Consider the following 115343-nt stretch of genomic DNA (forward strand, 5'->3'; position numbering starts at 1 on the left):
GCTAATATTAGTACAAACTGACAATCGGAAATATTTTTCTTGCGCCAATTGTCAATACTACTTATTATATTGTTGCTTTCTTTATCTACCATTTTTTGGAAACCACTTTTATATTGTATATGGGGTATAGAAAAGTTGTTGTTGTTTAAACTATTTTCTGATTATATTTATTTCTCCCGTCATTCCTATCTTTATTATGGTAGATGGTTGATGCGGTTTATGTTCTTGGCGTCGAGAAAAACATACATAATCGACAGAGGATAATAATTCTTCTGAAATATCGCAGAAATTTTGTGCTGCAGGTTCTCCGCTAATATTAACAGATGTACTAACTATTGCTTTCTGGAAACGATAACATAATTCTTTTGAAAAAGGTTCGTTTGTTATTCTTATTCCTATAGAACCATCTTCTGCTATAAGATTTGGTGCAAGATTTACGGCACCATCTAATATTAATGTTGTTGGTTTCACCACTGCATCTATAAGTTGCCATGCAACTTCAGGAACATTACGCACATATTTCTGTAATCGTGCGTCTGAATCTACAAGACAAACTAAGGCTTTAGAATCATCACGGTGTTTTATTTTATATATTTTTGCTACGGCTTCAGAATTTGTTGCATCGCAACCTATTCCCCATACTGTATCGGTTGGATATAGTATTATTCCACCTTTTCGCATCACTTCTACAGCTTTTTGAATATCTTCTTGTTGTGTCATTTTTATATCGTTAATTGCCGAATACAAAATTAGAGAAAAAAAATGAAAATACAAATCTATGAAGGAAAAAACTTGTTGTTTTATTATAAACTATATAGTAAAACAATAGTTGGACAGTTGGCAAAAGTCTATAGATACTAGTATTTTTTTTCTTAGTATTCTCTCGTTAGTTTCTGCTAAAATTTATTACTGATAGGAAGGAGCAATTTTTTTAATTAAAATACAAATGATTTGTAATTACAAAATAAAAAAATCTTATTATAAATTTTTATTTTCTTATTCTAAATTTTCAGGTGCATATTTTTATTTTAGCTTTTCCTTATTTTTGGTTCAACACTTCTTTGTTATAGGGAGCTACTTTTGTAGGCTCTTTCTTGTTAATGTGTGCCAGATAAAATAGGGAACAAGTAAACAATTTATGCTAAAATAATAGACACTTATAAAAATAACTATTATAGATTTCTTAAAAAAAGTATTTACTTTCGTCAATTTCTATATAACTTTGCACAAAAAATAGATAAAGAATTTAAAATAATGAAGAAAAGTTTAGGGATTATAATCCTCTTATTTGTATTTACATTAAATTTGTCAGCACAACAACAGATTGAAAACATTAAATTTATGGTAGACAACGCAGAGACAATGCGTGTGTTAGAGAAAATATTTGGTGTTCCCTATCTGTTGAGTAACGAGAAAGCTATTTATAAAAATGTTGCGTTTGATGGCGAAAAATATAATGAGGCGGAATGTTTTTTTAATAAAGATGGAAAATTTAATCAGTTGCGTCTAACAACCTATTGCAAAAGTAAAGACAATGCAATAACACGAATGAATAATTTATCAAGAAAATATGAAGGACTTTATAATATAACCAATTCAGAAAATTTAGACGATGGAAAATTTGTAGTAGGATATAATAGTAAAAACAGAACAATGATAATGATTTCTACGTATAAAAACAATTGTGATGTAAGTTTTTCGCTCTTCTAATAAGCGATATAATAAATACACATTTTTTTTACAATTTAAAATATAAGGTCCAATTATCTAAATACAAAGCATCGTAGTATTATTAACACATTATTCTATGTAAACTTAATATGAAAAGAATATTTTTGACCCTAATGATAACTTTCAATCTCATTGCAGTAAACGCACAAGAAATGCGTCAGCTTTGGATTGAAATGCCAGATTCTATTGTGCCATATCTCAATAAAAGTTTAAGAACAGAATTAGCAGACTATGTTACAATGAAAATGAAACCAGAGGTTGTGAATAGTTTGCAAGATACAACACGTATAGAGAAATTTACCAACAATTATATTCGTGTACAGTTAAACAATGCATCTAAATTAGAAATAAAGAGTTTAGATAATTCAACTATAGCACTAGTACAAACATGGAATGGACCAATTGCAGAAAGTAAATTAATGCTATTTTCAAAAGAATGGAAGTTGAAACCTTTTGAAATAGACCTTACTCCTGTATTTGAAAAGCCCGATTCTATGTTACAACAACGCTATGAAGACTTATTGAGTATGGCAAATATTACACTTTGTGAGTTTAAATTGTCAGAGTCAGACAATATTTTAACCATAAAATTCACAGTTCCGTTACTTTCGTCTAACGATAAAACAGATATGAGCAACATTTTAAAACAAAGAAAACTTAATTGGAATGGGCATTTCTTTAAATAATATTAATTTATAACAGATTGCAATGGCAAAACTTTATGGTATGATAAATTCTGCTTAACTTTGCGATGTGTTTTTCATGGTATTAGATTATTAAGGTTAATAAAAAGATTGATTGTCGTGAGACAATCAATTTTTTTTGCCCATATTTGTATCTTTAATATAAATACTTAACTTTACTTTGGTAGTTTCTGATAAAAGCTGTACTTTTGTTGCCAAACAAAGTTCTAAAAGATGAGTTTAAAGATACGTTTAGCACTAATGAACTTCTTAGAGTTCGCAGTGTGGGGAGCATATTTAACGTCAATGGGACGTTATCTTGGAAATATAGGTATTGGTGAAAATATCGGATTGTTCTATTCTATGCAAGGTATTGTTTCTATTTTTATGCCAGCATTAATGGGAATTGTGGCAGATAGATGGATACCTGCACAACGCTTATTAGGATATTGCCACCTATTAGCAGGCCTATTTATGTTTGGTACAGCATTTTATGGAATAAGTGCAGGGATAAATGTAAACTTTAGTATAATTTTTACACTTTATTCTATGTCGGTTGCTTTTTATATGCCAACTATTGCCTTAGCTAATTCTGTTGCTTATTCAGCATTATCACAAGCAGGAATGGATACTGTAAAAGACTTTCCGCCCATTCGAGTTTTTGGGACAATAGGATTTATATTTACAATGTTGCTGGTAGACATTATAGGTTTTCAAAGCAATCAAAACCAATTCCTTACTTCTGGTATTGTGAGTATTATACTTTTCCTTTATACATTTACATTACCAAGTTGTGAAATATCTGTAGGAAATGAGAAAAAGAGTTTGGTTGATGCTTTTGGATTAAAAGCTTTCTCGTTGTTTAAACAAAAAGAAATGGCAATCTTCTTTATTTTCTCAATGTTATTAGGCGTAAGTTTGCAAATAACAAATAGTTTTGCAAATCCTTTTTTGTTTAGTTTTGCTGCACAACCCGAATTTACAAACGCATTTGGTGTGCAACATGCAAATATACTTATAAGTCTTTCACAATTAAGCGAAACTTGCTGCATTCTACTTATTCCATTCTTTATGCGTCGCTATGGAATTAAGAATGTAATGTTGATAGCAATGTTAGGTTGGGTTTTACGTTTTGGACTTTTCGGTTTAGGAAATCCAGGAATGCCAGGTGTTTTATTATTTGTTTTATCGATGATAGTCTATGGAATAGCCTTTGATTTCTTTAATATATCAGGTTCTCTTTTTGTAGACAAAAATACAAATCCCTCAATACGTTCTTCAGCACAAGGCTTGTTTATGTTAATGACTAATGGTATTGGCGCAACAATAGGAACACTTGCGGCTCAAGCTATAATTAATAACTATACCGAATTGAAACAATTTGGCGATAATATACTAACAGTAGGCGACTGGAAAACGTGTTGGTTTATATTTGCTGGTTATGCTCTAGTTGTTGCAATAAGTTTTGCCGTCATATTCCACCCGAAAGAAAAGTAATGAACAAGATACAAATCTTTTTTAAAGGAATAACAGAAATAGTTGGTGGCTCTAATATGGGGCTTTTAGTACTTACTAACCAATTAGAAGATAAACAAATAGCCATTGTTTGCGATAAAATAATGGTGCATGAACTGAATATTAGAATAGGAGATAACCCAATTCGGCATAGTCTTCTGCCTGAAGTGCTTTGTTGGTTAAATTCAAATATAGATTCTGAACATTACGAAATATTGTTTAATTCTATATCTGATGGTCAATATAAAGTAGTAATAATAAATAAAATTACGTACGAAATGGTTCCTATTCGTGCCTCAGATGCAATACTTTTATCGAAAATTGCCAACATAGATATTTATATGGAGGAAAAGCTTTTTAAAAGACAAAGTGTTCCTTATGAGTCGGGGAAAAGTAAGGTTGCACTTCCTTTAAATGCATTAACATTAGAAATGTTAGAAAAGGCTTTACGAAAAGCAATAAAAGACGAAAATTATGAGTTAGCTTCTAGTATTCGCGATGAATTGAACAGGCGCAAGAATAGTGAAGAAAGAAAAAAGTAAGACTATCCAACAATGAAAGAAGCACGATACTTTTATGTCCCTAACGCAACCGAACATAATGAATTGCCAACTGACGAAGCAATTCATGCAATTCGTGTGTTACGATTAAAAATAGGCGATGATATTTTTTTGATAGATGGTAAAGGAACTTTCTACGAAGCAGTGGTAACTTTAGCAAATTCAAAACACTGTCTTTACAAAATAACCCAAACGTTGGTTCAAAACAAAACTTGGAAAGGACATATACATTTAGCAATTGCTCCAACAAAAGACATAAGCCGTATAGAATGGCTTGTAGAAAAAGCAACAGAGATAGGTTTCGATGAAATATCTTTCTTAAATTGTCAGTTCTCCGAACGCAAAAATCTACGCATAGATAGGATAGAACGTATTGTTATATCGGCAATGAAACAAAGTAGAAAAGCGTGGAAACCCATTGTAAACAATATGCTTTCATTTGAAGATTTTATGCAGAAAGAAGTAACTGGACAAAAATTTATTTGCCATTGTTATAACGAAATAGAAAAAACAGACTTCTTTTCCAATATAAATAATTCAGGTCTATTCGAAGACATAACAGTATTAATAGGTCCTGAAGGCGATTTTTCCATCAACGAAGTACACCAAGCTTTGCAACAACAATATAAAAGTACAACATTAGGAAATAGTCGTTTGCGAACAGAAACAGCAGGATTAGCGGCTGTATTAATGGCAAATTTGGCAAATCGAATCTAACTTTCTTGTTAAGAACTAAGTTTTTAACAGCATTACTAACTGAGTTTTGGCAAATTTTAATTATATTTGCACCATAATTTTATAACGTTATTAAATATTAACATCAAGTTATTATGCAAAAAAGATTGCTTTCTCTTGTTGTAACACTGCTTGTTATATCCGTTTCGGCTATGGCACAGATAACAACATCAGGTATTAGTGGTAGAGTAACATCAAATGGCGAAGAAGTTATTGGTGCTACAGTAACTGCAACACACCAACCTTCGGGTACTATTTATCGAGCTTTGACCAATATAGATGGTCGTTTTACAATTCAAGGTATGCGTGTTGGTGGACCTTATAAAGTGGAAATTTCCTACATTGGTAATCAAACAAAGGTATTCCAAGACGTAACTTTACGCTTAGGAGAGGTAGAAGATTTGTCGTGTAAACTACAAACAGATTCAAAAGAACTGCAAGAAGTTGTTGTTGTAGGAAAGGCTGGAATAAATGGAACGAAGACAGGAGCAGCTCAAAGTCTTTCAGCAAAGCAAATTGCCGAAATTCCAAGTATAACTCACGGTATTGCCGATGTAGCACGATTGAATCCACAACTAACAACATCAAGTAATGGAGCAATGTCGTTCGCTGGAACAAGTAACCGTTATAATTCATTTATGATAGACGGTGCTATGAATAACGATGTATTTGGCCTTACTGCCGATGGATCTAATGGTGGACAGGCTGGTACACAACCAGTCTCTATGGAAACTATTGAGCAAATTCAAATAAATGTAGCCCCATTCGATGTTCGTCAGAGTGGTTTTACAGGCGGTGCTATCAATGCTATTACCAAATCAGGAACAAATAAATTCCACGGAAGTGTTTATGGCTTTGGAAACAATCAGAATCTTATTGGTAATCATTATCCTTATTCCGATGGAACAGGTTATGCACCTAAATATCAAAAACAGCAAGAATATCAATGGGGAATCACATTTGGCGGACCTATTATAAAGGATAAATTATTCTTCTTTGTGAATTATGAAGATGCAAATAAAAAATACCCAAATATAAATGGCTACGGACAAACAGGTTCTCGAGTTCTTAAAGAAGAGGCTGATGATGTGCTTTCTAAAATTAAAGCAATGGCTGCAAAGCAAGGATACGAATATAATGGAGCTTTCGGTAATCCTGATATTTATACCAAGAGCAAAAAGTTTGGTGCAAAAATTGACTGGAATATTAACGACTTCAATAAATTTTCATTCCGTTGGAGCTTAGTAGATGCAAAACAATTAAGTAATGTCAGCAGTGCCTCTTCGCTAAACGACAATCACTATTATTATCCATTCGAGAGTAAAACAAACTCTTTTACAGCAGAATTACAAAGCCGTTTATCTGCAGTTGTTAGTAATGAGGCTCGTGCAAGTTATGTTAGAGTGCGCGATCAACGTGCTGTAACATCGGCAGCACCAATGATATCTCTTCAAGTAACAGGTGGTTCACTTAATATTGGAAACGAACGTTCGTCTATGGCAAATACTCTTGATCAAGATATTTATACCGTAGAAGATAACCTTACGTGGTATAATGGAAATCATACGTTTACTTTTGGTACACATAACGAGTTCTACAAGTTTGCTAATCTGTTCATTCAAGATGCAAATGGTACTTATAACTTTGCAGACTTAGCGCATTTTAATAAGTATTATACAGACTTTATGGCAGACAATCTTGATCCAAATTATGCTTATTTTAAGCAATATCGTTTTGGAATGGCTAATAAAGAAGTAACAGGAGACCCACGTTGGAAAGCTCCTTTCTCTGCTGGTCAGTTAGGTTTTTATGCTCAAGATAAATGGAATGCCACACCTTCGTTCCAACTTACATACGGCTTACGAATGGAAGTTCCTCTTTTCTTCGATACTCCTACAGCTAATACTGGTTTTAATGAATATGCTTCGAAACGAGGCTGGGGTGTCCGTACTGATCATAAATTATCTAGTACTCCTTTATGGAGTCCACGTGTAGGCTTCCGTTGGGATATTAATAACGATCGGCAATTTATTCTTCGTGGAGGCTTGGGTGTATTTACTGGACGTATCCCATACGTTTGGATAAGCAACAATTTTGCTAATACAGGTATTCAAATGTCTAAATATAATGTTTATAATCCTAAAGGACTTAACCTTATCTTCGATCCTAATAAACAATTAGACAATGCCGACAAGCTAAAAGCTTCAACAGGAAATCAAGAAATAAACGTATTTGCCGATAATTTTAAATTTACGCAAACGCTTAAATTTAATCTTGGTTTCGACTTTAAAGCTTTGGGAATAGATTGGACAGCTGAGGCTATCTACTCTAAAACATTGAACGATATTTATTATAAAAACCTTGCTATAGAAGAAACTGGACGAACATTTGGTCAAGAAACTGGATACACTTGGGATAATCGTCCTATGTTTGAGCAAACAACAAAGGGTACTCCTTATGCATACGTATACGGATTGTATAATACCAATAAAGGTTATACCGTAAACTTATCACTAAAAGCTGAGAAGCATTTCAACTTTGGTCTCGATCTTATGGCAAGTTACACCTGGACACGTTCTATGAGTGTAAATAGTGGTACCTCTTCAGTTGCAGGAAGCAACTGGATGTTTAATACTACTTATCGTAATCCGAATGATCCTGAACTTGGTTTCAGTGCTTATAATGTACCTCATCGTATTCAAGCAAGTGCATATTATCATGTTGGTTATGGTGCACGAAAGCAATGGCAAACTACAGTTGGAGTTATTTATCAGGGACGTAGTGGTTCTCCATACGTTATAGAAATGTATGGTGATATGAATAACGATGGTGCACGTGGAAATGATATTATGTTTATTCCTACCGATGCACAAATAGACCAAATGCACTTTGCACCAACAACTGTAAATAATAGTAAGAATACTTATCCTTTAATAACAAAGGTTTTAGGAACTAACTATAATGGAAATTTGACAGAAGATCAACAACGTGCTTTATTGAAGCAATGGATTGCTGACGACTCTTATATGAGTAAACACCGAGGTGAATATTTCAAGCGCTATGCCGATAATCTAGCTTTCGAACATCACTTCGATGTTCACTTTGCACAGAAATATAGCTTTAAAGTGGGTGGACAAATCAATTCTTTGGAATTAAGCTTCGATATTATTAATATAGGAAACTTGCTCAATAAAGATTGGGGACACACTTATGGTGATGGTTTCGGACGTTATTTCAGTCCATTTAACTATGAAGGCGATGGATTATTTAAGTTTGATGGCACACACGTAAATCGTGATTATGACAGTTATAACAGCCGTTGGCGTGGTCAGATAGGATTGCGTTACACATTCTAGAAATACAATAACTCTAGAAATACAATAACCTAATATGAATAAGAGAAGGAATATCTTTATATTTCTTCTCTTATTTTTGTTAAATAAAGTTATATAATTCTCATAATCAGTATTTTATTTGGTTTATATTATAAACTACATTACTTTTGCAATATAATTAATAAACTAAAGGAGGACTATTATGAAACGATTATTATTATCTATGATTACTTTTGCCATATGTGCAATTTGTAGTGGTAAAACTGTAACATTATCTATTAATGGAATTAGAGAAACAGAAGGAACGCTTTTAATAATGGTAGAGAATATTGGGGCGACCGACAATGCAGCTAACCCTGTAATGTTGATGGAAGTTGTGAAAGGGCATAAAATGGATATAAAATTTGAAATACCTGAATGGAGTAAATTTAAAGTGAGTGCCTTTATTGATGGAAATGGAAATAAGCAGATTGATAAAGACGAATACGGACGTCCAATAGAAGGTTTTATTCAGCAGGTTTATACAGAAAAAGATATAAAGAAAGGTGTACTCAATGCAAATGTTACCTATTTACAATAAAAGATAAGAATGTATTTTGAGTGAGTTGTTACTGAATGCACTAATCTTTAAAAGAAATACCAATGTTGTTTTTGAGTATTATGCTTTCAATGTTCGTATCGTCTTCAGATACTGTGAATGTGTCGAAGGAACATACTTTGCAAGAAGTTGTTGTTGTAGCAAGTAGGATAAGAAATAAAGGTAACAAGATAATTGTGCAAATGCGTGAGGACGAAAACAAAACAATGGACGAAGTTTTGGAGTCTATTCCTCACGTAACAGTAACGGAGAATGGGATTAGCATAGATGGAAGAGAGAAAGTAAAGGTTCTTCTCAATGGGCACGAGGTGCGAATGGAAGGCGCAGCATTGATAAGCTACTTGCAAAGCTTGCGTTCTTCAGATATTAATAAGGTGGAAGTACAAACTGTTGCAGATGCTTCTCAAGATGCTAATGTTCAAGGTGGTGTGATTAATATTGTTCTTCGGAAGCAGAAAGATAACGGAGTGAATGGCTTGATAGAAAACCGTTTGAACGTTGCCAACACATTTTTCCGCAACACTGCAGCCGTTTCGGTGTTTTCAAGATGGAACAACGTAAATCTGTATGCTTCGTTTTCCAACCCCATTACTGCCAAGAATAATGGCGAAGGTCATATAAATCGAGTTTTCAACCTGCCTTCATACGATTATAATTCTGAAAGTAGCAATCGTATTCCAGCTAAAGACTATTATTGGAGAGTGGGAGGATTTGCGGATTTAAGTACTCGTTGGAATATTGGAGTAGAGTATGCGTTCACGCTGAACCGTTTGAAAAGAACAACCAACGACCGCACATCTATGCAGACACCAGAGATAAATATGTACGATGTGTTAAGCTTTTACACGCAAAAGTTACAAAACCATTTGCATTCTCTGCAGGCAGATGTATCATATAAGGTAGATAATGAAGGCTCAAAAGTGAAGTTTTCTACTTCGTATAATGTTAGACGGTTGCGTGGTGATAATGTAAATCTGTTTGAAAACAAGTGCGATTCGAGCAATACGGCATCTATATATAAGGTATTGGCAATGGATTTATCGGTATTCAAACAGTTTACAAAGAACAGCAATCTATTGTTTGGACTGAAACACAATGCCATATCGGCAGACAACAATACGCTGTATGGCGGTGTTTCGTCAGACCAGAACGACAACGGCAATGCTGCTTTTGAGCAGAAAGAACGCATATTTGCAGGCTATGCACAGTTTGCAGCTGCTTTCAAGAAACTGAATTACGAAGTGGGACTGCGATATGAATATGTAGCCACCAAAGAGTTTCCAACGAACATAAAGCGTAATTACAGCGACTTGTTCCCTTACATTTCGATAGGCTATGACATAGACGAGTATGGCAAATGGAAAGTTATCGCATCGTATTCTCGAAAGATAGCCCGCCCATTGTTCAGTCAGCAGAACCCTACGAAGACGCAGACATCGTTGTTTACTTATACCATAGGCAATATTGCCTTACGCCCTGAATACGTAAACAGCATTCGTTCGACGCTCGTTTACAACAATGTGTATTCGCTGACGTTGGGTGTTGATATGCACAGCGACCTGATTAGAGAGTTTTCTTTTGAAACACCAGACAACCCTATGGGCAGTTATGTTACTTACATCAACCACCATAAGGAAAACCATTGGTACGCTTATCTTAGCTTGCCTTTCCAGCCTTGCTATTGGTTCAACATAAACTTCAATACGCTTCTGTGCTATCAAACCATTCAGATAACGAAGGGCGAAAGCATAAAAGGACATTTCCTATATATGAACAACACGAAGGCAACTTTCCGACTGCCGCATAATTTCAATGTGGAAGTATCGTTAAACGCCATTTCCCGACTGCATTCGGGTAACTCTATGATTAGGTCTTACCAGCGTGTAGACCTACTGTTGTCGAAGACTTTCAAGCCAAGAGTAAATTTGTCGTTGGCAGTGAAGAATGTATTCAACAAACAGTACGGATTCATTGAAACGCACAGCCGCTATTCCAACTTCTACGATACGATGCAAGGAAGCAACAGTAGGAACATTCAACTTACGCTTACTTACAACTTCGGCAAAGGAAAAGGCGGCAGAAAGCTGAAGCGCGACGACAATGGCGAGGCGGAACGATTGAACGATTTCAATAAAAACAACAATATAAAACTATGATTATGAAAGAAAAAGAACTAACAGCAGCAGAGAGTCTGAAACTCATTGAGAGAACAATAGAGCAGAGTAGGAGAGACGTTGCCAAGGCTTCGGCACAGCCGTTGCTTGTTTGGGGCGGATTGGTATTATCTACTTCACTCATCATTTGGTTGCTCATAACGAACACACCGAAGGGAGAAGGCGGTGGCAGTTGGCATTTGCTTTGGATATTGATGTCGCTGATAGGTGGCATATACCAGTACTATTTCAACCGTTCTTGGTCTGTTCCCGACACCATCGTCAGCCGTACCATTGGCTACATGTGGGGTGTATTCGGAATATCGGTGTTTGTTTTGTGGGCTATCAATATATGTGCGATAACCTTTGGCGGCATCTCCGTAAGGCAAATCATACCGATGACGCCAACCATCATTCTGTTTATGGGCTTGTCGGTTGCCGTTACAGGATTGATGATGAATCGCTTGTTCATCTCCATTATTGGTGCGGTGGCGTGTGCGATATGTGCTTACCTCTCACTTGTTAATCAGGGTGTGAACGAATTGCTGTGCATAGCCGTTACAGCCGTGTTCACACTGATAGTTCCAGGTTTATATTTAAAGTTCAGCAATGGCAGATAACGATTTCCTCCCCCTCGACCCTTTGCTGAACAACGAATTGCGTTTGGCAATTATGTCGATACTAATGAGTGCCGACAGTGCCGACTTCACCTACATAAAGAATACCACGAAGGCTACATCGGGCAACATAAGTGTGCAGATAGACAAGTTGGAAAAGGCGAAGTATATAAAGGTGAAGAAAGGCTACAAGGGCAAAGTTCCCCAAACCGTTTGCCGTATAACGCCACAAGGAATACAAGCATTGGCAAACCACGTGCAGGCATTAAAGTCGTATTTGAATTTAAACATATAATGATAGTATTGAAATGAAGCGTTTTTTCTTAATTCTTACATTCGTACAAACATTTATCGGCACAATGAATGCTGGTAACACAGACAATGGGAAACTGAGCAGACAGCAAGCTATTGATGACTTAGATAGTTTAGTTTATATGTTGTGTGAGGTGCACCCCAATGTTTTCTCTGTGTGTACACCTACCGCATTCCTTTCACAAGCGAATGCCATCAAGCAAGCATTCCCAGATAGTCTGACCACGCTCGACTTCTATCGGAGTGTTGCGCCCTTAGTGGCTGCCGTTGGCGATGGACATACAGCACTTTACTTTCCTTACAAAGATGCTTTCGAAAAGGATATGCCACGTTTTCCTTTAATGGTTTCAGTTGATGCCAATGATTCTACGATTACCACACGCGGAACCTTGTTCGGCGTTCCTGAAGGAGCAAAGATAGTTTCTATTAATGGGGTAAGCAGCAAGGAAATGATTGAAAAAATGCTACCTTATGCGTCAGGTGAACGGACTTTCTTTAGGCTAACAAATGTGAACAATGGGTTTCTTGCTTGGTTCTATATGTTGTATAATGCTGCTGAATATGACATACAATACATTGAGAATGGCAAAATTGTTAACCGAAAGATGTATAGCGTTTCGTTAGAAGAGAAGCAAAAGGAGATGAAACGTGGTATGAAAGAAGTACCACAGAATGATTTTGCGAGTTACCGCATTATCAATAAAAAAGCTGCTTTAATGACTGTTCCTCACTTTATGAATGCGCAAGAACTTGCAGATGTATGCCGTAAGATGGTGGCAGACTTGAATACACGCCATATTGAGAACCTGATAATTGATATTCGAGATAATGGCGGAGGAACTTCAATGGCAGGTGATACTTTACTTTCATACATTGCAAAAACGCCATTTATGCAGTACGAAAAGGTTTGGACGAAGGTAACACCAATTACGCAAAGGTTAGCACGCCGAAAATACGAACAAGGAGTAAACTTCTATATAATTGATAAGATGACCCAACCGCAAGCCGATGCTGCGCAACGCTTCAGTGGGAAAGTATGGGTACTTGTCAATCATCATTCTTTTTCAGCAGCAGCAAGTTTTGCTTGGACTGTTAAGGCTTTCAGCATAGGTACACTTGTAGGCGAAGAAGCAGGTGGAATGAATATATCCTATGGCGATGTGGTGGGTTATGTATTGCCCCATTCCAAATTACAACTCAGCATTTCTTTCAAACGTTTTTGGCTTTTCGGAGCCGATGAGAACAATATACACGGTGCGTTGCCCGATATAAATGTTGAAAGCAGCAAAGCTTTAGAAACTGTATTGAAGAAGATTTCATATTAGTGCTACACAGGTGTAGTGTGTAAGAAAACAGAAACGATTGTTAGGAAAACTATGCGAAAGTTATTAAACACTTTAGGCGTAATAGCACTGCTAACACTGTATTTCGTAGATTGTTTGGCAAGTAACAGAACTACGATTGTACCAAAGTGGATATTGGCGCAAATTGAAGCGACTAAAGTTGCAACTGTTAATGCAGACTTTTCGGAGATACTTGCAGATAAACGAGTGCATTATGTTGGTTTTATTGGTACTAATTATCAGAAACTTACGATTGAAATACAACAAGTGTATAAAGCAAATAACCTACAATATAATGTTAGTGGACATTCTGCTGTAAAAGGAAATAAATGCCGTTTCACGGGGAAAATAACTATAATAGAAAACAGAGTATTCACTGAGCCAACATATAGTATTGACGATTCGATGCGAGGTAAATTCAAACGGCGTGGTTGTACAATAGCAAGATATAAGTTCAACGAAAAACTTACTGAGAAAGGAAGCGGAATTTTCTCTGGTTATTTATTGTTCTTTTGGTTTGAAACCAATGATAGAACAATTAAATACGATGATATTGACGATTATTCCGATTCGTATTGCAACAATCTTTATTCGGGAACATGGCAAAGCCACAAAACAAAGAAGAGCAAACCTTGTGCATGGGGACAATACAGAATACCCAACAGTGGCGACCTTGATATAGGCGCAGGAGAGTTTTCTGTAAATCCGAAATATATACAGAATGGTTGGATAAACGGCAATGAGTAATTGCCTGCCAAAAAAACACTCTTGCATCTTCATTGTCTGCACACATTTTGTGTTGTGCCAACCTTATAAATTACCTCTGTGTATAGTGTTTGCTGCAATTCTCTCACGTGTTCTATACAATTTATATGCGTATGTTCTGTTAGTGCAATACTGGTAAAGTGTTATTACTTACACGTAAGTAAAACTTTATTTACGTGTAAGTAAAACTCTACTTACGTGTAAGTAAAACTTTATTTACGTGTAAGTAAAACTCTACAATGCGTAATGTAATAACGTTTATTGAGCATAAAAAGACAACAGAGATATGTAAGAAGCAGAAGAAAGCTATGAGAAAGCTATAGCATCATCGTAGTGCCACATTTCTGTGCAAGCCATTTAAGAGCAATTTCCTACGTAAACAGTTGAAAATAGTAGGGCTAACAATAGAAGCGCAATAATAGCAATGCAAAAATACATAATGAGAGGTGTGGAACTTAAAAAGATGGTTAAGCGAATAAATTTATAAAAAAACTTGTTCACGATTTTATGTTGTCGTATCTTTGCAGTAAACAAATTGCCTATTTCATAAGATAAAGGTATTATTCGATAATGGCAAATAACTTTTATTAAAGCGTGAACACATTGAACAAATATTCTTTTAGACTTCCTGCAGAATGGGAAAAGCAAAGTGGCATAATGCTAATATGGCCACATAAAGAAACAGATTGGCAACCCTATTTGGAAGAGATAACAGCAACTTATATTGAACTTGCTGATGTTATAACACGATATGAGAAGTTGCTCATAGTAGCACAATATGCAGAAGAAGTAAAAGAACTGCTTGCGAAACATTTGAGAGCAGAACAAATTCATCAAATTATATTTCGTCAATGCGATAATAACGACACGTGGGCAAGAGATGTTGCACCTATTACGTTGCTTCCTATAGCCGAGAATGCAGAAACAAAAATAGGTCCGCATTTGTTAGACTTTTGTTTTAATGGTTGGGGAGAGAAATTCCAGTCAGATAAAGATAACAGCATAAACAGGCAACTTTATTTTATGGAAACATTCAATGGCACATTAGAAAACCATAAAGACTTTGTTTTGGAAGGAGGCTCAATAGAGAGCGATGGTAAACATACGTTGTTCACCACAACCTCGTGTCTGAATGCACCACATAGAAATCAGCCCTTAACACAAGAGAATATAGAAAAGCGTTTACTCGAAGTTTTTCCAGATGTGCAGCGCATAGTATGGATAGAACATGGAGAGTTGCAAGGCGACGACACAGATGGGCACATTGATACCATATTTCGTTGTGCGCCAAACGACACATTGCTCTATATAGGTACCGATAACGTGAACGATTCGCACTATAACGATTTAAAGGCTCTCGAAGACCAAGTGCAATCGTTTAGAACCTTAGATGGGAAACCCTACAACTTGTATAAGCTACCTTTGCCCGATGCTATTTACGATGAAGGCGAAAGACTGCCCGCTACCTATGCAAACTTCTTAATACTTAATGGAGCAGTAATTGTTCCTACCTACAACCAGCCAGAAAACGACAAGCAGGCTTTAAATATAATACAGTTAGCTTTCCCTAATTACAATATAATTGGCGTAAATTCACAAACCATTATACGCCAACACGGGTCTATTCATTGTCTAACAATGCAGTTCCCTGAAGGAATCTTATAAGAAACATTTTAGTCCCCCTCAAAACGGAAATATTATGCGAGAATTGAAAATAGGAATGTTGCAGTTGCACAACACAGCTGACACAGAAAAGAATATAGAGAACCTTATAGAAGGCATTAAAGACTTAGCCAAACGCGGAGCAGAACTTGTTGTTTTACAAGAACTGCACAACTCGCTCTACTTCTGTCAAGTGGAAGACGTAGACAACTTTAATCTTGCCGAAACTATTCCAGGTCCATCAACAGAACTTTATGGTGCAGTAGCAAAAGAATGCGGAATAGTGCTTGTAACTTCATTATTCGAAAAACGTGCAGCAGGTCTATATCATAACACTGCAGTTGTATTTGAAAAAGATGGAACCATAGCAGGAAAATATAGAAAGATGCACATTCCAGACGACCCAGCTTATTACGAAAAGTTCTATTTCACGCCAGGCGATATAGGTTTTAAGCCAATCAATACGAGCGTTGGACGATTGGGAATACTTGTTTGTTGGGATCAGTGGTATCCCGAAGCAGCAAGACTAATGGCTTTACAAGGAGCAGAAATCTTAATTTATCCAACTGCAATAGGTTATGAAAGTAGCGATAGCGAAGAAGAACAACAACGCCAACGCGAAGCATGGACCACAGTAATGCGTGGACATGCTGTAGCAAACGGTTTACCAGTGGTAGCTGTAAATAGGGTAGGACATGAGCCAGATCCAAGCCACCAAACTAATGGAATACAGTTTTGGGGCAGTAGCTTCGTAGCTGGTCCACAAGGAGAGCTCCATTATCAAGCCTGTACAGACGACGAGGAAAGTATTATTGTGAATATAGGCCTTGAACGGAGTGAGAACGTACGACGCTGGTGGCCATTTCTGCGAGATAGACGCATAGACAATTATGGCGATATCACAAAACGTTTTATCGACTAAAAGAACAGAAAAGAATGGCAACGATAAGAAAAGCTACCTTAACCGATATGCCCATTGTGCTATCAATCATACAATATGGTAGAGAAAAAATGATAGCATCAGGTAATTCGCATCAGTGGGGGAAATTACACCCTTCTGACGAACAAATAAAAATGGATATAGAGAAAGAAAATAGCTATCTTGTTTTGTCAGACGAAGGCTCTCCTATAGCTACCTTTGCTTTTATAGAAGGAGTAGATTCAACTTATCTGGAAATAGAAGGAAAAGGCTGGTTAAACAACGAACATTATGGCACAATTCACCGCATTGCATCAGTTCCAAACGTTCATGGCATTCTATCTACTGTTATAGAATATTGCTTTCAGAAGGTAAAGAATATCCGAATAGATACGCACGAAGAGAACTTTATAATGCGCAAAGGCTTACAGAAGTTAGGCTTTACGTATTGTGGCATAATACATTTAGAGAATGGCGAACCACGATTGGCTTTCCAAAAGACTATTGACAACAGCACAAGAAATATGACAGAAAGAGAGAAACAAGAACAAGGATTGCCTTACAACGCATTAGATCCTGAGGTGTTAAAGGGGCTGAGCGAGTGCGAAGAAGAGTGCTTTTACTTAAACCATCTATCACCATCTAAGAGAGAAGAACGCACCGAACGGTTAAGAAAACTGTTGGGTAAGACTGGAAATAGATTTAAAATAATTCAGCCGTTCTTTTGCGACTATGGTTTCAATATAGAAATAGGAGAGAAGTTCTTTGCTAATACCAACCTTGTTATATTGGACGAAGCAAAGGTAACATTTGGCGACAATGTATTCATTGCTCCTAATTGCGCATTCTATACAGTTGGTCATGCTATAGACCCAGATGAAAGAAATGCTGAAATACAATATGCGTATCCAATTAAGGTAGGTAATAATGTTTGGATTGGTGGCAATGTAGTGGTTCTTCCTGGTGTTACCATAGGTAATAATGTTGTGATTGGTGCTGGCTCGGTAGTAACAAAGAATATTCCAGACAATGTTGTAGCTGTTGGAAATCCGTGTAGAGTAATAAAGAGAATAGACGTTAAATAAGAAAGCTACGTGCAGAATGAAGAAAGATAATCCATATAAAAAGAAAGATAAATATGTGCAAATAAAGGTACAAAACGATGCACCTTTATTGGAATGGCTATTAGAGAATGTAAAGCAAAGTAAGTCTAAAACAAAAGCCACTTTACAAAATCGTGGTATAAAAGTGAATAACAGAATTGTAACGCAGTTCGATTTTGCTTTGCACAAAGGCGATAAAGTGTTTGTAAGCACAACGAAGAAGAACGACCAATTTCAAAGTAAATACGTAAAGTTAGTTTACGAAGACAGATATTTAGTAGTAGTAGAAAAGGCGCACGGTATACTATCTATGGGAGTTGGGAAGTCATCGCTAAATGTAAAAACTATACTCGACAACTATTTCAAACGCTCTCGTCAGAAATGTACTGCACACGTAGTGCATCGTCTCGATCGTGAAACATCTGGATTGCTCATTTATGCTAAAGATATGGAAACAAGGCAAATTCTTGAACACGAATGGCACAATATGGTTTATGATAGGCGTTATATTGCTATACTTAGCGGTAAAATAAACAACGAAGGCGGAACTATTGCTAATTGGTTAAAAGATAACAAGATGTATGTTACATATAGTTCGCCCATAGACAATGGTGGAAAGTATGCGGTTACACATTTCCATGTTCTAAAAACTACTGATACGCATTCGTTGGTTGAATTTACTTTAGAGACTGGACGTAAAAACCAAATACGTGTTCATGCGGCCGACATCGGGTATCCAGTGTGCGGCGATTCTAAATACGGTAATGGCGACGACCCAATAAATCGCTTATGTTTGCACGCTTATATTCTTTGCTTTTATCACCCCATTACCCATCAACCTATGGAATTTAGTACACAAATTCCAATAGCCTTTAAACGTATTCTGGAAAAAAATTAAACACATGGAACATATTGGAAATACATTATATGCCATTCTTTGTTTTATAGTTCTCATCTTCATTATAAAGAAGATTACGAGCTGTGTATTACGAATAATATTGGGACTTTTGCTCTTTTGGGTTATATGTTGGTTGCTAAATGTTTTCGGCATATAACGTTTACCTTATATTATATATAGCCATATAGTTTGTTGTAGTGATATATTTACATAGCATTCATTTGCAATAAAGTACCTCAGATTATCAGGAAAAACCAAGTAAATGTTAGCTAGTCTTGTTTTAGATATCTGTTCCGTTCTTCTCAGATATCTATCCCGTTCTTCTCAGATATCTGTAACGTTTGTTTCAGATATCTGAAAGTTGCGAATTAGATATCACAATAAACTACAGCCTTTGTGATATCATATAATAATACCAAAAAGACACTTATTAAGATGAGGCTTATGCTATCTTTTATTCTCCAATATTTTAATTTAAATGCTATTATAAACATCTGACCAATAAAGCGTTCTTCTGGATATAGTTATATAAAAGTAGAATCTATTACAATTATCTTCTTTTGCAAAGTATCTCTACATCTTTTCTACTAAGCCTAATTTTTTTAATGATTATTTAACAATAGTCAGGAACAAATGTTACCTTACCTTAATATCTATACTAATACCTTTGCACCAGAAACTTAATTAAAAACATTATGATAAAAAATAAAATGTTCTGTTTTCAATGTCAGGAAACAGCAAAAGGAACAGGTTGTACCATTAAAGGAGTATGTGGTAAAGAGGCAGAAACCTCAAAGTGGCAAGATTTATTAATAAGCGTTGTGCGTGGTATAGGAACTATTCAACACGCATTAGATGGAAAGCCATCGAAAGAAGTTGCTGATTATATTGTAGATTCGTTATTTGCAACAATAACAAATGCAAACTTTGACGACCAGAGTATTCTAAACAAAGTAGATGCAGGATTATCTATTAAAAAGAAATTGATAGAGGAAGCATCTAATAAGAATATATCACTTCCTGACTATCAAGAAGTTCGTTGGGGTGGAGAAAAATCTGATTATTCAGAAGAAGGAATAAGAGAAGGAGTACTCCGCAACGAAAATCCCGATCTTCGTTCATTAAAAGAACTAACAATACTTGGTCTTAAAGGTATGTCTGCATATTATGATCATGCTTCTCGTTTGGACGAAACGAACGATGAGATTATAGCATTTATGTGCAAAGCTCTTTCTGAAATTAGCAATCCAAATGCAGATATGGACACACTTATCAGCCTTGTACTCGAAACAGGTAAGTATGGTGTAGATGCAATGGCATTACTTGACAAGGCAAATACAAGTGCGTATGGCAATCCTGAGATTACAAAAGTTAATATTGGTGTAGGTAAAAATCCTGGTATTCTTGTCTCAGGACACGACCTTAAAGATATTGAAGATCTGTTAATTCAGACCGAAGGAACAGGTATAGACGTTTATACTCATAGCGAAATGCTACCAGCTCACTACTATCCTCGTCTTAAGAAATACAAACATCTTGTAGGAAACTATGGTAATGCATGGTGGAAGCAAAAGGAAGAGTTTGCAAGCTTCAATGGTCCAATTATCTTTACAACAAACTGTATAGTTCCTCCTACTAAGAATGCAAATTATGCTGATAGAGTTTTCACAACTAACGCTACTGGTTTTCCAGGTTGGAAACATATTGCTACAGGTAAAGATGGAAAGAAAGACTTTTCAGAAGTTATAGCGTTAGCAAAAACTTGTGAAGCTCCACAAGAAATAGAGAAAGGCGAAATAGTAGGTGGATTCGCACATGCACAAGTATTTGCTCTTGCCGATAAAATAGTAGAGGCAGTTAAGAGTGGTGCCATTCGGAAATTTGTTGTTATGAGTGGTTGTGATGGTCGTATGAAGAGTCGCAATTATTATGAAGAATTTGCAAAGGCATTACCAAAAGATGTAGTAATCCTTACCAGTGGTTGTGCTAAATATAAATACAACAAGCTAAATCTTGGAGACATCAATGGAATTCCACGAGTATTAGATGCAGGACAATGTAACGATTCATATTCTTGGGCGGTAGTCGCACTCAAGCTGAAAGAAATATTTGGTGCAAATGACATTAACGACTTACCAATATTCTTCAACATTGCATGGTATGAACAGAAAGCTGTTATTGTTCTTCTAGCACTGCTCCATCTTGGGGTGAAGAATATACATATAGGTCCAACACTTCCTGCCTTTGTTTCAGAAAATGTTCTAAAGGTCTTAATAGATAACTTTGGACTTGCTGGTAATGGAACGGTAGAAGAAGATATTCAGAAATATATTCTTTAGAATAAATTAAGTCCCTCGATATTTTGTCGAAGGACTTTTCTTATTATCACTACAATAAAAATCCATATAATACGTTAATCTTATAAATTGAATAATAATGGAAGTATCAATGTACGAGACACTCGCCAATAGTCCCTTCTTCAATGGATTAACCGCTAAAGAGATACAAGCAATACTACAAACAGTAAATTACAAGATAGTGGAGTATCCTGCAAAAGAAATATACACACTTGCAGGAATGCCATGTAAGTATGCCGATTTTATTCTTAAGGGCGAGTTAATATCACGAATGACAGGCTTATCTGGGAAGCAAGTCCAAATAGATCGTTTAAAGGCGTGTATTTTAATAGCTCCAGCCTTTATCTTTGCAAAAAATAATGCAATGCCAGTTAGTGTTGAAACAGCACAACACACAACGATTATGCGTATGATGCCATCAGAGCTTAAGCATTTAATAGATTCAAATGAGCGTATACGTATGAATTTTATTCAGCTTCTTTCCTCAATCAACGTGTTTCTCACTCAGAAACTTCGTATGTTATCTCTTCTTACAGTTCGAGAGAAAGTAGCTTACTTTTTAATGAAAGTAGCAAAAGAGCAGCAAAGTCGTACAATTAAATTAAGTAACACTCGTCAAGAAATTGCCGATACATTTGGAATACAAAAGTTTTCATTGTTGCGATGCCTTTCTGAATTTGAGGATAATGGAGCTATTAAGATAGATGGCAAACAGATAACAATTCTCAACTCAGATAAAATGAAATGAGGGTGTGTCAAAACTCGTTTCAGCTAAAGACAACTATCATTTTGTAAAGAATAACCGTTACCAAAGAGTTAATAACTCAATGATAACGGTTACTTTAATATTTATGGGGGAGTGAAACTGTTAATATGAAAGGAAGCTTTTCTGAATTCTTAGTTTTGACACACCCCCACTCCCATTGCCTCTTTTATGGGTGCGACTGTTCACCGCCACCACCTTCGGCAGGCTTCTCCTCAGTTGCTTTCGGCTTCTTCCGTGCAGGATTGTCCACTTCCACCTGAATGTCGCTCAGCGACTTGCGCACCGACTCTTTCCACGATACCACGATGTGCGGACGTTTCAACGATGCTGCACAAACATCTTTCTCGCTGGCTTCCATCTTAGAAGTAATCACGGTGCGAAGCGAGAAGATGTCGCCCAGGTCCAACGCTCCGCCCAAGGTTACAACCTCTTTCACAATGTTGCGCAACGTGATGAGCACGTTCCTTACATCGCCTTCGCTCAACGATGTTTCGCGCACAATACGCTCCACTAACCATGTAGACGAAAACCTGTTAGGTGCTTTAGGCACAGCACTGTAAGCCTTCTGCCCCTTCCGCGGGCCCACTTTGAGAATGCTCTCTTTCACTTTGAAGTAAATCATAAGCCTAAGATTTAAAGATTAATAAATATGAGGCTCGCCACATTTGGCTGCACCTCGGTTAATGAATTCAAATTCAGCGTCTTAGCTGTTTATTGTAAGCCTCTTTTGTCTTTCAACTTAAAGTCGTTTTATCGTTTAACTTAAAGTCCTTTCATACTTTAACTTAAAGTCCTCCTGCCGTTTAAGTTAAAGTCCTTTCGTACTTTAACTTAAAGTATAAAGGCTGTGTTAGCCTAACGAATAGCCGCTGTAGAGGCCGACCCATCGTGTCCGTAATGGCTCAATTGTCATAACGTAATAGTCCCATATTCTTTCGGGAACGATAAATCGGTCCCTACGGGCTGCCACACGTTGCGAACACTCAACACCACCAGTCCTGATGGAATTGTTTCGTATCATTAAATTTGTCTTTCACTTGTGCCATGGCATCTGCGCACTCATACTATTTCTTTTTAAAGTATGGCAGCGACTCACGTCGCCACCACATGTATAAAATAGATTAACTGAAACTATATGTATTCAGCAGGCAGAAATGCCGCCCACACAAATACGATGTCTATTTGCCGACAGATGCGTTGTCGGCATCGTCGTCCTCGTCTTCGAAAGAGAAGTCGTGTTCCTTTGCAAGTCCCTCGCCCTCGCCTACCGAGTGGGAAGTGATTACGAACTGGGCGATGTTGGTGTCGGTTGCCAACTCTATTGTCTTTGTCTCGGGAGAAATATATGTCTGTTTCATTGCTTTATTTTATTACTTTCTTACCATTGATTATATAGATGCCGTGAGTCGGATTTACTGCGCGGCGGCCCTGCAAGTCGTAAATTACGTCGGCGTGTGGCTGCTTTGTCGGTTCGATGGTGCTGATGCCTGTTGCTTCGGCCTCCTGGCGGGCACTTTCAAAGTCGACCGTGAAGCTCTTTGCGCGGGCGATGGCTGCCGGAAGGCGCAAGCCTGCATGGTGAGCACCGAGTTTTATGGAGGCTCCGCCGCGAGTGCCCTGGCTGTAGAAGCCCATGCCCTGGTCGCCGTTGGCAAGCACGTAATACTTGTATCCTGCGCCAGAAAGTTCCTGTTCGGTAGCCGTTCCAACGAGATAATTGCCTGCTACGCTCTCTTCTGCGCCAGTTACATTTGCTTGATAAACAACAGTGCTATTGGCAGGTCCTTGCAATATGAATCCCGTCTGCTTCGGTATAATCTTGCCTGCCGTGAAGGCTTTCACCACGGCTTGGTCGGGATTGGCTATGTTTCCGCTCGGCGTTGTCCCCGTGATAATATACGCCGTGCAGCCAGCAGGAACGAGGAAGTTCTCGTTCTCCAAATAGAAACTTCTGTAGCCTGTCGCGCCAAAACTTACTTTCTCGCGATATAAGGAACTTCGTTCAGACCAACCTGGAGTTGTTTGGTAAGCTTTCGTAGCATCTATAGGAACGTAAGCAACCTGTAATGTTGGAACAATACTTGCGTCCATCGGGCATGTTACTCCAGGATAGTTAAGATTTGGAAGAATTGAAGCTGGTGTTGGGTTCTGAAAAGTAACCTCTTTAAGTAACATCTTTGCAAAGACATTTATGGATAATCTATTCACTTTCTCAGGCAAAACAAGGTCTTTCACATTGTGTATAGTACCCATAGTATTATCAACGATTCCATTAATTTCTCGTAGAGTCTGTGGGAGTTTGATGTACGATATACCCCCTATAGAGAAACCTACCATATCGAAATTACCAACGCTTGTTATATGTGTGTTAGAAAGATCTATGTATTTTAGCGACTGCAAATTGTGACATCCATTATCCTCTAATACTTCTAAACTTGATGGGAATATAATCTCTTCTAAGGGTATGACATTATTGTCTATTGCCAGGCTATGAATAACTCGGATATTCTCGGATATAATTATCTTCTTTTGAAAGGTCCATGTTGTAAAATCTAATGTATGGTAACCCAGTTCTGTCACTTTGTAAGTATCGCCACTATAAGGAACCGTTCCAGGTATGGTTACTACACCTGTAGTGTTCGGAGCAATCTGTTCTGTACCAAAACCGCCATTGACGTCGTTACCTCCAATCCTAACATACTTATTAATGGGGTCTATAATCTTAAAATAAAACTTCACATGAGTAACGGGATCTGTCCAGTTCGATTCTTGTGCTTGCCCGACAAGGGTAAAAACAATGGCACAAAATAAAAATAATAATCTTTTCATAATCTTATTTTGAATTAAAAATTGAAACTCACCTTATTTTCTTTTTCAGCTGAATGACTAAAGGGCAAAAAAAATAACAAAGGAAACTTCTGAAAGTCCTTTGTTTACTATAGTTTGCACGACACGCTTCACGCGCGCGTACGCAAAAAATTAGAATTTTAGATAGACCTGGCTTTACTAGAGAGAGAGAGAGAGAGAGAGAGAGAGAGAGAGAGAGAGTATACAAATATTTGGAACTACCAAATATTTATCAATCTTTCTTTCATCTTTTTTCTCCTCGCTTTTCTGCATGCCGTTGCATACAAACATGGCAAGAATGTCTACACCTTTATTATATAAGGCGCAACTCTGTGTAAAGATATGTTTGTTTGCTTGTCTCACTTGTTAAATCTGTTCTAACTCGAGGGCAAAGGTAGTAAAAATATATAAAAGCAACAAACAAATGAAGAAAAAATTTCAAATCGCAAGAAAACATTCTAAAAAGAAACAAGTCCAGATAGATGGTTTAAAGGCTTGTATTCTGATAGTTCCTGCCCTTATTTCTGCTAAAAATATATTTGATTGATTTAGACGAGCGCATATGTATGAATTTCATTCAACTTCTTTCTTCAATCGATGGCAAACAAATAACAATTCTCAACTCAGACAAAATGAAATAGACCTTGATTAAATATTGTCAAGGTCTATTAAATCAAAAGTTTATGCTTTTCTTATAATCTTCTTTGAGTTACGAATAGTTGTATCGTACCTAAATATATGCAATTACATTTCCCAGCCAATAGCTGAAGCACCTAAAACAGCAGCAGCTGCATCGTCAAGCGAGCTTACAAGGAACTTTACATTATCTTTGTAAATTGGTAATACATATTTCTGATATGCTTCTTTAATAGGATTCATCAGTAAATCGCCTGCTTTAGTTAATCCTCCAAAGAAAACAAATGCCTCAGGTGATGTAAATGCTGCAAAATCAGCACAAGCAGCTCCAAGCATATCTCCAGTGAAAGCAAATATATCTAACGCCATCTTATCACCTTTTCCTGCAGCAATCGAAACATCAAGCGATGTTATTTCCTCATGGTCTATCTCGCGAAGCAATGATGGCTCGTTTGATTTCTGAAGATATTCACGAGCAGTTCGTGCAACTCCTGTAGCAGAGCAATAAGCTTCCAAACATCCTTTTCTACCACAACCACAAAGACGTCCACTATCATCGCGTACCATTATTGTATGTCCAAGTTCGCCCGCAAAACCATCAGAGCCATAAACCATTTGTCCATTTACAACAATACCAGAGCCAACGCCTGTACCGAGAGTAAGCATAATAAAATTCTTCATACCTCTAGCTACTCCGTATTGCATCTCACCAATTGCTGCAGCATTCGCATCATTGGTTAATCCAACAGGAATACCTAAACGGTCTGAAAACATATCTGCCAATGGTACTACACCTTCATGTCCCCAAACTAAATTTGCAGCGTGTTCAATAGTTCCACGGTAAAAATTACCATTCGGAGCTCCGATACCCATTGCTTGTATTTGGCTAATACCGCCTACCTTTGTAATGATTGGCTTTAACACTTCAATTCCTGCATCTACAAAATCTTCAACAGTTTTATAACTTTGAGTCTTTATAGAAGAGGTAGAAAGCACTTGTCCACGTTGGTCTACTATTCCAAAAACAGAATTAGTACCCCCTAAGTCTAATCCTATAACGAATGATTTCGGCTCTTGTACATCCATCTTCTTTTTTATATTATATTTAGTTTAATTTGTGGGACAAAGTTATTAAAAAAGCGGAATATGGCAAACTTTTAATTGGTAAATTTGCTTATTCCATATAATTTTCGCAATTTTGCACCAAGTTATGAATATGCTTCTCCTAATCCAATTAGATATACTCGATTTTATATTTAAAGGTATATTAATCGGTATTATTGCGTCTGCACCAATGGGTCCAGTTGGTATTTTGTGTATTCAACGAACTTTAAATAAAGGCAGGTGGTATGGATTTATAACTGGTGTTGGTGCTGCTATAAGTGATATTATTTATGCACTTACTGTCGGACTCGGTATGAGTTTTATAATGGAACCACTACAAGATCCAACTAATCAGTTTGTTTTGCAAATCTCTGGAAGTGTTATCTTGATGCTTTTTGGTGTTTATTGCTTTATGTCTGATCCAACAAAAAAGATGCGCAAGGGGGGTAATACAAAGGGAACACTCTTTCATAATGGATTAACTGCTTTCCTTGTTACTTTCTCTAATCCATTAATAATCTTCTTGTTTGTTGCTACTTTTGCACAATTTGCTTTTATTCAACCGTCTCGTCCAGTTGAAATGGGCATTGGTTTAGCTTCTATTCCTATAGGAGCTTTAATTTGGTGGTATGGTCTTACGTGGCTTGTAAACAAGATACATAACATCTTTGATATGAGTGGTATTCTGATTATTAACAAGATTATAGGATCGATAGTTATTATTTTCTCACTTATAATGCTAATAGGTACAGTGTTTAATTTGTATCATTTACCTTCTTATTATTAACTTTTATGCTTATTGCTAAAGAACTACGAAAGAAAAGTATTGCTGAATATCTATTGTATATGTGGCAAATAGAGGATATTATACGTGCTTATCAATGTTCTCTAACGAAAATTCGCAGAGAGTATATAGATAAATTCGATTATACAGATGTGCAGAAAGATGAAGAGGAAGATTGGTTTGGCGACCTTATAAGAATGATGAATCAAGAAGGATGTAGAGAAAGTGGACATTTGCAAATAAATAAAGTGGTAATGCAATCGCTTAATGAACTCCACGCACAGCTACTAGCCTCATCTAAATTTCCATTCTATTCTGCAGAGTATTATCGTGTATTGCCTTTTATTGTAGAACTTCGTGGAAAAACGAAGCAGGTTGCTGATAGAATGGCGCGCAAAAACGAACCTAATTTAAAAGAGATTGCTGCCAATCTTGGGCATAGCGAGATAGAAACTTGCTTTGATCTTCTTTACGGCGTAATGATGCTTCGACTGCAAAAGAAGGAAATTAGCCATGAAACAGAAGTAGCATTAAAAGAAATAATAACGCTCATTGGTATGCTTTCAGACTATTATCTGAAAGATAAAACTGAAGGATTACAATTTGAAGATTAAAATAAAAGAAATATGAACATATTAGTTACAGGTGCAAACGGTATGCTGGGAAATACCATTCAGGTGGTAGTGAAGAACAGCAACGACCATTATATTTTTACTGATGTATGCGATGGCTATCAAAAACTTGATATTACGGACCTTGACGATATACGTAAAATAGTAAAGGAACATAATATAAAATGTATAATAAATTGTGCGGCGTGGACAAACGTTGATGCCGCAGAAACTGCTGGCAACATTGTAGAAACGCTCAATGCCACTGCTCCAGAAAACTTAGCAAAGGCTATGAAAGAGGTTGATGGACTGTTGGTACACATCAGCACCGATTATGTTTTTGGCGGAGACCCATACAACACACCTTGCAAAGAAGACCAGAAAGGCACACCAACAGGTGTTTATGGACTAACGAAACTACACGGCGAAGAGAAAATTAAAGCCGTGGGAGGCAAACACATCATTATAAGAACGGCGTGGCTCTATGGTGAATTTGGCAAAAACTTCGTAAAGACGATGATGAATCTTACTGCCACGAAGTCCGAACTGAAGGTTGTGTTCGACCAATGTGGTACGCCAACTTACGCTGTAGATCTAGCCAATGCAATATTCAATATTATTGAAAACAGAAAATACGAAGGTAAAACAGGTATATATCATTTTTCGAATGAAGGAGTTTGTAGCTGGTACGACTTTGCAAAGCAAATTGCAAAACTATCCGGCAATACCAACTGCAACATTCAGCCGTGTCATAGCAACGAGTTTCCATCGCCTGTAAAACGTCCAGCTTATTCTGTGTTCGACAAAACAAAAATAAAAGAGACCTTTGGCACAAATGTCCCTTATTGGGAAGATAGTTTGGAGAGATGTATGGAAAACTTGCTGAGAGAAGCATAAAAACAGTAGTTGCTCACGAAAGACAATGAATAATATTCCTATGAACGAAATAGAACGTAGAAGAACCTTTGCTATTATTTCACACCCTGACGCTGGTAAAACTACTCTTACAGAGAAGTTTCTTTTGTTTGGTGGACAGATACAAGTGGCAGGGGCAGTTAAGAATAACAAGATAAAGAAGACGGCAACTTCCGACTGGATGGATATAGAAAAACAACGTGGTATTTCTGTTTCCACCTCAGTTATGGAATTCGATTACGAAGGCTATAAGGTGAATATATTAGATACACCAGGACACCAAGACTTTGCAGAAGATACTTATCGAACACTTACTGCTGTTGATTCAGCTATTATTGTGGTGGATTCTGCAAAAGGTGTAGAAACGCAAACAAGAAAACTTATGGAAGTGTGCCGAATGCGTAACACTCCTGTAATAATTTTCATAAACAAGATGGACCGTGAAGGTCGTGAACCGTTCGACTTACTTGATGAACTGGAAGAGGAATTGCAAATAAGTGTCCGCCCACTTTCTTGGCCAATAGGACAAGGACAACGTTTCAAAGGAGTTTATAACATATACGAACAGAATCTAAACTTATTCACGCCAAACAAGCAACGTGTAACAGAAAAGGTAGAAATTAAATTGGACAATGCCGATTTAGCTGCTCATATTGGAGACGATGCTGCAGAACAATTGCGTGCCGACCTTGAACTGGTTGATGGGGTATACCCTGAATTTAATCTCGGAGCATACCGTTCAGCAAAGGTTGCACCTGTTTTCTTTGGTTCAGCACTGAATAATTTTGGAGTACAGGAACTACTGAATTGTTTCGTTCGCATTGCACCAAGCCCCAAACCTACTATGGCGGAGGAACGATTGGTTGAGCCTGAAGAGAAAAAGTTTAGTGGTTTTATATTTAAAATCACCGCAAATATCGACCCTAACCATCGTAGTTGTATTGCATTTTGTAAGATTTGTTCAGGAAAGTTTGAGCGCAATCAGCCTTATCTACATGTAAGAAACGGCAAAACACTACGTTTCTCATCGCCTACACAATTTATGGCGCAACGTAAAAGTACTGTCGATGAAGCATATCCAGGCGATATAGTAGGCTTACCCGATACTGGCGGTGTATTCAAAATAGGCGATACTCTTACCGAAGGAGAACAATTGCACTTTCGAGGACTACCTAGTTTCTCACCCGAACTGTTTAAATACATAGAGAACGATGATCCTATGAAAGCCAAACAATTTCAGAAAGGTTTGGAACAACTTATGAACGAAGGTGTAGCACAGCTATTTATCAATCAGTTCAACAATCGTAAAATTGTAGGAACCGTAGGACAACTTCAGTTCGAAGTAATACAATATCGTTTGGAACACGAATACAACGCCAAGTGTAGATGGGAACCTGTACACCTACACAAAGCTTGTTGGATAGAAGCAGAAAATGCCGAAGCACTCGAGAACTTCAAGAAACGTAAATATCAGTATATGGCAAAAGATACAGAAGGACGAGATGTATTTCTTGCTGATTCTGGCTATGTGCTCAGTATGGCACAACAAGATTTTGAAGATATAAAGTTCCACTTTACTAGCGAATTTTAGTGAATAGGTATTGATTATAATGCTTATTTAAAGTTAAGTAGTCTGCCTTATTATATAATAAATTTTCGTTAAAATAAAAAGTATTAAACTACTATTTCCCCATATCGAATATGGCGTTGCATATAAACAGATGCAACGCCATATTTGTTTTATATAGCTAGTTTTTAAAGAGAATATAAACAGCATCTACTTTTACGTATAGATTAAATAGAGTGTATCAGAAGTATAGAAAATTCACCCAGATGTTAGTAACTCTTCTTTCAGATATCTATTACGTTCGTTTCAGATATCTGTCAGTTGCGTTTTAGATATCTGTCAGTTGCAAATTAGACATCATAACAAACTACAGCCTTTGAGACTTTTATTTCTCCTTATTTTACTAGATAATTTTTGGTTATATTAGCTACTTCTGTAGACGCTTTCTTATTATGCCTACTGAATAGTTAAACACAAGTTTAAAACCTATGTTGGAATAATAAACTCCTGGTCTTACTATATTATATTGCTTGAGCGGAATTTATTTAAATGCAAATTATGAATTCCTTTATTCTTCAATATTTTATTTTTAATACTGTTATAAATATCTGAATAATAATGTGATATTTCAATATTAGTGCATATAAGTAGAATTTCTTATACTAACTCTTTTATCTCTATCGCTTTTCTACTGTATCTATTTTACTCACCAATGGCTTATTTATGTTGAATGAGTTCTCTCTAATATTGTAGAAAGAATCTATTCTCGTATGTAGCTAAATGAACATCATTATTTAAGATAAAACTCATCTGTTAATTCTCTATACCATTCCGATTTCTTTCCATTACAATCTTGCAAGCATTCTGTTGTTGAGTAGTATTCGCTTGGAATCTTTCCTAATTCTATTAACACCCGTTTAGGGTGTTTGTAAGGAGTGGTCTGTATAAATATTTTTTTTAAGACTGAAAATCCATTTGAAATGGCTTCAGGTTCTATAATATGATACGAATCAATAGGAAGAATTAAAGAAAAGAGTCCACTTGATGAAAGTAGTTTATAGGCTGATTTTATAAGAACATTGAAGGGGAGCGTGTCAGTGTGTCTTGCTATGGTTTTATTTTCATTTCGATTTTTCATTGAATTTTCAAAATAGGGCGGATTACATACTATAGCATCATATAGACCTTGTTTTTCAGAATAATTCTGCAACGAACAATGTTTAACGGTAATTTGTTCTGCAAATGGAGAACTTTCTACATTTCTCTTTGCTTGCATTACAGCCCTTGTATCTATTTCTATGGCATCAATATGAGAAGAAGAAAATCGTTGCGCTAGCATTAAAGCTATTAATCCAGTTCCTGTTCCAATATCAAGAATATATTTGCCTCCAGTTGCCCAACTCCCTAACAGAACACCATCAGTTCCCACTTTCATAGCACATTCATCTTGTTCTATATGGAACTGTTTAAAAGTAAAGCCCATTTATATATTTAGTTTTCGTAGTATTGTTTTATTCAGAGCCTGAAACTTCCTACCTTGTTTATTTAAATTGGAACGAATTAAATCAATATTTGAGAATAATTGCGAGAAAGAAGTTTGTATCATATTAGGCTTTCGTTTATCCTTGTGTTCTTTCGGATTAACAACAACTTTAATTCCTCGTGGTACAATCCTAATATCAACATCGTTTCCAGCCATAATCGGGTCGCCATCAAAATGTATTACGCCTTCTTTTTTTCTATGGATATGAATATGTTTTGCTTTGAATGTTTTTATCTTGGAACTTTTATTGAGTGTTTTATTGAACATCTCTATTGCTACTTGTGGTGCATCGAGTATATCAAAAGGTTCCATAATAATAATATCCAACATGCCATCGCTCATTGACGCTTGTGGTGCAATATAAGCATTATTTCCATATTGCGATGCATTTGCTACCGATACAAGGAATGCTTTGTAATGGTGAGTTCCTTCATTATCTTCAATATCGTATGTTTCGGGTTCGTATTTTAATCCCTCCTCCAATACTTTCTGAACGTATGTTATAACACCTCGTTTACCAGCTTCTGCAAATTTCATAGAAATGAAAGCATCAAATCCCATTCCACAGGTACAAAAGAATGGCATATCGTTAATTATACCATAATCTAATTTATGAATACATGCTTGATTTAATATATGAAGACTTCCTTTTACGTTCACAGGAATATCCAAGTGCCGAGCAAGTCCATTGCCAGAGCCAACAGGAATAATTCCCAATGCAGTGTCTGTATTAATAAGTGCTTTCCCTATTTCGTTTACGGTACCATCGCCTCCAACGGCAACAACAATGGTAAACTTGTCTTTTACAGCCTGTTGTGTTAGTTTTGTAGCGTGTCCTGCATATTCTGTATATACAATCTGGTAATCGAATAAATTCTTGTCAATGCATTTATCAATTAATTCTGGAAGAGAATCCTTTTTGCCTATTCCAGACTTAGGATTTATAATGAATAGAATTTTAGCCTTCATATATCACGTTTTGTTTTCTTGCGAAGAATTAAACAACAAAATTACATATTAATTAGTATCCCATCATTGTTTTATAGTGAAAAAACTTTAATTCGTTAATCAATTAATAATTAATGCAATATTTCAGTAAAAAATTGTATCTTTGCAGCCTAAAGAAAAACGTAGCTTAGCTACACCTAATTTAAATATGGGACAGTTACAAGAAAAATACAAGAGTTACCGTGATCCGCAAAAGTTTATGAAAATGGGTGTATACCCATATTTTCGCGAAATCACAAGTAAGCAAGGCACTGAAGTAACCGATATAGATGGACATCACATATTGATGTTTGGCTCTAATGCTTATACGGGTCTAACAAACGATCCAAGAGTTATCGAAGCTGGTAAAAAGGCCTTAGACAAATATGGTTCTGGATGTGCTGGTAGCCGATTCCTGAATGGTACATTGGACTTGCATGTACAATTGGAAGAAGAACTTGCAAAGTATATGCATAAAGACGATGTTCTTTGTTTCTCTACAGGATTTTCTGTAAATTCAGGAGTTTTAGCAACAGTAGTTGGACGTGGTGATTATATTATTTGCGATGACCGTGACCACGCTAGTATTGTAGATGGACGACGCTTGAGTTTTGCTACGCAACTACATTATAAGCATAATGATATGGAAGATCTTGAGCGAGTATTACAAAAATTACCTCAAGATGCTATAAAACTTATAGTTGTTGATGGTGTATTCTCTATGGAAGGAGACCTTGCTAACCTCCCAGAGATAGTACGATTGAAACATAAGTATAATTGTTCTGTTATGGTCGATGAGGCTCATGGATTGGGCGTTTTTGGTAAGCAGGGTAGAGGAGTTTGTGATCATTTTGGTTTGACAGACGATGTTGACCTTATTATGGGAACATTCTCAAAGAGTTTGGCTTCTATTGGTGGGTTTATTGCTGCTGATAAAGATACTATAAACTTCTTACGACATACATGTAGAACTTATATTTTCTCTGCTAGTAATACACCTGCAGCAACAGCTGCTGCCTTAGAGGCTTTACATATTATTCAAGCTGAGCCAGAACGACAAGATCATTTGTGGGAAGTTACAAATTATGCATTGCAACGTTTCCGTGAAGAAGGTTTTGAGATAGGTGATACTGCTAGTCCTATAATTCCACTTTATGTACGCGATATCAATAAAACGTTTATTGTAACAAAGTTGGCTTACGATGCAGGCGTATTTATTAATCCTGTTATACCACCCGCATGTGCTCCACAAGATACACTCGTAAGATTTGCACTTATGGCAACACATACGAAAGAACAAGTTGAGCGTGGCGTTGTAATTCTAAAGCAGATTTTCCAAGATCAAGGTATTATTAAATAGTGTTGTAGAGTTATACTAGCAATACTTCCAAATAAAAGGGCTTGTAATCGTTGTTGTTGTCGATTACAAGCCCTTTTACTTTATAACAAATATGGTGTCAGCAATAATTCGTAGATAATTGTAAGTTATTTTTTTGTTTAATATAAATCAATGGCTAGAAACCCTGAAGTTATGGCTTCAGGGCACTTCTAACAACTGATAAATTATATTTGTTTTATTTCAAGTTCTTCACAAACCATTCTGTAATTTGTCGGAAGAGATGGTTACGTGTGTTACCACCGAAAATACTATGATTGCGGTTCGTATAGAAGTTTTCTTTGAAATCTTTATCTGCTTGCACTAATGCTTCTGAATATTCGTAAGCATTCTGAATATGCACATTATCATCGGCAATACCATGACAGATGAGTAATTTAGCATTCATTTTAGATGCACGTTCGATAGGGTTTACAGCATATCCATCAGGATTTTCTTGTGGTGTACGCATATAACGCTCAGTATAAACAGTATCATACCAACGCCAATTAGTTGGTGGAGCAACAGAAACACCTGCTTTAAAGGCATTACGTCCTTCACTTAAACTCATTAAAGTATTGAAACCACCAAAACTCCAGCCCCATATACCAATATTATTAGCATCAACAAATGGTTGTTTTGCTATCCAAAGAGCAGCCTCAACCTGATCTTTTGATTCTAAATCACCTAATTTAAGATAAGTACATTTCTCAAATTCCGAGCCACGAGCACCAGTTCCACGTCCATCAACACAAGCGACAATAAATCCCTGCTGTGTAAGATACGATTCGTAAATGCCACCAGCACCCATTGCACCAAGTGTCCAACGATCTACAACCTGCTGACTTCCAGGACCACTGTATTGGTAAAAGATGACAGGATACTTCTTATTAGGGTCGAAATTCTTAGGCTTTACTATCCATCCATTCAGTTGAACACCTTCAGAAGTAGTGAACTTGAAGAAATCACGAGTGGGCAAATCATATTTAGCCATATCCTTTATGAGGGCATCGTTGTTGAGAACTTCTCGTACAATATGTCCTTTATTATTGTAGATAGCGTATGAATACGGAGAGTTTCTGTCGCTCCAATTATTCAGGAAGTACTTATAATCGCCAGAGAACACAGCAGAATTCCAACCATCCTTTGTTGTTAAACATGTTACTTTTCCATTCTTGTCGGCTACATATATTTCACGTTGCATTGGTGTTTTTGCAGCTGCTTGAAAATAAGTGTTACCTGTAGTTTCATCAAAGCCATAGACTTCATCAACATCATACTTTCCTTTTTCTATTTGGCGAATAAATCTTCCATCAATATTATAAAGGTATAAGTGCATATGGCCATCGCGGTCAGAGGGGAAAAGTATATAATCGTTCATTACACGAATACCTCCCATAGCTTCTTCTTTAACATATTTATTTGCATTCTCTTTTATAAGCAAGTTACATTCACCTGTAGTTGGGTTTGCTTTGTAGAGGTTTAGCTCGTCTTGATGGCGGTTCATCGTATAAATAATAATACGGTCGGCGAATTTAGTAGACTTTATCCGTGGGATGTAACCATCAGAATCGAGTGGAAAATTATAAGTGATAGTCTTTCCTGATTCTAATGAATAAGCGTGAACAGATACTTTCGAGTTGTCTTCTCCAGCTTTTGGATATTTGTACGAATACAGCCCTGGATAAACAGCATACTGTTTGAATGTAGGTTTCGCACCTTCAAACATTTGTAATGAATAGGTTTTAACTTTTGATTCATCGTAACGTATCCAACTTAAAGTCTTGCTATCGGCACTCCACGCCAATGCATTATTAAAACCAAATTCCTCTTCATTCACCCAATCAGGCACTCCGTTGATTATTTCATTGAACTTTCCATCGGTTGTTATTTGCTTTTCAGTAGTTCCATCGGTGATAAAGATATTATTGCTGCGTACAAATGCAATATACTTTCCATTTGGAGAGAAGGTTGGAATTTGTTGTGGACCATCTTTCGATAGTGTCTTCAGAGATTTATTCTTTACATCATATAGAAGGAAATCTGCAGTAAAGGAACGGCGATAAATTCGCTTTGTATCTGTTTGAATAAGAATAAACTGCCCATCGCCTGTAATTTCATAATCTTCTATTGACTTTAGATTGGAATCATGATACTTGGTAAAGTCGAAAAGTACACCTGTTTCTTTACCAGTAACAAAAGAGTAGGCTACTATTTTCTTTCTATCCGCAGAAATTTGCGCATAATCCGATGTTCCTCTCAATGGGTTAATACCAGAAATAGTCTTAGCTGCGAAAGCACCTTTCGTCATATCTTCCAACTTAAGAGGCTCATTCGCAAACGTATGAACAGACGTTGCTACTAACGCTGCACACATAAGAAGTATTTTTTTCATTGTATATTAAATTGATTTAGTACAGCAAAAGTACAAAAAAAGAAGTAAATTTGCAAAACAATGGAACAATACTATAATGATTTTGGTACTTGGATAAGAAAACAACTACCTTTTAGAGTGCAGAAAATTTCTATAGATGCAGGATTTACTTGTCCTAATCGAGACGGGAAAATTGGTGTTGGTGGTTGTATATTCTGTGATAATAAGAGCTTCAATCCATCTTATTGTAGTCATAGAAAGAGCATAACAGAACAGTTGGAAGATGGTAAACACTTCTTTGCGAAGAAGTATCCAGATATGAAATATTTAGCTTATTTCCAAGCATATACAAATACATACGATAAAGTGGATAAGCTAAAACTGCTTTACGAAGAGGCTTTACAAGTAAAAGATGTTGTTGGTATTGTAATAGGCACACGGCCTGACTGTGTTAGCAACGAATTGTTAGATTATCTGGAAGAATTGAATAAAGAAACATTCCTTATCGTAGAATATGGTATTGAAAGTTGTAACGATGAAACTTTGCACTATATAAACCGTGGGCACAACTTTGCATGTACACGCAAAGCAATAGAAAAAACTGCGGAAAGAAATATTTATGTAGGTGGGCACGTTATAATGGGACTACCTGGTGAAGATGCTTCGGAAAGCCTGAGACAGGCTCCCATCATATCATCGTTGCCCCTGACGATGCTCAAAATACACCAAATGCAGATTATAAAAGGCACGAGATTAGCGAAGATATACAAAGAAAAACCTTTTCATTTATATACTGTTGAGGAGTATATTGACCTTATTATAAAATATATAAGACTATTGAGAAGAGATTTAGTATTAGAGAGGTTTGTAACTCAAAGTCCATCAGAAATGCTGGTTGCACCGAAATGGGGACTAAAGAATTATGAATTTACCAACTTATTGAATAAAAGGTTGAGAGAAGAAGGATTACATTTGAAAGTATAAATAGTTATAATGTGGTACTCTATTAAATATTATATTGCGCATAAGATGTATGATATAAGCTGAAACTATCAATAAAATATACTTTATTATAAAATGGAATTGTAGACCGCTACTCTTGTTCGTTTTATGGAGATAAATCTACGAGTAGTAAGTCAAGTTTCTTAAAAAAGGTATAGTATAATTTTTCTTACTCAATAAAAAAACGTAATTTTGCCTAATATAATATTTTTCTAAATCATTTTGGGTCTATTTGGGCTCTCTGAATTTTACTAACATGAGAAAGAACATTCTATTTTTGCTCGCAATAGTTCTATGTTGGAACAGCAGCAGCATTGCAAACTGTTTTTACAAATCGTCCAAGCGAAATGTAAAAGCGGTACAAACCCCCGAGATTAATTATTTGAATTTCTTGTATAAGTATATGGCTTTGCCAGACAAGACCGATTACAGTAAATCTTTTTATGCAGAAAATGTTGCACTATCGTTGCAGGCACGCCGTGAAATGCCGTGGGGAAGAACTGTACCCGAACGCGAGTTTAAGCACTTTGTACTACCTGTTCGTGTAAATAATGAGAATTTGGACGATAGTCGAAAAGTTTTTTATGCAGAACTGAAAGATCGAGTTAAAAATCTCTCAATGAAAGATGCTATTCTCGAAGTGAACCATTGGTGTCACGAAAAGGTAACTTATCGTCCAACTGATGGGCGCACAAGCAGTCCGTTAGCTTCAGTTTGTACAGCGTATGGCAGATGTGGCGAAGAGAGCACCTTCCTTGTTGCAGCACTCAGATCGGTTGGTATACCTGCGCGACAAGTATATACGCCACGTTGGGCACATACCGACGATAATCATGCATGGGTTGAAGCGTGGGCAGATGGAAAGTGGTATTTCCTTGGAGCATGCGAACCAGAACCTATCTTGAATTTAGGTTGGTTTAACGAAAGTGCCTCTCGAGGTATGCTTATGCACACAAAAGTATTCGGTGATTATGATGGTCCTGAGGAAGTAATGAGCAAGACTCCGCTCTATACAGAGATAAACGTAATAAGCAATTATGCACCTACAGCTAATGTTAAAGTGGTTGTTGTAGACGAGAAAGGCAAACCCGTAAAAGACGCAAAGGTTGAATTTAAACTATACAACTATGCCGAATTCTACACTGTAGCACGAAAGACGACAGACTCTAATGGCGTGGCTACGCTTACTGCTGGTAAGGGCGATATGATTGTTTGGGCATCTAAAGATGGAAAGGTTGGTATTGATAAGGTTTCGTTTGGTAAAACAAAGGAACTAAACCTTATACTAAAGCGTAACGGATTGCCTCAAACAAAGGCTTGGGATATCACACCGCCACCTGTAAGTATAGTTCTTCCGAATGTAACTGATGCGCAACGGGCTGAGAATACAAAGCGTTTGGCTTATGAAGATTCTATTCGTCAAGCATACGAAGCTACAATGAAAGATAAGTCGCGTGGCAATTATGCTACTATTCAGACTTTCTTGCGTGAGGCAAAAAATAAAGAAATGGCACAGCGCCTTTTAAATGTTATTTCGGAAAAAGATCTTCGCGATGTGCAGTTGGCAGTGTTAAAAGACCATGAAGTAGCTAAAACTGATACTTCAGAACTCTACTGTAAGTACGTAATGAATCCACGTGTAGAGATTGAATGGCTTTCTCCTTATCGTCATTTCTTAGCAAGAAAGATGGCAGGTATAAGGTCGCCACAAGCTCTTATAGATTGGTGTAAAACAAATATAGCTATTGATGAGACACACAATCCGCAACGATTGCGTATGTTGCCTATGAGTGTCTGGCGTGATAGAAAGACCGATAAATTAGGTAGAGCAATTTTCTTTGTGGCTGCTGCTCGAAGTTTAGGTTTTCCTGCTCGTATTAATGAAATTAATGGAAAACTACAATACAATGCTAACGGAGCTTGGATTGATGTGGAGTTTGACGGTAAACAGGCGGAAAAGAGTGTACCAAAGGGGACATTATTGTTAGTATACAAACCCACGAAATATAACGATAATCCTAAATACTATAGTCATTTTACCATAAGTAAAATAGAAAATGGCGTTGCACAGCTTCTTACCTATCCAGAAACAGCTACATGGAAAGACGATTTCTCTAAAGGAACGGAGCTAGAAGAGGGAACATATATGCTTATAACAGGCACGCGTATGGCAAGTGGCCAGGTGTTGGCTGAAACTCAATTATTCACGATAGAGGCAGGCAAAGATACTCGTTTGGTGTTTACTATGCGCGAAGACGACAATGCTGTACAGGTAATAGGTAGCTTTAATGCAGAAGATATATACCACGATAGGGCTACCAACAGCGACAAGAGCTTGCTGTCTACGGCAGGAAGAGGCTATTATATGGTAGGCATTGTTGCGCCGAACCAGGAGCCAACCAACCACACATTGCGCGATATCAGTACATATAAGACACAGTTTGAGAAGTGGGGTCGTAAGATGATATTCCTTTTTGAAGATGCCGATAATTTGTCTCGCTTCAACTTTAAGGAGTTCGACAATTTGCCTTCTAATGTTGTTTGGGGTACAGATATAGATAAGAAGATTGTAAGCGAAATATGTGAACAATTGAAGTTGATAAGCCCTTCGCTTCCAATTTTCATTATTTGCGATAGCTTCAATCGTGTTGTATACGTACAACAAGGTTATACTATTAATATAGGTGAACAGATTTTGAAGGTTATAGGAAAACTTTAGAAGATTATTCTATTTAATTATGTAATAATGGTAAAACACCAATCTTATAGTGCTGAATACTAAGATTGGTGTTTTGTTTATATGTTTATCTTAATCCACAATATTTTGATGTAGTGATAATATTTTTTGTTTGATTATCACATATATCATTCAATAGCTTTCGTGAATTATAAAATAAAACTATAGAGATTGTTGTTCGTTATGATATCTAATTTGCAACTGACAGATATCTAAGACTTGTATGACAGATATCTAAAACACAAATGATAGATAACTGAAACGAAGTAACTATATTTAATATGTTTTTTTCTGATTTTACTAGACACTTTTAAGTTATTTTCTACTGAGTCTATAATAGTACCTTAGTATAGAATACTCATATAAATATACTTAGTCCTTAACAGCATATCATTCTTAGAAGAATATTTGATATATAGTTATTTACACGTCATTAGTTTATTCTATTTCCTGAATAATTTGTGCTACAGTTTCTACAAGAGTTTCTTTTCTATTATATTCAGTCATACCTGATGCAGATCCATGTATCTCGTTTGTACCAGTCGCAATAAGTATCTTCTTTGCATTTTGAGGTGTTACACCTCCACCTGGCAAAATTGTTAGTCGTCCTTTAGTGTATTCTACATATTCTTTCAATGCAGATATACCTTCCTCGGCACTACGTGCTTGACCAGATGTTAAAATGCGTGTGCAGTTCAATTCTGCAAGCTCATCAATAGCTCTCAAAGGTTCTCTACAAACATCGAAAGCGCGATGAAACGTGAAGGGCTTTCCTTCGCAGGCGTTAATCAGTCGATACGTGGTTGCTATATCTATGTCGTGCTCTATAGTTAATGCACCACAGACTATTGCATCAGTATACGGAAGTATTTCTTTAATATCAGCTTCCATCACTTTTATTTCTTCTTCATTATAACAGAAATCTCCTTCACGTGGTCTTATAAGTGTATGAATGGTGAGTTCTGGAAACATTTTACGTATTATTTTTATGAGACTCAACGAAGGTGTTAGTCCGTCAAGCGATAGAGCAGAGCAGAGCTCTATACGTTTAGCACCCCCTGTTACAGCATTTATAACACTTTGTAAGCTACCTGTACAAACTTCTAATATCGGCATAGTTCTTATTTCTCTAATTCTACAACATAATCAACAATGCCCTTATGATTACCAATATTAATATTAAGGACCTTAGTTTTCTTATTATAATTATACGGAAGAGGCTTGTGCGAAAGGAAATCGATAATATATTTGGGTTTTATTGGTATTGTGAAAGATATGGTTTCTGCATCTTGCTTTAGCACGTGTAAATAAGTTTTCTTACCCTTTGATGTACTTACCCCCCAAGTATATTCAGGCACATTGCCTGCCATTGTTTCATAGATACTAGCTCCGTACTTTTGCATCCATTTTCCAATACCTTGTAGTCGGTCGAGTGCAAGGGAAGGAAGTTCACCGTTTGGTTGTGGCCCAATATTGAGTAAAAGATTACTTCCCTTAGCTGCAGAACGAACAAGGAGCTCTATTAGTTGGTTAGTTGACTTATAGTCGATATCTGAAACCTTATATCCCCACATACCATTCATAGTTTGACAAGCCTCAAGAGGTAGATGACTGATAGCCTGCCCAGACAGTCCAGCTTTATTTTCACCTGGTAAATCGCGCTCAAACATTTGGAAATCCTCACCATTTATCGGTGCTATGTGATGGTTGTTGCCGATTAAACAAGTAGGTTGAATGCTATGAATGTAACGATAGAATTCTTCCATACGCCAATCGAACGGGATACTATCGCTATCGTGATCCCAGTAGCCATCTAACCAAATCGCACCAACTTTTCCATAATTATGGAGCAATTCACTTATTTGTCCTTTCATAAAGTTAAAATAAGAATCATAGTTGGGCTTCAAGTTTCTGCCAGTATAAAGTCCAGTTCTACCGATAGGATAATCCTCTCTTATCCAATCGAGTATGGAATAGTATATGTGTAAGTCTATATTCTGTTGATGACAGGCATTTGCAAGTTCCTTTAAAACATCTCGTTTAAAAGGAGTTGCATCAACTATATTATAGTTACTTTCCTTTGTTTTAAACATAGAAAAGCTGTCATGGTGGCGTGAAGTGAAGGTAATATACTTTGCACCTGAATCCTTAATAGCCTTTATCCATGCGTTAGCATCGAAATAAGATGGATAAAAAGCTGATGCAGCTTTGGCATATTCATCTTTATTTATCTTGTTGTTTAAATACCATTCGCCTTGCGCAAATGTACTATAGATGCCCCAATGTAAAAATATTCCGAAACGAAAGCCTTCAAATCGTTTACGTGCAGCTATATTTTCAGCAGTAGGAACATATTCTTTGTGGAAACTTTGAGATATTTTCATCTGGTTGTTCCTCACTTGTTCTTGGCCTTTTATTTGTATAATGTTAGGTATTGTTAGCGCAAAAGCCAATAGAGATGTAGTAATTAGTCTTTTCATTTTTATTTATTATTTTTGTGCAAATATACTTAAAATGTTTTGAACAGATAACATATTTATGATTCTTTCTACTTATGAGGTAATACATTTGTGTTGAGTATTTCAAAAAATAGGGAAAAACCTATTTTAGGTTAGGGAAAATCCGTATATTTGCACATAGAGATGTAGTATTTTTGCATCTGTTGAAGTAAGAGAAAGAAAGAAAAACAAATAAAATGGAGATGATAATATGAAAAAGTTAGTTCTATTTTCAATTATGGCTCTTGTTCTGCCTACTACATTATTGGCACAAGATGATGTATATTTTACACCATCGAAGGAGTCTATTCGTGAATATAAGGCGGAAAAAGCTGCTCGACGAAATACTTATTATAGCGGTATAAATAAGTCAGATAACGAATATAACCGCAGAGAAACTTTAGATAAAGTTTATAAAAAGATAGGTAGAGACTCATTAGGTAATGACATCGTGCAGATAAAAAATATTGATGGAACCTCCCAAATAGATACAATTTATCAGTTCGATCGTTACTTCGATACTGACGACAGTGACTTTGCGTATAGTCGTCGTATGGGGCGCTTCGATGATTTCTATGGTTATTACGATCCTTGGTTCTATGGATATACTAGTTTTGGTTTCCGTTCTGCATTCGGCTATTGGAATCCTTGGTATATAGGTTATTATGATCCATTCTTTATTGATTACTATTATCCATGGGGATTTTATGGTTATCGTAATAGTTGGTATGACCCATGGGGTTATGGCTACTATGGTTGGGGTTATCCATACTATTATTATGGCTACGCTAGACCGGTATTTGGATATAGCTATACAACGGGACATTCTGGTACAGCTAATCATTGGAATGGACAAGGAGGACGCTTCGGAAGCTATAGTACAGTTTACACTAATCAGATGAACAATGCAGGTTCAACTCGTTCATTCGGCAGTATGGGTGCGCGTAGTGGACAATTTGGAAGATTAAATAGTCGAACTGTTATTGAAAGAGATAATTCCTCTTATAACAAAGGAGGTAATTTTGGTAACTCTTCTCGAAACAGAAACTTTGAAAGCACTGTCAGACGGGATTCATATAGCCGTGATAATTCGTTTAATATAGAACGTAGTAGACCACAGACATACGAATCACGTCCAGCTAATACATTCGGTGGAGGTAACTTTGGTGGCTCTCGTTCTGGTGGAACCTTTGGTGGAGGAAGTTTTGGTGGCTCTCGTTCTGGTGGAGGAAGCTTTGGCGGGCACCGATAAAAGTGTTTTTTATTGTAAAGAGTTTGTTAAAAAGTAGATAACAAAAAGAAAGTTATGAAGATACAGTATTATTTGCTTGCTGCGACATTATTTTCATTGCCTGTAGCAGCTCAAGAGACATACGAAAATGCAAATCTAACGAGTACAGACCTTAATGGTACAGCGCGTTATGTAGGAATGGGTGGAGCTATGGAGGCTCTTGGTGCAGATGTTTCTACAATAGGTAGTAATCCTGCTGGTATTGGTTTATTCCGTAGAAGTCAGTTTTCTGTAAGTGGTGGACTACTTATGCAAAGTAATGGAAAGGAGTATGGTGATGGAAAAAAGACTAATGCTAGTTTCGATCAAATAGGTTTTGTATATACCACACGTGCTTCTCGTGGTTCTAATCTTAACTTTGGCTTTAATTACACTAAAGGAAAGAACTTCGATTTCTTGTTAAATGCAAGTGGAAAGTTAGGTAATGGTTCTCAAAACAATCAGTCTTACTTAAAACATGTGCTTGGTTCAGAAAACTATGGAGGTTTTGATGTGCGTAAAAAAGATGATGCATATATCGGCTTTGCCTCTCCACAAGCTAATTTTGTATCATGGACATGGAATCAATTAGACTATTTGTACTTTAATACATTGTTGCCTGATGCTACTACTGCAGGCAAGTTCAATAATTATTTAGCTGATTCTTATACCTTTGATAAGGCAAGTACAGGCTATGTAAGTAACTATGATTTCAATATTAGTGGTAGCATCCAAGACCAATTCTACCTTGGTTTAACATTTGGATTGAAGGACGTACATTATGATTCAGAAAGTAGATACAATGAAAGGTTATCTAATGGAGTAGGAGACGTTAGTGTTTTAGATATTCGCCGTATAACTGGTACAGGATTCGATATTACTGCCGGTATTATTGTTAGACCTATTGCCAGTTCTCCTTTCCGCATTGGTGCTTATGTTAAGACACCGACTTGGTACGATTTAACAACGTCAAACGTTACTCGTATTGATAGGAATACTAACACCGGTGGTAAGAATGACTGGGGAGAAGTGCCTAATAGTTATGATTATAAGCTATGGACTCCTTGGAAGTTCGGCCTTTCTTTGGGTCATACAGTGGGTAATTATCTAGCATTAGGCTTAACATACGAATTCGAGGATCATTCTACGCTCGACTCTCGTATAAACGATGGTGGCTATTATAACGATTATTATGGAACCTATTATGAGACTTCTTCTGCTGATAAGTCGATGAATAAGCATACCAAACAAGCTCTTAAAGGTGTTAGTACTTTGAAGATGGGTGCTGAATACAAGCCCACAAGCAACTTAGCTTTACGTTTAGGTTATAACTATATAAGCCCGAAATATAATAAAGATGCACAAAAGGACCCTACTATTGTATCTCCAGGAAGTGCTTATTCTTCATCAACAGATTTTGTAAATTGGGATTCTACCAATAGATTTACATTTGGTATTGGCTATCAAATAAACAAATTTAATGTTGATTTAGCATATCAATATAGTATGCAAAAGGGTACTTTCTATCCATTCTCTACAATGAATTTTTCCATCCACGACACTGCAACAGGCAACACTACATCATATTCAAATCAGGCAGTAGGAGCAAAGGTGGATAATAATAGAGGGCAACTCTTATTAACAGTGGGCTACCGACTCTAAGATTAGTAAACTATAAATAAGTACCATTACAATATAAAATAAAGAAACACGGTAAGCAAAATATGTTTACCGTGTTTCTTTATTTTGGTTCTACTGTAATTAGTGTGAGTTAACATATGTCTAGCCCACCATAGAAGAATAGAATCGCTATCCGATAGCGTTCGGCAGTACCATATCCTCTGCCGATGGTTTTGATTTCTTGAATCGATCCGTTGGTTCTCTCAGCTTTGCCGTTGTTGGCGCCAGTAACCATGACTCTAATGATGCCTTTGAGGTGTCTCTTGAACATAAAGACAACACCGTTGATCTCTTCAATGTTGTACAGCAAGACATCTGCCATCCAGTCTCCCAACATACCATAAGCCTCCACATCTCCATGATAGTTAAGGCGAAGGAGATCACGAAAGAGTTCTTTGACTTTCCAAGCTTGCGAGACCTGATACTCGGCATTCTCCAGCATATCAAATCTCCGACGGTCGTTGGGAGTGTATTTGGACTTGTCCTTGAGCCAAAGATACTTGGTACTGCGCAGTTCCTTGATCTCCTTAACCTCACGCTTGCGCACCTTGTCGACGGCATCGTTCAAATAGGTAACGCAGTGGTACAAGTCATGACAGTGGCTGGCATTGGGGAAATACTTCACAGCGCCATCAATGAAAGGCTCCCACATGTCTGTACATACCGTTTCAACCGAATTGCGCTGTTTCTCTGTGAGCGCTTTAGTGCACAGATTATCAATGCTTTTGGCGCTTCGGCCTGCTTCTACTTCGATAACATGACCGGTATCTCCATCATAGAGCATGCTGACATACTCATGACCACGGCGGATAGACTTCTCATCTATGCACACATGCTTGTAGATACGAGTCTTGTCACGCTTATCCAAACCTCGTTCAACGGCGCGAAGCATAACGCCATGTACCTGCTCGAAAGTAAGGCTGAGAAGACGTGCAGTCTTTGTCTGATTTTTGGTGGAGAGGAGCGTTTCTATCGTTTTTTTTCATCAGCCAAGACAGCCGGGAGTTTGGTAATGCCCAGGGGACAGCGACACTCTTGACCTCTTCGCCATCATGGTAACGAGGAATACGAGCCTCAAGGATGGTCTTGTACTGTGCCACATATCTAAATGCCGCCAACTCCGTTTATGACGGAAGTCAAATATAGGGAATTCTTTCTTTTCAACCTTGATGGTGTCATAGCGATATTTGAGCATGATATGTATCTCTTCGGTGGAGTCATCACAGGTCACATTCTCAATCTCCCAATCATTGTTGTTGTGGAGCAGCAGCTTGGATAATATATCTTCGGTTGTCATCATACTGACTACAAAGATACGAATTTCGTGCCGCTTAATGCGGGATACGGTATGTTAATTCACACTAAATCCCGCAGAACCAGAAATATAAAATAAAAAGCACCAAATGATTACTCAAATGGTGCTGTCTTTTCTTTTGAAGCAATAATAAGTATTGTTTTACTTTATTTTATTAAAAGCGAATTTATCTTCTATTAATGACTTTCCATTATTGGATATTTTCAAGGAACGATTCCCTAAAACGGAAGATTTAAATTTTACAATACCATTGTTATATGTATAAGTAACAGTCTCATCTCTCATTTTACATTCTTCGAGCATATTTCTGTAAGCACTCTCAAAGGTTGATGAATATGCATCACCTCCAATATAGGCAGTAATTTTATTTTTCTTCATAATAGGTCTAATGTATACCTTTACTTTTGTAGCAGAAATAAATTGTAGATTAAATGAAAGTTTTAAGGAGAAAGCCTCATTATCAAAACATGCTAATTTGGGATCTGTTTCTGAGCCAAACATAAATTGGAATGTGTGACCTACTAATGTCGTATTTGTTTTCGGACGCTGATAATTTGAATTACTCAATGTTATGAACTGAGAAGATGAATGTGTGATCATTTCTTCTATATTTGATGCTTTGGAGTACCCCCTTGTTCTCGTTTCACAAATAGCATTGTAGTTGCATAATAACAATAAGCTTAAAAAAATAATAGTACGTTTCTTGAAAGATTTGTTCATAATGATATTTTTATGTTTTAGAAATAGTTTTCTGAAGTACTGTTCTTTGTTTTAGACTCAGTCGTTGTTTTCCTTAATAGTATCTTTTGTATTCTTGAATACTTTACTATGGAGTCTTAAATCTTTAGCAAGTTTCTTTGCCATTGGACCAAATGTTGCGTAGGACAGCCCACCTGATACCAATCCACCTATAACTGGGAGAGCTTTTGAAACCGATTTAGCCAATAATTGCTTTGACATACGTATACCAATCCATTTTGATATTTGTTTTATAAGCATATACCATGCAGCGTGACCAAATGTTATAACAGGAATTCTTTTTGCAACCTGTATAGCTATTTTTTTTGTCATATCGGCTAAAACTTTTGAAGCTGCATTTACCCCAAACATTACTCCGAGCATTGGAGTTATTATATTTAGACTGTTTGGGTTTAATTCTCCATCTTTTTGAAAATCTGGGTAGCCATATAGATAAGCTAACTTTTGACAAAGATTTATACAAAACCCATAATATTGTGCTAAATCTGCGATGCCTAGTCCTGTCGCGGCAATAGGATTTCCTGGGATACCAGTTAAAGTTGAGATAATAGAAACCTTGTATCGTGATGTGGATATCACATTATCTGCGACAGCATCTATTAATTCTAAGTCTAATACAGTACGTGGATTTTCTTTGATGATTTGTTCCAATTCTTGTTCTGTGCAAAAATCGGAGAAAACGTTGTTTAGAAACTCTTCTCTGTTAACTTTCATACTAGGGTTTTGCATAGATAGACTCAGTACTTTATTGTATAAGTCTACTCCTGTTGTTTTTTCCATAAGAAATACTTTTTAATGTATAATTAATAGTCGAAAATATTATTATAGGTTTTAATATACTAGATACATTTTTAAAATGTAAATAGTTGTCTAATAGTACACAGACTGTTTCCCAGAAGTATGTGTTTCTAAATTAAATTTTAAAATGAAAAAGCGTGGGAACTATTGAATGTTATTCTACACGAAGCTCTGGACTGCTTTTCACCGAATAACAAACAATAGCCCACGCATTGAGGTATATCATTCCCTTTGGAAAAGGGTACAATAATCCCAAGCATGAGCGTATTGCCGCCATCCTCGGTGAATGTAATTGTCCAGATTACGTGCAGAAGATGATTTCAAACGCTCTTTTAAAAGATAGAACTCTTTATAGTGTACACTTTTATATAGGTACACTGGAATTCGGATACAAAGATAGATAATTTTTCTTATAAAATGTTTTATTCCTTCAAGAAAATACATTCTTAGTGAAATTATTTGTATCTGCTTTTTATCATTATATCAATATCTTGTTATTTTGAGATGTTTATATGTGAATAACACCACATTTAGTTTAAATGTATGTTGCTGTCACTTTTAACATTTGTCGTATTTTATTGACGATAAAAGGGTTATGAGTATATAAGATGTGACAGATATGACAGGAAAAATAGTTTTACCTAAAAGTTGATATAGTGATGTTTAGTTTATAGAGGGCAATAGAAGACTCTAAATGAAAGGATGAGGGCTAATATTAACAGTGTTTTGTTAGTATATAGTTGGTTCTTCCGTTAAATGCGTAGACGCCTATCATGCAATGCATATAGCCTTAATGTGAAGTATTCCTCATTTCTGAATCCATATATCTGTCTTTTCAGAACCTTTATTTTATTGTTAATGCCTTCAATTGTTCCATTTGTTATATAATGGTCATACCATGCTAATATGTATGTCTTGTATGCTCTAATAGTTGAAGCCATTTTCACCAATGGCTGTATTTTAGATTCTATAGCTTGCTTTACCCATTCATCCAACACATCTTTAGCTTTTTGCTTACTACACTGATTCCATATTTCCTTAAGATCTTCTTTGAGATAATAGGCAATCATCAGCGGACGGTTTAGGCTTAGGGCATTTCTCCAGTCTATTTCTGTGTGCATAATCAAAAATATTATTTCCATTTCTGAGTAACAACCAACGTGTTCCTTTGATTACTTTACGCTTGTTGACGTCCTTTTCCACATGCCATAACTGTCCTCTTAGCAAGTCCAGTTTTTCGTTCATAAGCTTGGTTACATGAAAGTGGTCTACTACAAGTGCAGTATTGGGAAGGTGTTCACTTACAGCCCTTGTATATGCTGCAGAAAGGTCTGTACATACTGCTTGTATATGTTCTTTGTTTTTGCCGAGCCGTTCCCAAAATCCATCAAGAGCATTCTTGCCATTGCCATCACCGACATAAACAATATGACCATTATCCAAATCTACAACTATGGTCTTGTATACATGCCCTTTATGAGTGGCGAACTCATCAATGGAAATACGTCTTAACATGGAAAGGTCTGGGTTATAGTATTTTGACTGTAGAAATTCCATCTGTATATTACGTACTACATTCCAGGATACCTGTAGGAACCAAAATATATCTTGAATTGTTGCAAAGCGAGACAGATTAAGCACCATATTTGCAAAAGCTATAGTGTGCCGACGTTTTCCTTTCGCAAAGTCGATGTTTTCTTGTTTAATACAGCCGCAGTCGTGACATTGAATACGATGTACACGCATGTCCAGATAGGTCTTGCTCAGACCAATTGGAACACTTACAAAGCGACGAATATGGCTGCCGCTACGATTGATATTATGACTTCCACATACAGGACAACAAAGTTTTTCCTTTGGAGTTTGGATTTCTAAAACTAAGTTATTATCTTCGTAGCGCAGATTCTGACAGTCTTGTTGGAAGACGCCTAAGGCATTTTGCATTATGCTGGTATTCATATTCTTGAAGTTTGGTCACTACAAAGATACATAATACCAGCTTTTTTATATAACTTATGAGATATATCTATCCATTTAACGGAAGAACCAAAAGTATTTCTTATAGGAAGAGGGGAATTTTACATACTTTTACGAAAAAGGTCCTAATCGCAATTACGACAAGGACCTTTCTCCTATTCTTTAAAAGTCTTAAGATATTCTGTACTTTTCTATTTAACCAATACCTTTATAATAGAGCCATTAGATAATTTTACAATATTAATGCCACGTTGAGGACTGTTAATTTTACGTCCATCAATTGTATAACGTGCAATTTCTTTGAGCTCGCCCTTATTCTCAGAAATACCACCAATTCCAGCAGGATCTGATAAATAGAACTTTGCAGCATTATCAATCTTACCTTCATTATTAATTATCATAGCGACTACAGCAAGTTTATTGTAACCTGCTCTTGCAATAGCTTCTTTCAAAAGGTTTTTGTTTGGCAATTTAAGAGTATAAGTATTAGTAACCACTTGGTTAGCCTTAAGTTCTTCAAGTTTTGCATTGTTTTTATGGTCTGAACCATAAGAACTAGCAAGTAAAACATCATCAAAAACTAACGTTACCTTACTATTACCATATTCACCGCCCTTACAGAAAGGAGATAGATATGAATCGTTTGAAACATTTTCGGGAGAATATTTGTAATAGTTGTTACTCTGTTTCCAAGAATTTTCTGTTCCAGTAAGTCCATCACCGATAAGCGCATATACTATTTCGTATGTCCCATTTACTAAAGGTTCAATGGTGGTAGTTGCTGTTACTTCTGTTTTATCAGTATTAAGTGTTCCTGTTACCGATACACCAACTGTCGCTATTTTTTTTAACTCTTGTTCGTAGTCGAAACTAATATCTTCATCGTTAGAACCATAGAATGGGTCTATAACATCGTTGCGATTTATTCTACAGGTTGGAGCTCCACCAAAATCAAGTATCGCATAATTCCTGCAGTACATAACATCAGATTCGTTGTATTGGTGTATTGCTATACCAACAAAACTGTCTGTAAATTTATCGCGCAATTTCTTCATTCCAGCCCAACCACGTGGACACCAACCACAGCCCGTTCCTGTATTTTCTTCTACAACGACATTTCTCTTTACCTGTTTATCTACGGTAGTTAATTTACAATTTACCGACTTTTTTTCAGCTTCATTAGCCTTGCCGTTTACCTTTGTTATAGTAATAACTTTCTCAGAAACTCCTATGTTATTGTCAGCCTGAAGTGGTAAGCTCGCAGTGCACGATGCACCCATAGTTTTAACAGGAGGATTAACCTTTGCATGTTGTTCTGCCCCTACAACCCCATTGGTTGTTATTGTATAGTCGATACTATTTATTCCATCTCTGCCACCATTGAATAGAACGAGTTTACTTTTTCCTGTTGTATTCTTCACAACAACAATGTTTTGTAAAGAGGTTGGAGTAACAGAGTTTTGAGCAAATTCACCTTCTACAAGAATTTCTAATGCCAATTGTCCGAATCCTTCTTCTGCTAAATTTGTCCACTCTGTTGCTGTTTCAGAAGAACGTATAAAAAAACCATTAAGGTCTGAACCACTATGATCTACAATAGGAAACTTTGTTGTGGCTTCGGAAGCATCAGTAACGGTAAGAGTATAACCTATATATACACCGTTAGATCCAACAACGTATGGAGTATTTAATGCTACATCGTTCACTTTTCCCTGTATATCTTCACTTTCATCGCCTGCATTGAGTTCTGCTTGATCTACATTCTGTACATAGTCTGCATTATTAATATCACTGGGCAAGCTTTTTGAAACCCAAACCTTTACATTGTTTGTATGTGCTTTATCGCGGAGATAAAAACGAATAGCTTTGATAGTTTTTCCAACAATTATAGAATTGCTTGGATCCACAAAAATAGCAGCATCGTATGTCTCTTTTTTAGAAACACCAACAGAACTACGTTCTTCGTTTTCTGGTTGATATCCCCACCATACTTGGTTGGCAGTAGGCTCTATTTTATTTGCTACTACCTTGTTTGTGGTTGATGCCTGTGTGGTTGTTAACTTTGCGTAACCTCTTTTATTTAGGTCTCGCTGGAATACACTCGTTTGTGCATAGGCTGAGAAGCTCAGTACAAATGCTACGGTTAAAGTAAAAAATTTTTTCATATTCGCAGAAGTTTAAGTTAATGACCGACTTAAAAGTACGGCACTATTAGATTAAATTACGTTTGTATGCTACAAAACAAAAAGAATCGTTTACAGATTGGTCTCGTTTTAAATTGATATTGAATTATGTGTACAAATATACATACTTATTTTGAATATATATACTTATATTGATTTTTTTTTCTTAAAAGCATTCAATTCTGCACTATAATATTTCTTTTTAGGGATTTCCCTATTGTAAAGTAGAGATATTGTGATCCGTTCGTTTGTTGTATTGTGTTAATTTTGCGGTATTAATAAGAATAAGATATAAGAGACTATTGATTATGAGACAGATTACAAAATTCTTGATGGTACTTGCACTTATAGCTCTCCCTATGGGTTTTACAAGTTGCGATACAGAAGACGATTATTATCCTCCTTATAGTAGCCTTGTAACGGAAGCTGTTCAAAACTATTGGCGTGCATATCCCGGTGGTACAGATTATTATACTACGAGAGAATGGTTTTTGTACTATTACCCGATGGCTACAGCTGTTGAACTTGCAGACTTTATGGATGCTGTAAATTATGATTATGTGGATAATTATAATCCATCAAACAATGATCCTTTATTAAATGAAGTTCAGATGCTTTCTGGAGAATGGGCTGGAAATATGACTATTGCTTTTGATGAAAATGGACAACGACTTTCACAAACTTTCCATGCTAATATGAAGTTCTTCCAATATGAAAGTTCAAAGAAATCACTGTCGGGACATGGAACAGAGATTGATACTGCAAACGATGGATCAACTCAGACGTTAGACTTTTCTTGGTACATAGATAAAAATGGTGATATTTATATTAAATATACTAAGTCTGGGACAATATTCAGAATGGATGCTAAATCGAACCAGAAGGGATTCCATCTTGGGTATGAATCTCAGAAAGGTTATGATACATTCTTTGGTTATGGAGTTAGCACAAACACAACCGACGAATTCTATATTGATTTAGCTCGACAAGCTACTAACAATGCAAAGGCAAAGATATTGAAAGCTTATACTACGACTAATAATATAGGAAACTATGTCTTTGGTAATGCTACAAGGAATTATAATTCGTTAAATTCAGCAAAGACTATAGATGGATTACGTGCGAGATAAGAAAGTTTCTCATAGCATATTTACAAAGTCTCTTTTGGTTTTTCTAAATGAGACTTTGTAATTTATCAGCGTATACCATCGCTAATATTATTGAATAGGTGATAGGTGGAGATTTATAAGCTACATCTACTAGTTATTTATCTTTCAGACAGGAAATCTTAGATATTTAGAAAAGGCGGCTAAATGTAGTTACTTTTGTCTTAGATATCTATCATTTGTGTTTTAGATATCTGCCATACCAGTCTTAGATATCTGTCAGTTGCAAATTAGATATCATAAAAAACTATAACCTATGTTTTGTATCGCTATACATAATAAATGTTGATTCATATTCATTTAGGTGAAGATTCTAAATAATGTAAGAGTTAAGAATTCTGATGCCAATCACATCAATTATATAACAATAGCCTTTAGATACTACAAAATATCTAAGGGCTATTTGTTTATTATAAAAGGTGGTAAATGGTTGAATATTACAGAGAATATAAATGTACACAAACGCACCTTCTTTTGTTATAGTATTTGGTTTCTATTATCGATTTAGAATGTCGTTACAATTTGCCGGCTTCTCCTAAATAGCTATCTTTAAAGCCTAAGAAATAAAGAACACCATCAAGACCAATTGTACTAATATTTTGTTCAGCATTCTCTCTTACACGTGGCTTTGCGTGGAATGCAATTCCTAATCCTGCTTCTGCAAGCATTGGTAAGTCGTTAGCTCCATCGCCCACAGCAATAGTTTGCTCTAAGTTTACCTTTTCTACCTGTGCTATAAGCTTTAGTAGTTCAGCCTTTCTGCGCCCATCTACTATATCGCCTACAAAGTTTCCTGTTAGTTTATTGTTTTCGTCTATCTCTAATTCGTTGGCATAGACATAATCAATATTATACCTTCGTTGCAAAAATTCACCAAAGAATGTGAATCCTCCACTAAGAATAGCGATTTTATAACCACAGTTCTTTAAAACCATCATTAAGCGATCTACCCCTTCGGTAATAGGGAAGTTTTCTGCGATATCTTGCATAACACTCGCATCAAGTCCTTTAAGGAGTGCAACACGTTCTTTAAAACTTTCTTTAAAGTCTATTTCTCCACGCATCGCACGTTCTGTAATCTTCTTTACTTCGTCGCCTACTCCTGCTCTTTTAGCCAGCTCGTCAATACATTCTGTTTGAATAAGGGTAGAATCCATATCGAAACATATAAGACGGCGCATACGTCTATACATATTGTCTTTCTGCAAAGAGAAGTCGATGCCTTGTTCCTGGCTCATTTTCATTAAATCAGCTTGCATCTGAACATAATCGTTTGGTGTTCCACGAAGAGAAAACTCTATACAAGCACGAACGTTATGACTTTCTCTCTTTATGCTTTGGCGACCAGTAAGACGCACAATAGAGTCGATATTCATACCTTGAACAGCAATTACTCTTGTAGTAGCTTCTATATTCTCAGCAGAAAGTGAACGCCCTATAATAGTTAAGATATATCTGTTCTTCCCTTGTTGGTTTACCCAATTTTCGTATTCATCGTCTGTAATAGGAGAGAAGCCAATGTTTACTCCCAATTCGGTAGCTTTAAAAAGCAAATCTTTCATAACCTTACCCGAATTGTCTTCGTTTGTTCGTATTAGAATTCCAAGAGAGAGTGTGGCATGGATATCTGCCTGACCAATATCAAGAATACGTGCATCGTACTTTGCCAATATTCCCATTATCGATGCTGTGAGTCCAGGTCTATCTTGTCCTGTAACTCGAACTAAAATTTGTTCTTCCTGAATGTTTTCTTTACTTTTCATAATTGATATATTTTATATAGGAACTGGTACTGGCTTAAAATTCATCTCATTTTATTAAGCATTTATCTACCTCATTTTCATAGATAACTTACCATCTATTGTTATTTTAATAGCGATAACATAGCTTGTTGAGGCGTCAGGAATGCCAATAATAGCATCAAAATATAATGCTTTAGCATCGGAATGATTAAATTCGAATCTGCGTAGAATACTTTTATCCAAAAAAGTTTTATCAATAATCGACGCAAATTCCTGCTTTCTAAAGTCATGTGTGTAGACTAGTTTCTTTTGATTTGAAATTACCACTGAAGCAACATTATCAAGATAAGCATTGTCTACTTCTATTCCACTTTCATTATAGGTAGACTTTATCACTTTATCTGATGTTGTCTCAACTGATATTTTTATATTGAAATAGCCTAGGTCTGTTCGCACCACCGTATCAGATGCTATATGCTGAAATGTATTCATAGCATATACATGATAGCTGAATGATGCTCTAAGATTTTTATCTCCACTCTTAACAAGACGCACTTCTTCGCCATTATTATTAATAAAGGAAAATAAGTTCTCCGATTGCTTTTTTATTTTATATCCATTCTTACTTTGACCTTTTAGGTAAAAAGAATCTTTATATATCCAAAAGCGTACAGGTATGCTACCAGAATCTGGAAAAAATACACTATCACCTTTTGCCAATAAAGCAGGCTCGCCATTGTCATCAGATACCCAAAGACCTTGGAAAAGTTCTTTTGCTTTTACATCTTCAACAACAGAGTCTCCTTGCTTTGTTTTATTAAAACAACCTACGAAAAACAAAGAAAGGAAGAATAAGCAGAAACTAATATGTTTCATTAGCGTTTTGTTAACTTTTAAAAGAGGTCTATTTTATTCCAAGCAACAGCTCGATTTAAATCTTTATCGGAAATAACAATATCTTTTATATCAATAGGCCAGTCTATTCCTACTGTTTCGTCATTCCAACGAAGACTTACTTCGCTTTGTGGTGCATAAAGATTGTCTACTTTATAAGTGAATATTGCTTCATCTGATAATACAAGAAATCCATGTGCAAAACCACGTGGAATAAAGAACTGGCGTTTATTCTCTTCCGATAATTCTACCATTGCATATTTACCAAGTGTAGGAGAATCTTTTCGTAAGTCTACAGCCACATCAAGTACTTTCCCTTTTAATACGCGTACTAGTTTAGCTTGTGAATATTCACCTCTTTGATAATGGAGTCCACGAAGTACACCAAAACTCGATTTTGATTCATTGTCTTGAATAAATTCTACATGATATCCAATATGTTCATCAAAATCTGCTTGTTTCCAAACCTCGTAAAAGTAACCACGATTGTCGTTAAACACTTTTGGCTCTATAATCCAAACACCTTCAATATTGGTCTTCTTATATTCCATATAGTTCTTATAATAGTTTTTTGTATTGCAAAGTTACGAAAAGATATTGGATTGTTAGCATAACATTTGTTTATTAACGTTTTCTTGTTTCAATTAAAAATCGGTTTGATATTCAATAAGAGAAATCAAACCGATTTAATTTTATGAGTTAAATATTGAAGTTTTTAATACTTCTCTGTTCATCTACCTCGTAAACACGGGTACCATCTATTCTTATTTATTTTACAATAACTTTATGTATTTTATTTCCTTGTTTTACAATGTAGAGTCCTGCAGGGAGTATTGATATATTATTCCCAACCCGAACACCTGATGTAGTATATATAGATGTAGTCTTTTCAGTAGAGTTTTCTAATGAAATATTATTTATTGCGGTTGGTGTAATAGATGCAACATTAGATGGACTAGAGTTGCCTACATTATATAATGTAATCACATAATAATTATCGCTATCCGTTCCGTCTGTATCAAATGCTGTAACTTCATTTGCATTATTATTGTTAGCAATAAGTTTATTATTGCGATAAATATTGTAGCCAATAATCTGTAATGGAGCACTTTCGTATGTAATATCGTCTATTAGAAGACCTGCTGGTTCAAATCCATAAGAAGATTGTGGTACTGTTGATGTATGAACAATAGCAAAGTATTTTGTACCTTCAGGCAAATTTACGGAAATCTTCTTCCAATTAATATTGTCTGCAGCATTATCTGTGTATATCTTCTTGAAGTCATTAACATCTTTACCACTTGTAGAATAAGCCACATAAAAATCTTCTGGTCCGTAATTTGCGTAATCGCATTGTGGTGCTTTTGTGAAGAAACTTATTGTTTGTGCCTTACCTGAAAGTTCTGGAGATATAATCCAATCGTTATTTCCACTTGTTGCATCGCCTACATTTCCAAAGCTCATCATTGATTGTGCACTATTATGACCATTAAAACGCTCTTTAAACATCTGGGTTGTTGCATCGTCCATTCCATGTGTAGTGCCATCACAGTTGAATACAGTGTATGCAAAAGGAAGTCCATTGCCAGGGAATGTAATTCCACCAAAAGTATTTGTGCGACATTTATCAGCATCGTAAAGTGTCCATGGATTTATTTCGTCAATAAGGAATGGTGCATAGGTTTCAAAACTTTCTGTAATAACACAGTTCTCTACTACAGGAGCTGTCCATTCAAGTTTAACCTTATCAGCATTTTTACTAGCTTTAAGATTGTTTATTGCAGGATATGGAGCAGTAACAACTTTAATTGTTTTCTTCTCTGAAATATTATTAGTTTGATTTTCATCAGCTGCCCAATCTGATTCAGCCCAAACCTGGAACTCTTTATTATCAAAAGGAACAACATAATGGAATGTATATTCCTGAGTTTCTCCTGGAGCTATTGTTCCACTTTCTGTAGCTATTTCCGTACCATTATTTGAGTGGAGTTTAACTTGGAAGCCTTCTGCGTCTTTTAAACCTATATTGCGAACATGAACAACAATTTCTGCTTGTTCACCACCTTGTGCATGAAGAGGAGTGTTGATGTTTGTTATAACATTATAATTAATTGCATCGTTAACATTAACGTCATCTACTATAATATTTTCTCCATCAGAGATAGCGTGAATGAGAACACGGCCATAACCATTTTCTTTTTTGAAAGCAGCATCGGCACAATCTACATTCACAGTACGCCAACCTACATTTCCTGTTAATGTAGAATAATCTATTTCTGAAGCAAGTTTCCTGTATTGGCCATTTACATCTAAGAACACTTGTAGTTTACTCTTACTACCAGGATAGGCATAGAATTGGAATGAAATGCGTGGATTTTTAGCTTTACCTAAATCCATCTTTGGTCCTACTATTGTAGCTGCATCGCCAGATCTTTCTGGTGTGAATAATAACGAACCTTCATCATCATCTGCAGATATATCTCTAGAGATTTTGAAATGTTTCTTTGTATCATTATAGCTAGCGCTCCATGGACCTTTTTCCCAAGTTCCATAAGGCCATGATTCATGGAAAGGAAAATCGTATGGTGTTCCATAGAAAAATGGGTCTGCAAAACCGCCATCTCCAACATGTTCTGTATCTGTATATGCTACTATTTGGTAGAATTTGCTACCTTGTGTTCCATTTGTAGGGATATCTTTAATTGTAACCTCAGTTCCAGTAATATCTTCTGCAATAGGTGTTTCGTAGATACCCTCAAAAATACCGTACTTAATAGTAGTAGGATCTATGTAACCTCCATTAGCTCCGACTTTTACAGGGTCCCATTTTAATGTAATTGTCCCATTAAGATTATCGTATGCAATTACATTCTTAACTTTACCAGGCACAAGTTCGCTACCAACATAAATTTTCGCTTCAGCTTTGGCACTCTTTAAATCGCCAACATAAGTGTATACTTCGTATGAATGTTGCCCAATAGCTACATTATTATCAGTCCATTCTATACTCTGCCCAATACCGGGATTATCTATTTTATAAATAGGTGTTACAGAACCATCACGATATATTGTTGCAGAAGTAATAGAAGTTAAGTCTCGTCCCATTATATCTTTTGTTGGAGTTGTGAATGAAACTTTAACCATTTGTTCGCCATTTTGCCCTGTTTCTAACTTTAGGTCTGAAATAGCAATTGGCGTTCCAGAAGTTTCAGCCGCTTCTTCAACTTTTACTGGTCGCATAATAATATATCCAGGTCTATCGCTTACAGCATGGAACCCTATACGATAATCGCCTGTCTCTGTAGGTGTGAATGTTGTTTTTATAGTTGTAGGTGTTCCGAAGGCTGTTCCCGAAATTGGTGTAGTTGGAACTATCTCGTTATATGTTGTAGGATCGTCGCCAGTACCATAAGCTATATTCATTCTTTGGCCAGTTCCAGAATGTCCTCCCACAACTGCTCCTGCTTCAAGTGCATAAGTTTGTCCAGCTATTAAATGTAAAGGTGGCGATACAAGCCAATCGTCTGCATTTACTGTTGCATTTGCTCCATTATATGCTGGAGCTCCTGCATCTAAATCCTCCCATGTATTGTTGTCGTTATTTTTATCTTCTACTGTCCAAATTTTCTTTTTTAGAATTACTTTGGTGTTTGCCCAATTTTCTTTATATGGTTTACCTTTTGTTACAGTAGTTGGTTCTGCTGTTGATGCTGTTTGGGCTATACTTGTAAGAGGACATCCTGCAAATGCAAATATACCTCCAAGAATTAAAGCATAAATTCTTTTCTTCATAAGATATGTTTTATGTTGTTTAATTAATTGTTATCTATATACTTTTGCGGTATATGTTCAATTACTTATTGAATTGTTTTTTACCATTCTTAATAATAATACCTTTATAGTCTTTTCCTACACGTTGTCCTGCAATATTGTAATTAGGACCTTCTTTTATTGTATTAGATGAATGAACATTATTAATTGCAGCAGTAACATCTCCTTGTACAACTGTAATAGGTTTATCTGATACTACGCCTTTACCATGAATTAAAATATCACATTTACGTCCAGCTACATTAGAAGGAAGTGGATCACAAGTAAATTTAATTACAGTTAAACCATATTCGCGATAACTTTCTTCATCTATAGTGTAACTCTTTATCCAACTATCTATTCCAGACAATGTATATTCTTCTTTTTTATTGTCATCGTACCACATTCCATTTAACTGCGCAACAGCACCAGGAAAAACAAGCCCTTGCGTACATGTGGTTTGTCCTTCTGTTCCTTCATTATTCATCAAAACAAGCCCATAATTATAAGAAGTTTCAATGCCTGCATCTACATATCCATTGGCATAATCGAATTTTGCAGAGAATGTAACACTTAGTGCTATATTATTATCGGCATAAATGTTTGCAGCTTTATTTTTGCCATCTTTAGTTTTTATTAGGCAAATTGCTGGACTTAATACCTTATTATAATAAGGTATTCCTGCACCAGATAGTCCCATATCTACACCTGGTTGGTCGAAACCACGCACAATAACAGCAAATTCTTTATCTATTAAGAATCCTTTTCCTTCATGTGTAAATACAGCAGCAAACTTATTATAACTTTTTCCATTAGCATCAGTAATAGGATCGTTCACCTCTATATCAGCAGATGTACACTTTAGTTCGGCTATTGTTTCACTTCCTGGTTTCTTTTTTCCCTGTGCATCTGTTTCTACATTGGTAATGAGCATTGTTAATTCTGTCCCATTTGGTAATGGCTTGCTACTTTTAGATATAATTGGTAGAAAAACATCTTCTACCCAAAGTGGTGCTACTGGTTTTTCTAAAATTTGTTGTACGCCACGTGACGTATATTCTCCGTTCGAAATAGTACCAGAACCGAAAAGATATCCATTATCCATTCCTCCAAGATAGAAGTTATTAACTTTATCGTCGGTGAATTGTAAAGGACGGATATGGGAATCCATAGCTGATGAGGTTCCACTTTTTATTCTTGGATACCAATACATTACTGCAGGGAGGTCGTAGTCTAATGGTCCCCAATGTGGATTTTCCTCTGAAAGTGTAAAACTATCTGTTTCACAAACAATAGTGGGAAGAGCATCGGCTCCATTAAATCTAGTAATAATATTGAAACTACCATCGTTGTCGGTTGAGAATAAATTACTAGTTTTTCCTGTTCTATCGAATGTTCTACAATTTCCATTCATATCGTAAACATTCTGATGCCAAAAATATTTTGTATTTTCTGGTACAACAGGCACAAATTTTGTTTTGCTATAGCCAGGAACATAAAGATAACTTGTACCTGCCATTTTACCATTTTTAGGTGTAACTTCAAAAGGAACGCCTTCAGGTTTGAGATAGTAAATACTTTTTTTAGTTTCCTTTGCAGGTGCGGTTAATCGGGCACAAACTGCATTGTTCTGTGCGAAAACACTACTGACAATTGCCATTGTTAATGCACTGGAAAATAATCTTTTAATCATAAGCTATTAAAATTAAAAATTAAGTTAATATTATATAGTATAAGGTTTAGCGAACCAATATGTATTATGCCTCTAACAGGCTTACAGAATAGTAATTGAAATGAGTCTTAGAACGGATAAACGTTTAAGTCCTATCCTAAACTTTTAACTCTTTAGAAAATGCATTGTGTTTATTTTTGGCTATGAAATGTATTATTCCATTCCACTAAAACTGTCAAGATTGTTCTTTATCTTTAGTTAGTTTATGCCTCTTGTTCTTATATGCTTCTCCAATATGCCGCAAAGATAAGAAAAAAAAGAGATAGAATGAAACATTTTCTATATTTTTTTAATTTTTGTATTTTTTCGTTTATCAGTCTCTTCCTTTTAGATAGTGTAATAACACCTTATTAATATATTATTACGATATAATAAGTGTACCCGTTATTTCGGAATAAATGTATAAAGAATATCTCTACAGGAGTAGCTAATATAATAAAAATACTTTAGTGGAAACAGAAAAAACAATAGCTTATTTATGGTTGATTTTTTTAATTATAAAATTTAAAAATGTAATTAAAAAAAATAATTTTATAATTAAGTTTCAGTTCAATTATAATTATATTTTTTATAGCAAAAAGCAAATCATTCTTCTTAAGAATATTTATTTTTGAAAATAATAATCGGAAGAAGTTGATTTCTCTGAATATTATTAGTACTTTTGTACGTACTGTAGAAAGAGATTGCTGACGAATTTGTATAATTATGATTAGTGATATTCTGGACATAGTAGAAATTTTATAAATTTCTTTTGTTATCAAAACTTATCAAATGATACTATTCTGAATAGATATATACAATTTAAGAATAAGTTTAAACGGAATATGTATCTTTTTGGTATAGAAAACGATAACATTAATCTAAACAATATAAGAATAAATTTACGATGAGGTTATTTTATCTATTCTTTTGTATTATAATGTGTTCTTCTATAATAAGTTGTACGAAGAATGTTTATGAAAATTACGGAGTTGGTTCTGAAACTGAACACGAAACTGATAATGGAAAAACGGACGAAAAGAAAAATAAGGAGGAAACAACCGAAGAGATACGAACTGTTGCAGATTTCCTAAAAAATGATTTTGGAGAAACTCCTGTTTGGGTTGAGGGGTATATAGTTGGAAGTTGCACTAAAAGTATAAAGAATGCAGTTTGGGAATATCCATTTCCAACCGATAATGCAATTTTGCTCGCCGACGAACCAGGTGAAACCGATACAGAAAAGGTTATTGCTATTAAGTTGAAAACAAAAGAACTTAAACAAGATTTGGGCTTAGCAACTAATCCAAATAATTATAATATGCGCATTCGGATATTAGGAATAAAAGAAAAGTATCTTGGAATTTATGGAATGAAAGACAATATTCAGGCTTATGAATGGGTGAGATGAGTAATTTTTCACAACATATTAATAGTTTTCTTATTAATAATTTGTTTGAAAAAATAAAAATAATTATATTTGCAAGCGAATAAACAATGAATACAATTTAAATTACAAGCCTATAGGAACACCATTACTTAAATATAAATCATTTTAGAGAATGAAGAATCTTAATGAAATGACTGATGAGGAATTAGCCTTGTTGTATATTAATGGTAATAATAGAGCTTTCGACTTGCTTTTGTCGCACAATCAGTCTAAACTTTTTTCCTACATACTTTTTGTAGTTAGGAATCGTGATGTTGCAGATGATATCTTTCAAGAAACATTTGTGAAGATAATAACAAAACTGCAACAAGGTTGTTATAAGCCGAGTGGAAAATTCTCTGCTTGGGCTATGCGTATTGCCCATAATATAATAATGGATTGGTATCGTGCTCAGAAAACAGATAAGATTGTTGAGCCGACAAAAGAGAACGATTTATCGAATTTAGGTAGTGCAGATATACAGATTGGTAATATTGAAAACCAATTTGTTAATATGCAGACCTTAGCAGATATAAAAAAATTAATGCAACATCTTCCTCCTTCTCAGCGTGAAGTAGTTTTTATGCGCTTTTATCAAGAGATGTCTTTTAAAGAAATTGCCAAAGCTACTGGTGTTAGTATAAACACAAGTCTTGGAAGAATGCGTTATGCCATCTTAAATCTTAGGAAAATGGTACGCGAAAATGATGTTCTTTTGCAATTAGCGTATTAAATAGGCGTTAAAAGTTAGTGCATATATATAATTGTATCAATATTCCTCTTAGATATACCAGGATTTTTAAGCCCCTTTTTCACTATTCTACCATCTTACATTAGTTGTGTAGCCCGATACACTTCTTCTTTAAGATAGCAAACTGATTGAAAAATGGGCTTAAAAATATTAATAATTGGTTATGGACGTCTACTTAATTCTTTTAAACTTTTAATAGTTTCAATAGGGTGGGGAGAATTAAATACGTAACTTCCACTTACTAACATATCGGCTCCTGCTTTAACAAGTCGTGGTGCTGTATTATTTTGTACGCCACCATCAACTTCAATAATAGCATTACTTCCTGTTTCGTTAATAAGTTTACGTAGGCGTTCAACCTTTTTAATTGCATTTTCAATAAAAACTTGTCCTCCGAAACCTGGATTTACGCTCATAATAAGAACAAGATCTACCTCTACTATAATATCTTCAAGCACCGATACGGGAGTAGCAGGATTAATAACTACACCGGCTTTCATTCCAGTTTGCTTTATTTGCTGGATAGTTCTGTGTAAGTGAGGGCACGTTTCGTAGTGTACACTCATAATTGCAGCTCCAGCATCGGCAGTTTGTTGAATATAGTTCTCTGGGTGTACAATCATATAATGAACATCCATAGGTTTTTTGCAAGCTTTGCCAACAGCTTTTAGAATAGGAAATCCAAAAGAAATATTAGGAACAAATACTCCGTCCATAATATCCATGTGTATATAATCGGCTTCGCTATTATTAATCATTTCTATATCCTTATATAGGTGTAGAAAGTCAGCCGATAATAAAGATGGTGATACTAAAGTTTCCATTTGTTTAATTAAGAAAATAAGTTTCTAACTTGCCGTTTACTTTTATTGCTCTATATGTATAAGCAATTTGACGGATAATGTTCAACGTTTTTTCTGAGGGTTTCAACTCTTCTTGTGTAAATAATTCTATCATAGGCTATGCTATATTAAATGATGACTTTTATTTATGAAACGCAATCTTTGTCTTTTTATTATGTATTCTCTAATCTTTTCGCTAACTTTGTATTATGAAAGATATCTTAGAAACAATTGTTGCTAACAAAGAAAAAGAATTGGAACAATGGAAACAATATGTTCCGCTAAAGCAATTGTATGGTATTATAGAGTATGAAGGAGCATTAAAACATAAAGTACATTCGTTAAAGGGCGTATTTAATGGTTGTTCGTCTCTAAAAGTAATAGCAGAATTTGTGCGAAAAACACCTGCTTTGGGCTGGATAAATAAGGAAGCTAAGATACGGAATATAGGTGTAGATTATGAAAAAAATGGCGCCACAGCTATAAGTATTCCCACCGATTTTGTTTATTTTGGCGGATATGATGAGTTTGTACAAGAAGCTCGTGCTATTGGAATAGCCTTACCTTTATTATATAAGAACTATATTATCGACGAATATCAGCTGTTTCAAGCGAAACATACAGGAGCTTCTGCCATTGTTCTCACTGCTGTATTATTAAGTATAGAACAATGTAAATATCTAACTTCACTTGCTCATCAATTAGGAATGGAAGTTGCATTAAAACTATATACGATAGAAGAGATAGATTACCTTGAGTGTGATGTAGACTTAATAATAATAAACAATCGAATTGCTTGTAGTTTCGATATGGACGTAAACAAGTCGTTTGAATTTGCAAAACTATTACCAAAAGATTGTATAAAAGTAAGCGAGGGTGGAATTTATACTCCTGAGAAAGCGAAAGAATTATCAGATGTAGGATTTCAAGGAATTATTATAGGCGACTTATTTATGAAGACCGCTAATCCAGGTTATGCACTTGGTGAATTTATTAAAGGAATAAAAAAAGAGAATTAAGCTATATGATAATAAAACGTTGTGGGACGCGCGATGCAAAGAATGTTTGCGAATTAATGGAGTTTGGAATAAATTGGATTGGATTTGACTTTCGTTTGAATAGTCCTAACTTTGTTAGACAGATATCTTCTCGTGCAGGAATAATTCCTGATTATGGAAGTCGTGCTGCTGCTTTAGGAAAAGAAACAGAGAAGAATGGGTTTATGAACGAAAGTTCTCTGCAACGCTTTGGCGTATTTGCAGATGATATGCCACAAAATATAGTAACTCGAGTAGTAAATTTTAAGTTAGATGTGGTACAATTAGACGGAGAAGAGAGCAGCATAATGATAAATAATCTTCGTTCGACACTTGACCCTGATATACACGCAGGCATAAAAATAATGAAGACTTTGCTTATTCGGTCTGTTGACGATTTGAAACTTGCGCAGGAGTATGAGGGAATTGTAGATTATTTCTTATTTAAATTGGGAGAAATAGATGCTGGTTTAGCTGCTATTAAAACATATAAGGGCAATACTCATTTTATAATTGGGAATGTTGAACAAGAGTATTTAGACCAAATAAAAAACTTTAAGCACCCAATGTTGCTTGGTGTTGATATAGATAATTGTACAGATGTGAAAGTTGCAGTACAAACTCTGGCAGACTAAGCCCGAAGGACAACTATACTATGAAGAAAATGAGATGTATAATAATAGACAATTACGATTCTTTTACCTATAACTTAGTACATTTGTTGCGAGAATTAGGAACAGATGTTGTTGTTAAACATAATGATGATATTTCGTTAGAAGAAATAGATAATTACGATAGAATTGTTTTAAGCCCAGGACCAGGCATTCCTTCAGAAGCAGGCTTAATGCCAAATATAATAAAACATTACGCCGAAACGAAACCTATATTGGGAGTATGTTTGGGACATCAGGCTATTGCTGAAATATTTGGTGGTAAAATAGAGAAACTACCAGAAGTTTTTCATGGCATAGAAACTGTGATAGAAGTTGATAACCAATCAGAACTATTTAAAAACTTGCCAACTCAAATGTCGGTGGGTAGATATCATAGTTGGATTGTATCAAATAATGGCTTTCCCAAAGAATTAAAGGTAATAGCAAAAACCAGCGATGGTATTATAATGGCTTTACAACACAGAGTGTATAATGTATATGGTATACAATTCCACCCTGAAAGTGTACTGACTCCTTTGGGAAAAGATATTGTTAAGAACTGGTTGAGTATATAAAACAGAATGCGCTTCTATGGAAGATAAGAAAGAAAAATATGCAAACTCTATAGTAGATGACAATAAAGATTGGTATGCCATTAGGTTGTATACTGTGAAACTAGAAGATGCCAATACATTTTTTACAGAAAATGGTATAGAGACTTTCATTCCAAAACAGTATGTGGCTGAAGAAAGCAAACAAGGTAAGGTGCATAATAAACTAAAACCTGTTGTGAGGAATATTATCTTTGTACAGAAAACTATGGAAGAAGCTTGTTTTAAACGTCTGGTATACGAGGCAGATATTAAGATGAGTGTATATACTAAACCCGATAATAATAATGAATATTATACCATTCCTCACGAACAAATGTACGAATTTCGTTTAATGTGTAATCCAGAAATAGAGCTTAGAAAGTTTATTCCAACTGAAGAAGCACGGCTAAAAGCAGGCGACGAAGTTTTTGTAAAATACGGACCTTTACGAGGAATGAAAGGAAGATTGGTTAGATCGAGCAAGAAGTATTATCTTTTAAAAGAAATTCCAGGAATCAGCATTATGCTAAAAGTTTCTCGGTGGTGTTGTGTTCCTACAAATGAAATGTATAAATAATTATGGAAAGTAAGGCAAAGCTAATGAGTATTCTATCCAATTTACGTAAAAAACAATGCAATATTATTGGCGAATACACTAATATGCCTTATTACGAACGTGAAAAAAACATTGGTTCGCTTTTATAAAAACTAATATCTGAAGCTACCAATTCTAACATAAAACATAAAAACAATGGAACACAACACTATGCCTAAAGAACTTTTAAACGATGTTGCATGGTCGTTTGCACAAAAGCGTTTCGGTTCTTTACCAGAATTTGCAGAAGCATTAGCAGAATATAATGCGGAGATATTCGAAAAACCATTTACCGATGTTTGGACAAACAAGTTGCAATTAGTGGGAAACAGAATATTAATTCAGTACGAATATTGGGACGATGAGGAAGAAGACATTATAGAAGAACAAATAATGTTGCAAGCCGACAACAATAAATATTTCACTACAGCCGAATTGCTTTATAAAGTTCATAACGAAGTGCACGACAAGTTAGAAGGCGATGACCATATATTCTTCGAAGGATTGGAATTATTTGATAACGAATCGGAAGAATATCCCGGCATACCTTACTATTTCATTTTTCAAGGCAGTTAGGAAAGTCCTACTTTATTGCTATAAAAACTCTATTAAGTTTGCTTCGTAACAATAAGTACGCACCAATAACATTTGCGAATATTGTAGAAAATAATCGTGAATGTTAAATTATAAGTAAGAGAAAAACACAACTATTGTAAGCACTTAAACTATATTTATAAGAAAGAAATATGCTAAAATGAATACACAATATTTTTCTCTTGATATTCTTTTGTTTTTCTTATGATATTGTAGTATCTTTGTAAGTATTAAATAGTTTTATTTACACGTAAATAAAACTTTATCTACACGTAAGTAAAACTTTACTTACACGTAAGTAAAACTCTACTTACACGTAGATAATACAATTTAATAAGCATTGCGCTGTTACAACATACGCATATAGTTATAATGGAAACATAATAAAAATATAATAGAATTTATATATGAGTGTAGATTATAAACTTTTAAAGAGCTACAGCAAATTGCCAAACAAAACAGAATATAGAGCAGTTGTTGTTGAAAACCAGAAGATTGGGTTAAGAAGAATAGCCGACACTATAGAACAAGATATGTCGCTAACAAGTGCCGATATAGTTGCAGCCGAAGCTGCTTTGCGCGACGAGATTGTTAGAAACTTAATGTTGGGCAATAGTGTACACCTACCAGGAATTGGGCATTTCTCTCTGTCGGTAGATGGCGACGTATACGAAGACCCTCGTACACACCACCATCGGCTACGCAATGCCAAAGTAAAAACGGTGAAATTCCGCCCCGATAAGGAAATGATAGATTCACTCAGGAAAACCGAGTTCGTAAACGTAACCTACAAACACGGCTCATCAGACGTGCCCACAGAGAAAGAAATAGACGAGGCTATTGAAGCCCTGCTCTCTAAAAAGCCTTTTATAACAGTAGCCGATTTTCGTAGTCATCTTAATTTATCATCTACTTATGCGTATCGTATAACGGCACAATTAGCAAAAGCAGGCAAACTTTGCGACATTGGCTCAGGTCGTAGCAAGATATATGTGCGTGGCGAGGCAAGAGAAGAGTAATGCAATATTTATAATAAGGTAATGGCTAAATGGTAAAAAATAGACGTCAATCTGTAGATTAATACATATAAAAAGGTGCTTATGGATATGAAAAATAAGAATATAGTAGATTCGCCTTATTTTGAGTTTCTAAGATATTGTTTACGAGAAGATGAAGCAGAACCCAAAGGAATAGCTAATATAAATTGGGATAGGCTATACGATTTTGGCAAAAAACAAGCAATACTTGGTGTTTTATATCATGGACTTCAACGACTTTCCGCTTCAGACTATCGCCCCAATCGGCAACAAGTTTTAAAGTGGTATAGTACTTATCTTTCTATTGAAAAAGCAAACAGACAAGCATATAAAGATGCATCGGCTCTGACAGAACTTTTGTATAAAAACTATGGCATTAAAGGTTGTGTGTTGAAAGGGCAAGCAAACGCTTTAATGTATCCAGACCCTTATATGCGCACACCTGGAGACATAGATTTGTGGACAGATGCAAAGACTTTAGATATAATACGTGTTTCGCGCAAACTGGATAAGAGCGGAGAAATTGGTTATCATCATATAGAGCTGTCGTATTTTAAAACTCCGGTGGAAATACATTTCTTTCCTTCTTTTATGGGAAATGTGTGGCACGAATATAAGTTAAGACGTTTCTTTAATTCACGTAAAGAGGCTCAATTTAAAGTGTCTACATTGTTACCAGATAATTTAGGCTCAATTGGTACGCTTACAGACGATTTTAATAGAGTTTTTCAGCTATCGCATCTTATGCATCATTTCTTTTTCGAAGGTATTGGATTACGTCAGATGATAGACTACTATTATCTATTGAAGCGAGGACTTACAGATGACGACCGCAATGAAACAAACAGAGTTTTAAAACAAGTAGGCATATATAAGTTTGCATCAGCGGTTATGTATGTTATGAAACATATTCTTGGAATAGACGATAAGTTTCTCCTAATACCACCAAACGAGCGTATTGGCAGAATTCTTGTTTCGGAGATGTTGCAGGGGGGTAATTTTGGCTTTTACGATAACCGCTATTCTTTCGCAGGTAAATCTGTCTATGCTCAATATTTTGTAGAAATATATAGGAATTTACACTTTGCTTTCGATTTTCCTTCAGAAACATTATGGGGGCGTCCCATCTCTCGTTGGTGGCACATGATTTATAAGGCGTGGCTACGCCGACAATTGAAAAAGAAGAGTTAGCTACAATTAGGAAGAATGGAAGTTTATAAAGTCTTGAAAGAAATTCTTTATTCCTTCAGCACAAATTCAACAGTGTCCGTCCAATTTAGTTTATAAGTAAGATTGCTGAATATAACCAAAGTAGGCTGGAAATAACCAGCCTACCATTTTGTTTATTACATTTCTATTTCTTTTTTGTTCTATCGCTGCGCACATAATCAACGTAAGCGTAGGCAGGTGTGTCATCGGTTTCAGCACGTTCTTGTCTTGTTTCCACTTCCCAAGTTCCATCGTTATATTCTGGAAAGAAGACATCGGCATGGGGAGGAATACCTTCTATTTCGGTAAGATAAAGGCGGTCGGCTACAGCCAGTCCTTCTTTGTATAAACTTGCGCCGCCTATGATGAAAGCTTCTTCGTTGTCGGCAATGTGCTTTAGAGCTTCGCTAAGAGAGGTGTAGACGTCGCAGCCTGGAAAATTGGTTTCGGTGCGACTTAATACAATGTTTCTGCGATTGGGTAATGCACCTTTCGGAAGTGAGTGGAATGTGCGTCGGCCCATGATAACGGTATGTCCTGTTGTGAGTTGTTTGAACCTGCGAAGGTCTTCTTTTATAAAGTAAACCATATCGTTATTGTAACCGATGGCACGATTTTTTGCTACTGCAGCAATTATGTTTATTTCCATATTTCTTTGTGTGTTGATTTTGTTTTAAACCGATACTTCGGCTGCAATATGTGGATACGGGTTGTAGTCTATCAGTTCGAAATCCTCGAATTTGAAGTCGAATATGCTCTTCACATCAGGATTTATCTTCATTTTTGGCAGTGGGCGAGGTTTGCGTGCAAGTTGTAACTTTGCTTGTTCCAGATGGTTCAGATACAAGTGTGTGTCGCCAGTTGTGTGTATAAATTCGCCAACTTCAAACCCAGTAACCTGTGCCATCATCTGCAACAAGAGTGCATAAGATGCAATGTTGAATGGTACACCAAGGAAGGTGTCGGCAGAACGTTGATAAAGCTGAAGAGAGAGTTTGCCGTCGGCTACGTAAAACTGGAATAAACAGTGGCAAGGAGGCAGTGCCATGTCATCTACTTCTGCTGGGTTCCAGGCAGTAACGAGCATTCGGCGAGAGTTCGGGTTGTTGCGAAGTGCGTCTACAACTTGTTGAATTTGGTCGATAGTTCCACCTTTATAGTTAGGCCACGACCGCCATTGGTGTCCGTATACAGGACCAAGTTCTCCGTTTTCGTCTGCCCATTCGTTCCATATTCTTACTCCATGTTCTTGCAAATATTTTACGTTTGTATCGCCCCTTAAGAACCATAACAACTCGTAGATGATACTTTTAAGATGGAGTTTCTTCGTAGTAAGAAGAGGAAAACCTTCTTGCATGTTGAAACGCATTTGATGTCCGAATACCGATAGTGTGCCAGTTCCTGTGCGGTCGCCTTTCTGAGCACCTTCGGTAACAATGCGATGAAGTAGGTCGAGATATTGTTTCATGTTGTATGTCTATGTTAGAATGATCTGTTCGTTGGGAATATGGCTACTTTTTATGCGCCATTCTTGTGGATAAAGGTTGTTGGCACGATTGCCAAGATTGTTTGCAAAACCTATAGCATGTCCACGATAGGTAAGGGTTACAATACCTTTGGGAGCAACTGCAGAAAGCATAATAGCTTCGTGGCGAAGATATTTTATCGCTGTTTCGTAGTCAATTTCTACATTTGGATAACTGCTTCTGTCGCCATTTATTGCGAGTGCCAAACTATGGTCGGGTATTATTTTCTTGCCTTTGATGATACCTTGCTTTACTCCGTGCACCATAATTTTCAGTTTCTTATTGGCTTCTGCCACGAGTTTCTCTGCATTTGGCTCAAGATTTGTGCTTGTTCCACCTTTCTTTATAATAGCCATAAACAAGCCTTCGCCTTGTGTAAAGCCAGGAATAAACCGATAAACTGGAAAAGGTTTGTCTTCTCCTAACGGATTGTTGATGAGTGAACCCGTTATGTTCCAAGTCTTTTCAGTCGGTACTTCCAATAGCTGCGCATCATATTCGTTTAATATCCACGCAACGTTTTCCTCGTTTTCATGAGCATTGAACGTACAAGTTGAATAGATAAGCAAACCTCCAGGCTTAAGGTTATCCCATATATCAGCTATAATGCTGCGTTGTAGTTTCCAACAATTCTCTACATTTTGCTCGCTCCATTCTGCAATAGCCTGTGGGTCTTTGCGAAACATTCCTTCGCCTGAACAAGGAACATCTGCTACAATGACGTCAAAAGAGAGTTTCGTTTTCTTGTAATCTCGTGGATAATTATTGGTAACAACCACATCGGAGTGACCAAACTTCTGAATATTTTCTGCTAATATCTGCGCACGTTTATTGATAGGCTCGTTTGATAACACAATGCTTCCTTCTTTAATTGCTGTTCGTGCGCAAGTCGTTTTGCCCCCAGGAGCAGCACAAAGGTCGAGTAGGGCAACAGGTTTTCTTACTAAGTGGCGTAGAACATGAGATAGGAACATTGATGAAGCCTCTTGTACATAATATGCCCCAGCATGAAACAGTGGATCGAATGTAAAGTTGGGACGTACATTTAAATAAAAACCTTCTTTACACCACGCTATAGGAATGGGCTCAAAACTATTTGCAATTTGTGTAGTTTCGCTTGTCTTAAAAGGATTTAGACGTATGCTAACGGACGAAGATTGCTGTAAACCTTTGAGAAAAATGTTGTAACGTTCCTCTCCAAACAATTGCTTGGTGTAAACTTCAAAAGCCGTTGGAAGAGTAATTCCAACGACTTCTTTGTTTAAACTTGTTTCAATAGTTTGATAGTTCTTGCTCATTATAACTCCTGTTCAGATGTTTATTTGAAATCGAAATATACATCGCCTTCGTCTTCTAAGCGTTCTTTTTCTTTTGGTTTAGGCGGATTTTTTAAGTTGCCCTTATCGTCGAACATTCCATAAGTAGTGCGTAGAACAGTAAATTCAGTACGGCGATTCATCTGATTGGCCGTTTCTTGCTTATCCTTTGGTAGTGCTTTTATAAACTCCTCAGTTAGCACATCGCCCTCTTTTAACCACGGATTTTTCTCTGCTACCTTTTTGCGAATTTTCTTTGGCTTTTCTTTTCCATATCCTACAGGCGACAAACGTTCTGCTGCAATACCTTTCTTTATAAGATAAGTAACCACCGCATCTGCACGACGTTGCGATAATCGCTTGTTATAATCTGCTGAACCTTTATAGTCTGTGTGGGCTGAAAGCTCAATAGTAATGTTCGGGTTTTCTTCAAGAAGCTTCACAAGTTTATCCAAAGCTGCTTCCGATTCAGGACGGAGTGTAGCCTTATCAAAGTCGTAGAAGATGTTATCAATCAATACGGGTACACGAATACTTGCCAATGGGAATTGCAACGTGTATTCTTTTGACACTGTAACAGGATCAACTTTTAATTCTTCTTTATGGTTTAAATAGCCTTGACAGGTTGCCAAAACTATATAATTCACGTTCGGACGTATTTCTTGTTCAAATGATCCATCACCCTTTACTGATAGTTTTAAGTTTGTTCCATCGTCGCCTACCAAGAAAACTTGAGCAGCAGGAAGTTCGTATCCTTCCATTTCGTACACCCAGCCCTTAATGGTTTGTACCACTTCGGGAAGTTCAAAACTATAAATATGGTCCCATCCACGAGCGTCTCCACGATTTGAAGAGAAGAAACCACGATTGTGTTTACCTTCAAATGTCATACCGAAATCATCTCCCTGTGAGTTTAAAGGAAAACCAGGGTGCTCAATATGATAACGTCTATCTTTACCTACCTTGGCAATAAATATGTCTAAACCGCCCAAACCGCCATGCCCATCTGATGAAAAATAAAAATCACCATTAGGTCGGAAAGTAGGAAACATCTCATTTCCTGCTGTGTTAATAGGTGCACCAAGATTCTCTACACCTCCTGTTGTACCGCCAATGAGACGTACACGCCAAATATCAAGTCCTCCTTTACCACCAGGCATATCGCTGACAAAGTAAAGCCAATTGCCATCTGGTGATAGGGCAGGATGTGCAAAACTCGACAAAGTGTCGCGTGTGATTTCCAATTTCTTAGGCTTTCCCCATGCAGCATCAGCACGACTGCTTACAGATATTTGTGCAAAGCGAGGGTAAGTAGGGTCCGTTAGACATTGTGTTATATACACTTCCCTACCATCAACAGAGAATGCAGGTGTCCCTTCGTCTGCTTCAGAGTTCAGTCCACTTTCAATTGCATGAGGAATTCCCCATTTCCCTTTTTCGTCTTTCTCACTAACAAAGATGTCACCAGGCTTAACTCCAGTAATACCACTAATTTCATCGCCTTGCGCTTCATTGCGGGTAGAGGTAAAATAGAGTTGATTATACTGATCGCCAAACAACATTGGTGAGTAGTCTTGCCTACGCGAGTTAAACTTATCCATCTTTTTAACTTGATAATAAGAACCTTGTTCTTTTATTGTAGGAGCCTTAGTAGCTGCAGCTAAACCCTCTCTTGCTATATCGTTGTCGGGCATAGAGTCTAAAGCAATACTATATTCTTTTATTGCTTCTGGATAAGCGCCAGCCTTCATGAGGTTGGCAGCCAACTTTAAGTGTGTATCTTTGTCGTCTTGTTTATATCTAATAACATTTCGATAGGCTGCTATAGCCCTTTGTGACGCACTAATTTGATCGTAACAAAATGCCATTTTTGCAGCTAATTGACCTCTTTGTGTACGATCCTTAGCTGGAGTACGCTGGTAAGCAGTCTTGAATTGTGTCGCTGCATCGTAGTATTCGCCTATGGCAAGAAACTTTTCCCCTTTCTTTATATTCCTATCAATGCCACAACCAAAAAGAAATAATGCAATGGTGCACAATACAAATAACCTAAGAATCTGTGTATAACAAAGTCTTTGGTATTTTATTTTGATGTTTGCAAGTTGGCGTATATTCATATTATATTAAACGTAGCAACATTAAATATATTGCAAGATAGTACGTTTCTATTTCTTCTTAATTCTATGTGCTTTGTGCCGCTTCACCAATCTTTCTGTTAGAACTATCAGCAAGCACATCATTTACAATCTTAGAAATTTGTTCTTTTAATTCGTTTATAAATTGTGCGGCATCATATTTCTTTTGTTCAATATCACGTAACTTCTTTTCCCAAATACCAGTAAGTTCTGCAGAGGTAAGTAATTTCTCATGGATGGTATCTATAAGCGCAATTCCTGTATCTGTTGCAATTAGGTTTTTGCGTTGTCTACGAATATAAGTGCGTTTGAAAAGAGTTTCAATTATTCCTGCACGAGAGGAAGGACGCCCAATCCCATTCTCTTTTAGAGCTGCTCTTAGTTCTTCATCGTCTACTAATTTTCCAGCTGTTTCCATCGCACGTAGCAATGAAGCTTCTGTATAATATTTTGGAGGAACTGTCTGTTTCTCAGTGAGAGTAGGAGAGTGTTCTCCTTTTTCTCCCTTAACAAATGTAGGAAGTGTCCTCTCTGCATTTTCATTATTCTCTGTTGCTTCTGTTACTGTTTGCTTTTCTGTTTCTTGGTTATAAACTACTCGCCACCCTTCGTCTAGTATTTCTTTTCCAGAAGCTTTAAATTCTATTTCGTCTACCTTGCCAAGAACAGTGGTTGTAGAGAATTTGCATTCGGGATAGAATACTGAAATGAAACGTCTTGCAATAAGGTCGTACACATTTCGTTCTGCATCGTTTAATCCTTGAGGAATTACATTAGTAGGTATGATAGCATGGTGGTCGGTTACTTTTGACGAATCAAATACTCGTTTACTTTTAGGAAGAGGCTTACCGCCTAAAGGCTTTACTAATTCTGCGTATGGCTTCTTTGCTGCAAAAGAGGTTTGAAACAATGTATTCATTATTTTTGGACACTCTTTGAAAACGTCGTCTGTGAGATATTGTGTATCAACGCGAGGATATGTGGTATATTTCCGTTCGTATAGACTCTGAATTGTATTGAGTGTCATTTCAGCAGAATAGCCAAATTTACGGTTACAGTCTACTTGTAAAGAAGTTAAATCGTATAATTGCTTAGGTTGTTCGGCACCTTTTTTCTTTGTTACACTGGTTACTTCAAATGGTTTATTTTCTATTAATGCAAAGGCTTCTTGTCCTTCTTCTTTTGAAGTGAACTTTCCTTTAGTAGCCGTAAACTGAGTATCTCGATAAATAGTTGCCAATACCCAATAAGGTTCTGGTTTGAAATTGTCTATTTCTTTCTGTCGTTCTACAATCAAAGCCAACGTAGGTGTCTGTACACGACCTATCGAAAGCACTTGAGCATTCTTGCCAAAACGATTATTTCCATACTTTAATGTGTAAAGACGTGTGGCATTCATACCGAGTAACCAATCGCCAATGGCACGTGAAAGTCCTGCTAAATAAAGTGGTTCATAATCTTTTTGGTCTTTCAGGTTGGCAAATCCGTTGCGTATAGCCTCATCAGTCATTGATGAAATCCATAATCGTTTTACAGGACAAGCTACTTTTGCCTTTTGCATTACCCAACGTTGAATAAGTTCTCCTTCTTGTCCGGCATCACCACAGTTAATGATTTCATCTGCATTTTGATAGAGGCGTTCTATGATAGCAAACTGTTTTTTTATTCCTTCGTCCTCTATTAGTTTTATTCCAAATCTTGCTGGAATCATAGGAAGTGCTGCTAAACTCCAATGTTTCCAATTAACAGCATAGTCGTTAGGCTCTTTTAGTTCGCACAGATGTCCGAAGGTCCATGTTACTTGGTAACCATTACCTTCCATATATCCTTCTTTAGAACTTGTTGCACCAAGTATTCGAGCTATATCTCGTGCCACACTTGGCTTTTCTGCAATGCAAACTTTCATACTGTTTTCTTATTATTCTGTGAAGTTACTCTTATAAACCTTTTACACAATACGAATGGATTATGTAGGCTTAGCGTAAAAGCAAAGATAAGAGCAAGAGATAATATATTATCTCTGCTCTTGTATTATGTGTACTTGTACGATATTATCTTAACTATTTCAATTTTAAAGTTAGTCGTTAATTATGTCAGCATCTTCTATATTCTCGTTTGTAGGCATCTCTACACCATTCACAACTTTAGAGTCCTCTATTTTGTTGTATGCGCGCTTCATTTGGTTTATCTTAATTGTATTTATCAATTCTACAACACCATAAAACATAAGGCACCACCCTATAATCTTAAGAGGCAGAGTTGCAGCTTCTATAGGTTGTGCAATGACATATATACCAATGCTTAAGGTTATTGTTGGGAATATCCAAAAAAGTATAGGTACGCGAGCAAATTGGCGAGAGCTTGCAAGATTAGTAAATTGGTTGATTGCGCCTAAAATTAAAATTGCTGCGAAAATATAAACCACCCAAGTAATAAATTGATTCGGCATTAAGGTTAAAATTATTCCTAACACAGCACAACCTATTCCTACAATAGGGAAGATGGGCTTTACGGAATTTTCAGTACTGTCTTTATTATCTGATAGAGGTGATGTTTTTAATATCTTCTCTCGTTCAAAATAGTATACTAAACACGAAATTATGCCTGAAATGAAAAACATAATTCCTGCAGCAATTGTTATCCAGGTCATTGTTTCCAGCCTATACTTAACCAATAATATACCGATAACGATAGCCACAACTGAGCGAATGATAGAACTTTGGATTAATCTCATATTTCTTTGTTTTATTGGAATAAAGAACCTTTTTGTCCTTTCTTCATTTGTTTTGTGCAAATGTACGAAATAATTTAAACTCTATTGCTTAAATAGCATTTTTTTATTATTTTTGCATTAGAAACAAAATGAGAGTATGACTACAATTTATTTGGTACGGCATGGTGAAACCTTTGATAATGTACGCCATATAATGCAGGGACAGACCCATGGGCAATTAAATGAAAATGGTATAAAGCAAGCACAAGAACTTGGGAAAAAACTTGTTGATATACATTTCGATGCGTACATATCAAGCGATTTACAACGTAGTTTTGACACTTGTAAATGGATAGTAGGAGAAAGAAAAGCATCACAGATTGTTTGTACCCAGCTTTTGCGTGAACGTGATTGGGGAAGTTTTACAGGAAGGTATATTCCAGAACTTGCCAATTTGAATAATCCCTCGGAATGGCCTGATGATATAGAGACATTAGATGAATTGAAACAACGTGCAAACCATTTTTTAGATTGGATAAAGTCTGAATATCCTGACAAAGTAATTTTAGCCGTAGGACATGGTATAATTAATAAAGCTATACAGAGTGTGTTTTACGATAAGCCCATGAACGAGATAGCTGTTATGAAGAATGCTGATATAAGAATTTTACAACTTATTTAGGTCGCTTATTAATACGAATTGCTCATAAAGTTCTTGACAGATTGTATCTTATTGTAGAATAAATAGATTGGTTTTATAATGGGAGTTTAATGGAATAAAATGAATTATTAGATGTAATGAGATAACAAAAAAATACCTGGGCGTAATAAATCTACTAAACTATTTTTATTCGTATACATTGGCTCAAAGGCAAAGAAATGAAAGTTATTATAATTAGTGCCTGCTGGTTATTCAACAATTTAATAGAACGTCTTAAGTCTTCATAAAAGCAGTTAGATGTTAGTAAGTTTTGTTTTAGATATCTCTCGTGTTCGTCTCAGATATCTGTAACATACCTTTTAGATATCTATCAGTTGTAATTTAGATATCATAACCAACCACAACCTTTAGGAGGTTATATTTTATAATACTTGGTAGATATTAATTCTACTGAAGATTTATGAAACCCTTTATTCGCATTGTCTGTTTGTATTTATCAATAAAGGATTGCGGTTCATAAAAAAATAGAGAGCCTCCATATCACATGGAGACTCTCTAAATGCCTAATTCCTTAACTGTATAAAATAATGCGACTTTCTTTCTGCATCGCATAATAAGTATTAGTACCTATCAATCATTTTTATATATGTAATATGAGTTATAGTAAATGGCAAGGCTTATCTATGTCCGCCAAAGCGTGAATTTCCATTAAATGAACTACCAAATCCTCTTCCTGGAATATTGAAAGGGCGATCGCTGTTTCTAGATGGTGTAAACGATCTATTCGGTGTCGGTCGTGTAGAACTACCTCCAAAGCTACGACTACCTCCAAAGCTATTAATTCCTGTATCGTTACCAAATCGATTAGCACCACGTGAGACAGTTGTTCTTGTAGAACTCCTTCGTGGAGTATCATCGAAACTCTTGTTCGTATTGTTTCCGAAATTTCTTTCTTGTTGATTACCGAAACTTCGTGTTCTATCAGTTTGTGGAATATAATTATTTATATTTTGATATCCCTGCCTATACATTCCGCGTTGATAGTTATCGCGCATTCCTAAATATCGTCCTCTATTGTTATAACTAACATATCTACGACCACTATACCAACTACGTCCCTCATTCATTCGCCAACTATGACCACCTCTGTAAACAGCATATATACGTGGACGACCAAAATAGAAATAATCGCGACGTGGATATCTTGCATACACACTCAGATACCAATAGCCTGCATCCCACCATAAAGGTTTATAAAAGTAAGATGCTTCTATAAAAGACCGATATTGCCAATCTAATAAGATATAGCTTAAATCGAGATTTCTGTGTGTCCAATATGTTCCAAAGAGGTCATCGGTAGTATTTATACTCATTAGATAGTCTAAATTCACTTCGAATGCGGCTTCGTATTGTTCTTCTGTTAAGTTAAGCTCGTATGCCATCTTATCTGTTAAGAATAATGCCTGCGAACGAGCATGTTCATAACTCATAGAAAATACAGAACCCACTATTGTGAATAGCGCTATTAAAACTATTATAAATTTCTTCATACTCTCTTCTTTCATCATTACATAGTATGGAAACACTTATGTTTTGATGTTGCAAAGAAACAAACTTTATTCTATATAAGAAAAGGATTTTCCCTAAACAGAAAAGGATTTTCCCTAAATGAAACTTATCTGCTTTTATATATAATTTTATTTCTCACTGTGTAGGTTGAATAGCATATTTATATGTGTTCTTTTGAGTATTTAGACTTTTTAGTGGAAATGAAGTCATAATTTTATGGTTCACATTACTTTTACATCTTAGTAATGTTGCGTAAAATAATCAGTACGCATCTAAGTTTAGCAAGGGAAGATAATCTCTTTCCACGTCAATAATAAGTATATAGAATAGGTAAAACTATCAAAAGTATTAAAAGTTGAGTTTAATTCTACCATACTATCTAATAGCGCATTTGATGGATTTGGAGGTAAAATAAATACCGAATTACTCTTAAGGTAACTCGGTATTTACAATCATTCACAAGAGAATGGAAGTGATCTCGAACATCGTTTATCTTTTTCTTCTTTTATTCTTCCCGAAGAAATTAAAGAAAACAGGTTTACCATTAAGTCGTCTATAAAGTTTCCAGCCTAATAGAACAGCGTCTGCTATGCCCATGCCAGTAGACATGAAGTTTGAAACTCGTTTTGTTGGCGTTGAAGAATTACGTGTCTTATGGAAAACATCATTCCATAAATTCTCTATTTGGTTACTTTCCTTTGTAATATCGGTAAGTAATTGTGCTTTGCGCAAACGAATATCATTTAAATTCTGATATGCAGGACTATTATCTGAATTACTATACATAAGTACTTTATTTAGACATCAATAAACTCACCAAAAATCTAACAAGTGGTCGTTGGATAAGTCGTTGACAGAATAATAAAATGATAATTAGAAACACCAGATAGATTCCACCAATTATAAGAAAGGCATAAGCTAGTGAACCTACTAATGGTTGTAATGCATAAGCAGCTGCGAACGAAAAGTAGATAGCTGTGATAGACAATAATCCTACTATTGCAATTAAAATGGCAAAAGCAGTAAGTAAGCGTACCATTTTTTCTATTATATCAAGCTTTACATATTCTGTCTGAAGCCCAATATAATGTTTAAATCGCTCTATGAGTCTTGCAAGAGTTTCTACATTATTATCGTTCGAGAACATTCTTCTTTAATTTAAAGTGTATCAGATGCTGCGTCTTTGATATCTTCAACGAATTCTTCTGCTTCTTTTCGGCTGAGCTTAATATCATGCTTGTTGCAGAAATCATCTACAGCATCAGAAATTTTAGTACGTGTGTCAGAACCTTTTTCAGGTGCCATTAAAATACCTAATGCAGCACCTGCGATAGCGCCCCCAATAAATGCGCTAATATAACCTAATGTCTTCATAATTTGTCAGTTTTTTTGTTGAACATATATTTATCAAACGCAAATATAATATTTTATTCTGGACTATGATGGATAACTCTGTTTATTTAGTGTTAATTTTCTTATAAATAATTTATTTAACAAACTTTAGATAGTAATATTACTATAAATTGCCATTAAAGTTGTAATTTCGCACAATCAAATTTTTGAAATAAAACGATTTATTAAGTATAAGTAAATATAAATGGATATGAAGAAATTGATGATTTTTGGTGCAGCTATTTGTGTTGCAATGGCTTTTACTGGCTGTAAATCGAGTGAGAGCGCATATAAGAAAGCTTATGAAAAAGCAAAAGCACAAGAGCGCACTGGTTATACAACAGAAGAAACTGCTACTGGATCATCAGATGTTCCTGTAGTTGCTCCTGTTGAAACACAGCCAGTAACAGATACACATGTTGAAGATAACTACGACAACGAACCTGTTCGCCGTGAGAATGTATCGGTTGTAGAAGGAACTGGTTTGAAAACATATAGCGTTGTTGTTGGCTCGTTCGGCGTAAAAGCCAATGCTTATAATTTCCAAGGACGTTTAAAAAATGCAGGATACGATGCGCAAGTAGCATTTAATAGTGGAAATAATATGTATCGTGTAGTAGCTACCACATTCGATAGTAAAGCTTCAGCTGTTCAAAGTCGAAATCAGTTGCGTAGTCAATATCCAGATGCTTGGTTGCTTTCTAAATAATGGGTAGAATTCTATCTATTGATTTTGGAAAGAAACGAACAGGTATAGCAGTAACCGACCCTTTGCAAATTATTGCAAATGGTCTAACTACTGTCGCAACTTCTGAATTATTCGATTTTCTCAAAACATACGTAGAACAAGAAAACGTAGAACGTATAGTGATAGGTCGTCCATTGCAATTAAATGGGCGACCTAGTGAGAATTTGGCAAGAGTAGGGCAGTTTGTTAAAACCTGGCAGAAAACAATGCCAACTATCCCTATTGACTATTATGATGAACGTTTTACTTCAGTAATTGCTCACCAAGCAATTATTGCTGGAGGTGTTAAAAAGAAAATGCGTAGAGAAGATAAAGGACTTGTAGATGAAGTTTCTGCAACAATTATCTTACAAGATTATATGCATTCAAAGAATATCTAAAAAATCTTATTGAATACGTTCACGCATCTTCATATATTAAAAGATTATAAAATGATATTACCAATATATACCTTAGGACAACCTGTACTGAGGAAAGTGGCAGAGGATATACCTTTAGATTATCCAGGATTACAACAATTGATTACAGATATGTTTGAAACTTGTGCTGCGAGTGATGGCATAGGTTTGGCTGCACCACAAATAGGGAAAGCAATTCGTGTTGTAGTAATAGACTTAGATGTTATATCTGAGCATTTCCCAGAATATAAAGGTTTTCGACATGCTTTCATTAATGGGCATATTTTAGAATTCGATGATTCTGTAACCGATACGATGGAAGAAGGCTGTTTGTCGTTACCAGGAATACATGAGAATGTAACCCGTCCTACTCGTATTCGTGTAAAATACTTAGATGAAAACCTGACAGAACATGATGAGTGGATTGATGGGTATTTAGCACGAGTAATTCAACATGAGTTCGATCATATAGAAGGTAAAGTTTTTACCGATAGAATTTCGGTTTTTCGCAAGCAAATGATAACAAAAAAGTTGAAAGCATTAATTTCTGGCAATTTTAATTGTCGCTATAAAGTAAAACCAGCGAGCCGAAAGCGATAAAGAGAATAAATGTTTCGGTTTTTTGTAATATTCATATTTGCTTTATTTGCATCACCTTCCTCTGCTCAATATAATATTAAAAGGTTGATGGAGGAAGGGCGGAACTCTCTTAGCAATGGATATTATATAAGTTCTTTAGATATATTTCAGCGTATTGTTGCATTAAAGCCTAATCTATACGAAGCATGGTATTTGATGGCTTTGTCTAAATATCACCTTGAAGATTATAAAGGTGCGTATGAAGATTGTGAGAAGGCATTAGAACTACAACCATATATTGCCGATATTTATGATTTGTATGGGCTAATCTGTATCCATGAAGAAAAATATGACAAAGCTGCTGATGCCTATACTAAGGCAATAGAGATAAATAACGATAATCGAGAGTTCTGGTTTAATCGTGCATATAGTTTGTATATGAAAGGCTGTCCTAAAGAGGCTTTACAACAATTATCTTCTGTTCTGAAACGGTGGCCTGATTTATCTGTTGCCCAAGCCTTATGGAATGATATAAAATTAGGGAAGAAGCCTATAAAGAAGAATTCTCAGAAATCAGGAAGTAAGTATCTAAGATATAGTCTACCGAAAAATATACCAGAGTTATTGCAATGGAAAGAAAGGCCTCCTAAGTTGTAATAGCTAAGATGTTCTGATGTGTATTATATTGTAATTTCCTAATAAATAAGGATTGTGTAGTTGTTTGACTTTCACTATCTTTGCAACCATTAAATAATATTAGGTTAATACAATAAAAGTATGAACAAATTTTTACTTACATTCTTATGCACTACACTTCTGCCCACATCGCTGTTAGCTGATAAGAAAACAGAAGCGAACGACACATTACACACTTACGACATAGAGGAGGTTTATGTTTACGACCAACCTAAAGAAACTTACCGGCTTAGTCAGCAACCATTAAACAGTACGACCTTTAGCCGGCTTCAGCTAAATAGTCTTAATACACAAGATCTTCGCCAACTTTCGGCTTTTGTTCCTTCGTTTGTAATGCCCGAATATGGCTCACGTTATACCTCTTCTATGTATATGCGTGGAATTGGTTCACGAGTAAATTCACCTGCTGTAGGAATGTATGTAGATGGAATGCCTATTCAGAGTAAAAGTGCTTTCAATTTTCATACATACGATATAGATAGAGTAGATGTGCTTCATGGACCGCAAGGAACACTTTACGGAATGAATACCGAAGGTGGATTGATTCGCCTATATAGTAAGAATCCGTTTGAGTATCAAGGAACAGATCTTAAACTCTCGCTTGGTAATAAGTTTTGGCGTAAGGCAGAAATAGGACATTATGCGAAGTTGAATGCTAAAACAGGACTTGCTATTTCTGCTTTCTACGATGGCCAAAATGGTTTCTTCACAAACAAATATAATGGCAAACATGCCGATAAGTATAATGAGTTTGGTGGAAAGGCTCAGTTACAATGGATTCCAAACCAGCGTCTAAATCTTAGCTTTGTGGCAGACTATCAGTATGTCAATCAAAATGGCTTTCCATACGGACAGATTGTAACGAAGGAACAAATTGCTGCGGCTAACATAACATCGCCTTATTATGGACTTGAAGCTGGCACACAAGCTCCAAACCAAAATCGTCCAAGTGCTTATAAGCGTAACATTTTGAATACTGGAGCTAATATAAAGTATAATGGAAATGGCTTTGTATTAAATTCTATGACGTCTTGGCAGTTCCTTCGCGATGATATGAAAATGGATAACGATTATCTCCCTTATGACTATCTACATTTAGAGCAGCGACAACTACAAAACTCCGTTGTAGAAGAACTTTCTGTTAAAAGTAAAAATAAAAGTCGTTGGCAATGGGCATTTGGAACTTATGCTGCTTATCAATGGTTACGAACCGATGCACCTGTTTATATGGGAAGCGATATGAATAAGTTTCTTTCTAAACATATAACCGACTATGCTTATAATGGTATGCTTGCTGCAATGACTAAGCGATTGGCTGCAGATATGATAAAAAGAGGAATACCAGAAGATAAGGCTATGGAAGCTGCTGCTATTGCAGCAAAGGCTGCAATAGCAAGAGCTGGTGGTGTAAGAATTAATATGCAGATGGAACCTATATCTGAATTATTCCGAACACCAACTTTCAACTTGGGACTTTATCATGAAAGTAATATAAACATTACTAATCATTTGCGTGCAACATTGGGACTACGGTACGATTATTCACACGTTGCTATCCATTATGATACTTCAGCACGTCTTCTGTTAGATGAAAGTGTAATGGGAATAAACATAAAGCCCACAATAACTTCTACACTTGCTCACAACGAAAAGAACCATTTTAAACAGCTGTTACCTAAAATAGGCCTCACCTATCAATTAAATGATGGTAGCAATGTATATGCAACTTGGTCTAAGGGATATCGAGCAGGAGGCTTTAATATTCAGATGTTCTCTGATATTTTGCAAACTGAACTTTCTTCGGCTGCACAAGGTGCACGAGGCGATGTTGATGTAGAACATGACGAAGCTTATTATAATAACATAGCAAAGACGATAGCATATAAACCCGAAACGAGTTTTAATTATGAAATTGGTGCACATTTAAACTTGCAAGGTGGACAAATGAGACTAGATTTAGCTGCCTACTATATGCAAATAAAAAATCAGCAATTATCTGTTCTAGCGAACAATTATGGATTTGGCAGAATGATGACTAATGCTGGGAAAAGTCATTCGTGCGGTGCTGAAGCAACATTGCGTGGTGGTGCACTTAACGATAAACTCTCTTATGGCGTAAGCTATGGATTTACAAGTGCAACATTCGATGAATATAGCGAAACAAATGCTACAGGTGTTAAAATAAACTATAAAGATAAGCGAGTTCCATTTGTACCACAGCATACTCTTTCTGCAAATGCAGACTATCTTATAAATGTTGATCCTGCGGCTCTACTCGACCCAACAAATAAATTTCATCTACGTTCTGTAACCGTAGGGTTGAATATGGTAGCACAAGGTAAGACCTATTGGGACGAACTAAACACAATTGCACAAAACTTCTATGCCACAGTGGGCGCACATGCCGATGCTAACTTTGGTTCAATGCATATAAATTTGTGGGTTCGTAATCTTACCGATACTAAATACAATACCTTTGCTGTACAAAGTGGAGCAACTGGCACAAAGTATACCTTTGGTCAGCTTGGCAATCCCTTCCAGATAGGTGTTGATATATCTCTCCATTTTTAAAACTAACATTGTCTTAGAAAAAAATGAAGATTGCTTGTGGCAAGAATAAGAATGCTACATAAATAATGAATATTACTGTTAGAAACAAAGACCGTCAGGCTCGGCGAGAGTAGGGCGGTCTTTTTTTATATTGCTATAATATCGGCGTATAAGTCATTTTGCAGACCGATTATTTTGAACTACTTTTTTGAATTTAAATGAGACTTCTATCTATGAAATCATTATGATTATACTGTGCTCTTTCAAGTTGTGAGTTAATTTCTTCTAAAGATACACCTGAACATTACGTCTATGCCATTCTTTTCAACATCTGAGCTGTTGCAGAATATACTGCTTCTTATTCATAAACATTTCAAATGCAGCAAATGCTGTAAATAAGAGTATACTGTGAAGTTTCAGCCTACCAAATGTCCATTACACCCAGATGCAATAACACCAGATAACCCAACCATATATTTAGAATCAAAATTTATATTACGTGCAAAGATACACAACAATACGAACGTGCCATAGTTGTTCCACTATATTCTTTTGCTTCTTATATATATTCATAACACTCTTATAGGCAATAGACATTATTTTCTAAAGCTACGTATTGTTTTATTTACGTGTAAGTAGAGTTTTACTTACACGTAAATAAAGTTTTACTTACACGTAAATAAAACTTTACTTACATGTAAATAATAATATCTAATCAGTATCTTGTTGATACCGAATGGTATATAACTAGTAACGGATACATGAATAAATTGCATCAGGGCAATGTATTGCCGAAGATTATGGTGCAGTCTCTGTACCATAATCTTCGCATACAATGATGTTTATACGTATAGGTCTAAAATAAAAGGTGGACTTGCTTAGCAAATCCACCTTATATAATAATTAATTATATAATCTTAGAAGAATAAGTAGCGATTGTCTACAACCTTTGCGTTTAATACTAGATCTTGCATAAATCCGCTTGCAGCCTGCATATTTTGTTGCATACACATTTGCATTTGCTTAGCTTCGTTGTACTGAACACCTGCTCGCATAGCTTTGTTTACTACTTGGAAAACATAAACACCAGCATTACCCTTGACAGGATTCTTCGAGAATTTTCCTGTGGCTGTAGCTGCTACCGCACCAGAAAGTGCTGGCTCGGCTGCACCTGTTGCTTGAACAAATACAGGAGAAGCAAATGTTATTTGTTTAACTTCGCTAATCTTAGCGCCTTTTGATTGTGCGGCTGCTATACTGCCAATACCTTTGAGTTTAGCAATAAACATCTCGGCTTTCTTATCCTTGATAACCTCACGTTTTAAAATATCTTTCACTTCAGCATCGTCCCATGGGCGGTAACCTTGTGGATGTATTTTTGTTAGCACAACAACCATAAAGTGGTCGTTATCACCACATTCGTATAACTGCGATATATCACCTTCTTTTGCTTCAAAGAGCCATTTTAATGCCTCGCGAGTTCCATGAATACCTGCAAGATAGTGTTCTGCAGTTGTTATATTCTTATTTTCCTGAACCTTATAGCCAAATTTTGCTGCATTCTTTTCTAAGTCTGCAAGTGTTCGTCCACCTGCTACATATTCAGAAAATTTATTGAAAGCTGCACTACGAGTATCTTTAGAGAAATCAATAGTTTTCTTTATGATAGCTGCAGTTGTCTTCGTCTTCATAGCCTTTTTATCTAGCACTTGAAGAATTACGTTACCCTGTGAGAGAGCTAAGTTCTGAATATTATTTACAGCTCCATTCATAATTGCATTAATGAATTGACGATTATCTTCGTTCATCGTAGTGGCTTGCTCGTATTGCTGACCTGTAAACCAAATTTTCTCACCTGTTTGACCATAACGTTTAGCAATAGCATCGAAATCGGCTCCTCCGTCTAAAGCCTTCTGTATTGAGTCTGCCTTTGCAATAGATTGTTCTTTTGTAGCTGCTGCGACCTGAATCTGACGGAACTGAACAGAATCGGGTAACTGTTCCTTGTTTAATACACGTATAATATTTAGAGTATTATCTTCTTTATTCTCTATTACATTTGTAGTTCCAACGCCTAAAGAATCTATCTTACCCGCAATGTCTGGATATGCTTGATAAGCACTACTACTTACAGGCAAACCAATGTATGGAATGAGACTACCACTTTTGCTGACAATAAGAGCAGGATCTGTAGCAGTTGCTAATTGTTTTTGATAAGCAATCATCTCCTTATTAATACTGTTACGATCTGCTTGACTTGGCAAGATTTTATAATCTACATACTTTATATCACGGCTTTCTACTGTCTGACGGAACATAGGTTTAAGCTCTTCGTACTTTGCCTTTAGATCTTCATCAGTATACTTCACATCAGCATCTTTTACAGACGTATATGCCATAGATGCCAATTGGATTTGTGCTTCCTCATTTTCATCTTTGAATGCAAGTTTTGCTTCTGCTTTGTTAGAAAGAATGCAACTTGCATAAAGAGTTTGGAACTTCTGACCTAAAAGTTGTGCACGAAGGTTCTTTTCAACAAACATCCAATAGTTATAAGCTGTCTTCATTTGCTCAGCTTGTTGAGGATTTGAAGCTTTAGCCTTTTCGTAGCCATCAAGGAATTGTTTAAGTATGGTTACATCAAACCGGCCAGTTTGTTGATTAATGAAAGGAGTTTGTGATAACATAGGGTCTGTACCATCATTCAGTACATTTTGTAGCTCTTTCTCTGTAACAGTTAAGCCAACCTTTTGCGCATCAGTTTCGATAACACGATTTGTTATCAGTTGTTGCCACACTTGGTCTTTAACTTGATTGAGCTCGGTTTCTGACAAGTTATCACGTTGCATTGTAAATTTAATAGCATCTTGATACTCATCGAATAACTTTTGGAAGTCTTGCACATTAATTTTCTCTCCTAAGACTTCACCTACTTGTTGCCGTGCTTCACCTTTAATTCCATTACAAGAACGGAAAGCTTCTTCGGCAATAAATGCAAAAAGTCCTAAACTGATTATAATAATCAGCGTAACGCCTTTGCTTCTGATTTTTCCTAATGCTGCCATTTCTATTTTATTTATTTTTGATTTATTTCTTTTATAGATGAAAAAATTGCGTACAAAAATACAAATAAAAAGATAATTAAGGTAATAATTCTCAAAGAAAATGTGCTAATTGTAGACTTTTAGTTTCACAAGTTCTATCTTTGTCATTGTATTCTTGATAATTTTAAATTCGTATCTCCCTATCTTTATTAATTCATTTAATTTTGGAAAGCTTTGATACTCATGCAGAATGAATCCACTTATCGTCATATAATCATCACTTTCTGGCAGATCCAAGTCGAACATTTCGTTTACTTTCTCAATTTCTAAACGTGCAGATAGAATATACTCATTGTCTGCAATTTTCTTTGCAATATACTTTGCATTGTCGTGTTCGTCTTCTATATCTCCAAATATTTCTTCTACGATATCTTCTAATGAGACAATACCGCTCGTACCCCCAAATTCGTCAATCACTATACCCAAACTCTTCTTTTGTTGTAAAAACATGTGCATCAGTTTCTGGGCTGTCATTGTTTCTGGTACAAAAGGCATTTTTCGTATATGTTCACGCCATACCTTCGAATTCTTAAACATTTCAGAAGAGTGAATATAACCCTCTATATGGTCGATATTACCTTTATAGACAACAATCTTTGAATTTCCACTTTCTATGAATTTCTGTTGTAGTTCTTCTGTTGAACATGTTATATCCACTGCTTGTATCTCAGTACGAGGTATCATACAGTCTTTAACCTTCGTATCCGTAAATTCTAATGCATTCTGGAAAATTTTGACTTCTTCTTCTATTGTCCCATCATCTTTGGCATCATCAATAGAACTCTGTAGCAGATAATCCAAGTCTACTTTCGTGAAAGTATTATCGCTTTTCTCTTCATCTATCTTTACTCCTATTAACTTTAGCATAATATGTGCCATAAAAATAGATAAACGACTAATAGGCCATAAGGTTATAAAAAATAAATATGCCAACGGAGCAAAGAAAGATAATAATGTGTTAGGATTACTTTTGAATATGACCTTTGGCATAAACTCACCAGTAAACACAACTATGATAGTAGATAATACTGTATTTAAAAGAACCTGTGTAACAGGAGAGTAAGATAAAAATAAAGTGGTGTTAAAGATATTTGCAAACAATATTCCATATAGGACTAAAACTATATTATTGCCCACTAACATCGTAGAAACGAATCCATTAGGATTACGATAGAATATTTGCAAACATTTTTGTGCTATTCCATTCTTTTCTTTATCCATTTCTACAAGCATCCTATTGCTCGAGATAAAGGCTATCTCCATTCCTGAGAAGAACGCTGAAAGAATCAGAGAAATGAATATTCCAATTATTAAACTGATATCCAATGTTTTTATCTATTTATTATAGTTTCATGTTTTCTCTGATGACTAATCGTATCTATTGGTGCAGTTGGCATTGTCATCATTTTATTATTATTGGGTGAGAACTCTCGGTCGTTAAATATTCCCCAACCTTTTGTCTGTCTAATTTCATAATTAGTCATTTGTTCATCACTTTTAAACCAATCTCCTTCTAAAGCTTTATCAGGAGTTTTTATACGTGAATATCTATGAGACCATATTTCATGATTTCGTTCATCCCAAAATAGTTCATTACCATAGAATTCTATATCTTTTGCTGTAACTATTTGTACATGCCCATGAAGTTCCCAACGGCGTTCTTTATCATAATAAATGGCAGTATCACATTGTAGAAACCCCAATATATGTTTTTTAAGATCGAATTGTGTTAGTAATATACCTTTATTAAATGTCCAACGCGAAGGATGCTTCACTTCATTAACTTCCCATTCCTCTGCTATAATACGATACTTAATAATCCCAGAATCAGAAATCAATGTGTTTACACCGTATGTAGTCATAATCGGGACAGAATCTCGATCATAAATTGCTGGAGCTGGATTAGTATGCTTTTTATTGCACGAGGCAAAAAAAGATATGAAACAGAAAGCAACTATTGCAGAAAAGATGATAGGTTTGCTTTGTTGCATAGTATAAGTATAATAAAGAATTACTTACCGCACTTTAAACTTAGCGAACCAGCGTTCGTTAAATGTAAGACCTACATTAATGCGAAACATATTTTCATTTATTAAATTTATCCTATTTCTATTCACCCATTCAAATCCAATATTAAGCATACTCCTATAATTATAGTTATTGACTATAGGAATACCTAATCCCATACTTGCTGAAAGTTCTTTTGGACCATCTTGTCCATTTACTGTTATATATGGTGTAGAGTAGCTTATACCTGCACGATAATGCAATTTGCTAAGGAAACCGCGATAACGTTCTCCTCTGCAATAATCTCCTCCAAGTGTGATTTTCTGCATATCTTTAAGTTGCCCTTTTACTAAAGCGTAAGTTGCCTTATTGTTTATAACATTAAATTGTGGCATCGCTATATCTGCCCATTTTTGTAATTGATAATCTATTCCTAATTTTAGGCGGTCATTATGATTCCACATAATACCGATACCGAAAATATGAGGGAGTGTCAAAGCTTTATTTATAGTATAACTTGTTGTATCATTCACAGCAGTCTGTGTATTTCTTGATATAATATTGCATGTTGCATCAGAATTAAGTTTATGTCCTAAGGAATAAGTTAATCCTAATGTAACACTATTCTTTTTAGAAAGCTTCTGTGTATATTGCAGACCAAAATCTACTTTATAGCTTTTCACATCATAAGTATATATTTTCGATAATGTCTTTATATACGAATCGCTATAATTGTTTTCGACTGTTCTTTCTAAGCTTCCCCAAAGATAAGCTATGTTAGCTCCAATAGCAAATCCTTTAATGGGTTCCCATCCGAGTCCTAAATAAACCTGCCTTATACCACCAGACCCCGTAAAGGTATTAGAGTATGTTGCTTCTTTTATTGAAGGATTCTGTATAGAGTTTATATTTCTGCTACTCGTGTAATCATATCCAACATTTGTATAAGGGAGTAAACCAAAACTGACGCCCACATGCTTAAATGCCCTGAATGCAGCATTAATATATTCTATATTACCATTATTTGCGTTCTTTTTATGTCCATTCTCTTTGAAGTTCGTCAGTTGTAAACTCAGACCAGCGTCAAATATAAATGAAAGTGAATCCAATGCCGAATATGAAGCAGGATTTTGAAAATTTATTTGGTTATGTTCGTGAAAACCGTATGCTAATCCGTTCATGCCACGATTGAAACTTGTAGACTGTGGAGACAATGTTCCTAATCCAAATTGACTGTAGGGGGAGTTTGTGCCACTCTGTGCCTTTGCTGTCATTGATAAGGCAAAACAGAGCATCGCTGTGAGTATTTTCTTCATTTGTTAGTAACTTCAAATAACATAAACAGTGCAAAGTTATTAAAAAAAAATGATAATGTAGAAAATCTATATACTATTTTGTTTTTTAATAAGGTTTCTTTGCGATATCACAGTTTTTCACTACCTTTGCCCACCAAATGAAGAGAGGTATTCAATATATTATATATATTTTTATTCTGCTATCAGTTTTTCCACTGACAGCAAACTCTTATTCATTAACCTATTCTGATTCTGTTGAGATCTCTCTTTTGACTTGTACACCTGGTACAGAATCTTGGGAACAATATGGACATACTGCAATACGCTATAACGATATTGCCAACAAGAACGATCTTGCCATAAACTATGGTTTGTTTTCGTTCGATCAACCCTATTTTATTCCTCGTTTTGTACTTGGGAAGACTGATTATAAGGTTGGCCTGTCTACAACTGATGATATGTTACTTGCATATTCGTACGAGGGGCGAGGTGTCTTTGAACAGGTGTTAGATTTAACTAGAGAAGAGAAGTATCAGATTTATCTTGCGTTAAAAAAGAATTTACTTCCAGAGAATGTCGTGTATCGTTACAATTTCTTTTATGATAATTGTACAACACGCGCACAACACATACTTCTTGATCATTTAAATGGGAAGATAAAGTGCCTACCCGAAAAGTCCAAAGTGTTGTATTCATATCGTGAAATGATACATAAATGGAATAAAGAAGATGTATGGGTGCAATTGGGTGAAGATATGTTATTAGGTGTAACCGCTGATGTCCCTGTAAAAACGAAACAGCAAGAACTCTTTTTGCCTGATAACCTGCGCAAGTATATAGGGCGTATTGTACATAATGGTAAATCTTTAGTAAAGCGTGAGTCGTACCTTGTACAGCCACCTCAATTCATTGAGTCAAAAACCTCTTTAATCTCTCCTATGCAGGTAGCAGTTATTTTTGCAATTATAGCGACACTCATATTGTTTTATGAGTATAATCGGAAAAAAGCTTTGTGGTTTTGGGATATTATGCTTATGGTAGCTTCTGGTATTATAGGGATTCTTCTTTTCATAATGATATTCTCTTCCCACCCTTGTGTAAGTATCAATATGATAATATTTTTGTTTAATCCATTAGCTTTGTTCTTGATACCTTCAGTTATTAAGAGTATCAGGCATAAAAAATTACATTGGTGGTGGTCTGTCTGGAGTGTATCAATTATAATAGGGTTTATCGGGAGATTTTTTCAACAGATTCCAGTTCCTATTTTAATAGTGGCATTATTCTTGCTATTTAATTGTATCTTCCATCAGTGGTTGATAAGATATTTATATAACTGCGATAGAAAGAAAGTAAAACAAGATGATGAATAAATACATTACCGCACTATTCATAGTATTAGCAGCAACGGGTGTAGAAGCACAGACTTATCAATCTGTGCTAAAGGTAGCTGTGAAGCATTCTTCTTTAGAAGATTTTTGCAATCATCTTGAATTGAAAGGTTTAGGGGCAGAAGTGCTTTCTGTGATAGAAGTCTATAAAAATATAACAAAAGAAGATGAAATAGATTATACTACAACATATCTTTTATTATCTAATAGACGCAATGCTAAATATTATGTCGTAAGATTATCAGAGAACTTAAAAAGGACAATATCATATTATTTACCGGCTCCATCAACTCATTCTTCTATACTAATACGTGCTCCGAGTTATTTTATCTCATAAATTCATATATTCTACTATTATAAAACAAATAACAGATAAAATAACATTCACATAAGCGAGTAGTAAAACTAATTTGTAAAAAACAATACTCGCTAAAATACAAAAGTAAAAAAATGAACTTTACAAAATTATTGAAGGCCCTTTTTGGAGACAAATCAACACGTGATATGAAACTTATTCAACCGTATGTTGAGAAAGTTAAGGAAGCTTATCCAGCTATAAAAGAACTTAGTAATGATGAATTAAGAGCTAAAACGAAAGAAATCCGGCAATATGTTCAAGATGCGGGAAAGCAGGAACGTGAAGAAATAAACAAACTACGTGAGAGTATTGAAGAAACCCCGATAGATGAACGTGAAAGTATTTTCAATAAGATAGACAAACTCGAAAAGGAAGCATTGGATAATTATGAAAGAGCCTTAGACGAGGTTATGCCTATTGCCTTTTCTATTGTAAAAGATACAGCACGTCGTTTTACAGAAAACGAAGAAACTATTGTTACAGCAAATGACTTCGATCGTGAACTTGCTGCCGATCCTCGAAAAGATTTCATTACTATTGATGGCGATAAAGCTATTTACCACAATCATTGGACCGCAGGTGGAAACGACCTCAAATGGGAAATGGTTCACTACGATGTTCAGCTTTTCGGTGGTACAGTTCTTCATCAAGGTAAGATAGCTGAAATGGCAACAGGTGAAGGTAAAACCCTTGTAGCTACACTCCCAGTATTCCTTAATGCATTGACTGGTAATGGAGTACATGTCGTAACTGTAAACGATTATCTTGCTAAACGTGACTCAGAATGGATGGGACCATTGTATGAGTTCAATGGCTTGTCTGTCGATTGTATTGATAAGCATCAGCCAAATTCACCAGAGCGTCGTCGTGCTTACCAAGCCGATATAACTTTTGGAACGAACAACGAGTTCGGTTTTGATTATCTTCGTGACAATATGGCAGTATCGCCTGCCGATCTCGTGCAACGTAAGCATAACTATGCTATTGTCGATGAGGTTGACTCTGTGTTAATAGATGATGCTCGTACACCTCTTATTATTAGTGGTCCAGTACCAAAAGGCGATGACCAGATGTTTGAAGAATACCAGCCGTTGGTTCAAAAACTCTTTGAAGTACAGCGTAAGCAAGCTACTGAACTACTTGCAGATGCTCGTTCTAAAATATCACGTGCAGCTAATACTAAAGATGAGAAAGAACGTCAGGCAATGGTTGAAGAAGGATTTCTTGCTCTTTATCGTTCATACAAAGCACTACCAAAAAATAAAGCACTTATTAAATTTCTATCCGAAGATGGTATTAAGTCAGGTATGCTGAAGACGGAAGAATTCTATATGGCAAACAATAATCGAGAAATGCCTAAAGCTGTAGAGCCTCTTTATTTTGTTACAGACGAGAAAATGAATTCTTGCGATCTCACAGATAAGGGCGCAGCTTGGCTAGCTAAAGAGGTAAATGACGATAAATTGTTTGTTCTCCCTGATATCACTACACAACTTTCACAACTAGAAAAGGAAAAAGAAGAGAAAGCTATAGATGAACAGACTTATCTTGATAAAAAAGATAATCTGATGAGTAACTATGGAGTCCAGAGCGAACGTGTACATACATTACAGCAGTTGCTTAAAGCATACACGATGTTTAATAAAGACGATGAATATGTTGTTCTTGACGGTGAAGTAAAGATTGTTGATGAACAAACAGGTCGTATTATGGAAGGTCGTCGTTGGAGTGACGGTTTACACCAAGCTGTGGAGGCTAAAGAACATGTGAAAGTTGAAGCCGCCACACAAACCTTTGCCACTATTACTTTACAGAATTATTTCCGTATGTATCATAAATTGGCTGGTATGACTGGTACAGCGTCTACTGAAGCAGGCGAGTTCTGGGATATTTATAAACTTGATGTTGTAGAAATTCCTACTAACCGTCCTATTCAACGTAACGATATGGAAGACCGCGTCTACAAAACGGCTCGAGAAAAATATGCTGCCGTAATCGATGAAATAGAAGAAATGCGTAATAATGGACGTCCATGTTTGGTTGGTACTACCTCTGTTGAGATTAGTGAATTGCTTAGCAAAATGCTTAATATGCGTAAAATTCCACATCAAGTATTAAATGCTAAACAACATTTAAAAGAAGCGCAAATTGTAGCAGAAGCAGGACGTTCTACTAATGGGCTTGGAGCTGTTACAATTGCAACGAATATGGCTGGTCGTGGTACCGACATAAAGCTTACCCAAGAGGTAAAAGATGCTGGCGGGTTAGCCATTATTGGTACAGAACGTCATGAAAGTCGTCGTGTAGATAGACAGTTGCGTGGTCGTGCAGGACGTCAGGGGGATCCAGGTTCATCTGTATTCTATGTTTCATTGGAAGACAAACTGATGCGTCTTTTTGGTTCAGAACGTATTGCAAAGGTAATGGATAGGCTGGGATTCGATGAAGGAGAACGTATCGAAAGTTCAATGATATCCAGCAGTATAGAGCGCGCACAAAAGAAAGTTGAAGAAAATAACTTTGGTATTCGTAAGCGCTTGTTGGAATACGATGATGTTATGAATAAGCAACGTACCGTTATTTATGAGAAACGCCGTCATGCACTGATGGGTGAACGTATAGGTATGGATATCTCAAATATTATTTGGGATCGCTGTGTAAACATTATAGAGAATAATGACTATGAAGGTTGCAAAGAAGAATTCCTTAAAATATTAGCAATAGAATGCCCATTTACCGAAAGTGAATTCGGAAATATGAGCAAAGAAGACTTGGAAGAACGTGCTTTCCAAGATGCTATTGCAAACTTTGAACGTAAAACTGAACGTATTCAAACAGTAGCATGGCCTATTATTAAAGATGTTTATGAGAAACAAGGCGCAATGTATGAGCGTATTATGGTGCCTATAACAGATGGTAAACGTGTCTATAATATACCTTGCGATTTGAAAGAGGCTTACGAGACAGAAGCTAAATCTGTAGTTCGACAATTTGAGAAAGTAATTCTCTTACACCTCATTGATGATGATTGGAAGGAGAACTTGCGCCAACTTGACGAATTACGTCACTCTGTGCAGAATGCTTCATACGAGCAGAAAGACCCATTATTAATATTTAAGCTTGAGAGTGTCAAGTTGTGGGATAATATGATTAATGATATGAATAATCGTACAGCAAGTGTCTTGATGCGTGGGCAAATTCCAGAAATGCAACCATCCGATGAAGTTCAAGAGGCTGCTCCAGAACAAAGAACTCAACGTTACGACGAGAAAAAAGACGATTTAATAGATCAAAATCAACAAGCTGCAGCTAATCAGGATACACGTGAAACTGTACAACAGCAACACCGTGTTCCTTATACAGCAGAAAAAATGCCTCGCCCAAACGATCCTTGTCCTTGTGGTAGTGGTAAGAAATTTAAGAACTGTCATGGGCGGAATTTACGATAAACATACATATCTGAAATAAATAACACTGGAGCAAGATTAAAGAAAAGTCTTGCTCCTTTTTTCTATATATATTGTAATGAGAACGTTGTAAATGAATTTATCTACAAAAAAATATAGTTTTGTTTGGTCTATTAATAGAAAATACTTACCTTTGCACTCGCAAAATTAAAGTATGCACCCTTAGCTCAGTTGGTAGAGCAACTGACTCTTAATCAGTGGGTCTAGGGTTCGAATCCCTAAGGGTGTACTTTTAATGCTATTTCGTTTCAATGCACCCTTAGCTCAGTTGGTAGAGCAACTGACTCTTAATCAGTGGGTCTAGGGTTCGAATCCCTAAGGGTGTACGAATATTTCCATAAAGAAGAGGATGTGTCCATTTTGGCATACCCTCTTCTTTTTGTATGCCACCCCTATTTTCTCAAGGACAGTAGATATTTTGGACTGACCCGATATTCCTTTCTTTTTATATAGACTTATGAAATTGTGTGCTTAAGAGGTTAGACTTGCAACTGGGTTTTAGGACTGCCCCCAATTTCTACACAGTGATTGACACGTTTGAAAATCATTATCAAACCATACTCAATTTCTTTGTAAACAGAGCTACGAATGCAAATGCCGAGTCATTCAATGCTAAAGTTAAGGCATTCAGGGCACAGTTCAGAGGGGTGACAGATATTCCTTTCTTTTTATATAGGCTTATGAAATTATGCGCTTAAGAGTATAGGCTTGCAACTGGTTTTTAGGACTGACCCTTTTAAATCTCTGTACAACTATACAGCCGGCGTAATAGAAAGTATCTGCAGAGGTAGTTAATAGGAAAAAATGTCTAGTAAAATTAGGAAAAATCAAATACGTAAAGATTGTAGTTTGTTATGATATCTAATTTATAATTGACAGATATCTGAGACGTGCGTGGCAGATATCTAAAATGCAACTGATAGATATCTAAAATAAAAGCAACTCCATCTAATAAACTTTTATACACATCTGAGCTATTCTATTAAATTGATAAACATCTACCTTTATCATATAGGAGTGGTATAAAAAAAGATAAACTTTAAGAATATTAGTGCATTTTTCATTAGAAAGTCGTACCTTTGCCACATATTGATTTATAAAACTAATTTGTATTATGGTTAAAATCACTTTTCCAGATGGTTCTGTTCGTGAATATGAACAAGGGGTAACTGGACTTCAAATTGCAGAGAGCATTTCGCCAGCTCTCGCTCGCAACGTTGTATCTTGCGGGATTAATGGTGTAACAACTGAGTTAAATCGTCCTATTAATGAGGATGCAACAATAGCTTTGTACAAGTTTGAAGACGAGGAAGGAAAGCATACTTTCTGGCACTCTTCAGCACACTTATTGGCAGAAGCTTTGAAAGAACTTTATCCAGGTATTCAGTTCGGATTTGGTCCTGCTATTGAGAATGGTTTCTTCTATGATGTACAACCTGCTAATGGACAAGTTATTTCTGAGACAGATTTTCCTAAGATTGAACAGAAAATGCTTGAATTAGCAAAAAAAGATTTAAAGATTGTTCGTCGTGATGTTTCTAAAGAAGACGCTATTAAAGAATTTACAGCTGATGGACAAGAATATAAAGTAGAACACATTGTTGAGGACCTTGAAGATGGTACAATATCAACTTATTCGCAAGGAAACTTCACAGATCTTTGCCGTGGTCCTCATCTTATGTCTACAGGTGCAATAAAAGCTGTCAAACTAACAAGTGTAGCAGGTGCATTCTGGCGTGGAGATGCAAAAAGCGATCAATTGACACGTATTTATGGTATAACCTTCCCCAAAAAGAAGATGCTTGATGAGTATCTTGCAATGTTGGAAGAAGCGAAGAAGCGCGATCATCGTAAGATAGGTAAGGAGATGGAACTCTTTACATTTTCTGAGCGAGTTGGTAAAGGACTTCCTATTTGGCTACCAAAAGGTACGCAGCTTCGTCTTCGTTTACAAGAAGTTCTTAGAAAATTACAACGTCCATATCATTATCAAGAGGTCATCACGCCTGGAATTGGTGGGAAAAATCTTTATGTAACATCTGGACATTATGCTCATTATGGCAAGGATTCATTCCAACCTATACAAACTCCAGAGGAAGATGAAGAGTATATGCTTAAACCAATGAACTGTCCACATCACTGTGAAGTTTTTGCATATAAGCCACGTTCTTATAAAGATTTACCATTACGTATTGCAGAGTTTGGAACTGTATTCCGTTATGAAAAAAGTGGAGAATTGCACGGTTTAACTCGCGTTCGTACGTTTACCCAAGATGATGCTCATATATTTGTTCGTCCAGAACAATTGCGGAAAGAGTTTGAAGATGTTATTGATATTATCTTAAAAGTATTCGCTACATTTGGATTCAATGATTATGAAGCACAAATCTCACTCCGTGATCCTGCCGATAAAGAAAAGTATATTGGTTCGGATAAAGTGTGGGAAGAAAGTGAACGAGCTATAAAAGAAGCTTGTGAAGAAAAAGGACTAAATGCACGAGTAGAAATAGGTGAAGCTGCTTTTTATGGCCCTAAACTCGACTTTATGGTTAAAGATGCTATTGGACGTAGATGGCAATTAGGTACAATTCAAGTAGATTATAACCTGCCTAATAGATTTAAATTGGAATATACAGCAGAAAATAATACGAAAGAAACTCCTGTAATGATTCACCGTGCTCCATTTGGTTCATTAGAACGGTTTACAGCAGTCTTAATAGAACATACTGCAGGACATTTCCCATTATGGCTAACCCCAGATCAAGTAGCTATTCTGCCTATCTCAGAGAAATATAATGACTATGCACAAGATGTAAAGCAATACTTTGAATTGCATGATGTGCGTGCTTTAGTTGATGATCGTAATGAAAAGATAGGAAGAAAGATACGTGATAATGAATTGAAGCGTATCCCATATATGGTAATTGTTGGCGAAAAAGAAATGGAAGGTGGTCTGGTTTCTATGCGCCAACAAGGTGGAGGAGAACAGGCTACAATGACCAAAGAAGACTTTGTTCAACGTATTCAAAACGAAGTTGCTGAGCAAACAAAAAGTTTAAATTAGACAAAATCATAGATCATAAGGTGGGACCTTTAGATGAATAGAATGTGAAATCGAGATATAAATTCTCATAATCTCTTCGAATTATCGACAGTGTTTAAAGATATTTATATCTCGATTCATATTGATATTAGATCTCCACTCCAATTAAAAAACTAGATTATAAAAGGTTTATTTAACATCATATTCAGGAAATTAATAATAAATAAAGCTAAATATTGCTATATTCTAAAAAAATTATATATAATTCTATACGTCATAGAAAAAAAGCTGAGTAAAAATTGACTTTGCAAAAAAAAATATTTAAATTTGCAAAAGAAACAGCTTAACAGTAACTTATCTAAATTAGCTATTATGGGAAAGTATAATATTACAGGAAAGAAGGAGAAGGCTGCGACATATCGTGGTCTAGTAAGTCCAAAATTAATGGAAGAGTTAAAAGATCAGATTCTGAATATAATACTCTTTCAACAGAGGTATCGGGATAAGAACTATTCCGCAAAACAACTTGCGGAAGATTTAGAAACCAACACAAGATATATCTCTGCAGTTGTGAATGTAAAGTTTAATATGAACTATACATCATTCGTAAATAAATTTAGAATAGAAGAGGCGATGGCAATTCTTGCATCAAAGAAGTATAAAGATCTGAACATGGAAGATATAAGTACTATGGTTGGTTTTGCAAATCGTCAATCATTCTACGCATCTTTTTATCGAATAAATGGAATGACTCCACGTGAATATAAGCTAAAAGCATTGCGTCCTAAGAACAAAGAAGTTGTTGATGTTGAAATGCGATAAAAGAATGGAAGAAGATTCTTTTAGTTATTCTTCGGAACGATTTGGCGATATACAAATGTTGCGTTATCGTTTAGATGGATTTAATGACCTTACACTAAAACAAAAACTTTATATTTACTGTTTAGCAAAAGCAACATTGTGGGGACGTGATATAACTTTTCATCAATTTGGTAAATACAACTTACAGATAAGAGAAGCCTTAGAATATATTTTCGTTGAAAGATATAAAGAAGATAGCGATGACTTTAAAAGCTTAGAGTTGTATTTGAAAAAAGTTTGGTTCTCTAATGGTATTCATCATCATTATGGGATGGAGAAGTTTATACCTACCTTTTCGCATAGTTATTTTATAGAAGCGTTGAATAAGATAGGTAAAGATAAATTAGGAATTAGTTCTGAAAAAGCTTTTAGTGATTATAAGAATATATTGGGCGAAATAATCTTTAATCCTAAATGTATGCACAAACGAGTGAATAGGGCAGAAGGAACTGACGTTATACGAACATCGTCGAATAACTTTTACGAAAATGTAAGCCAAAAGGAGGTTGAACAATTTTATATAGAGAAAAAAAGAACCGCTAAGAATAAACAATTATCGTTCGGGTTAAATTCCACTTTAGTTAAACGTGAAAATAAGCTAGAGGAGATAGTTTGGAAATTAGATGGACGTTATGGTAAAACTATTAAGCAAATTGTCTTTTGGTTGAATAAAGCAGAAAACTATTGTGAAAATAATAATCAAAAGGATATAATTCATTTATTAATTGATTATTATACATCTGGTGAACTTGCGGACTTTGATAAATATTCTATAAAATGGGTTACAGAATGTGAGGGACAAATAGATTTTATCAATGGATTTATTGAAGTATATGGAGATGCTTTAGGTTTGAAAGGATCTTGGGAGGGTATAGTGCACTATAAAGATTTAGAGGCAACAAGGCGTACAAAAACTATTTCGTCTAACGCACAATGGTTTGAAGATCACTCACCTGTTGATAAGCGTTTCAGAAAGAAAGTAGTAAAAGGCATTACTGCCAATGTTGTATGTGCAGCGATGCTTGGGGGAGATGAATATCCAGCATCAGCAATAGGTATAAATCTCCCTAATGCCGATTGGATACGAGCAGAATATGGTTCGAAGAGTGTAACCATCTCCAATCTCACATGTGCTTATAATATGGCAGCAAATGGAAATGGACTCATAGATGAATTTGTTATTGATGCTCAAACACGAGAACTGATAGAAAATTTTGGTAGTTTAACAGATGAATTACACACAGATTTACACGAATGTTTGGGGCATGGAAGTGGAAAACTTCTTTCAGGAGTAGATCCAGATTCACTAAAAAATTATGGAAATACTATTGAAGAAGCACGAGCAGATTTGTTTGGACTCTATTATATGGCTGACAAAAAATTGTTAGAGTTAGGACTATTAAAATCTGAAGAGGTCTTTAAAGCTCAATATTATTCATATATAATGAATGGATTAATTACCCAACTAGCTCGTATTAAGCCTAATAAACAAATAGAAGAAGCGCACATGCAAAATCGTGCATTAATTGCTTGGTGGGCGTATGAGATAGGAAAATCGGATAAGGTTATAGAGTTAGTACAGTTGCCTGATGGTAAGGCGAAAGCGCTTAAGACATTTGTACGTATCAATGATTATGCAGCTTTGCGTCAGATATTTGCTCAACAGCTTGCAGAAATTCAGCGAGTAAAAAGTATGGGCGATTTTAATAGGGCAAAAGAACTAGTGGAGACTTATGCTGTAAAAGTTAATAAGACACTACATAATGAAGTCTTGAGTCGTTATGAGCAATTGAACATAGCACCTTATAAAGGTTTTATAAACCCAGTTATGAAGTTAGAATACGGGCATAACAACCAAATAGTTGATGTTAAATTAGATTATACTGAGACTTATACTCATCAGATGATGAGATACTCAAAAGATTATAGTTTATGGCAACAGGAGAAACACACAATAAACTAAAACAGATAAAACAATCGTTTCATTTGTTTATGAATGGTATTACTGCTCAATCTATGCGTGAAAAAGGGGCAGAATACAAGGTGAATTGGGGAATAGATTTGATTAATCTCCGAAAAATAGCAAAGGAATATGGAAAGGATTACGATTTGGCTATTGCTCTTTGGAAGGAAAATAGCAGAGAATGTAAGATACTTGCAACTTACATAATGCCTGCTGAAAAAATAAATGCTGATATAGTATATCTCTGGTTAGAACAAATACCGACACAAGAGATTGCAGAACTTCTGTCATTCAATCTGCTTCGAAATATTGATTTTGCCCCATCTTTGGCATACCAATGCCTTGCTTCAGATAAAAGTTTGTATCAAATATGTGGTTTCCAGACATTAGCTTGTCTGTTTGCTGATGGGAAAGAGCCTAACGAAAGAGGGATAAATGAGTTTCTTGATCAAGCAGAGGTTGCACTCAATGGAAACAACCTTGCAGTAAAGCAGGCTGCTTATAGATGTGTAATGCGTTTTTGCGACTTAGGCTCTCATTATCACGAGTTAGCAAAACATGCTTTAAAGGGTTTTACTTTCTAATATTATTTAGCTAATAGGTTTGTTTTTATGTTACTTTTATTATCTTGATATTCATCTATCTCAAATAAGCAATCTTAATAGTAGTTACTCTTCTTAATACTACTCTTTCATTTGATAGGAATATATCTGTAAATATATTTTGTTATTATATAATATTAGAAATAGGACATTCAAGATATTTTTCTACTAATCATCTCTAATGGGTAGAATTATTCTTTATTATCGGACACCAATAATAAATAATGCTTTCTGTTCATTCACTAATTAAGTAGTCTACCCTTATAAACCTAAAAATCCTCTGATTCATAGTATATTATGCTATAAATTATTTGCAAATATCTGCAAGTTTTTGTACCTTTACACTATAATTCTTGCAGATATTTATGCTTAAACGTACATCCAAACAGCTCTCTATGTTCTCTTCCTTAGAGGATATGCTTAGTCATCAACATCCCCTTTTCCAACTTAGTAATAAGATTAATTGGGAGAGTTTTGAAAATGCTTTTTCTCCTTTGTATTGCAGCACTAACGGTCGCCCGGCTCATCCAATTCGCCTGATGTGTGGTCTTTTAATTTTAAAACATTTGCGTAATGTGTCGGATGAAATGGTTGTTTTTCAATGGAGCGAGAATGCTTACTACCAATATTTCTGTGGTGGACTTGAATTTATGCCAAAACAACCCTGTGACGCTTCCGAGTTAGTTCACTTCAGAAATCGTATAGGCGAGGAAGGTATGGAGTTAATATTAGCAGAAAGTATCCGCGTTAATACCGACCATGATGACGAAGATCATTTTGATACTGCTTTCATTGATTCTACTGTACAGGAGAAGAATATAACCTATCCTACAGATGCGAAGTTGCATAAAAAGATAATCAAAAACGTTCTGAAGATAGTTCATGACAAGAGTCTTCCTCTACGACAGAGTTATACGCGTACGTTGAAAGGCATTTACCGTTCCCAACGTTTTCGTAATCATCCCAAGAATCGTAAGAAAGCTCTTAAGGCAGATAGACAACTAAGAACCATAGCAGGAAGATTGGTAAGAGAGCTAGAGCGTAATCTTGGGGGAAAGAAAGGGTATGAGAATATGTTTGAGCTATATTACAAAGTTCTTTCTCAGAATAGGAAGTCAAAGAACAAAGTATATTCTCTGCACGAACCAGATGTAGTTTGTATCAGCAAAGGTAAGGAGCATAAGCAATATGAGTTTGGCAATAAAGTATCTATTCTTCGCTCATGGTCAGGACTTATTCTTGGTGCATGTTCTTTTAGGAATGAATATGATGGACATACTATTGAAAAGACATTGGAACAAACCCAAAGGATGACAGGAAAGCAGGTTGATAAGTTAGCAGGAGATAGAGGGTATAGAGGTATAAAGCAGATTGGGAAGACAAAGATACTCATTCCAGACGTTCCTAAAGCTAAAGACAGCTACTACCAAAAGAAAAAGAAACACAAACTATTTTGTAAACGAGCAGGTATAGAACCAACAATAGGACATCTTAAAGCAGACCACCGATTATCTCGCAACTTTTATAAAGGTGTGAAAGGAGATGCTATCAATGTATTATTAGCTGCGGCAGCATATAACTTCAAAAGAGCTATGAGAGTTCTTTTGTACCTTATAAAAAGAATCAGCATAGAGCTTGTCAGTACAGGCTTTATGCTGAAATATAGTTTTTAAGGGATGACTAAGTAGAATGTCTCAGATGTTTATAAAAGACAGCTAGATATAGTTTCTTTCATTTTAGATATCTATCACGTTCATCTTAGATATCTATCGCATTCGTTTTAGATATCTGTTAGCTACAAATTAGACATCATTAAAAATCACTACTCTTATGTTTCTATATAATAATACTTTAGAGCTACTCATTCAACTAAAGGCTTATGAATTTCATTATTTCTAATCTTTCAATTTAGATATTATTATTATCGTCTGAACAACAATATATTACTTAGTGTTTTGTTATGTGCGACTGAAATTTTCTTAAATAGATCTCTTTTTCAAATCATCTCCCAATCTTTTTCTATTAGCTATTATTTTTTACACACGCGTTTATATTGCTTTATGAGCCATTGTTTTTGCTCTTCAATACTAATATTACTGTTATCCAATTCTATGGCATCGTCAGCTTTGCGTAAAGGTGAAACGTCGCGGTGCGAATCTATATAATCACGTCGCTTTACATTTTCCAATATTTCATTATAGTCAGCCTCCATTCCTTTTTCCATAAGTTCATCGTAACGGCGTTGTGCTCTTACTTCTGGCGATGCTGTTACAAAGATCTTTAGTTCGGCATTTGGAAAAACAACTGTTCCTATATCACGTCCGTCCATTACAATTCCTTTATCTTTACCCATTTTCTGCTGTTGTGCTACAAGTGCTTCACGAACAAATGGAATAGCAGCAATAGAACTTACATGCGATGATACTTCCATCGTACGTATTTTATTTTCTACATTTTCATTATTAAGATATGTATCTGGACGCCCTGTTTCTTTATTAAGTTTAAAACTTATATTTATATTCGGCATTGCGGCTTCCAATTCGGGAATGTTTATTTCGCCATCTTTAAGAAACAGTTTATGCTGTAAGGCATAAAGTGCAACACAACGATACATTGCCCCCGTATCTACGTAAATATAACCTAATTCGTGTGCTAAATCTTTTGCCATTGTGCTTTTTCCACACGAAGAGAAACCATCTATGGCTATTATTATTTTCTCCATTTATTCTGTATTTATACTATCTAATTTTATTTAAAATACATAAGCTAAGTTTACCATAATGGAACTGCTTGCTGTATGATATTTTCCGTACGATAAATTCAGTTTAAAACGTTCGAGATTTATACCGCCACCAAAGCTAAAACCAGCTCCATGGCTACTTTCATCATCTCCAACTCCAATTTTCATATCGTTTGCTCTGCGAAAATTATAACCGCTACCTATCCATAAGCTTTCAGAAAGTAAAACTTCTGCACCTAAATTCAGATGGTTTATAAATCGGTAATTAAAATGTGTAAGGTCTACAAGCGTAGCTGATACACGAACAGGAAGTGCTGCAAACGTTTTACTAACACCTAATTGCAAATCAAATGGCATCTTTCCAAAATTATCATCATAAGCTTTTACCTGGCCACCAAGATTTTTTGCAACAGCAGATACCGACCATTCATGTTCTGGGTCGTACCAATTAAGACCCAAATCTACACCAACCGCAATGCTGTTATAACTTCCAATATACGAGGTAATGAATTTTCCAGTAATACCACCAACTAAGTTTTTTGCTAATTCGTATGAAAAAATAGCCTCAACAGCAATCTCACTTGCATTAAATTCGCCCAGCTGCACATTGTTTTCGTCTACTTCTTTCATTTTACCATAATTCATATACTGAATACCACCAGCCAAAGTTGCCTTATCGCTCATTGCCTTTGTGAACGAAGCTCCCATATAATTTGCTCCTTTCATATAGTTCATATAACTAAGTCCAACTGTCATATCGCTGACAGATGCTGCCAATGCTGGATTAGAAAACATAAGTGAGGGGTCGTCTTCTATAATTGTTATATTATCGCCACCCAATGCTGCAGCATGTGCACTAATAGGTAATCGCAAGAAATTATATTCAGTCTGACTATCTTGTGCTTGCAATATTGTTGAGAAGAGTCCAAGAAAGAGGGTGAAAACGCACTTTTTCATTTAATGTATTTTAATTTATCGGCAAAGTTACATCTTTTTCCGAATATCTTATTACTTTTGTTTATTGATTTATGTGTATGCAATATTAATCTCTATAATTAATTGCTTGCATATATAACGGTGTATAACGAAATTTAGTGTTTAGCAGTGAAAACAAAGAAGTCGAATAATGCAGATTTAGAAAACAAGCGTTGGATAGGATTTTCGCTTGGGGTAATTATAGCATTGTCTATTTTCTTTGTTGCAATGGAATATTCAACACAAGATGGTGAAGAAAAAGAAGTAAATACCAATTTATTGAAAGACTTAAAACTTCACGATCAGGAAATGTTACCTGCAATAGATCAACAAAACCTAACAAAGGAAAAAGACGATAAGGCTCCTACAGTAGACGATATGCTTAATATAAAACGAAGTGAAACTCCACAAAAAGTTACACCTCATGAAGTGGGAAACACAGAATCAAACGATGATAAAACGGCTGCGCCAAATATTAATGAAGCACCAATACTTACACAACAAGCAACTTCACTACCAAATCCGACCAAAGTTGAAGAAGTAGCCAAAAAAGAAACGAACAAATTTACAGAAGACAATTCAGATAAAAAGATAGAGCGTTCAGATGATAAGATAAAAAAACGTATACTATCTGAAACACCAACTCCACCAGGAGGCTGGAGTTCCTTTATGGTGTGGCTGACAAAAAACATAAAATATCCTGCTAATGCAAAACAACTTCAGCAACAAGGTACTGTAGATGTAACCTTTATTGTTAATGCAGATGGAAACGTCAGCGATATAAAAATAAAGAATTCCAAAAATACCGATTTCGAACAAGAGGTTCTTAAAGTTGTTCGTACAATGGGTAAATGGAAACCAGGTATACAAAACAATAAACCATGTAAATCGTTATTAGAAATACCTATTGTATTTAGTTTGTAAGTAAAAAGAACAGCCCGTAAGGCAACTAATATTTAATTCAGAAAATATAAACCCACTTCGATATGTATACATCTAATGAACTTTTAGAGATTGTAAACCAATATTTAAATAGTCTTTCGTACAACCGTAAGCCTGCAAGTCTATATGCGCCTATCAAGTATGTATTAGATTTAGGAGGAAAACGTATACGCCCTATACTTATGCTGTTGAGCTATAACTTATATAAAGATGCTCCGCAAGAGATATTGTCTTCTGCGTGCGCATTGGAAACCTACCATAATTATACACTTTTACACGATGATTTAATGGACGAAGCTCCTTTAAGACGTGGACAACAAACTGTACACATGAAGTGGAATGCTAATCAAGCCATACTTTCGGGCGATTCAATGTTAGTCTTGGCATACGAACGATTAGCAAAATGCGACACTAAACATATTGAGACTGTGCTATATTTATTTACGGAGACAGCATTGCAAATAGGCGAAGGGCAGCAATACGATATGGAGTTTGAGATGCGTAATGATGTTACTGTAGAAGAATACATCGAGATGATACGCCTCAAAACCAGTGTATTGTTAGCATGTGCCACAAAGATGGGTGCAATTTTAGCCGATGCAAATAAAGAAGATGCAGAGAATTTATATAAGTTTGGCGAACAAATAGGATTAGCTTTCCAGCTTCAGGACGATTATCTTGATGTATATGGCGATGCTAAAGTTTTCGGAAAGAAGATAGGCGGCGATATCGTTTCGAATAAAAAAACTTATATGCTTATTACAGCTTTCAATAAAGCAAATGCTGAACAAAGAGCTGAACTTGAGAAATGGATAAATAAGAGAAATTTCAATACCGAAGAGAAGATAGAAGCTGTAACACGATTGTACAATGAAATTGGTGTAGACAAACTTGCAAAAGAAAAAATGGATTTCTACTATGAGCAAGGAAAGAAATTTCTTAATGCAGTAAAGCTACCCAAAGAACGTAAAGAAGTATTGGCTGAATATGCAGCGAGAATGATGAAGCGACAAAAATAGTTTCCTTCATTTTTAATAAAAAGACTTTATTATGCCGTACAGACGTCTACCCAAAACTGATGCTGCCCGACTAAAGGCTCTAAAGACGCTATTAGACAACAATGATATTTATACTGCAAGAAATAAATTCATTGATTGGAAGCTAATAAATAGTGCTCAGCCACTTCACGACCGTTTACTCACAGCCACCGAGCAGTATAAAATATCGTTATCAGCACAAGCTAGAAATGCAAAGAAGATAGATGGCTTACAATATCGCGCTTGTATGTTTCTTAGTCATTTTATACAAGTACTTTTAATGTCGGTGGAACGCGGTGAAATTAAACGAAAGAAATTACTTCTTTATGAGTTAGACGAAGATGCAACATCATTGCCAAATATAAAGTCGGCAGATGGGGTATTGCTTTGGGCACCGAGAATTATAAAAGGAGAAAAAGAAAGAATTAAACAAGGTGGGAAACCCATCTATAATCCTTCAATAGGAATGGTGGCAACTCATTTCGATATATATAATGAAGCTTATACTGCACAGCGAAAACTACAAGCCCGTACCAATAGAGATAATAGGGTTATGGCTGAATTGCGTCCTACTATTGATGATTTAATCTTAGAATTATGGAATGTTATCGAGGCTCATTTCGCAAATCTACCACCGAAAGAACGGTATGAGCAATGTAGTAAGTTCGGAGTTATATACTATTATAGAAAGAACGAAGAAAGATTATAGTGACATGAGTAAAATGAAATTAATAAGCTGGTTTAGCAGACAAAACTAAAATAAAGAGAAATGATAATAGACACACATACCCACTTAGACGGAATAGAATTTAAAGACGACATTCAAGATGTAGTACAAAGAGCTAAAGGTGTTGGTGTATCAAAAGCATTTGTGCCCGCAATCGACTTAAGTTCTATAGAATCAATAAATAATGTCTGTCAACAATTTCCAGACTTTGCTTATCCAATGATTGGTTTGCACCCAGAAGAAGTGAAAGCAAATTATAAAGAGATACTTGAGAAAATGAAAGAAACACTACTTGCAAGCAGTAAATATATTGCTGTTGGAGAGGTTGGATTAGACTTTTATTGGAGCAGAGAATTTGAGAAAGAACAATTGGAGGCTTTTGAAGAACAAGTAAAATGGTCTATTGAGACACGTTTGCCACTAATGATTCATTGTAGGAAGGCACAAAATGAAATGGTGAAGATACTTAAAAAGTATCAGAGTCAGCTGCCTGGTGGCGTATTTCATTGCTTCACAGGTAACGAAAAAGAGGCTGCAGAGTTATTGTCATTTAATAATTTCGTATTAGGAATAGGTGGAGTATTAACTTTCAAAAAGTCGAACCTACCAGAAACACTAAAATCTGTTTCTTTACAGCGTATTGTTCTTGAAACTGATTCTCCTTATATGGCCCCAGTTCCTTTACGGGGAAAACGCAACGAAAGCTCGTTTCTGGTACACATTGTTGCTAAATTAGCAGAAGTTTATAATACAACAGAAAATGAGATTGCCATACAAACAAACAAAAACGTGGAACGGATATTTGGGTTCTGCTAGATCCAGAATACTTCTGAAAGTACATTTCTAATCAAATCCTATATACTATTAAGGAGATATAAAAGATGCAAGAACTCAATCTACAAGTGCCTTATCAGCTAAATATGATATTAGAAATAATATCTAAAGAAGTCAAAGAGAATGGATTTACGGACGAAGATTATTGTTTGTATGCTCATAAGAAGACTCTAACTCCTGAACTTATTTGTTATTTGGACTTATATCCAACCGTATCTGACGATGATAAAGATATCTATCCCGACTTTATTATTAAGGAGAATCTAAGTTTATTATACTATGGAGAACAATTCGAAGATGTGCTATTGAATGTTCTTGAGCAAAAAGATAATCCTACAATTGAGGATTATATCTCTGCATTAGATTACTATTCCAAGAATGATACATTTAAAGAGTTATAGCAATATAATTTCACGAATATGAGAAAAATAACTATCGAGAAGGGTAGACTCTTACAAATAATTGTTTTATGAGTATAAAAAAAAGATTATATGTAATTACATTATTAATTGTATGTATCAATGTAATAATACAAGCAGAGACTATTGGAAAAGACTCAATTAAACATTGGGGCTTTACTGCAAGTGTGATGAAAAGTAAAGTTATCGCATTAGATAAAAATCAACGTAAATATCTAAAAGAAAACAATAATGGCTCCATCGCTGTAGAATTAAATCATATTCATCTTCCTTCTGATAATAATTTATACGCAAAAGATTTTAATTATCCTTCTTTGTCTATCGGTTTACGTTATACATTAAACAATAGTATTTGTTTTCATCGTTCTCCCGATTATGCTTGGAGTAAAATAGAAGAAGTTCCATACAATTCTCATTTAGGCAATACTCTTTCATTGTATGGTACGTTTCAGCGTGCTATTCATCGTAACCAACATTGGGAAACTTCTTATTCATTAAGTGGTGGAGTTGGCTACACAAACAAATGGTACAATAAATATAATAATATTGACAACGATTTCATAGGAACACCTTTCCTCATATATTTCGGTGCTGGTATTCATCAAACCTACCGATTTTCTTCAGAATGGGGAGTAAGAGCAAGCTTAGAGTTTGTTCATCATAGCAATGGTGCTCTTTATCATCCAAATAAAGGCTCAAACAGTGTAGGCCCATCAATTGGTATAGTTTATTATCCTTATTACGAAACGCTCATTGGAACTCACAACTGTTTTAAATCTACTCCATTCAAAAAGTATTTTTACTTAGATTTTACAGTTGGTGTTGGTGCTAAAACTTTGGTTGAAGATTGGCAAATAACACAATTCCGTACATCAAAATCGGAGCCCAATTATCGTACTGGAAATTTTAAGCGATATGCTACCTATTCGTTGCAAGCCAATTTAATGTGTCGTTATGCACGTAGATGGGCATCGGGTATAGGAATAGATGCTTTTTATAACACATACGCACCACATATAGAACAATTGGAACTTAACAACGGCAATCCCATTAATTGCAAACCTTGGTCGATTGGTATTGCAGGAAAACACGAAATTTTCTACAATAATCTATCGCTAAATGTTTCATTAGGAAGTTATTTGTATCGACGAATGGGTACAATAGATAGAGAATTAGGTGGAAGGATATACGAACGAGTTGGTGTAAATTATTCGTTCCCATCACTCAATGGACTGAAGTTTGGCATTAATGTCAAGGCGCATTCCACAAAGGCAGACCTAACGGAAATTATTATTACCTATCCTTTGCGCATAAAAAAGTAGATTTACAGGTAGAACATAGCTCTGAGAATAAGGTTATAATATATATGTATAGTCTGCCTTTGGTTGGTATAATAGTGGATTAGTAGGAAAAAGATGAACAGACTTTAGAAAAGAGAGTACCTATAATGTATTTCTATTATATTCAACATAAACTCGAACAACATATTATTGTTCAGAGACTTATGACAGAGTTTGAATTAAAACAATGCAAAATAAAAGAATTCATAACACTCATTTGAATAAATATATTTCAGGTATTATAATATGAAGTTATAAAGATTGTAACTTGTCGTTATATCTAATATGGAAATAATAGATATCTGAAAGGAAACAAACAGATATCTGTGATGTATGCGACAGATATCTGTGACGCACGCGACAGATATCTGAAACAAAGATGACTATATTTAAAATATTTTTCTAAATATCTGAGAGCGTCTATTTATCTTATGAATAAAGAGTAAACGCTGTTTATAATCTCCGAATCTATTTTCTACTGTTCTCAGATATATATTATGCTCTTCTATAGGTATAGTAGCCGATTCACCATACCAGCATATACACATAAAACTTGTGTACCTATTGTCTATATAGTCCATTCGTTGTATGCCTGCGAAGAAACTGGTGCGCTGAATTATTTCTTTCTATACCACTTTACTTATTCTATAAGAATAACCGTAACACCACGAGCTGCTTGTGCACCCATTACTAATGCTTGCTCTATGTCAGCAGTCTTGCTTGGTCCTGAAATAAAGACACCATATCCATAATTAGTCATCTTTATACGTTTGTAAGCTTCATGCATGTTATTAACAACATTGCTTTTACTGAGCAAGATGACTAATTCTTCTGAAATAAAGCATACGGCGCGCTCTTTCATTGTTTGCGGTATCCAT

98 protein-coding genes, 2 tRNA genes and 2 pseudogenes (2 of these 102 only partly in view) are annotated in these 115343 nt (G+C 35.7%); 62 read left to right on the forward strand and 40 right to left on the reverse strand.

Annotated features, from left to right (window positions below; translation table 11 throughout):
• On the reverse strand, positions 1-92 hold the start of the coding sequence (locus DX009_RS04735) for a chloride channel protein (RefSeq protein ID WP_115083177.1). Its footprint begins 1705 nt before the window's first position; 92 of the gene's 1797 nt are visible here — the first part of the coding sequence; its start codon is at positions 90-92; its stop codon lies beyond the left edge, outside the window.
• Between the two features lie 58 nt (positions 93-150).
• A complete protein-coding gene (locus tag DX009_RS04740; RefSeq protein WP_006045032.1) occupies positions 151-720 on the reverse strand; it encodes an L-threonylcarbamoyladenylate synthase in 570 nt (189 codons plus the stop codon).
• 534 nt (positions 721-1254) lie between these two features.
• On the opposite strand from DX009_RS04740, the gene DX009_RS04745 reads away from it, so the two are divergent.
• The 18 genes from DX009_RS04745 to DX009_RS04830 all read left to right on the forward strand — a co-directional run bounded on the left by DX009_RS04745 (position 1255) and on the right by DX009_RS04830 (position 22034).
• Entirely contained in the window at positions 1255-1710 is a 456-nt protein-coding gene (locus DX009_RS04745) for a hypothetical protein (RefSeq protein ID WP_115083178.1), read from the forward strand.
• Between the two features lie 110 nt (positions 1711-1820).
• Positions 1821-2417, forward strand: a complete 597-nt coding sequence (locus DX009_RS04750) for a DUF3256 family protein (RefSeq protein ID WP_115083179.1) — start codon at positions 1821-1823, stop codon at positions 2415-2417.
• Positions 2418-2648: 231 nt separating this feature from the next.
• A complete protein-coding gene (locus DX009_RS04755; protein WP_115083180.1) occupies positions 2649-3911 on the forward strand; it encodes an MFS transporter in 1263 nt (420 codons plus the stop codon).
• Positions 3911-4471, forward strand: a complete 561-nt coding sequence (locus tag DX009_RS04760) for a bifunctional nuclease domain-containing protein (protein ID WP_006045028.1) — start codon at positions 3911-3913, stop codon at positions 4469-4471. The genes DX009_RS04755 and DX009_RS04760 overlap by 1 nt, the downstream gene beginning before the upstream one ends.
• A 12-nt stretch (positions 4472-4483) precedes the next feature.
• Entirely contained in the window at positions 4484-5206 is a 723-nt protein-coding gene (locus tag DX009_RS04765) for a 16S rRNA (uracil(1498)-N(3))-methyltransferase (RefSeq protein ID WP_115083181.1), read from the forward strand.
• Between the two features lie 113 nt (positions 5207-5319).
• Positions 5320-8580: a TonB-dependent receptor gene (locus DX009_RS04770; protein WP_115083182.1), complete on the forward strand. Its 3261-nt coding sequence runs from the start codon at positions 5320-5322 to the stop codon at positions 8578-8580.
• 181 nt (positions 8581-8761) lie between these two features.
• Positions 8762-9139 carry a DUF2141 domain-containing protein gene (locus tag DX009_RS04775; protein ID WP_115083183.1) on the forward strand — a complete coding sequence of 126 codons (378 nt, stop codon included), beginning with the start codon at positions 8762-8764 and terminating at the stop codon, positions 9137-9139.
• Positions 9140-9228: 89 nt separating this feature from the next.
• On the forward strand, positions 9229-11313 hold the full coding sequence (locus DX009_RS04780) for an outer membrane beta-barrel family protein (protein WP_245944587.1): 2085 nt from the start codon (positions 9229-9231) through the stop codon (positions 11311-11313).
• Positions 11310-11930 carry a tellurium resistance protein TerC gene (locus tag DX009_RS04785; protein ID WP_115083185.1) on the forward strand — a complete coding sequence of 207 codons (621 nt, stop codon included), beginning with the start codon at positions 11310-11312 and terminating at the stop codon, positions 11928-11930. The genes DX009_RS04780 and DX009_RS04785 overlap by 4 nt, the downstream gene beginning before the upstream one ends.
• Positions 11920-12222: a winged helix-turn-helix domain-containing protein gene (locus DX009_RS04790; RefSeq protein WP_023924583.1), complete on the forward strand. Its 303-nt coding sequence runs from the start codon at positions 11920-11922 to the stop codon at positions 12220-12222. Before DX009_RS04785 ends, DX009_RS04790 begins: the two co-directional genes overlap by 11 nt.
• A 13-nt stretch (positions 12223-12235) precedes the next feature.
• On the forward strand, positions 12236-13564 hold the full coding sequence (locus DX009_RS04795) for a S41 family peptidase (protein ID WP_115083186.1): 1329 nt from the start codon (positions 12236-12238) through the stop codon (positions 13562-13564).
• A gap of 51 nt (positions 13565-13615) precedes the next feature.
• Positions 13616-14329 carry a hypothetical protein gene (locus tag DX009_RS04800; RefSeq protein ID WP_115083187.1) on the forward strand — a complete coding sequence of 238 codons (714 nt, stop codon included), beginning with the start codon at positions 13616-13618 and terminating at the stop codon, positions 14327-14329.
• Positions 14330-14941: 612 nt separating this feature from the next.
• Entirely contained in the window at positions 14942-16012 is a 1071-nt protein-coding gene (locus DX009_RS04805) for an agmatine deiminase family protein (protein ID WP_115083188.1), read from the forward strand.
• 34 nt (positions 16013-16046) lie between these two features.
• Positions 16047-16931 (forward strand): carbon-nitrogen hydrolase, encoded by an 885-nt coding sequence (locus tag DX009_RS04810; RefSeq protein WP_115083189.1) that lies wholly within the window; start codon positions 16047-16049, stop codon positions 16929-16931.
• Positions 16932-17452: 521 nt separating this feature from the next.
• Entirely contained in the window at positions 17453-18013 is a 561-nt protein-coding gene (locus DX009_RS04815) for a sugar O-acetyltransferase (protein ID WP_115083812.1), read from the forward strand.
• Between the two features lie 16 nt (positions 18014-18029).
• The gene (locus DX009_RS04820) at positions 18030-18929 is read left to right on the forward strand and encodes an RluA family pseudouridine synthase (protein ID WP_115083190.1); all 900 of its coding nucleotides are present in this window, start codon (positions 18030-18032) and stop codon (positions 18927-18929) included.
• A gap of 695 nt (positions 18930-19624) precedes the next feature.
• On the forward strand, positions 19625-21268 hold the full coding sequence (hcp, locus tag DX009_RS04825; protein WP_115083191.1) for a hydroxylamine reductase: 1644 nt from the start codon (positions 19625-19627) through the stop codon (positions 21266-21268).
• 97 nt (positions 21269-21365) lie between these two features.
• Positions 21366-22034 (forward strand): Crp/Fnr family transcriptional regulator, encoded by a 669-nt coding sequence (locus DX009_RS04830; RefSeq protein WP_115083192.1) that lies wholly within the window; start codon positions 21366-21368, stop codon positions 22032-22034.
• A gap of 184 nt (positions 22035-22218) precedes the next feature.
• On the opposite strand, the gene DX009_RS04835 is transcribed toward DX009_RS04830, so the two are convergent.
• The 4 genes from DX009_RS04835 to DX009_RS04845 form a co-directional block, all read right to left on the reverse strand.
• Positions 22219-22674 (reverse strand): HU family DNA-binding protein, encoded by a 456-nt coding sequence (locus tag DX009_RS04835; protein WP_115083193.1) that lies wholly within the window; start codon positions 22672-22674, stop codon positions 22219-22221.
• Positions 22675-22902: 228 nt separating this feature from the next.
• Positions 22903-23073, reverse strand: coding sequence for a hypothetical protein (locus DX009_RS13305; protein ID WP_181792314.1), 171 nt, complete (start codon positions 23071-23073; stop codon positions 22903-22905).
• 157 nt (positions 23074-23230) lie between these two features.
• Entirely contained in the window at positions 23231-23410 is a 180-nt protein-coding gene (locus DX009_RS04840; protein WP_115083194.1) for a hypothetical protein, read from the reverse strand.
• A 4-nt stretch (positions 23411-23414) separates the two neighbouring features.
• Positions 23415-24881 (reverse strand): leucine-rich repeat protein, encoded by a 1467-nt coding sequence (locus DX009_RS04845; protein WP_115083195.1) that lies wholly within the window; start codon positions 24879-24881, stop codon positions 23415-23417.
• A gap of 442 nt (positions 24882-25323) precedes the next feature.
• Here DX009_RS04845 and DX009_RS13725 point away from each other — a divergent pair, with 442 nt between their 5' ends.
• The gene (locus DX009_RS13725) at positions 25324-25446 is read left to right on the forward strand and encodes a hypothetical protein (protein ID WP_262510424.1); all 123 of its coding nucleotides are present in this window, start codon (positions 25324-25326) and stop codon (positions 25444-25446) included.
• Between the two features lie 197 nt (positions 25447-25643).
• Here the strand turns inward: DX009_RS13725 and DX009_RS04855 are convergent, their stop codons facing one another.
• A complete protein-coding gene (locus tag DX009_RS04855) occupies positions 25644-26621 on the reverse strand; it encodes an ROK family protein (RefSeq protein ID WP_115083197.1) in 978 nt (325 codons plus the stop codon).
• A 124-nt stretch (positions 26622-26745) separates the two neighbouring features.
• Here DX009_RS04855 and DX009_RS04860 point away from each other — a divergent pair, with 124 nt between their 5' ends.
• Genes DX009_RS04860 through DX009_RS04875 form a run of 4 tightly spaced genes read left to right on the forward strand, consistent with a single transcriptional unit; the run spans position 26746 to position 30540 of the window.
• Positions 26746-27426, forward strand: coding sequence for a LysE family translocator (locus tag DX009_RS04860; protein ID WP_006045011.1), 681 nt, complete (start codon positions 26746-26748; stop codon positions 27424-27426).
• Positions 27427-27431: 5 nt separating this feature from the next.
• Positions 27432-28037, forward strand: a complete 606-nt coding sequence (locus DX009_RS04865) for a DUF4924 family protein (protein ID WP_115083198.1) — start codon at positions 27432-27434, stop codon at positions 28035-28037.
• 12 nt (positions 28038-28049) lie between these two features.
• The gene (gene rfbD, locus DX009_RS04870) at positions 28050-28931 is read left to right on the forward strand and encodes a dTDP-4-dehydrorhamnose reductase (protein ID WP_115083199.1); all 882 of its coding nucleotides are present in this window, start codon (positions 28050-28052) and stop codon (positions 28929-28931) included.
• Between the two features lie 40 nt (positions 28932-28971).
• Positions 28972-30540, forward strand: coding sequence for a peptide chain release factor 3 (locus DX009_RS04875; RefSeq protein WP_115083813.1), 1569 nt, complete (start codon positions 28972-28974; stop codon positions 30538-30540).
• A 766-nt stretch (positions 30541-31306) separates the two neighbouring features.
• On the opposite strand, the gene DX009_RS04880 is transcribed toward DX009_RS04875, so the two are convergent.
• Positions 31307-31999 carry a tRNA1(Val) (adenine(37)-N6)-methyltransferase gene (locus tag DX009_RS04880; RefSeq protein WP_115083200.1) on the reverse strand — a complete coding sequence of 231 codons (693 nt, stop codon included), beginning with the start codon at positions 31997-31999 and terminating at the stop codon, positions 31307-31309.
• Positions 32000-33028 carry a diacylglycerol/lipid kinase family protein gene (locus DX009_RS04885; protein ID WP_115083201.1) on the reverse strand — a complete coding sequence of 343 codons (1029 nt, stop codon included), beginning with the start codon at positions 33026-33028 and terminating at the stop codon, positions 32000-32002.
• A 187-nt stretch (positions 33029-33215) separates the two neighbouring features.
• Between DX009_RS04885 and spt the strand changes: the two genes are divergently transcribed.
• On the forward strand, positions 33216-34406 hold the full coding sequence (gene spt / locus DX009_RS04890) for a serine palmitoyltransferase (RefSeq protein WP_040595602.1): 1191 nt from the start codon (positions 33216-33218) through the stop codon (positions 34404-34406).
• Between the two features lie 214 nt (positions 34407-34620).
• Here the strand turns inward: spt and DX009_RS04895 are convergent, their stop codons facing one another.
• Positions 34621-36816, reverse strand: a complete 2196-nt coding sequence (locus DX009_RS04895; protein ID WP_115083202.1) for a S9 family peptidase — start codon at positions 36814-36816, stop codon at positions 34621-34623.
• A 60-nt stretch (positions 36817-36876) separates the two neighbouring features.
• On the opposite strand from DX009_RS04895, the gene DX009_RS04900 reads away from it, so the two are divergent.
• Positions 36877-37779: a TIGR01212 family radical SAM protein gene (locus DX009_RS04900; RefSeq protein WP_115083203.1), complete on the forward strand. Its 903-nt coding sequence runs from the start codon at positions 36877-36879 to the stop codon at positions 37777-37779.
• A gap of 274 nt (positions 37780-38053) precedes the next feature.
• On the forward strand, positions 38054-40516 hold the full coding sequence (locus DX009_RS04905; protein WP_115083204.1) for a transglutaminase domain-containing protein: 2463 nt from the start codon (positions 38054-38056) through the stop codon (positions 40514-40516).
• A gap of 456 nt (positions 40517-40972) precedes the next feature.
• On the opposite strand, the gene DX009_RS04910 is transcribed toward DX009_RS04905, so the two are convergent.
• Positions 40973-41650, reverse strand: a complete 678-nt coding sequence (locus DX009_RS04910) for a copper homeostasis protein CutC (RefSeq protein WP_115083205.1) — start codon at positions 41648-41650, stop codon at positions 40973-40975.
• A 5-nt stretch (positions 41651-41655) separates the two neighbouring features.
• Positions 41656-42918 (reverse strand): alpha-L-fucosidase, encoded by a 1263-nt coding sequence (locus tag DX009_RS04915; protein ID WP_410525573.1) that lies wholly within the window; start codon positions 42916-42918, stop codon positions 41656-41658.
• A gap of 325 nt (positions 42919-43243) precedes the next feature.
• On the opposite strand from DX009_RS04915, the gene DX009_RS04920 reads away from it, so the two are divergent.
• Positions 43244-44284 carry a hypothetical protein gene (locus DX009_RS04920; protein WP_115083207.1) on the forward strand — a complete coding sequence of 347 codons (1041 nt, stop codon included), beginning with the start codon at positions 43244-43246 and terminating at the stop codon, positions 44282-44284.
• A 54-nt stretch (positions 44285-44338) separates the two neighbouring features.
• Entirely contained in the window at positions 44339-45964 is a 1626-nt protein-coding gene (locus tag DX009_RS04925; protein ID WP_115083208.1) for a hemin receptor, read from the forward strand.
• Positions 45965-46073: 109 nt separating this feature from the next.
• Here DX009_RS04925 and DX009_RS04930 read toward each other — a convergent pair whose 3' ends face one another.
• The 5 genes and pseudogenes from DX009_RS04930 to DX009_RS04955 all read right to left on the reverse strand — a co-directional run bounded on the left by DX009_RS04930 (position 46074) and on the right by DX009_RS04955 (position 52996).
• Positions 46074-46955, reverse strand: a complete 882-nt coding sequence (locus DX009_RS04930; protein ID WP_115083209.1) for an ISL3 family transposase — start codon at positions 46953-46955, stop codon at positions 46074-46076.
• A 483-nt stretch (positions 46956-47438) separates the two neighbouring features.
• A complete protein-coding gene (locus DX009_RS13155) occupies positions 47439-48017 on the reverse strand; it encodes a hypothetical protein (RefSeq protein ID WP_146739280.1) in 579 nt (192 codons plus the stop codon).
• Between the two features lie 57 nt (positions 48018-48074).
• On the reverse strand, positions 48075-48836 hold the full coding sequence (locus DX009_RS04945) for a hypothetical protein (RefSeq protein WP_115083211.1): 762 nt from the start codon (positions 48834-48836) through the stop codon (positions 48075-48077).
• A 770-nt stretch (positions 48837-49606) separates the two neighbouring features.
• Positions 49607-50813, reverse strand: a pseudogene (locus DX009_RS04950) (ISL3 family transposase).
• Positions 50814-51022: 209 nt separating this feature from the next.
• A complete protein-coding gene (locus DX009_RS04955) occupies positions 51023-52996 on the reverse strand; it encodes a hemin-binding protein (protein WP_115083212.1) in 1974 nt (657 codons plus the stop codon).
• A 326-nt stretch (positions 52997-53322) separates the two neighbouring features.
• Here DX009_RS04955 and DX009_RS04960 point away from each other — a divergent pair, with 326 nt between their 5' ends.
• On the forward strand, positions 53323-54144 hold the full coding sequence (locus DX009_RS04960; RefSeq protein WP_115083213.1) for a hypothetical protein: 822 nt from the start codon (positions 53323-53325) through the stop codon (positions 54142-54144).
• Positions 54145-54695: 551 nt separating this feature from the next.
• Here the strand turns inward: DX009_RS04960 and serB are convergent.
• From serB to DX009_RS04985, 5 genes are all read right to left on the reverse strand, one after another.
• On the reverse strand, positions 54696-55943 hold the full coding sequence (gene serB, locus DX009_RS04965) for a phosphoserine phosphatase SerB (protein ID WP_006044988.1): 1248 nt from the start codon (positions 55941-55943) through the stop codon (positions 54696-54698).
• Positions 55944-56009: 66 nt separating this feature from the next.
• On the reverse strand, positions 56010-56798 hold the full coding sequence (locus DX009_RS04970) for a DUF4738 domain-containing protein (protein ID WP_115083214.1): 789 nt from the start codon (positions 56796-56798) through the stop codon (positions 56010-56012).
• A gap of 17 nt (positions 56799-56815) precedes the next feature.
• On the reverse strand, positions 56816-57367 hold the full coding sequence (gene rfbC / locus DX009_RS04975) for a dTDP-4-dehydrorhamnose 3,5-epimerase (RefSeq protein ID WP_006044986.1): 552 nt from the start codon (positions 57365-57367) through the stop codon (positions 56816-56818).
• 217 nt (positions 57368-57584) lie between these two features.
• Positions 57585-60608, reverse strand: coding sequence for a choice-of-anchor J domain-containing protein (locus DX009_RS04980; RefSeq protein WP_115083215.1), 3024 nt, complete (start codon positions 60606-60608; stop codon positions 57585-57587).
• Between the two features lie 61 nt (positions 60609-60669).
• Positions 60670-62319 carry a hypothetical protein gene (locus DX009_RS04985; RefSeq protein ID WP_245944588.1) on the reverse strand — a complete coding sequence of 550 codons (1650 nt, stop codon included), beginning with the start codon at positions 62317-62319 and terminating at the stop codon, positions 60670-60672.
• 925 nt (positions 62320-63244) lie between these two features.
• Here DX009_RS04985 and DX009_RS04990 point away from each other — a divergent pair.
• Positions 63245-63748, forward strand: a complete 504-nt coding sequence (locus tag DX009_RS04990) for a DUF6359 domain-containing protein (RefSeq protein ID WP_245944589.1) — start codon at positions 63245-63247, stop codon at positions 63746-63748.
• A 151-nt stretch (positions 63749-63899) separates the two neighbouring features.
• Positions 63900-64499 (forward strand): RNA polymerase sigma factor, encoded by a 600-nt coding sequence (locus DX009_RS04995; RefSeq protein ID WP_006044982.1) that lies wholly within the window; start codon positions 63900-63902, stop codon positions 64497-64499.
• A 179-nt stretch (positions 64500-64678) separates the two neighbouring features.
• On the opposite strand, the gene rpe is transcribed toward DX009_RS04995, so the two are convergent.
• Complete coding sequence (gene rpe, locus DX009_RS05000; RefSeq protein ID WP_115083218.1) at positions 64679-65341, reverse strand: ribulose-phosphate 3-epimerase; 663 nt, start codon at positions 65339-65341, stop codon at positions 64679-64681.
• 227 nt (positions 65342-65568) lie between these two features.
• Between rpe and DX009_RS05005 the strand changes: the two genes are divergently transcribed.
• The 8 genes from DX009_RS05005 to DX009_RS05035 all read left to right on the forward strand — a co-directional run bounded on the left by DX009_RS05005 (position 65569) and on the right by DX009_RS05035 (position 71059).
• A complete protein-coding gene (locus DX009_RS05005) occupies positions 65569-66378 on the forward strand; it encodes an indole-3-glycerol phosphate synthase TrpC (RefSeq protein ID WP_115083219.1) in 810 nt (269 codons plus the stop codon).
• A 5-nt stretch (positions 66379-66383) separates the two neighbouring features.
• On the forward strand, positions 66384-67031 hold the full coding sequence (locus DX009_RS05010) for a beta/alpha barrel domain-containing protein (RefSeq protein WP_115083220.1): 648 nt from the start codon (positions 66384-66386) through the stop codon (positions 67029-67031).
• Positions 67032-67051: 20 nt separating this feature from the next.
• The gene (locus tag DX009_RS05015) at positions 67052-67624 is read left to right on the forward strand and encodes an anthranilate synthase component II (RefSeq protein WP_115083221.1); all 573 of its coding nucleotides are present in this window, start codon (positions 67052-67054) and stop codon (positions 67622-67624) included.
• Positions 67625-67640: 16 nt separating this feature from the next.
• A complete protein-coding gene (locus DX009_RS05020; protein ID WP_115083222.1) occupies positions 67641-68219 on the forward strand; it encodes a UpxY family transcription antiterminator in 579 nt (192 codons plus the stop codon).
• Positions 68220-68221: 2 nt separating this feature from the next.
• On the forward strand, positions 68222-68347 hold the full coding sequence (locus DX009_RS13735) for a hypothetical protein (RefSeq protein ID WP_262510427.1): 126 nt from the start codon (positions 68222-68224) through the stop codon (positions 68345-68347).
• A 46-nt stretch (positions 68348-68393) separates the two neighbouring features.
• Complete coding sequence (locus tag DX009_RS05025; protein WP_115083223.1) at positions 68394-68813, forward strand: hypothetical protein; 420 nt, start codon at positions 68394-68396, stop codon at positions 68811-68813.
• A 425-nt stretch (positions 68814-69238) separates the two neighbouring features.
• The gene (locus DX009_RS05030) at positions 69239-69850 is read left to right on the forward strand and encodes an HU family DNA-binding protein (RefSeq protein ID WP_006044973.1); all 612 of its coding nucleotides are present in this window, start codon (positions 69239-69241) and stop codon (positions 69848-69850) included.
• Positions 69851-69931: 81 nt separating this feature from the next.
• Positions 69932-71059, forward strand: coding sequence for a nucleotidyltransferase family protein (locus tag DX009_RS05035; RefSeq protein ID WP_115083224.1), 1128 nt, complete (start codon positions 69932-69934; stop codon positions 71057-71059).
• Between the two features lie 163 nt (positions 71060-71222).
• On the opposite strand, the gene DX009_RS05040 is transcribed toward DX009_RS05035, so the two are convergent.
• The 6 genes from DX009_RS05040 to DX009_RS05065 form a co-directional block, all read right to left on the reverse strand.
• The gene (locus tag DX009_RS05040) at positions 71223-71726 is read right to left on the reverse strand and encodes a dihydrofolate reductase (protein ID WP_115083225.1); all 504 of its coding nucleotides are present in this window, start codon (positions 71724-71726) and stop codon (positions 71223-71225) included.
• 24 nt (positions 71727-71750) lie between these two features.
• Positions 71751-72545, reverse strand: a complete 795-nt coding sequence (locus tag DX009_RS05045) for a thymidylate synthase (protein ID WP_115083226.1) — start codon at positions 72543-72545, stop codon at positions 71751-71753.
• A 9-nt stretch (positions 72546-72554) separates the two neighbouring features.
• The gene (locus DX009_RS05050) at positions 72555-73901 is read right to left on the reverse strand and encodes a methyltransferase RsmF C-terminal domain-like protein (protein WP_115083227.1); all 1347 of its coding nucleotides are present in this window, start codon (positions 73899-73901) and stop codon (positions 72555-72557) included.
• 20 nt (positions 73902-73921) lie between these two features.
• Positions 73922-76036 carry a PorE family type IX secretion system protein gene (gene porE, locus DX009_RS05055; RefSeq protein WP_115083228.1) on the reverse strand — a complete coding sequence of 705 codons (2115 nt, stop codon included), beginning with the start codon at positions 76034-76036 and terminating at the stop codon, positions 73922-73924.
• A 64-nt stretch (positions 76037-76100) separates the two neighbouring features.
• On the reverse strand, positions 76101-77960 hold the full coding sequence (locus DX009_RS05060) for a DNA topoisomerase 3 (RefSeq protein ID WP_115083229.1): 1860 nt from the start codon (positions 77958-77960) through the stop codon (positions 76101-76103).
• A 171-nt stretch (positions 77961-78131) separates the two neighbouring features.
• Positions 78132-78788 (reverse strand): HdeD family acid-resistance protein, encoded by a 657-nt coding sequence (locus DX009_RS05065; RefSeq protein WP_115083230.1) that lies wholly within the window; start codon positions 78786-78788, stop codon positions 78132-78134.
• Between the two features lie 136 nt (positions 78789-78924).
• On the opposite strand from DX009_RS05065, the gene DX009_RS05070 reads away from it, so the two are divergent.
• Positions 78925-79449, forward strand: a complete 525-nt coding sequence (locus DX009_RS05070) for a histidine phosphatase family protein (protein ID WP_115083231.1) — start codon at positions 78925-78927, stop codon at positions 79447-79449.
• Positions 79450-80105: 656 nt separating this feature from the next.
• On the opposite strand, the gene DX009_RS05075 is transcribed toward DX009_RS05070, so the two are convergent.
• The 4 genes from DX009_RS05075 to DX009_RS05090 form a co-directional block, all read right to left on the reverse strand.
• On the reverse strand, positions 80106-80978 hold the full coding sequence (locus DX009_RS05075) for a hypothetical protein (RefSeq protein WP_115083814.1): 873 nt from the start codon (positions 80976-80978) through the stop codon (positions 80106-80108).
• Positions 80979-81486: 508 nt separating this feature from the next.
• Entirely contained in the window at positions 81487-81783 is a 297-nt protein-coding gene (locus DX009_RS05080; RefSeq protein ID WP_115083232.1) for a hypothetical protein, read from the reverse strand.
• A 7-nt stretch (positions 81784-81790) separates the two neighbouring features.
• Positions 81791-82144: a phage holin family protein gene (locus DX009_RS05085; RefSeq protein WP_115083233.1), complete on the reverse strand. Its 354-nt coding sequence runs from the start codon at positions 82142-82144 to the stop codon at positions 81791-81793.
• An 11-nt stretch (positions 82145-82155) separates the two neighbouring features.
• A complete protein-coding gene (locus DX009_RS05090) occupies positions 82156-82371 on the reverse strand; it encodes a YtxH domain-containing protein (RefSeq protein WP_006044961.1) in 216 nt (71 codons plus the stop codon).
• A gap of 229 nt (positions 82372-82600) precedes the next feature.
• Between DX009_RS05090 and DX009_RS05095 the strand changes: the two genes are divergently transcribed.
• The 5 genes from DX009_RS05095 (at position 82601) to DX009_RS05115 (ending at position 87381) form a co-directional block, all read left to right on the forward strand.
• The gene (locus tag DX009_RS05095) at positions 82601-83098 is read left to right on the forward strand and encodes an SPOR domain-containing protein (RefSeq protein ID WP_040595593.1); all 498 of its coding nucleotides are present in this window, start codon (positions 82601-82603) and stop codon (positions 83096-83098) included.
• Entirely contained in the window at positions 83098-83517 is a 420-nt protein-coding gene (gene ruvX / locus DX009_RS05100) for a Holliday junction resolvase RuvX (protein WP_006044959.1), read from the forward strand. The genes DX009_RS05095 and ruvX overlap by 1 nt, the downstream gene beginning before the upstream one ends.
• A gap of 51 nt (positions 83518-83568) precedes the next feature.
• On the forward strand, positions 83569-84135 hold the full coding sequence (def, locus tag DX009_RS05105) for a peptide deformylase (protein ID WP_006044958.1): 567 nt from the start codon (positions 83569-83571) through the stop codon (positions 84133-84135).
• A 9-nt stretch (positions 84136-84144) separates the two neighbouring features.
• The gene (locus tag DX009_RS05110) at positions 84145-84771 is read left to right on the forward strand and encodes a tetratricopeptide repeat protein (RefSeq protein ID WP_276630997.1); all 627 of its coding nucleotides are present in this window, start codon (positions 84145-84147) and stop codon (positions 84769-84771) included.
• Between the two features lie 120 nt (positions 84772-84891).
• A complete protein-coding gene (locus tag DX009_RS05115) occupies positions 84892-87381 on the forward strand; it encodes a TonB-dependent receptor (protein WP_115083235.1) in 2490 nt (829 codons plus the stop codon).
• Between the two features lie 896 nt (positions 87382-88277).
• Here the strand turns inward: DX009_RS05115 and DX009_RS05120 are convergent.
• The 4 genes from DX009_RS05120 to DX009_RS05135 all read right to left on the reverse strand — a co-directional run bounded on the left by DX009_RS05120 (position 88278) and on the right by DX009_RS05135 (position 93787).
• A complete protein-coding gene (locus DX009_RS05120) occupies positions 88278-90425 on the reverse strand; it encodes a peptidylprolyl isomerase (RefSeq protein ID WP_115083236.1) in 2148 nt (715 codons plus the stop codon).
• 105 nt (positions 90426-90530) lie between these two features.
• Positions 90531-91790, reverse strand: a complete 1260-nt coding sequence (locus DX009_RS05125) for a hemolysin family protein (protein ID WP_115083237.1) — start codon at positions 91788-91790, stop codon at positions 90531-90533.
• Between the two features lie 5 nt (positions 91791-91795).
• Complete coding sequence (lptC, locus tag DX009_RS05130) at positions 91796-92455, reverse strand: LPS export ABC transporter periplasmic protein LptC (protein ID WP_006044953.1); 660 nt, start codon at positions 92453-92455, stop codon at positions 91796-91798.
• A 24-nt stretch (positions 92456-92479) separates the two neighbouring features.
• Positions 92480-93787: a hypothetical protein gene (locus DX009_RS05135; protein WP_115083238.1), complete on the reverse strand. Its 1308-nt coding sequence runs from the start codon at positions 93785-93787 to the stop codon at positions 92480-92482.
• 137 nt (positions 93788-93924) lie between these two features.
• Here DX009_RS05135 and DX009_RS05140 point away from each other — a divergent pair, with 137 nt between their 5' ends.
• The 11 genes and pseudogenes from DX009_RS05140 (at position 93925) to DX009_RS05190 (ending at position 107124) form a co-directional block, all read left to right on the forward strand.
• Positions 93925-95139 (forward strand): lipoprotein N-acyltransferase Lnb domain-containing protein, encoded by a 1215-nt coding sequence (locus DX009_RS05140; protein WP_115083239.1) that lies wholly within the window; start codon positions 93925-93927, stop codon positions 95137-95139.
• Positions 95129-95494, forward strand: coding sequence for a hypothetical protein (locus DX009_RS05145; RefSeq protein ID WP_006044950.1), 366 nt, complete (start codon positions 95129-95131; stop codon positions 95492-95494). The genes DX009_RS05140 and DX009_RS05145 overlap by 11 nt, the downstream gene beginning before the upstream one ends.
• A 113-nt stretch (positions 95495-95607) precedes the next feature.
• Entirely contained in the window at positions 95608-98964 is a 3357-nt protein-coding gene (gene secA / locus DX009_RS05150; RefSeq protein ID WP_115083240.1) for a preprotein translocase subunit SecA, read from the forward strand.
• A gap of 174 nt (positions 98965-99138) precedes the next feature.
• Positions 99139-99211 (forward strand) — tRNA-Lys (locus DX009_RS05155).
• A 24-nt stretch (positions 99212-99235) separates the two neighbouring features.
• Positions 99236-99308, forward strand: a tRNA-Lys gene (locus DX009_RS05160).
• Between the two features lie 189 nt (positions 99309-99497).
• Positions 99498-99680 (forward strand): annotated as a pseudogene (locus DX009_RS05165) (transposase); the annotation flags it as partial.
• Positions 99681-100096: 416 nt separating this feature from the next.
• Complete coding sequence (gene thrS / locus DX009_RS05170) at positions 100097-102046, forward strand: threonine--tRNA ligase (RefSeq protein WP_006044942.1); 1950 nt, start codon at positions 100097-100099, stop codon at positions 102044-102046.
• 351 nt (positions 102047-102397) lie between these two features.
• Positions 102398-102847 (forward strand): helix-turn-helix domain-containing protein, encoded by a 450-nt coding sequence (locus tag DX009_RS05175; RefSeq protein WP_040595592.1) that lies wholly within the window; start codon positions 102398-102400, stop codon positions 102845-102847.
• Positions 102831-104849 carry a dipeptidyl-peptidase 3 family protein gene (locus DX009_RS05180; RefSeq protein ID WP_115083242.1) on the forward strand — a complete coding sequence of 673 codons (2019 nt, stop codon included), beginning with the start codon at positions 102831-102833 and terminating at the stop codon, positions 104847-104849. The genes DX009_RS05175 and DX009_RS05180 overlap by 17 nt, the downstream gene beginning before the upstream one ends.
• Positions 104819-105433 carry a DNA alkylation repair protein gene (locus DX009_RS05185; RefSeq protein ID WP_115083243.1) on the forward strand — a complete coding sequence of 205 codons (615 nt, stop codon included), beginning with the start codon at positions 104819-104821 and terminating at the stop codon, positions 105431-105433. Before DX009_RS05180 ends, DX009_RS05185 begins: the two co-directional genes overlap by 31 nt.
• Positions 105434-105816: 383 nt before the next feature.
• Entirely contained in the window at positions 105817-107124 is a 1308-nt protein-coding gene (locus DX009_RS05190; RefSeq protein WP_115082696.1) for an IS5 family transposase, read from the forward strand.
• A 356-nt stretch (positions 107125-107480) separates the two neighbouring features.
• Here the strand turns inward: DX009_RS05190 and cmk are convergent, their stop codons facing one another.
• Together cmk and porQ are read right to left on the reverse strand one after the other, a co-directional pair.
• A complete protein-coding gene (gene cmk, locus DX009_RS05195) occupies positions 107481-108173 on the reverse strand; it encodes a (d)CMP kinase (RefSeq protein WP_115083244.1) in 693 nt (230 codons plus the stop codon).
• Positions 108174-108203: 30 nt separating this feature from the next.
• Positions 108204-109148 (reverse strand): type IX secretion system protein PorQ, encoded by a 945-nt coding sequence (gene porQ, locus DX009_RS05200; protein ID WP_115083245.1) that lies wholly within the window; start codon positions 109146-109148, stop codon positions 108204-108206.
• A 147-nt stretch (positions 109149-109295) separates the two neighbouring features.
• On the opposite strand from porQ, the gene DX009_RS05205 reads away from it, so the two are divergent.
• From DX009_RS05205 to DX009_RS05230, 6 genes are all read left to right on the forward strand, one after another.
• Positions 109296-110090: an energy transducer TonB gene (locus tag DX009_RS05205; RefSeq protein ID WP_115083246.1), complete on the forward strand. Its 795-nt coding sequence runs from the start codon at positions 109296-109298 to the stop codon at positions 110088-110090.
• Between the two features lie 62 nt (positions 110091-110152).
• Positions 110153-111127, forward strand: coding sequence for a polyprenyl synthetase family protein (locus DX009_RS05210; protein WP_115083247.1), 975 nt, complete (start codon positions 110153-110155; stop codon positions 111125-111127).
• A gap of 31 nt (positions 111128-111158) precedes the next feature.
• The gene (locus tag DX009_RS05215) at positions 111159-111854 is read left to right on the forward strand and encodes a hypothetical protein (RefSeq protein WP_115083248.1); all 696 of its coding nucleotides are present in this window, start codon (positions 111159-111161) and stop codon (positions 111852-111854) included.
• A 60-nt stretch (positions 111855-111914) separates the two neighbouring features.
• Complete coding sequence (locus DX009_RS05220) at positions 111915-112688, forward strand: TatD family hydrolase (protein ID WP_115083249.1); 774 nt, start codon at positions 111915-111917, stop codon at positions 112686-112688.
• 65 nt (positions 112689-112753) lie between these two features.
• Positions 112754-113107 (forward strand): DUF7716 domain-containing protein, encoded by a 354-nt coding sequence (locus DX009_RS05225; protein WP_147278667.1) that lies wholly within the window; start codon positions 112754-112756, stop codon positions 113105-113107.
• Positions 113108-113175: 68 nt separating this feature from the next.
• Positions 113176-114447, forward strand: a complete 1272-nt coding sequence (locus DX009_RS05230) for an acyloxyacyl hydrolase (protein WP_115083251.1) — start codon at positions 113176-113178, stop codon at positions 114445-114447.
• Positions 114448-115105: 658 nt separating this feature from the next.
• On the opposite strand, the gene DX009_RS05235 is transcribed toward DX009_RS05230, so the two are convergent.
• On the reverse strand, positions 115106-115343 hold the 3' portion of the coding sequence (locus tag DX009_RS05235; RefSeq protein WP_115083252.1) for a LutC/YkgG family protein. It continues 338 nt past the right edge of the window; 238 of the gene's 576 nt are visible here — the last part of the coding sequence; the start codon falls outside the window, past its right edge — the gene reads right to left on this strand; it ends in the stop codon at positions 115106-115108.

Origin of the sequence: Prevotella pallens (assembly GCF_900454935.1) — a bacterium.
Lineage (GTDB): Bacteria > Bacteroidota > Bacteroidia > Bacteroidales > Bacteroidaceae > Prevotella > Prevotella pallens.

Coding starts and splice junctions, on each gene's coding strand:
- DX009_RS04820 (WP_115083190.1), top strand. CDS start 18,030: ATGAAGAAAGATAATCCATATAAAAAGAAAGATAAATATGTGCAAATA.
- DX009_RS05115 (WP_115083235.1), top strand. CDS start 84,892: ATGAACAAATTTTTACTTACATTCTTATGCACTACACTTCTGCCCACA.
- DX009_RS04800 (WP_115083187.1), top strand. CDS start 13,616: ATGCGAAAGTTATTAAACACTTTAGGCGTAATAGCACTGCTAACACTG.
- DX009_RS05220 (WP_115083249.1), top strand. CDS start 111,915: ATGATAATAGACACACATACCCACTTAGACGGAATAGAATTTAAAGAC.
- DX009_RS05040 (WP_115083225.1), bottom strand. CDS start 71,726: ATGGAAATAAACATAATTGCTGCAGTAGCAAAAAATCGTGCCATCGGT.
- DX009_RS05090 (WP_006044961.1), bottom strand. CDS start 82,371: ATGAAGACATTAGGTTATATTAGCGCATTTATTGGGGGCGCTATCGCA.
- DX009_RS05225 (WP_147278667.1), top strand. CDS start 112,754: ATGCAAGAACTCAATCTACAAGTGCCTTATCAGCTAAATATGATATTA.
- DX009_RS04835 (WP_115083193.1), bottom strand. CDS start 22,674: ATGATTTACTTCAAAGTGAAAGAGAGCATTCTCAAAGTGGGCCCGCGG.
- DX009_RS05065 (WP_115083230.1), bottom strand. CDS start 78,788: ATGAGATTAATCCAAAGTTCTATCATTCGCTCAGTTGTGGCTATCGTT.
- spt (WP_040595602.1), top strand. CDS start 33,216: ATGGGACAGTTACAAGAAAAATACAAGAGTTACCGTGATCCGCAAAAG.
- DX009_RS05015 (WP_115083221.1), top strand. CDS start 67,052: ATGAAGAAAATGAGATGTATAATAATAGACAATTACGATTCTTTTACC.
- lptC (WP_006044953.1), bottom strand. CDS start 92,455: ATGCAACAAAGCAAACCTATCATCTTTTCTGCAATAGTTGCTTTCTGT.
- def (WP_006044958.1), top strand. CDS start 83,569: ATGATATTACCAATATATACCTTAGGACAACCTGTACTGAGGAAAGTG.
- DX009_RS05035 (WP_115083224.1), top strand. CDS start 69,932: ATGGATATGAAAAATAAGAATATAGTAGATTCGCCTTATTTTGAGTTT.
- DX009_RS05075 (WP_115083814.1), bottom strand. CDS start 80,978: ATGAAGAAATTTATAATAGTTTTAATAGCGCTATTCACAATAGTGGGT.
- DX009_RS05080 (WP_115083232.1), bottom strand. CDS start 81,783: ATGTATAGTAATTCAGATAATAGTCCTGCATATCAGAATTTAAATGAT.
- DX009_RS13725 (WP_262510424.1), top strand. CDS start 25,324: ATGAAGAAAAAATTTCAAATCGCAAGAAAACATTCTAAAAAGAAACAA.
- DX009_RS04815 (WP_115083812.1), top strand. CDS start 17,453: ATGACAGAAAGAGAGAAACAAGAACAAGGATTGCCTTACAACGCATTA.
- DX009_RS04745 (WP_115083178.1), top strand. CDS start 1,255: ATGAAGAAAAGTTTAGGGATTATAATCCTCTTATTTGTATTTACATTA.
- DX009_RS05210 (WP_115083247.1), top strand. CDS start 110,153: ATGTATACATCTAATGAACTTTTAGAGATTGTAAACCAATATTTAAAT.
- DX009_RS04750 (WP_115083179.1), top strand. CDS start 1,821: ATGAAAAGAATATTTTTGACCCTAATGATAACTTTCAATCTCATTGCA.
- DX009_RS05030 (WP_006044973.1), top strand. CDS start 69,239: ATGAGTGTAGATTATAAACTTTTAAAGAGCTACAGCAAATTGCCAAAC.
- DX009_RS04855 (WP_115083197.1), bottom strand. CDS start 26,621: ATGGATGTACAAGAGCCGAAATCATTCGTTATAGGATTAGACTTAGGG.
- DX009_RS04915 (WP_410525573.1), bottom strand. CDS start 42,918: ATGAAAATATCTCAAAGTTTCCACAAAGAATATGTTCCTACTGCTGAA.
- rpe (WP_115083218.1), bottom strand. CDS start 65,341: ATGGAAACTTTAGTATCACCATCTTTATTATCGGCTGACTTTCTACAC.
- hcp (WP_115083191.1), top strand. CDS start 19,625: ATGATAAAAAATAAAATGTTCTGTTTTCAATGTCAGGAAACAGCAAAA.
- DX009_RS13305 (WP_181792314.1), bottom strand. CDS start 23,073: ATGATACGAAACAATTCCATCAGGACTGGTGGTGTTGAGTGTTCGCAA.
- DX009_RS04955 (WP_115083212.1), bottom strand. CDS start 52,996: ATGAAAAAATTTTTTACTTTAACCGTAGCATTTGTACTGAGCTTCTCA.
- DX009_RS04785 (WP_115083185.1), top strand. CDS start 11,310: ATGATTATGAAAGAAAAAGAACTAACAGCAGCAGAGAGTCTGAAACTC.
- DX009_RS05020 (WP_115083222.1), top strand. CDS start 67,641: ATGGAAGATAAGAAAGAAAAATATGCAAACTCTATAGTAGATGACAAT.
- DX009_RS05190 (WP_115082696.1), top strand. CDS start 105,817: ATGCTTAAACGTACATCCAAACAGCTCTCTATGTTCTCTTCCTTAGAG.
- rfbD (WP_115083199.1), top strand. CDS start 28,050: ATGAACATATTAGTTACAGGTGCAAACGGTATGCTGGGAAATACCATT.
- DX009_RS04755 (WP_115083180.1), top strand. CDS start 2,649: ATGAGTTTAAAGATACGTTTAGCACTAATGAACTTCTTAGAGTTCGCA.
- DX009_RS05215 (WP_115083248.1), top strand. CDS start 111,159: ATGCCGTACAGACGTCTACCCAAAACTGATGCTGCCCGACTAAAGGCT.
- DX009_RS05110 (WP_276630997.1), top strand. CDS start 84,145: ATGTTTCGGTTTTTTGTAATATTCATATTTGCTTTATTTGCATCACCT.
- DX009_RS13735 (WP_262510427.1), top strand. CDS start 68,222: ATGGAAAGTAAGGCAAAGCTAATGAGTATTCTATCCAATTTACGTAAA.
- DX009_RS04945 (WP_115083211.1), bottom strand. CDS start 48,836: ATGGAAAAAACAACAGGAGTAGACTTATACAATAAAGTACTGAGTCTA.
- DX009_RS05185 (WP_115083243.1), top strand. CDS start 104,819: ATGGCAACAGGAGAAACACACAATAAACTAAAACAGATAAAACAATCG.
- DX009_RS04765 (WP_115083181.1), top strand. CDS start 4,484: ATGAAAGAAGCACGATACTTTTATGTCCCTAACGCAACCGAACATAAT.
- DX009_RS04885 (WP_115083201.1), bottom strand. CDS start 33,028: ATGAAGGCTAAAATTCTATTCATTATAAATCCTAAGTCTGGAATAGGC.
- DX009_RS04840 (WP_115083194.1), bottom strand. CDS start 23,410: ATGAAACAGACATATATTTCTCCCGAGACAAAGACAATAGAGTTGGCA.
- DX009_RS04830 (WP_115083192.1), top strand. CDS start 21,366: ATGGAAGTATCAATGTACGAGACACTCGCCAATAGTCCCTTCTTCAAT.
- DX009_RS04920 (WP_115083207.1), top strand. CDS start 43,244: ATGAAAAAGTTAGTTCTATTTTCAATTATGGCTCTTGTTCTGCCTACT.
- DX009_RS05140 (WP_115083239.1), top strand. CDS start 93,925: ATGAAGAGAGGTATTCAATATATTATATATATTTTTATTCTGCTATCA.
- DX009_RS04990 (WP_245944589.1), top strand. CDS start 63,245: ATGAGGTTATTTTATCTATTCTTTTGTATTATAATGTGTTCTTCTATA.
- DX009_RS04760 (WP_006045028.1), top strand. CDS start 3,911: ATGAACAAGATACAAATCTTTTTTAAAGGAATAACAGAAATAGTTGGT.
- DX009_RS05060 (WP_115083229.1), bottom strand. CDS start 77,960: ATGAAAGTTTGCATTGCAGAAAAGCCAAGTGTGGCACGAGATATAGCT.
- DX009_RS05175 (WP_040595592.1), top strand. CDS start 102,398: ATGGGAAAGTATAATATTACAGGAAAGAAGGAGAAGGCTGCGACATAT.
- thrS (WP_006044942.1), top strand. CDS start 100,097: ATGGTTAAAATCACTTTTCCAGATGGTTCTGTTCGTGAATATGAACAA.
- DX009_RS05180 (WP_115083242.1), top strand. CDS start 102,831: ATGTTGAAATGCGATAAAAGAATGGAAGAAGATTCTTTTAGTTATTCT.
- DX009_RS05085 (WP_115083233.1), bottom strand. CDS start 82,144: ATGTTCTCGAACGATAATAATGTAGAAACTCTTGCAAGACTCATAGAG.
- DX009_RS05045 (WP_115083226.1), bottom strand. CDS start 72,545: ATGAAACAATATCTCGACCTACTTCATCGCATTGTTACCGAAGGTGCT.
- cmk (WP_115083244.1), bottom strand. CDS start 108,173: ATGGAGAAAATAATAATAGCCATAGATGGTTTCTCTTCGTGTGGAAAA.
- DX009_RS04980 (WP_115083215.1), bottom strand. CDS start 60,608: ATGAAGAAAAGAATTTATGCTTTAATTCTTGGAGGTATATTTGCATTT.
- DX009_RS04865 (WP_115083198.1), top strand. CDS start 27,432: ATGCTTATTGCTAAAGAACTACGAAAGAAAAGTATTGCTGAATATCTA.
- DX009_RS04900 (WP_115083203.1), top strand. CDS start 36,877: ATGGAACAATACTATAATGATTTTGGTACTTGGATAAGAAAACAACTA.
- DX009_RS05120 (WP_115083236.1), bottom strand. CDS start 90,425: ATGGCAGCATTAGGAAAAATCAGAAGCAAAGGCGTTACGCTGATTATT.
- DX009_RS04995 (WP_006044982.1), top strand. CDS start 63,900: ATGAAGAATCTTAATGAAATGACTGATGAGGAATTAGCCTTGTTGTAT.
- DX009_RS04770 (WP_115083182.1), top strand. CDS start 5,320: ATGCAAAAAAGATTGCTTTCTCTTGTTGTAACACTGCTTGTTATATCC.
- ruvX (WP_006044959.1), top strand. CDS start 83,098: ATGGGTAGAATTCTATCTATTGATTTTGGAAAGAAACGAACAGGTATA.
- DX009_RS05010 (WP_115083220.1), top strand. CDS start 66,384: ATGATAATAAAACGTTGTGGGACGCGCGATGCAAAGAATGTTTGCGAA.
- DX009_RS04875 (WP_115083813.1), top strand. CDS start 28,972: ATGAACGAAATAGAACGTAGAAGAACCTTTGCTATTATTTCACACCCT.
- DX009_RS04910 (WP_115083205.1), bottom strand. CDS start 41,650: ATGCCGATATTAGAAGTTTGTACAGGTAGCTTACAAAGTGTTATAAAT.
- DX009_RS05095 (WP_040595593.1), top strand. CDS start 82,601: ATGAAGAAATTGATGATTTTTGGTGCAGCTATTTGTGTTGCAATGGCT.
- DX009_RS05145 (WP_006044950.1), top strand. CDS start 95,129: ATGATGAATAAATACATTACCGCACTATTCATAGTATTAGCAGCAACG.
- porQ (WP_115083245.1), bottom strand. CDS start 109,148: ATGAAAAAGTGCGTTTTCACCCTCTTTCTTGGACTCTTCTCAACAATA.
- DX009_RS04775 (WP_115083183.1), top strand. CDS start 8,762: ATGAAACGATTATTATTATCTATGATTACTTTTGCCATATGTGCAATT.
- DX009_RS05050 (WP_115083227.1), bottom strand. CDS start 73,901: ATGAGCAAGAACTATCAAACTATTGAAACAAGTTTAAACAAAGAAGTC.
- DX009_RS05005 (WP_115083219.1), top strand. CDS start 65,569: ATGAAAGATATCTTAGAAACAATTGTTGCTAACAAAGAAAAAGAATTG.
- DX009_RS04740 (WP_006045032.1), bottom strand. CDS start 720: ATGACACAACAAGAAGATATTCAAAAAGCTGTAGAAGTGATGCGAAAA.
- DX009_RS04860 (WP_006045011.1), top strand. CDS start 26,746: ATGAATATGCTTCTCCTAATCCAATTAGATATACTCGATTTTATATTT.
- secA (WP_115083240.1), top strand. CDS start 95,608: ATGAACTTTACAAAATTATTGAAGGCCCTTTTTGGAGACAAATCAACA.
- DX009_RS04810 (WP_115083189.1), top strand. CDS start 16,047: ATGCGAGAATTGAAAATAGGAATGTTGCAGTTGCACAACACAGCTGAC.
- DX009_RS04880 (WP_115083200.1), bottom strand. CDS start 31,999: ATGGGCTTTACTTTTAAACAGTTCCATATAGAACAAGATGAATGTGCT.
- DX009_RS04780 (WP_245944587.1), top strand. CDS start 9,229: ATGTTCGTATCGTCTTCAGATACTGTGAATGTGTCGAAGGAACATACT.
- DX009_RS04960 (WP_115083213.1), top strand. CDS start 53,323: ATGAGACAGATTACAAAATTCTTGATGGTACTTGCACTTATAGCTCTC.
- DX009_RS04795 (WP_115083186.1), top strand. CDS start 12,236: ATGAAGCGTTTTTTCTTAATTCTTACATTCGTACAAACATTTATCGGC.
- DX009_RS04925 (WP_115083208.1), top strand. CDS start 44,339: ATGAAGATACAGTATTATTTGCTTGCTGCGACATTATTTTCATTGCCT.
- DX009_RS04790 (WP_023924583.1), top strand. CDS start 11,920: ATGGCAGATAACGATTTCCTCCCCCTCGACCCTTTGCTGAACAACGAA.
- DX009_RS04895 (WP_115083202.1), bottom strand. CDS start 36,816: ATGAAAAAAATACTTCTTATGTGTGCAGCGTTAGTAGCAACGTCTGTT.
- DX009_RS05070 (WP_115083231.1), top strand. CDS start 78,925: ATGACTACAATTTATTTGGTACGGCATGGTGAAACCTTTGATAATGTA.
- serB (WP_006044988.1), bottom strand. CDS start 55,943: ATGAAAAGTAAAGAAAACATTCAGGAAGAACAAATTTTAGTTCGAGTT.
- DX009_RS04905 (WP_115083204.1), top strand. CDS start 38,054: ATGAGAAAGAACATTCTATTTTTGCTCGCAATAGTTCTATGTTGGAAC.
- DX009_RS05230 (WP_115083251.1), top strand. CDS start 113,176: ATGAGTATAAAAAAAAGATTATATGTAATTACATTATTAATTGTATGT.
- rfbC (WP_006044986.1), bottom strand. CDS start 57,367: ATGGAATATAAGAAGACCAATATTGAAGGTGTTTGGATTATAGAGCCA.
- DX009_RS04845 (WP_115083195.1), bottom strand. CDS start 24,881: ATGAAAAGATTATTATTTTTATTTTGTGCCATTGTTTTTACCCTTGTC.
- porE (WP_115083228.1), bottom strand. CDS start 76,036: ATGAATATACGCCAACTTGCAAACATCAAAATAAAATACCAAAGACTT.
- DX009_RS04985 (WP_245944588.1), bottom strand. CDS start 62,319: ATGATTAAAAGATTATTTTCCAGTGCATTAACAATGGCAATTGTCAGT.
- DX009_RS13155 (WP_146739280.1), bottom strand. CDS start 48,017: ATGAACAAATCTTTCAAGAAACGTACTATTATTTTTTTAAGCTTATTG.
- DX009_RS04970 (WP_115083214.1), bottom strand. CDS start 56,798: ATGAAACATATTAGTTTCTGCTTATTCTTCCTTTCTTTGTTTTTCGTA.
- DX009_RS05025 (WP_115083223.1), top strand. CDS start 68,394: ATGGAACACAACACTATGCCTAAAGAACTTTTAAACGATGTTGCATGG.
- DX009_RS05135 (WP_115083238.1), bottom strand. CDS start 93,787: ATGAAGAAAATACTCACAGCGATGCTCTGTTTTGCCTTATCAATGACA.